The sequence below is a fragment of the Flavobacteriales bacterium genome (assembly GCA_016124845.1).
Lineage (GTDB): Bacteria > Bacteroidota > Bacteroidia > UBA10329 > UBA10329 > UBA10329.
This window is the reverse complement of sequence record WGMW01000038.1, coordinates 1-115,343: the sequence shown is the minus strand read 5'-3', so window position 1 is coordinate 115,343 and position 115,343 is coordinate 1. Positions and strand designations below refer to the sequence as shown.

Sequence of the window (115,343 nt, the reverse complement as noted above, 5' to 3'; positions counted from 1 at the left end):
TTGGGTAGAGATTCCGAACAGCAATTCTGAGACCTTCGATCCTGGAATGCTGAGCGAAAGCCGCTGCTTCATCCGCTGTGCGAGAAACCAAGGTTGCACCACGTACATCGGTGAAAGCAACGTGATCTGCATGGTGGTGAACCCAGTTCCAGTTGCTACTTGCACTCCAGTAAATGGAGATTGCAACAACAGCAACTCAGCTTCCGCTTCTGTATCTGTTTCTGGCGGAACCTCACCTTACGGCTACCTGTGGAGCAATGGAGCAACAACTGCTTCTATCACAGGGTTGACCGATGGAACATACAGCGTGACGGTGACAGACGTGAAAGGTTGTACAACTGACTGTTCAACATCAGTTACCACAAACCCATGCTGCGATGTGACCGAACCAGGCGAGGTTGCTGGAAGCCAAAGTGGTTGTGGTGCGTTCGACCCAGATCCATTTACAAGTGTTGCACCAGCAACAGGAGGTTTGGGCGATATCGTTTATCAATGGTATCAGAAAGAGACCGAAACGGCCTGGATGCCGATTCCTGGTGCGAACGGAGAAACGTATGATCCAGGTGTGATCAGCGTGAACTCGCAGTTCAAGCGTTGCGCAAAACGAACAGGTTGTCCTGAATTTGAGGTCTGCTCGAATGTGCTTGAGATCACCATCCATGCGGCACCTTTGGCCACTTGCTCGAAAGTAGATGGCAACTGCAACAATGGAAACGTTGGTTCGGTATCTGTGACTGTTCAGGGTGGAACTTCCCCTTACACATATCTGTGGAACAATGGAGCAACAACTGCTTCTATCAACGGTCTGGCCGCTGGAACGTACAGCGTGACTGTCACGGATTTGAATGGATGTACGGCCACTTGCAGCAAAACGGTTGAAATCACTCCATGCTGCAATGTGACTAACGGAGGTCAGATCGCTGGTGGTCAGGAGAACTGCGGTCCATTCGATCCAGACCCGATCACATCGGCCTCATTGCCAACTGGCGGACTGGGAGACCTTGAATACGTGTGGTTGTGGAATACGCAGAACGTTCCGAACTACGGTAACAACGGTTGGGTGGAAATTCCGAACAGCAACTCACCGACATACGATCCAGGAATGATCACCGAGACACGCTGCTTCCTGCGTTGTTCAAGAAGAAGCGGATGTACGACCTACGTTGGCGAAAGCAACATCATCTGCTTTGTGGTGAACGATAGCCCAGTTGCTTCATGCTCATCTACCGATAGCGGTTGCAACGGTTCTGGAACAGGAACAGCAACGGTAAGCGTAACTGGTGGCGAAGCTCCTTACACGTATGCTTGGAGCAATGGCGGAACAACCGCTACCATTTCTGGTCTGATGGCTGGAAGCTACAGCGTAACTGTAACCGATGCCAACGGATGTACCGATAACTGCACTACTGTGGTTGGTGAACCAAGCGGATTGTCTGCTACATGCAACTCAACCAATGCATCTTGTAATGGCGAGAACGATGGTTCGTTGAGTGTGAATGCTGCTGGCGGAAGCGCTCCTTACACGTACTTGTGGAGCAACGGTGCTACAACTGCATCTGTTGATAATGTTGGTGCTGGTTCGTACTCAGTAACTGTTACGGATGCGAACGGATGTACTGCAACTTGTTCATCAACAGTTGGTGAGCCAAGCGCCATTTCAGCAACATGTACCAAGGTTGATGGCAACTGCCAGAACAATAACGAGGCTTCGGTTTCTGTAGCTGTGAGCGGTGGCGATGAGCCTTACACGTACGCTTGGAGCAATGGTGCGACCACAGCTTCTATCAGCGGTTTGGCTGAGGGAACTTACAGCGTAACGGTAACTGATGCCAACGGATGTACTGCAACTTGCAGCAAGACCGTTTCGGTTACTCCATGCTGCAATGTGACCAACGGAGGCGAGATCGCAGGCGGTGGCACAAACTGTGGGCCATTCGACCCGGATCCGATCACATCGGCCTCATTGCCAACGGGCGGATTGGGTGACCTTGAATACGTGTGGTTGTGGAATACACAGAACGTTCCGAACTACGGCAACAACGGCTGGGTGGAAATTCCGAACAGCAATTCACCTACGTATGATCCAGGTATGTTGACGGAAAGCCGTTGCTTCCTGCGTTGTTCAAGAAGAAGTGGATGTACGACCTATGTGGGCGAGAGCAATATCATTTGCTTCACCATCAATCCGCAACCAGTTGCAACCTGCTCTCCTGAAAACGGAAGCTGCAACAACGGAAACGTTTCTTCTGCTTCCGTATCGGTAAGTGGTGGAACGGAACCATACGCGTATCTATGGAGCAACGGAGCAACTACAGCTTCCATCAGCAACCTTGCTGATGGCACTTACAGCGTAACTGTTACGGATGCGAACGGATGCTCGGATGATTGTTCTGTATCTGTTGCCGCAACGCCATGCTGCAACGTAACGGAAGCTGGTGAGATCGCTGGTTCTCAGGAAAACTGTGGTCCATTCGATCCAGACCCGATCACTTCGGTTGCTCCAGCATCTGGTGGTATCGGACCAGTGGAATACGTCTGGTTGTGGAACACCGAAAACGTTCCGAACTACGGAAACAACGGTTGGGTCATGATTCCTGGCGCAACAGGTGAAACCTACGATCCAGGAATGTTGACAGAAAGCCGATGCTTCTTGCGATGCGCAAGAAACCAAGGTTGTGAGACCTACATCGGTGAAAGCAACATCATCTGCATCACCATCAATGAAGCGCCAGTTGTATCGTGCACTTCTACAAGTGGCGATTGCAACAACGGAAATACAGCTTCGGCCTCTGTGTCTGCAAGCGGTGGAACTGAACCATACACGTATCTGTGGAGTAATGGTGCCACAACAGCATCAATTGACAATTTGGCCACAGGAACGTACAGCGTAACGGTTACCGATGCCAACGGTTGTGAGGCTACATGCAGCACATCGGTTGAGACAACTGGTTGCTGCAATGTGACCGAACCAGGCGAGATCGGATACGATCAGGAGAACTGCGGACCATTGGATGTGGCTGAGTTGGTAAGCATTGCCGATCCATCAGGCGGTCTTGGAAACCTCGAGATCGTTTGGATCACACGTCAGGGAATGTCTGGCCCATGGCAGATGATTCCTGGAGCCAACGGATTGTCTTACGATCCAGGTGTGGTGAGTGTAACTACGCAGTTCAGAAGATGTGCAAGACGAGAAGGATGCAGTGATTATGTGGGCGAAAGCAACATCATCACCATCACCATCTTCCCTCAACCAGAAGTTGTTTGCAACCCAACACATGGCGATTGCAGCAACAACGGAATGGGTTCTGTATCATTGACCATTACTGGTGGAACAGCACCATTCACATATCTGTGGAGCAACGGTTCTACCAATGCGGGCATCAGCAACCTTACTGCTGGCGATTACAGCGTAACCGTTACGGATGCAAATGGCTGTTCAGCCGATTGTGCTGTCACCATCATGTCTGAGCCATGCTGCAACGTTACTGATGGTGGCGAGATCGCTGGTTCGCAAGAGAACTGCGGTCCGTTCGATCCAGACCCGATCACTTCGCTTGTTCCTGCAACAGGTGGTCTTGGACCAGTAGAATATGTATGGTTGTGGAACACCGAGAACGTACCGAACTACGGTAACAACGGTTGGGTGATGATCCCTGGTGCAAATGGCGAGACCTATGATCCAGGTATGCTGACTGAAAGCCGATGCTTCCTGCGATGTGCAAGAAACCAAGGCTGTGAGATGTACATGGGCGAAAGCAACATCATCTGCATCACCGTGAACCCAGTTCCAGAAGTATTCTGCTCTGAGGATGATGGTACATGTGCCAATGGAAGAGTGGCATCCGTATATGCTACGTCTTCTGGCGGAACAGAACCTTATGCATACCTGTGGAGCAATGGCGAGACCACGGCCAGTATCGACAGCTTGGCTGCGGGAACGTACAGCGTAACGGTAACGGATGCAAACGGCTGTGAAGCTACTTGCAGCAAGACCGTTGCTATTACAGAATGCTGTAATGTGACCGATGGTGGTGAGATCACAGGTTCGCAAGAGAACTGTGGCCCATTCGATCCAGGAGCGATCACTTCAGTTACGCCTGCATCAGGTGGTTTTGGAGATCTTGAATACGTGTGGTTGTGGAACACCGAGAACGTACCGAACTATGGAAACAACGGTTGGGTGATGATTCCTGGTGCCACAGGCGAGAGCTACGATCCAGGTATGCTGACTGAAAGCCGTTGCTTCTTGCGCTGTGCGCGAAGAAGTGGTTGTGAGATGTACATGGGCGAAAGCAACATCATCTGCATCACAATTAACCCAGTTCCTACGGTGGCCTGTACTCCAGTTGACGGAAACTGCGGCAATGGAAATGTGGCCTCTGCTTCTGTTAGCGCAAGCGGAGGAACAGCACCTTACGCATACCTGTGGAGCAACGGTGAGACCACGGCTTCAATCAGCAATCTGGCGGAAGGAACGTACAGCGTAACAGTAACGGATGCCAACGGTTGCAGTGCCGATTGTTCGACTTCGGTCTCGATCACGCCATGCTGTAACGTGACGGATGCTGGAGAGATCTCAGGTTCTCAGGAAAGCTGCGGTCCATTCGATCCGGATCCGATCACAAGTCTTGCTCCTGCAACAGGCGGTATCGGTCCAGTTGAATATGTATGGTTGTGGAACACAGAGAACGTTCCGAACTATGGAAACAATGGCTGGCAGGTGATTCCAGGTGCCAATGGCGAAAGCTATGATCCAGGCATGTTGACGGAAAGCCGTTGCTTCCTGCGATGTGCAAGAAACCAAGGTTGCGAAACCTATGTGGGCGAAAGCAACATCATCTGCATTACCATCTTCCCTGCACTTGAGGTCGAGTGTTCAAGCATCTCAGGCGATTGCGGAAATGGAAACGTGGCAAGTGCATCTGTAGATGTGCTGAATGGAACAGCTCCTTACACTTACGAGTGGAGCAATGGCGAAACCACTGCCATGATAGATAGTCTTGCAGAAGGAACGTACAGCGTAACAGTAACAGATGCAAACGGTTGTTCGGCAACATGCAGCGAAAGCGTGGTCATTACGCCATGCTGTAATGTGACCGATCCAGGTGAGATCGCTGGCGAACAGACAAACTGTACTGCCTTCGATCCGGATCCGATCACTTCGGTTGCTCCTGCAACAGGCGGCATCGGTCCAGTACAATACATGTGGCTGCAAGGAGATTGCAACACCGATCCGAACACATGGACTCCGATTCCAGGTGCAACGGGTGTTAGCTATGACCCAGGAATGTTGACCGAGACCACATGTTTCAGAAGATGTGCGCGCAATAGCGGTTGCGAGCCATGGATCGGTGAAAGCAACATCATTACCATCACGATTCAGAATGCATTGACAATTGAGTGTTCAAGCATCTCTGGAGACTGCGGAAACGGAAACGTGGCCAGCGCATCTGTTGATGTGATCGATGGAACAGCTCCATTCACTTACGATTGGAGCAATGGCGAGACTACTGCCGACATCACCGGTCTTGCAGAAGGTACTTACACCGTAACGGTGACCGATGCCAACGGATGTACGGCATCTTGCAGCGAAAGCGTGATCGTTACGCCATGCTGCAATGTGACCGATCCAGGTGAAATTGCTGGTGGCGGTTCAAACTGCGGTGCCTTCGATCCAGATCCGATCACTTCGGTTGCTCCAGCAACAGGCGGCATCGGCCCAGTTCAGTACATGTGGCTGCAAGGAGATTGCAACACCGATCCGAACACATGGACACCGATTCCAGGTGCAACAGGCGTTAGCTATGACCCAGGAATGTTGACGGAGACCACATGTTTCAGAAGATGTGCGCGCAACAGCGGTTGTGAGCCATGGATCGGTGAGAGTAATATCATCACCTTCACAGTTTACCCAGCTATTCAGCTTAGCTGCAATGGTTTGGATGGAAATTGCTCGAACGGAAACGTAGTAACAGCGGTTGCTCACGCTTCTGGCGGAACTGAGCCTTACACCATTTCTTGGAGCAATGGCGAAACCACGGCTATGATCGATAGCTTGGAGGCTGGAACGTACACGGTTACCGTAACTGATGTGAACGGTTGCGAGGCTACTTGCACAACCACGGTTTCTGTAACGCCTTGCTGCAACGTTACGGATGGTGGCGAGATCGCTGAAACGCAAGAGAACTGTGGTCCGTTCGACCCAGAGCCGATCGTAAGCGTAACGCCTGCAACAGGTGGTATCGGTCCAGTTGAGTATGCTTGGTACAGCGGTCCGTGCCCTGGCAACGACCCAACGATCGGTGAAACCGCAATTCCTGCTGGATTCACATTGATCGCTGGAGCAACAGGCGAGAGTTACGACCCTGGAATGGTGGAAGAGACCACTTGCTACATCCGTGTGGCGCGCAACCAAGGTTGTGAAGAGTGGATCGGTGAGAGCAACATTGTTTCGATCATCGTCAATCCAACGCCAGTTGCCCAATGTTCTTCTGAGAACGGAACATGCGAGAATGGAAACGTTGGTTCTGCAAGTGTAACCGTTAGCGGTGCCCCATCTCCATTCAGCTACGCTTGGAGCAATGGTGAAACCACGGCCAGCATTACAGGCCTTGCTGAAGGAACGTACAGCGTGGTTGTGACCGATGGTCACGGCTGTGTGGATTCATGCACAACTTCGGTTGAAGTGGTTCCATGCTGTAATGTGACCGATGGAGGTGAAATTGATGGTTCTCAGCAGAACTGCGGTCCGTTTGACCCAGATCCAATTGTGAGCGTTACACCAGCAACAGGTGGCATCGGTCCAGTTGAATATGCTTGGTACAGCGGTCCTTGTCAAGGAAATGACCCAACCATCGGAGAAACAGCAATCCCTGCTGGATTCACTCTTATTCCTGGTGCCACAGGCGAAAGCTACGATCCAGGATTGGTTGAAGAGACCACTTGCTACATCCGTGTGGCGCGTAATCACGGTTGTACTGACCGGGTTGGAGAAAGCAATATTGTCTCGATTGAGGTCGATCCAACGCCAGTTGTACAATGCAGTTCTGAGAACGGAACGTGTGAGAACGGAAACCTCGGTACTGCAAGTGTGACCGTGAGCGGTTCGCCATCTCCATTCAGCTATGCCTGGAGCAATGGTGGAACGGGAGCAAACATCACAGAACTTGCAGAAGGAACCTACTCAGTTGTGGTTACCGATGCTAACGGCTGTGTCGATTCGTGCAGCGTTCAAGTTGAGAATGTTGGTTGCTGCAACGTGACCGATGGTGGTCAAATTGATGGCTATCAAGAGAACTGCGGTCCATTCGATCCAGATCCGATCGTGAGCATTACTCCTGCAACAGGTGGCATCGGCCCGGTCGAGTACGCTTGGTACAGCGGCCCATGTCCTCCGAACGACCCAACGATCAATGCGCCTACTCAGGAAGCAATTCCTGCTGGATTCACATTGATCCCAGGTGCTGATGGCGAGAGCTATGATCCTGGAATGGTTACCGAGAACACCTGCTACATCCGAGTGGCGCGCAACCACGGTTGTACAGACTGGATCGGTGAAAGCAATATTGTGTCCATCACCATTCTGGATGCACCAGATGTGGAAGTGTTCATCTCTGGCGGAGCTAATCCGAGTTGTTCTGGCGATGTGGTTGAGCTCACAGCTCAGTCTGCAAGTGCTGTCAATGTGGAATGGTCAACGGGCGCAACTTCATCAAGCATTGAAGTAACAACCGCTGGAACTTATGTGGTGACCGTTTGGAACGAGTTCGGTTGTTCAAACATGGATAGCATCGACATCGACTTCTTCCCAACACCAGAGGTTGAGATCGAGGTTTCAGGAAACAACCCATTTTGTCAGGGAGACAGCGTCCTACTTACCGCTGTTTGTCAGGCTGGCGATGGTTACCAATGGAGCACAGGCTCAACGGGTACCAGCATTTGGGTAACGGAGGCTGGAACCTACGAAGTGGAAGTAGTTGACACCAACGGTTGTACAGCTTCTACTTCAGTAGATGTGGAAGTGTTCGAACTGCCGAATGTGGAGATCATGGTGGATGGAAACAATCCGCTTTGCGATGGCGACAGTGCGCTGCTGACAGCAGTTTCTCAGGGTGCGATGAGCTATGAGTGGAACAACGGTTCAACTTCAGAATCCATCTGGGTTTATGAGTCAGGAACGTACACCGTAACCGTGGTTGATGAAGGTGGCTGCGAGAACCATACTTCGGTCGAGATCGAGCAGGGACAAACTCCGCTTCTCGAGATCACGGGTGATACGGTAGCATGTGCTGGAAGCAGCATTGAGCTCACAGCTCAGTACGCTGGGGGCGAAGGAGTTCTTTGGTCAAATGGTTCCACCTCGCAAACCATTGTTGTAACGGAAGCAGGCGAGTACTGCGTCTCTACGGCATCTGTTGATGGTTGCGAAGCCTCCACTTGTATCAGCATCGACTTCTATACTGCGCCAGAAGTTGCGGTAGATGTAACGGCTGGTAACAACCCAATGTGTCCTGGTAGTGAGGTTGAATTGACAGCCACTTCGCAGAACGCGGTGAGCTACGTTTGGAGTACGCAAGAGACTTCATCAAGCATCACAGTATCTCAGGCTGGCTCTTACAGCGTGGAGATCACGGATGCCAACGGTTGTACTGCCGAAGGGTCGATAGAGGTTGAAGAAGGTCAAGTACCGCTTATCGAGATTACGGGTGGAACAGAGTTCTGTACGGGCGACAGCGTCATGCTGACAGCGCAGTATGCTGGTGGCGAAGGTGTTACTTGGTCAACAGGAGCAACCACTCAGAGCATTTGGGTGAGTGAAGCAGGACAATACTGTGCAACGACTGCATCCATCAACGGCTGCGAAGCTCATGCTTGCATCGAAGTAGAGGAAGCGGCCATTCCAGAAGTGAACGCTGGTCCAGACATCAATATCTGTGATGGTCAAAGCACAATGCTTACTGCAACTGGAGGCACTTCAGGAACCGTTTACACTTGGTATGTGGATGGTGAAGAGGTCGGAACCGGAGCATCCATTGTTGTGAGTCCTGGGGTAGGAATCACCGAATACGTGGTTGTCGCTTCGAACGAAAACTGTAGCATCTCAGACGAGGATCACATCAAAGTATATGTGTACGAATATCCGCTTGCAGGATTTGAGCGTGACCCAGCGGGTGATGTTCCATTCGGAAGCGATGTTCAGTTCACAGATACAACGCTCGGAAACGTTACCGATTGGCATTGGGACTTTGGAGATGGTCTGACAAGCATGTTGCAGAATCCGAACCATAACTACGCAGATCCAGGCTCATACTGGGTGACATTGATCGCATCGAACAATGGTTGTACAGACACGGCAACGGCTGGTCTCGAAGTGAAGGTGATCATCGATATTCCTAACGTGTTCACTCCGAACAACGATGGGGTCAATGATGTGATCTGGTTGCAAGGCACCGATCTGAACAACATCAGCATGACCATTTACAGTCGTTGGGGACACAGCGTGTATGCAAGCGAAGGCCGCGAGTTCATGTGGACAGGTAAGACGACCGAAGGCGTTGACTGCGAGGCCGGTACATACTACTATGTGATTCAGTTGGAGTACAAGGATGGTCACGTAAGTGAGCAGACAGGTTTCTTCACGCTGCTGCGGAACTGATTCCCACTTCTGAACTAATCAAGACGAAAGGGCTCCAAGAAATTGGAGCCCTTCGTTTTTAGAGAATTCATTGTTCGTGTCGATTGTCGTTAAAGCATGAATATCAATCGACTAACGGTGTCAGTCATTCGTTATATTGCATATTTTTGTTGTCTTGCCATTGAAATGGGCAAACCGGATACAACAGGTATCATTGACGTTATACTTACCATGAAAAAACTCTACTTTCTTTTTGTTCTGACCTTGGTGTCAATTGGTGTGGCAAATGCTCAGACCGTTACACAAACATGGACATCCCCCGTCAGTTCAACCAGTATCAATAATGTTGGTAATTATGGGACTACCCTTCCAGCGGTCACGTTCAGTCAGGGAATGTTCAGCCAAGGTTGTGTTATCTCTGATGTTGATGTTGTGATCAACTGGGCGAAGACAGCTGGTACATGTAGCTCTCCGACAGGTGGTGCTTCTTATCATGGTGAAACCAGCTATCGGGTAAACAGTCCTTTGGGCAATGAGATATTGGCGGTCCCCGGTACTTGGTCAGGAAATGCTACGACCAACTCTGTCACTACAACCTTTAGTCAGCAAGCGGCCAACATTCCTTCTGGAACTCCTGTAACGGGTACTTTTAGGCCCAATAACGGTAACCTGAATACATATAACGGGCAAACACCTTTTGGAAACTGGAGTTTGAGTGCTGGTGACAATGGCCCGAATGCGCCATTGTGTGTCACGTATTATCAGGTTAAGGTTACTACAGCGCCTGATAATACCAATCCAACATTCACGTCATTTCCGTCCAACATCACCTTGCCTGCGTCCAATGGGCAGTGTACCGCTCCAGTGTCTTGGACAACTCCGACTGCTTCAGACCAATGTGGGGTAACGGTCACTCAAATCGCAGGTCATGCAAATGGAGACGATTTTGCATTGGGTTCGACCACGGTCACCTATCGGGCAGAGGACACTTATGGCAATTTTGTCGATCAGTCGTTTACTGTGACCATTGTTGACACTCAGAATCCGACTATCAGTTGTCCCTCAGACCTTACTGCAAATGCTCCTTTGAACTCGTGTTCTGCTACAGTATCTTACACCACCCCAGCAGCGGCTGATAACTGCTACGCTACTGCATCGTTGCTTTCTGGATCCGCAAGCGGTTCCAGTTTTCCGGTTGGCGTAACAACCGTGGTCTGGCGTGCAACCGACCTGGCAAACAATACTGCCGACTGCTCATTTACCGTCACAGTTTTTGATATCGAAGATCCGCAGATCACATGCCCCAATAATATCAGTACCGTCTCTACTACTGGAAACTGTGGCGCGGTTATCAATTACACTACACCCGTAGGAACAGATAACTGCTCAGGTTCACAGACAATTCTTACTGGAGGATATGCCTCGGGATCCACGTTCCCTTCAGGAAACACTACGGTTACCTATCAAGTAGTTGATGCGTCAGGAAATACTGACAACTGTTCATTTACAGTTAATGTTGACCCAGTTCCAAACGGAGCATTGTCACTTTCCCCATCTCCTATATGTCAGGGAAGCCAAACAGACGTCACATTCACGTTCACCTCTGGTACACCACCTTTCAATGTCACGATCACGGATGGTATCAATACCTATAATGTCAATGGTGTTCAAAGTGGAGATTCTTATTCAGTTACTCCCCCAACAACTGTTACTTACAGCTACACAGCTATTCAAGATGCAACTGGTTGCGTGCGTACTTCAGGTTTTTTGGGTACTGCTCAGGTTGTGGTCACCCCTATTCCTGTGGTAACGTTCACGGGTCTCGATCCGGTGTATTGCGAGACCGAAGCTCCGGTAACGCTTACGGGTAGCCAAAATGGTGGTACGTTCTATAGTCTTGATGCGGCTCTCGCAATTTCCAATACAGGACCCGGTACTGCCACATTCAATCCCGCTGCGGCTGGCCCTACAGGTCCTTACAATATTACCTACACATTCACCGACATCAACAACTGTACTGATAGTCAAACACAGCAGGTTTCTGTTGATGAACAGCCTGCGCCAGATGCTGGTTCGGGAAGTTCTGAATGTGACCTGAACTACACATTTGCAGCACTTCCTTCAGTAGGTACTGGAACTTGGACTTTGGTGAGTGGTCCGGGAACACCTCTGTTCTCCAACATCAATAGCCCAACGTGTACGGTTCAAGTTTCCGCATACGGAACTTATGTGTTCCGCTGGACGGAGGTAAACGGCCAATGTTCCGACTATGATGAAGTTACGGTCAATTTTTACGAGGTGCCAACTCCAAATCCTGGTTTTGGTGGAGGCGAATGTGACCTTGATTTCCAATTTGGAGCAACACCAAGTGTGGGTACTGGAACTTGGACGGCTTCTGGCCCTGGAAGCGCAACCTACTCTCCTGATGCAAGTGAACCGAACGCAGTGGTCACGGTGGATACCTACGGAACATACGTATTCACATGGACCGAAGACAATAATGGATGTACCAACTCAGCCTCTATTTCGGTTCAGTTTGACGAATTGCCAGTTGCGGATGCCGGAAGTGGGGGAGATGAGTGCGATCTTAACTTTACATTCTCTGCCGTTCCATCTGTTGGAAATGGACTTTGGACCGCAAATGGACCAGGATTGGCAACATATTCAAGTGCCTCTGATCCAACAGGAACGGTAACCGTGAGCAACTATGGCACTTACACATTCACTTGGACCGAGACCAACGGCAACTGTTCCTCGGTAGATCAGATAACAGTTAACTTCTATGAGCAGCCGGTAGCAGATGCCGGAGCCGGGGGAAGCGAGTGCTATCTGGATCACACTTTCAGTGCCAACCCAAGTGTGGGCAACGGGCAATGGACTCAAATAAACGGACCTGGAACATCAACATTTGCAGACGATACCGATCCTACTACCTCCGTAACTGTCGATCAGTATGGAAGCTACACTTACACTTGGACAGAGACCAACGGTACCTGTTCCGATTCAGAAACAATTACTGTGGATTATTACGAGCAACCTGTGGCTGATGCAGGAACAGGAGGAGATGAATGTGATCTGAATTTCACATTCAATGGAACGGCCTCAGTAGGTGTGGGTCTTTGGACATCGACAGGCCCCGGAACAGCTACATTTACAAATGACCTTGATGTGAACACGGACGTTACAGTTTCGGCCTATGGCACCTATACGTTTACTTGGACCGAGATAAATGGGACATGTTCTGATGCTGCCTCGGTAACCGTGAACTTCTACGAGCAACCAGTTGCTGATGCAGGTGTTGGCGGTGATGAGTGCGATTTGAACTTCCTCCTTCAGGCAACGCCAAGTGTAGGAACAGGAGCTTGGGCGATGACATCAGGCCCGGGAAGTGCCACTTTCACCAACAGTTCTTCACCGATCACTACTGTAACAGTTGATACTTATGGAACCTACGATTTCACTTGGACCGAAACGAATGGGTCATGTTCAGATTCCCGCTCGGTCAGTGTAAACTTCTATGAGCAGCCTGTTGCTGATGCAGGAACAGGCGGTGACGAGTGTGACTTTGATTTTGTTTTCTCAGCCGTTCCTTCTGTTGGCAATGGCGTATGGACGGCAACAGGCCCAGGAACAGCCAGCTATGTTGATGATACTGACCCCACAACCACGGTTACAGTCTCTCAGTCCGGTACATATACCTTTACTTGGACGGAGACCAATGGAACCTGTGCCGATGACGATATTGTTGTTGTCAATTTCTACGATCAGCCAGTTGCAGATGCTGGTTTAGGAGGAGATGAGTGTGACCTGAATTTCGTTTTCAACGGAACGGCCAGCTACGGAACTGGTACTTGGACCTATAGTGGTCCCGGTAACGCATTCTTCGCTAATGCACACAGTGCTACGACAACGGTAACAGTTGATACTTACGGTTCGTACGATTTCACTTGGACGGAGGTGAACGGGCCATGTTCTGATAATGCTACAATTACCGTGAACTTCTACCAGCAGCCCATTGCAAATGCAGGTCAAGGGGGATCGGAATGCGATCTTGATTTCATTTTCGGAGCAACGCCTTCGGTTGGAAATGGAGTTTGGACCTATTCAGGACCGGGTACTGCGGTCTTCAGTCCTGCCGATACTGATCCCAATGCCACCGTTACCGTGGATGCGACAGGTTCTTACACCTTCACTTGGACGGAGGACAACAACGGATGTACCGATTCTGAAGACATCACAGTTGTGTTCAATCCGCTTCCGGTTGTTTCATTTACTGGACTTGCCGCCAACTACTGTATCGATCAGACCACGCCTGTGCCATTGACCGGAACACCAACCGGAGGTCAGTTCACCGGTTTGGGAATAAGCGGAAACAGTTTTGTTCCATCTGTTGCAGGAGTCGGAACAATCTTCATTACCTACACTTATACAGATGTGAATGGATGTACCGATTCGGAAACACAGAGTGTTGATGTAAATGGACTTCCGGTCGTTTCTTTCACAGGTCTTTCGGCCGAATATTGTGAAGATGATGCAGTTGCTTACACACTTACAGGCTCTCCTGTGGGAGGTAACTTCACAGGCCCCGGCACTTCTGCCAATACGTTTACGCCCGCGGATGCAGGAGCAGGAGTTCACACTATCGAGTATACATATACCGACCCATTCGGGTGTACCAGTTTCCAAGACCAATCAGTAACGATCAATCAGTTACCGGTGGTTTCATTCACAGGATTGGCCCCGGCCTACTGCGCAAATGCCTCCACGGTTCCGTTGATCGGTAGCCCAACGGGTGGAACTTTCAGCGGTACTGGAGTTCAAGGTAGTTCGTTCAACCCCGTTACTGCGGGAGTCGGGTCTCACACTGTTACTTACACCTACACGGACGGGAACGGATGTACAAACAGCCTCAGTCAGCAAGTTACGGTCAATCCAGTACCGCTTCCTGTCATCACACCAAGCGGTATCTCGGAGATATGTGCAGGAGACAATCTGGTGTTGGATGCGGGTTCGGGTTACGCGAACTATAGCTGGAGCAATACCACAAATGGTCAGACAACCACCGTTACAGCGGCAGGAAATTATAATGTTACTGTGACCACGTTCGAAGGATGTACGGCAACATCAGCTGCCGTTCAGGTGGTGGTAAACCAGCCGCCTGTGGTAGATCTTGGTAACGATACGACCATCTGTACAAACTCAGTTTTGACCTTGGATGCCGGTAACCCTGGCTCAACCTACTACTGGTCAACCACGGAAGTCTCTCAGACCATAAACGTGACAACTACGGCCGCTTACACGGTTCAGGTAACCGATGGTAATGGTTGCGTCGGTACAGATAATATCTCTGTTACCGTTGCCGGTCTGCTCGATCCGGTAATTGTGGCCAGTGGTCCTCTCAACTTCTGTTCTGGTGAATGCGTAACGCTTGATGTTGGTGCTGGCTATGCTACCTATCAATGGAGTACGAGTGACCAAGGACAGTCAATTACCGTCTGCAACTCGGATGAGATTGAAGTTACTGTTACAGATCAGTTTGGCTGTAATGGTTCAGATCAAGTGGTGGTGGCCACCATGCAGCTTCCAAATGCCGTTATTTCGCCAAGTGGCCCAATAGAGGTATGTAGTGGAGATTCGGTTACATTGAATGCTACCGCCAACTTCACCAATTACGTTTGGAGTCCTGGAACTCAGAATACTCCTTCGATCGTTGTAACTCAGTCGGGGTCATACTCGGTAACAGTTGAGGATCCAAATAACGGTTGTACGGCAACCTCCGATCCGGTTGAGGTTATCATCAACAGTTCGGTACCTCCGACAATTGTGGCGAGTGGCCCAACCGAGTTCTGTTTCGGAGAAAGTGTGAGCCTGTCTGTACAACCGGGGCCCTATAATTCTTACCTGTGGTGCAGTGGTTCTACCACTCCGTCAATTGTGGTGACGCAAACAGGAGATTATTGTGTAACGGTTCTCGATGCTAACGACTGTTTGGACAGTAGTCTTGTGGCTAATCCTTTGCATGTAGAGGTTTGGCATCCACAGCCTCAACCAGTTCAGCAGGGCGACAGCCTTCTTGTGCCGAATGATCCGTTTGCAAGCTATCAGTGGTTCCTGAATGGTGCTCCTATTGCTGGTGCAACGAACTATATTTATGTCCCAGCAAGCAGTGGAAATTACCGCGTTGAGGTAACGGACGATAACGGTTGTATAGCTACTTCTTATAATCTTGAGTTCACATTTACTGGAATCATGGATCTGGAGGCCAAGTATCAGGTAGAGGTCTACCCGAACCCCACGCTTGGTGAATTTGTGCTTCAGGCCAATTTCGGTGGTACTATGGATGTGACAATTACTCTATCAGATGTTGCAGGCCGAGACCTGCTTGCCCCTGAGTTTGTCTCATCGGTTTCTTCGCTTCGTAGAACCTTTGATATAGCGAGTATGAGTGGTGGAGTCTATTATGTGAAGATAGTTACAGATGAGGGGTCGGTAGTGAAACCGATCATGAAAGGGAACTGACAGATATTATTGAAGTAATGTAGGAACGGCCGGGAAGCACAGATTTCCCGGCCGTTTCTTGCTTTCAATCCTGCGCACGCGTCTTCCAATTTATTACTGAAACACGAATTGTGACAGACATCATTGACTGATGAAAAAATATTAATTTCGGTGGTTCTGATTATAGGTTTAGAAAAGACAACCCCTGAACATGAAAAAACGTATAGCTTTAATTTGTCTTCTGTTTGGTTTTTACGGAATCGGCAAAGCCCAGACCGTATCGCATAGCTATGTTGCTCCGTCCTCTGTCTCAATAGACGGAGCCGGTAACTATGGCTACTCATTGCCCCCGGTCACTTTTTCACAGAGTGATTTTACCGATGGTTGTGCAATTACCGATGTCAATGTCATCATCTCTTGGGCCAAGACCGCTGGAACCTGCAGTAATCCTACTGGAGGATTTTCGAGCCATCAGGAAACAAGTTTCGAGATAGTTGGTCCATCGGGCACAGAAATTCTCGCTATTCCAGGTACTTGGTCTGGCGGTGCCACAACCACTACGGTCATTACCACCTTCAGTGATGGAAATGTCATTCCTTCAGGAACACCGGTTACAGGAACCTTTGGCCCTAACAATGGAGTTCTCGGAAACTACAACGGTACAACTCCTTTCGGAACTTGGAATCTGAATGCAGGAGACAACAATGCCGTGGCTCCGCTCTGTATCAATTACTACACCGTAGAGATAACGACTGCGCCCGACAATACGGCACCTTCACTGACCGTTTCGCCAGACATTACACTCAATGCAGATAATGGAAGCTGTGGTACTACGGTAACTTGGACCCCACCTACTGCGAGTGATCTCTGTGGTGCAACGGTAACCCAAACAGCTGGGCCAACAAGTGGAAGTACTTTCAATGTGGGAACGACCACCGTAACCTATCAGGCAGCTGACCCATATGGGAATGTGACAACCCAGAGTTTTGATGTGACCATTGTTGATAACCAGAATCCGTCAATTGTGTGTCCAGGTACCGTCTTTGCCGGATGTAACCCCGTGGTCAATTACCCATTGCCTACAGCGACAGATAACTGCTCGGGAGTGGTCATAAACCTTACAAGTGGCCCTGCTTCCGGTGGAACATTTACACCTGGAACTACAACGGTTACTTATGAGGCGCAGGACGCATCTGGGAACACCACTCCATGTTCTTTTGATGTGGTAGTAGATACCGAATCGACCGATCCAACCTCTATAACTGCAAGTGCAAGTACCGTATGTTCAGGAGACCCGGTTACTTTGACCGTCAATGGAGGGTCGTTAGGTACAAACGCACAATGGTATTGGTATGTAGGTAGTTGTGGAGGGCAGCTTGTGGCTGCCGGATCAACTGTGACGGTCAATCCACTTACCACAACCAATTATTATGTGCGTGCCGAGGGGCCGTGTAATACAACGGCCTGTGTTAGTGTTCCTGTTAACGTTATCGCTTCGCCAACTGTTGGGTTCAGTGGTATTACAAGTCCTTCAGCCTGCGGTGCCGCAGATGCCACCATCACGGCAATAGCCTCTGGCGGTGCACCTCCATATATTTATACATGGAGCAACGGTTCGGTCGGACCTACAGTTTCGGGATTAACGGCCGGTCCATACGAGGTTTTGGTGACTGATGCCTCTGGGTGTCAGGATTTCTCGTCCGTGAGTTTGAACGACCCAGGCGCCTCGCAAGTAACATTGACAGATAGCGACCCGGATAATGAAATATGCCAAGGAGAGAGTGTGACTTTTACCGCGTCCGGTGCGTTCCAGTATCAGTATTATGTCAATGGTGTTCCGGTTACCACACAGAATCCTTGGGTTACAACCTCACTACAGGATGGAGACATCATCAATGTGACTGGTACGGATTTCAACTTCTGTACGTTTACCACCCCGGCCGTCAACTTTACGGTTCTTGATAATCCTGTGATTGATGAAACAGTCACAGATCCATCGGCCTGTGCTCTGTCGGATGGTTTGATCACTACCAGCGTTTCAGGAGGCCTTCCACCATACGGTTATGATTGGAGCAATGCAGAAACAACACCTAATATCTCGGGGTTACCAGCAGGGCCATATGTTCTTACTGTAACCGATGACAATGGATGTTTTTCAACTGAAACCTATGCCCTAAGCGATCCGGGAGCTTCACCGGTTACACTTGCCAGTAGCGAGGATCCAAACAACGAAATATGTGCTGGCGAGAGCGTGACATTTACTGCTTCTGGGTCAGTTGACTACCAGTTCTTTGTTGATGGTCAGCCAGTGTCCACTACTAACCCGTTTGTAACAAATACCCTTGTCGATGGAGAGTCTGTTGTTGCTACCGGTACGGATGCCAATAATTGTACAGCAACAAGTAATATCATCATTCCGACTGTTAACCCTGGACCGATCGTCTCGTTGATTGTGGATGATGCAGATACAACCATCTGTATCGGAGAGAGCCTTTCATTCTTCGCATCTGGAGGTTTGACGTATGAGTTCTTTGTAGATGGAGTGTCTCAAGGGGCGGCAAGTCCAACATCATTATTTGTCACTTCCTCATTGACGGATGGCCAAGCAGTTACCGTTGTTGCAACCGATGCCAATCTTTGCGGTGTAGAGAGCGATACCATCTTTGTGACGGTGAATCCAAGTCCAACGGTTTCAATTGCAAGCACCTCAGACCCAACCTCATGTGGGGCAACTGACGGTTCAATCATAGCCTCTGCAACTGGTGGAACGCCCAGCTACACGTACAATTGGAGCAATGGAGCGGTTGGCGACACAATTTCATCCTTGAATGCAGGTAGTTACTATGTAGAGGTTACAGATGATGCCGGCTGTACAGCAGCCACAAGTGCATCTTTGAGCGATATTGGGTCGAGCCCGGTAACGCTTACCACTACTTCTCAGAACGATACCATCTGTGGAGGTGAAACAGTAACCTTCACCGGATCGGGGGCATCTACCTATGTCTTCTTTGTCAACGGAATTCAGGTTTCCACCAGCAACCCTTACGTGACCGATACATTGATGGATGGAGACATTATTGCAGTAATGGGCCTTGATACCCAATTGTGTGCTGCAACAAGTGCTCCAGAAGTTTTCACGGTTCATCCCGAAATACAGATCGGAATAGTTTCGTCTATCAACCCATCGGCCTGTGGTGCATTGGATGGTGTGGCAAATACTATTACGATTGGCGGTGTACCTGCATACACGTATTCATGGACCGACCCTTCAAATCAGACCACTCCTATTGCAGTAGGACTTGGAGCGGGAGCGTATAGCGTAACCGTTACTGATGCAAATGGCTGTCAATCCAGCGATGGGGTTTCACTGAGTGATCCTGGAGGTTTTGCCGTATCACTTACAGCATCGCCAAGTGGTCTGACCATCTGCGAGGGAACTGAGATCGAGTTTACAGCGTCCTCAAACGGAAGTGCAACATTCGAATTCTTTGTAGATGGAGTCTCGGTCGGTTCAACAAACCCATATTTGAATTCTACATTGATGGACGGTCAGTCTGTAGCCGTAGTTGGGGTTGACACCAGCAATTGTACAGCTACAAGCCCGAGCAGTACTTATACCGTACTGCCGGTACCTTCAGTTACCCTTACCCTGCCCGCGTTTGCCTGTTCAAGCGTTGATACGGTTCCTTTTGTGGGAGGATTCCCGCTTGGTGGTGACTATACTGTAGTTTACGACAATTATCCAATTGTCGGTGACCTTTTCTTCCCGTCCCTTGCAGGTGCGGGTGCCATCAACGTAGATTATACATACACAGCTGCAAATGGTTGTTCAGCAACCGCATCTGGAGATTATAATGTGCTTCAAGCACCGATTGTCGATCTTGGTAGCGATACAACCGTGTGTGGCATTACGCTTGATGCTGGTTCAGGATACGATTCTTACGCATGGACACCTACAGGCGATTCTACGTCCACCATATTTGTAGATGTCACCGGGGTATATGAGGTCACGGTAACAGATGCGAATGGTTGTGTTGAAACAGATGCCATCGGCATTACAGTTAATCCGATTCCTTCTCCTGCAATTACTCCTGGGCCTGTTGTGGAATTCTGTATCGGAAATTATGCAACCTTGAGTGCTCAACCCGGTTTCACCATCTACGATTGGTCAACTGGTTCTACGGTTGACACTACGTTCGTAACGGCTTCTGATACGGTTACGCTTACCGTAACCAACCAGTACGGTTGTACGGGTACAGCTCAGGTTGTAGCTATTATGAATGAGCCTCAGCCAGGTGCGGTGATAACTTGGGACGGACCACTCGAATTCTGTGTTGGAGATGACGTAACGTTGAATGCGGGTCCTGGTTATGCTTCATATCTATGGAATACAGGTTCCACTACCCAGACGATAAACGCCATTCAAACGGGTGAGTATTGGGTAATTGTACTTGATGGTAATGGATGTATAGACAGTTCAATGGTTGCCGATCCGGTAGACGTGACCGTTTGGGATCCAGAGCCTGTGATCGATATAAATGGTGATAGTTTGACGATAAGCAACGCAAGCGACTTTGTATCATACCAGTGGTATCTAAATGGTTCGCCTATTGCAGGCGCTACAGGTAGCACGTATGATATTGCCGAGACCGGTAGTGGAAATTACAAGGTGTGTGTAGTTGATATGAACGGTTGTGAAGGTTGCTCATTCGTTTACGAGATGACCTGTTGTGTTGGAATTGAAGAAGCCAACTTTGATGGTAATGTGGCGGTGTATCCGAACCCGAACAATGGCCGATTCACGCTTGAGGTCGAGATGGCTCGTAAGATGGATATGACCGTAGGACTTTACGATATGGTAGGTAAAGAAGTATGGCTTGACCAAGACCTTGGTGAGGTAAGCAACCTGCGTAAGCAATATGACCTTACTGCATTGCCTGATGGTGTTTACTTCTTACGCATCTATGCTGATGACCAAATGACGGTTCAGAAATTGGTGAAGCAGAAATAATATCTGAATTTCTAAAAACAAAACGGCCCGCCATTTGGCGGGCCGTTTTGTTTTATAAAGCTTGTGAGATCAGCCTCTCAAGTGATAAGCCTTCGGCTGAACGAATGCTCTGATTCCAGCGTGAGATAGTGTAGAGCCGAGCCCTGAGTTACCTCGGCCGCTCCAAGGAACGTGCGGACTTACGCGGTCGCAGCAGTTCCAGTAAACGGTGCCTGAGTTCATCTCTTCCATAATAGCATCAGCACGGTCAGCATCAAGCGTGTAAACGGCTGATGTAAGACCATAAGGCGTGTCAAGCATTAAGGAAATTGCTTCAGCATCATCTTTTACTTTCTGAATACCGATAATAGGACCGAAACTCTCGTCCATCATCACTTTCATACCATGGTTGACATCAGTAAGGACCGTTGGCTCAAAGTAGTAACCGTTTCGATCAGCCTTTTTCCCTCCAAGCAGGAGCTTAGCACCTTTAGAAACAGCATCGGCAACCTGATCTTCCAACACGGCCATTTGCTGAGGACGCGTCAGTGGGCCGATGAACGTTCCTTCATCGCCAGGTTCGCCCAATTTCATGGTTTTAGCTTCCGCGATGAATGCGTCAACATAATCATCGTAAATGTTCTCCTGAACGTAGATACGCTCAACCGCACAACAGCTTTGTCCGTTATTGTAGAAGGCACCTTCCACGCCAGCAGCTGCGGCCGATTTCACCTCCACATCGTCACAAACATACATCGGGTCTTTTCCGCCAAGTTCAAGACCAACGGGGACCAATTTGCTGGCAACACGCTCTGCGATGTATCTGCCAGTATTGTATGAACCTGTAAAGAAGTAACCGTTCAACGGAAGGTTGAGCAACGCTTCACCAGCGTCTTTTCCACCAACAACCACGTGGAACACATCTTTCGGAACACCTGCCTGCCAAAGCATCTCTGCCATGTTCAACCCAGTCAACGTACTGAATTCTGAAGGTTTATAAAGCACCGCATTTCCACCTATAAGTGCTGGAACGAATACGTTCACTCCGACAAGGATCGGGTAGTTCCAAGCAGAAATGTTGGCGATGATGCCAAGTGGTTCGTAAACGATCTTTTCGCGTGTAGCGCCTTCCGAAACCATCCATTCTTCGGCAAGATATTTCTCGCTGTTCTCAACGAAGAACTTGCTTCTGCCAATGCCACCATTGATCTCGCCTTTGGCCTGACCTACAGGCTTACCAACTTCAGCAGAAAGATCGGCAGCGATCTTATCGGCATTGGCCAACATCAACTCGTTGAACTTCGCCAAACAAGCGATACGGTTTTTTAAGGGAACTTTCGCCCATGCTTTCTGAGCCGTTTTGGCAGCTTCAAATTTCTGTTGAATGGAAGCTGCGCTGTCTTCCTGCACTTCCTTGATGACCGCTTCCGTAGCGGGATTGATAATTTTCATTTGTGTTAGTTTTTATACAAGGTGTCAACCCTTTTTGTCCCCCTTTGGGGGATTTAGGGGGCAGAATGATAGAAATGTGTCAATGATCTTAAATGGGTCGATGAGTGCATCGCCCAGCGTGTGGAAAAACTCAGGGTGCCACTGAACGCCCATGATCTTTCCCGGTTCCGCACTCTCGTGGATGAAAGCTTCGAGGATTCCATCTTCCTTACAGTAAGCTTGTGGCAGAAGTCCTTTGCCAATGTCTTTTGCGGCCTGATGATGAACCGAATTCACCATCGGATTTTCAGCACCTGCGTAAAGCTTTTCCATGAATGAGCCTTCCACGAATCGGACGCCATGATGTACGCGGTCGTACTCGATCGCATCGCGATGCTTGATGCTTTCTGGTCGTTGAGTGTCAATGTCCTGAAAGAGTGTTCCTCCGTAAAAAGCATTCATTACCTGAAAACCTCTACAGATGCCAAGAACCGGCTTTCCTTCCTTCAGAAAAAGCTCCATCAGTTCCAGTTCGTACTCATCACGGATGCGGTCTCCGAGCCATCTTCCGATAGGTTTTTCTCCATACGATTCTGGCGCAAGATCAGAACCACCTTGCAGCACAAGACCGTCCATTTCCTTCACAAAAGCAAGCTTTTCAGCTTTTGGAAGTTCAGGAATGAGGATGGGCAGAACATTCGGTCTGGCCACGTAAGCGGCCATATCGTTTTCGATATATGAAAGGGTTTTCGGTCCGAAAGTTGTCCTGTCAAGGTCAGGATGAAAAAAGCACGCGGAAACACCTATTTTGATCATGCCGCAAAGATAAGCCCGCTTTCATCCCCCGAAGGGTGAATTTTGAAGAATGTCAATTAGAATTCAATAAGATTTACGCACGCACGTTGGTTAACTTTATCAGCACTTGAAAAGACTCATTTTCATACTGTTTGTGGTTGTCTTCCACAGCTCGCTTCAAGCACAGAATGTGAAGTGGGAGGGAACCACGGTCAACTTCGGCAATGTAACCGATTGGAACAGTCCTCCAGCCACATTCAGGTTCAAAAATACTGGAAGCAAGAAGTTGATGTTTCTGCCTCAACGGCATGGAAGGGAGGTGTTGGTGAGCTACCCGAACAAGAGTTTTCAACCTGGTGAAGTTGGAGAGATCACCATTCGATATTACACCTCGGAGACCGGGTCATTCTCATTTACGGTTGAGGTTTACTCGAACGCTTCGGATAGACCGGAGAAACTGACCTTGAAGGGAAACATCAAGAGCATTTATGCCAATGCGTTGACCGCTTGTCCTTCGTTTCAGGATCCTGCACCAGTGAAGGGTTCAGAACCGAATGTGGTTCAAGTGGTGGATGCGGCTACTGAACGCCCGATCGTGAATGCACGTGTAGAGATCTTTGATCGCGGCATACGCAAGAACATGAACGGGACCAACTTGGAGGGTGTTTCTGTGAGCTGGATAGAGCCTGATAAGTATACGGTTGTGGTGTCGAAGGACGGTTACGAGAAGAAGGAGGAAGACGTGACGTTCACCAAGCGCGACCGAACGCATGTGGTATACCTCGATCGGAAACAGGTCGAGCCTGAATTGGATGAGGAAGAAATAATGGCTTCCATGAATGACAGGTGGGAAGAGCCTGAAGCGGTTTCTGAGTCCAAACCACAAGTATCAGAACCAGAACCGATCGATCTGGGAGTGAATTTGAATGAGCAGATCGAGGAAGAAACGCCACCGAAACCTGAACCAACGGAAGAAGTTGATCTTGGCATTTCCACAAACGATCAATGGGAAGATCCTACAGAAACGACAACCGAAGAAGTTGTTCCAAATACCGAAGAGGAAAGCGGATTCGATCTTGGCATAAATACGAATGACCAGTTTGATGAGCAGCCGCCTGAACCTGAGCCCGTTGAAGAAGTTCGGGCAGCGGAGGAAAGAACACCTGAACAGGTTGAGGAAATGATCGAGGCGGCTTTTGCTGATGCTGAACCGATTACTGTAAGCGATCAGCCGACAATGCGAAGTGAGCCAGAACCGGAATTCTCCGAAACCAAGTTTAAACCAAATAATGTTCTATTGCTGCTGGATGTTTCTGGTTCGATGAAGGATGACAATAAGATGGAGAAGCTCAAAGCATCTATCCGAAGGTTGGTAATGATGCTTCGCGAAGTGGACGTTCTCACCCTCATTGCGTACAATTCCACATCTTGGGAAGTGCTGCCGCCAACACCAGTCACCGATAATTCGGCCATCGTTTCGCTTGTTGACAGCCTTGAAGCAACGGGCTACACAAACGGGGTGAAAGGTATGGAAACAGCCTACGAAAGTCTCGAACAGCAACTCATTGAAGGTGGAAATAACCAGCTGATCATTGCCACGGACGGCAAATTCAACTCATCTAAATTCTCAGAAAAGGATGCCGTTCAAATGGTGAAGGACAATTCAGATAAAGGTATTGTACTGTCGATCATCGGTTTTGGAGACGATAAGGAAGCTGCCCGATTGATGCGTAAACTCGCCAATCTCGGTGGTGGAAGTTTCCTTCAAGTGGATTCAGATCAAGATCCGACCGAACTCTTAGCGGATGAGATCAAACTCCGTTCGGTGAAATAAAAAAGCCGACACATTTCTGCATCGGCTTTTTCAATTTCGTTCAGAAACGATCAATGATCGTGACCGTCTCCGTCTTTATGTTCTGCTGGTGCAGCAGCGGGAGCATTCACACTTCCTTTGATGGTGAGAACCTTTGTTGCTTCGCTTGCATTCGAAGTAAGTGTAACTGTTTTTGTGAAGTTTCCAGTACGCTTGGTATCGTAATGAACTTTGATCACAGCTGATTTACCAGGAGCGATCGGCTCTTTTGGCCAATCTGGAGTTGTACATCCGCAAGATCCTTTCGCGTTGGAAATGATCAATGGCTCTGTACCGACATTGGTGAATTTGAACTCGCGGTTACCGTCCGAACCATTTTCGATGGTCCCGTAGTCGATGGTTTCGCTCTCAAATTTGAAAGCCGCACCGCCTGCCGCTTCTTCTTGGGCAAACGCGAAAGTTGTTGTTGCGAATAGCGCAACCAAGGCAAAGAATGTGTTTTTCATCGTTTTGATTTTGGTTAGACTGATGAACGGCAAGAATAATGCCGAGCGCCAAAGGTCGCAGAAAATATTTCTCAGAATGTCATATTGGGCAACAGAAAGCAAATTTCCTTCGATTTCAGGTTTCTACATACGTTTTCAATCCTGAAAGGCTGAGGGAGAAACCTCTTTCAATGGCTTCGCGATATTGCCAGAATACGAACGGAGCAAGCAGTCCAGTCATGGTCAGACTTGAGTAATACTCGGTCTTTCCATTCGGCAGTTCGGTCAATTCCTGCGTTCGGTCGGTTTTCAGAAGGATGCCGTAATTGATGCCATACCGCAATTTTTTCGGTGGATTTATTTCGAAGAAACGTTCGGTCTGATGCGTTGGTTTCCGGTTCGGGAACATCTTCGCGTACATCGTGATCGGCCCTCCGACCTCGAATTCGCATTTCACTTTCGGACAGAACTCGTTCCAAAGATGGTACTTGTCAAAGTCGGTGATGGCATTCCAGACCCGATCGATGGAAGCATCAAAGACCGCAGTATGGATGATAGGCCGCGACATTAATGTTGGATCTCGTAAGCCGCTCTGGCCAGGTCTTCGCGATGGTCTGGATGTGAAATATCGATCAGAAGCTTGGCGCGTTCGGCCAGTGTTTTTCCATACAGATTGGCCACACCGTATTCGGTAACCACATAATGAACGTGTGCCCGTGTTGTAACAACTCCAGCACCTGATTTCAGCACAGGAACGATCTTGCTTTCACCATGCTTGGTGCTGGATGGCAACGCGATGATCGGTTTCCCACCTTCAGAAAGCGATGCGCCTCGGATGAAATCCATCTGTCCGCCAACGCCAGAAAAGATGCGATGGCCGATGCTGTCTGCACAGATCTGCCCCGTAAGATCCACCTCGATGGCACTGTTGATGGCCGTTACTTTCGGGTTGCGGCTGATGACACGCGTATCGTTCACATATTCTGACGAAAGCATGTTCACCAACGGATTGTCGTCAATGAAATCATAAATGAGGCGGCTGCCCACAACAAACGAGGAAATGATCTTTCCTGAATGCTTCTTCTTGTATTTGCCCGTGATCACTCCTTTTTGCACCAATGGCAGAATGCCATCCGAGAACATTTCGGTGTGAATACCAAGATCTTTATGATTCTCAAGCGAAGCAAGAACTGCATTGGGAATGTTGCCGATGCCCGTTTGCAATGTGGCTCCGTCTTCTACAAGCTCTGCAATGTTGCGGCCGATCGCTATTTCCGTTTCGTTCAGTTCGCCAGCAGCCACTTCATAGATCGGTTCATCATGTTTTACCAGATAATTGATGTTCCCAACATGTATCAATCCATCTCCATGGGTTCGCGGAATGTGTTTGTTCACCTGTGCAATCACCGTTTTCGCGGCAAGAACAGCCGCTAACGAAACATCAATTGATGGCCCAAGCGAGCAGTAGCCGTGCTCGTCAGGTGGGGAAACAGAGATCAACGCGACATCTATCGGAAGAATACGGTCTTTGAAAAGCCGTGGGACTTCACTCAGAAAAACGGGGATATAACTTCCATGCCCGTGCTGAATGGATTTGCGCATATTCTGGCCGATGAACATGCATTTGACCTTGAAAGCATCTATCGAATCATCTGCGTAAGGAGCTGGCCCTTCCGTATGGATCTGATAGATGGTCACATCACGCAGTTCATCTTTTCGCTCAACGAGTTTGGCGATAAGATGCTGCGGGGCGGCCGCTGCCGAATGAATGAAAACGCTGTCACCCGAACGGATGTGCGCCACCGCGTGTTCTCCAGAAATGCTCATGCACCGAATTTACAGTGCCTTCTTGTACAAGGCAAGAAACTCGTTGCGCGAAACAGGTTTTGGGTTGTTCGGATGGCAGAAATCGGCAAATGCAAGATCGGCCAACGGCTCCAAGTGTTCTTCTTTCACGTCAATGCCCGAAAGTCGGGTTGGAAGTCCCAAACGCTCGTTGAGTTTGAAAAGCTCATCAATGAGTTGTGTGCCATTACCATTTTTCAAGCCGAAAGCGTGTGCCATGGCCTCAAAACGGTCTTCAAAACCAGCTAAATTGAATTCCATTCCGTACGGGAGGTTGACCGCGTTGGCCAGACCATGATGCGTATCGAGCAACTGCGAAAGCGGATGCGCCAGCGAGTGAACCACTCCCAAACCTTTCTGGAAAGCCACGGCTCCCATCAAACTGGCAAGCATCATATCGGCACGCGCCTGCTCATCCTGTCCTTCGTGTGTGGCTTTTTCAATGGATTTGCTGATGAGTTTGATGCCCTCAAGCGCAATTCCATCGCACATCGGGTGGTAATTCTTAGCTACGTAAGCCTCCATGTTGTGGGTGAGTGCATCCATTCCCGTGGCGGCTGTTACAAACGGTGGAAGTCCGAATGTGAGACTTGGGTCTGCAAAAACGCGGCTTGCCAACAACTTCGGTGAGAAAAGTATCTTCTTCTGATGCGTCACATCATCCGCAATGATGGCGCTTCGGCCAACCTCACTTCCTGTTCCGCTTGTGGTCGGCACGGTAACGAAGTAAGGAACTTCCTCTGTCACATACTGGTCGCCACCGATCAGGTCGTCATAATCAAACAAGTCGCGATGATGGTTGATGGCCAATGCAATGGCACGCGCCACATCCAGACCAACGCCACCGCCAACACCTACAATGCTATCGCAGTTGGCTTCGGCAAATGCTTTTTTGCCATTCAACACGTCCGATTTCACGGGATTCTTGTGCATCTCGGCATAAACGGTCGGTTCTAGACCGATCTTCTTCATGTCTTCCACAATTTCGAGGAAGAATGGAAGCGTTGCCACAACAGGATCGGTCACGACCAACGGCCGCATTTTTCCTTGATCTTTCAGATGCTGTGGAAGTTCTTTGATAGCGCCCGTTCCGAAGCGGATAACGGTCGGGAAATTGAATTGGACGACTTGACTCATGTTAATTTCGAACAGATAGATTTTAAAACTGTAAAACTATTGCTCCAATGATCTGTATATTCGTCCTATCCAAAACAAAAATGATGAAGTTTTTAACCGCCCTTTCCATCGCAGCACTTCCATTCTTCGGTATGGCTCAATCCGTTGACCAACAGGTGATTGCAAGCGCTGGCGAGCATTTCGATAATGGTACCACCCAACTGAGTTGGACGCTTGGCGAAGTGATGATCGACACGTATGATAATGGTACAAACATCCTTACACAGGGTTTTCACCAGACAGAATTGACGGTTACGGCCATTGAGGAAACTTTGGCCAACATCCGCATGAACCTTTATCCGAACCCAACTTCGGAGTTTTTGAACATCGACTTGGGGAACAACGACAAGGACATCAATCTACAGTTGTTTGACATGAGCGGTAAGCTTATTCATCAAGCGGTGATCTATGCTTACCAAAACCGATTTGTACTCCCAATGAATGAGGTGGCTACTGGTAAGTACTTGGTGCAGATGCGTACAGATGATGGTAAGTTCAATACCACGCACAGGGTGCTGAAGGTTGGTCTGAGTGACTGAGAATATTGAACCGAATTGAAAGCCGCCTAACTGGGTGGCTTTTTTTATGCTTTGATTTCTGGGTCGATTTCAATCATGGTGAGTTGCGCTGCAGCACACAATTTCGCTTCGCCATCTTTTACAATGAAAACATCTGAACGGCAGACCGTCAATGTTTTTCCATACTTCAAAACCTGACCTTTTCCTATGAGTTTTTCGCCAGCTCCAGGCCGAAGAAGATTCAGTTTGAACTCCACGCTCAGCACCATCGAATGTTCTTTCATCAGCGAAAGACTGGCATAACCTGCGGTGTTGTCGGCCACGGTGCTGATCACGCCAGCATGGAAAAAGCCATTCTGCTGCGTAAGGTTTTCGTTGAACGGAACATGAATTTCGCAATAGCCAGGTTGTACGTCCACCAACTCAGCTCCAATGTGTTGCATGAACTTCTGCGAAGCAAAGCTCTGTTCGACCTTGCTTTTGTAATCAGGGAATTGGGCTTGGAAATGCATAATGGGATCATTCAATCGGGTCATGCAACCTGAGTTCGTTGATGTTCCTGAAGTCAACCGTGTTGTGCGTCATTAGAGATAGGTCGTTCTCCAAAGCGGTTGCCGCAATGATGGCATCGCCCAATGACAACCGTTTTTTCTGGCGGAGTTTGATGGCGCGTGAAGCGATTTCATCTGTCAGGTCGATAATTTCAAACTGTTGGAACAAACGTTCGAGCAACAACTTTTCCTGCATTTTGAGTTTATGATAGCCCAAAGCTTCGATCTTACTTATGACCGAAACGACCGATGCATTTTGACCGATCAGATCACGGAGCCCTTCATGTTGCGGTCGGCAGGCGTAAATGATAATGTTGGTATCGAGCAGGAACATGTCGGTCAGTCGAATTTGCGGTCTTTCCGCTCATTGCGCTGCCAGTCAGTTGGGTCTTCGATGTCCGAAAATCCATGCTTCTTTGCCAGTTCGTCCAAAATGGCCTTGACCTCTTTTCCACGATATGCTGATGAAGGCTCCTTCACCGTGTTTTCTGTGGATGAACCTTCCTCTGAAATACGGATCAGTTTCAGATCCATCAGGTCTTTCAGCAGTTTCTTGGCCTTTGGGTTCAGAATGTCAATACGGATGGTTTCCATGATTCTAAAGATACAGCTAAAGAACGGGGATTGTAGAGGTTAGTTGCGCGGCAAAACTCTTTTCGACCTTGTTCTTGAAATCAGGGAATTGGGCTTGGAAATGCATTTTTCAAATGAAAAATAGAACGATTAAAATTAGAATCACGGTTGCACCAATAAGATTTACCGTTATGGAGGATTTAATCAGTACCTGAAAAAAGTAGTCTACGGCCAAGCAGATGGCAAGAAATGGGACAACGGAGATTACCCATGTCATGCCCCAAGCCTCATCAGCGACCAATGAATCATAAGAGCCAACTGAGTAGGCAACTAACCAGATTAGACAAACACCTGTTGCTACATTTAAAACGGTTGGTTTGTACCAAGGGCTCTTCAATACGGTTGAGTTATTATATGATTTCAAAACACCTCTTGGTTTCCCAATTCATTTAGATTGTCACGGTGATTGTTCCGTCTGTTTCCATTTCAATCATGAATTCTCTGAATTTCTCATGTACAGAATTGATCTGCTGAATATTCTCGTCCATCATATCGATCAACCTGTTGCTTGAAACATTGCCGAGGTTGATTTTGATGAGTTTTGAAGGTGTTTGCTTCAGAAGATAACTGTTCTTGAAATCGCGGTCTTTTGTAATCAAAATGAGTCTGCTTGCGTCACAATAATCTGCAATGTCCCTATCCTTTGTGTGATAACCTTCCAAGACGTTATTTACATGTTGACATTCGAAACCAAGCTTAACGATATGCTTGGAAAGCCGCATCGGAATATGCACATCGCACAGAAACCTCATGTATCAGACTATCCTGTTGGTCTGAGATTTTCACCGGAAACCGATAGCCGCGCGAATTGGATGCATGCTTGAAGGTCCTCCTTTTCAAGTTCAGGATGGTCTGATAGGATTTCCTGTTCGGTCATTCCAGAACCGAGCAGGTCCAACACCACTTCCACGGGCCAACGCATACCCCGAACTACGGGTTTGCCGTGGCAGATCTCAGGGTCGATCGTGATTCGTTCAATTCGTGTGTTCATGATTCTAAAGATACAGCTAAAGAACGGGGTTTGCGGAGGTTAGTTGCGAAGCAAAGATTTGTCGAGCCTTGGTTTTGTAATCAGGGAATTGAAGTGGAAAATATTTAAACATCACTTTTACAATCCTTACAGAAATAGTTTGGTGTCAAATTTCCCAACGGTATTCCGAAAGCAATTGAGAAAAACATCAGTGGAGCGTAGAGCTTTTTTCGTTTGCCATAGCCAATGTCAATATTCTTAGAGCCACAGTTTGGACATACTTTGTCAACTTTCTCTGGTTTCAAAATATCTTCAATCACAAGAGAACTTGCCTCATGGTCTTTTTCGTTGATGATAATCTGTATTCCAGATCCTAAAATGCCATTGTGACTTGGCAATAGGCTCGTGAAATGTTCATTCGTTAAGAAGCAATCTATTCCAGCTTCAGTTAACCTCGCTTTAATTAGATGCGCTTCCGTTAGGCTGTTGCTCGTCCACAGGCGAACAGTTCTTTCGTTGACTGGCTCCTTTTTTTCGTTCACATCAAATAATCTCAAAATATCTTTTGGTTTCCCAATCGGTAACGGCTTTCGAGAATTCGCGCCATTCCCACTCGCGGGTAGCAACGAAGTGATTCACGAATTCCTCACCGAAAAGCTCTTTCGGAATGTCTGAGTTCTTCATTTGCTGCGTGGCATCCCAAAGGTTTTTGGGAAGCGTGCCAGCGCCATTGTCGCGGTAGCCGTTGCCGATGGTTTCTGGCACCTGAAGTTTCAGGTTTTTCTCAATGCCGTACAATCCTGCGGCAAGACAAGCACTCATCGCGATGTAAGGATTGGTATCTGAACCAACCACACGCGTTTCCAATCGGCAGGATTTTTCTCCGCCAGGAAGTGCACGCAAAGCAACCGTTCTGTTATCGGCTGCCCATGTAAGCGTGGTCGGAGCCCAAGCACCTTCAACCAAGCGTTTGTAGCTGTTTATGGTCGGAGCGATCATGGGCAGAATGAACGGCAAACAGGCCAATTGTCCCGCCATATAGCTTTCCATCAACTTGCTCATGCTCTTGTTGCCCTTAGCATCATGGAAGAGGTTCACTTTTTCATCCCAAAGGCTTTGGTGAATGTGACCGCTACAACCAGGCAGGTTTGGGCTGATCTTGGCCATGAATGTTGGCATGATGCCGTGCAGATGCGCAATTTCCTTTACGCTGGCTTTGAACAGTACCGCACGGTCGGCAGCTTTCAGAATGTCTCCGTAAAGAATGGCCGCTTCATAAACGCCTGGCCCCGTTTCGGTGTGCAAGCCTTCCAGCGGAACATCAAACTCATCCAAGTATTCAAACAGGTCGTTGAAGAATTCCTTTTCCTGCGAGCTGCGCAGAATGGAATATCCGAACATACCTGGGGTCAGCGGTTGTGGTTTCACGAAATCGATGTCGCGAAGGCTGTCAGCATCTTCACGGAAATTGAACCACTCAAACTCCTGCGAGAAGAATGGTCGGAAGCCCATTTTCTCCGATTTTGCTTTGACGGTTTTGAGTAGGCTTCGCGGGCAAACTCCCAATGGGCCTTCCTTTTCATTCACAAAATCTGCCAAGAAGAACGGCACGTCATTGTCCCACGGAACTTGGCGGAAAGTGCTCAGGTCAATTCGCGCTTGCGCATCAGGGTAACCTGTGTGCCAACCCGTGTAAGTGGCATTGTCGTAAGCTACGTCTGAACTGTCCCAACCGAAGACCACATCGCAGAAACCGAAGCCGCTTTCAACGGCCGAGAGGAACTTTTCCTTGCGCATCAGTTTGCCACGCAAAACGCCATCAATGTCTGTAATGGCAAGTTTCACCTTATTGTGATCTGAGTTGCGAACCTCGTTCAGAATGTGTTCGCGAGATAGTTCCTTTTCGTTCATTTTTGATTAATGATTATTGACATGAATTAGCCACAGATGCACGGATTTTCACAGAAGGAACACAGATTGAAATTATTTCAGTGAAAATCAGTGTTAATCTGTGCATCTGTGGCGATAAAATGTATTGTGGTTTTGAACTTTACAAACTTCGTCAACTCCATCAACTCCATCAACTCTTTCGAATTTCGGATTTCCGATAAGCGAGTTTGTATGCTGTGAATGATCCTGCTAAGATCGCCAAGAAAATGAGCGCCAGTTGCAAGTTGTAGTAACTCATGGCCACCATCGAAATGCTGGCAATGATCAACGCCAAAGCAGGAAAAATAGGGTAGAGCGGAACACGGAATGGCCGTTCCATGTCGGGTTCGTTCTTGCGTAGCACGAAGAATGAGACCATGGAAATGATGTACAGTGCCAATGCTCCGAAACACGCAATAGTGATGATCTCTCCAGTCTTTCCTGTCATCAAGGCAATAATGCCAATGACCATGTTGAAGATGAGGGCGTTGGCCGGGGTTTTGAACTTGGAATGCACTTTCCCTAACGCTTTTGGCGCAAGGTTCATTCTTCCAAATTCATACGTGGCACGGCCTGATGCGAGAATGATTCCGTGAAAAGAGGCGATCAAACCGACCAGCCCAATGGAAATGATGAGATGATACCAAACACCTGATTGTCCGACCACATGGCCTATGGCCAACGGCAGCGGACTGTCTGACATGTTTCCTTCGGCATCGTAAACAATGGCTTCCCAACCTGCCACGCCAACAGACGAAGCAAATGTGAGAATGCACAGAACCACTAACGTGAGAATGGCCGAACCGAAACCGATAAGCACATTCTTCTGTGGGTTCTTGGTTTCCTCGGCCACGTTGGCGACTCCTTCAATCGCCAGGAAGAACCAAATGGCAAATGGAATGGCGGCAAAGATTCCTGGAATTCCATTCGGGAAAGCGTTGTGCTGGAGGTTTGCCACCTCAAATTCTGGAAGTGTGACTCCTGCGAAAATGAGCAGTTCCGCAACTGCCAGAATGGTGATGATCAATTCGAACGTGGCTGCGGCTTTTACACCTGCAATGTTCAATCCTGTAAAGAAGAAATAGGCCAAAATCGCCAACCACGGGATTTCAATACTCGCACCAGCAATCTCAATAAAAACGGGTTCGGTTTTAAGGAACAGATTGAAGTATGCGCCAATCGCGGCAGCAATAGCTGGCGGAGCAAACACAAACTCAATGATCTGTGCCATACCGCCCAGAAAACCCCAGTTTCGGCCAAGCGCTCTATCAGCATAATCGAATGCGCCACCCGCTTTCGGAATGGCACAGGCCAGTTCCGTATAGCTGAACGTGAACGTGACGTACATGATAACGATGAAGAACGTGGCAATCGCCAAGCCCAAGGTTCCGCCTTCGGCCAAGCCAAGATTCCAACCGAAATACATGCCGGAGATGACGTAGCCAACGCCCAATCCCCAAAGCATCAAAGGGCCAAGCGTGCGTTCTAATTTTGGTGAATTCTCCATAAACCAGTTTAAGTCGTCACCCTGAATTTATTTCAGGGTCTCAAACCAATTTCCAGCAGATGCTGAAACGAGTTCAGCATGACAATCAACTTGAATGTGGTTTGAATTCCGCCTAATTTAGACAAATTGCAACCACACACGGAATGAGCATGGAAAACAAAGACATCATTGTTTACGGAGCGTACGGATATACAGGTGAACTGATTGTCAGACGCTGTCAGGAATTGGGAATCAAGCCGCTGCTTTCTGGTCGGAATGAAAGCAAGCTGAAGCCTGTTGCCGAAAAATACGGAATGCCATACCAAGTGGCTGATCTGAAAGCCGATGATCTGGACAAGTTACTCGCTGGCGCGAAGGTGGTGATACATGCTGCCGGGCCGTTCATTCACACATCCAAACCGATGGTGGAAGCGTGCATTCGGAATAAGGTTCATTACACGGACATCACGGGAGAGATTGCGGTTTTCTCTCAGGCAAGAAAGTATGATGAACAGGCGAAAGCTGCTGGTGTGATGGTTTTGCCTGGAACAGGTTTCGATGTGGTGCCGAGCGATTGTTTGGCCGCTCACATGAAATCGCGCATGGAAGATGCGGACGATCTGGTGTTGGCGTTTTACGGAACTGGAGGGGCTTCGCGAGGAACGAGCCTGACGGTTGTGGAAGGTCTGGGCTATGGCGGAACCATCCGAAAAGAAGGAAAGTTGAAACAGGTTTCAGATGCGTATGATGTGAAACGCTTCGATTTTGGCCCGAAGAACATGACGGCTGTTACCATTCCGTGGGGTGATGTTTACACCGCTTTTTACAGCACGGGAATTCCGAATATCACGGTGTATATGGGTTTGCCTAAGAAGGCGATTGATGGCATGAAATGGGGCAAATGGTTCGGTTGGTTGATGCGCACCGAATTTGTGAAGAACCGTGCCCGCGCCAAGATCAAAGCAGGTCAGGCAGGTCCAACGGATGAGCAACGGGCAAAAGCTGCAACTTATCTGATCGGAACGGTTACCGACAAGAGCGGAAAATCGTTGACCTCAACCATCAAAACCCAGGAAGGCTACACGCTCACGGCCATGACATCCGTTCACATCGCGCAGCAGATTTTACAAGGAAATTTCAAAACTGGCTGGCAAACACCGAGTTTGGTTTACGGTAAGGACCTGATCTGTGAGGTGAGTGGAAGTCAGTTTGAGGATAATTGATCCAGCATAGCGCTTACTTGCGTTTTATCATTATCCCTTTCTGCAATGTTACATCGGCATATGGGTAGCTAAGGTGGATGGAAGGAGAAAGATTTCTTATCGCATGTGGTAATGTACAGGGAGTAATTAATTCAAAATGGTTTGGGTACAGGACAAATTCATCGTATTCGATTCTCGTCTCACAATTATCATATTGTTCCATGGCCCAATGGTAAGACATTGTGTCTAAACCAAAACTGGTATCGGCAAACAGTTCAGTCAAGTCCGATCTAGCCTTGTCAAATTGATTCTTTCGATTCTCTTGCAATTCCTGAGCGAATTCGGGACTTATCTCAATTACGTCTGTCAGTCTCAGTGCCACTCCTTTTACAGTAGAGTAATTGAAATAATCGGTCCATTGCGTACAATAAGCTCCGCATCCTTCTGCATTGATAGTGAAAGAAAGAATACCATTAGCATTGTAACTCACCTTAAAGTCGGTGAACGTGATTTGTTCTTTTGACCATTCAACTATGGATGTTTCTACAGGTAACCCTTTAAAAGATTCGTACGTGAATCTGTCTTTGATGTCAGTATTTAGGAGAGAGTCTAATTCTTCGTTCCCTGTCCTTATTATTGGGTAATACAATTTGTCACGGACGAGGAAATTGTACTCCTGTGAACCTATCAAGTGCAACGTGTCTATTCTTACGGTTTGGCAAGTTCCCCCAATGTGGGTGAACACCAGGAGAAAGATAAACCATGCTTTCATGTTTCGATATAGTTTATTCCTGATGCTTGAAACTCTTCCTGAAAGGCAACAGAAAACCCACCCCGAAATTGACATTGAGAAGGTAGTAGGTCATGAGGCGGGCTTCGGCATGGGCTCGGAGGTCTTGTTGCTGCGTGCCGCGTTCAATGCCGTTGTCAAGACCTTGGAAATAAGGCGTGAAACCCAACGGCACAAATCCGATCTGAATGGCCGACCGTAGCACGAGAAAATCCCACAGAATGCGCTGACGACCGAATGTGATGGACATGGAAGGCGTGAAGAACCGCTGCGAAAAGGAATGCGCCTGATCGGTGTTGTCATCCACGGGGCGCACACGGACATCCAATAGCATCAGGTCGAACTTGGCATAATTGCCCACGGGCGCAATGCCGCCCTTGCTCGGATTCTGGAAAACCTTGTAGTTGATGCCGTAACCGTAACCGAAAAGGCGTGCATGATCGAACCGTGGATCGATGTTCGGCACCAGCAGATCCGCGTAGTTCTTGTCCTGCCATTTGTATTGCATTCCCGTGGTGAACACATCGAACGTGAGGCCGATGGTCCCATTGCGGGCGATCACGTAATCGAGGTCGGTGGTGGAACGCACATTGAAACTGAATGTGTTGAGCCCTTGGTTCATGTTGTGGTTCGGGTTGAAGAGCGCATTGAAAAAACTGACATCACCCGTAATGAGGAATTTGCGTCCCATGTAGCCTGGGGCTTGACCGGAACAGTTTATGGAGTTTACAAAGAGATAGAGAAATAAAGGGAAAACGCTCCAAAAGAGATCCCTCACGTTGCTCGGAAAAGCAAAATCGAAAGAGGTTGTTTCCCTGACTGCCTGCCCTGAGCTTGTCGAAGGGGAGGAAGGGGCTCTTTGACAGCGCCCAGCAATTACATTCGATATGTAATTCAGGCATGTCATCCTTTCTGTTTCGGTTTGCGTTTCATCTGCCACAGCGAATCGTAAACGCTGCTGTTGATCATGTCCCGCGCATCGCGCCTACGGAAATTGTTGTAGTTGATGAGCACGGGTTCGCCCGTTCGTAGATTGAAGGCGATGCAGTAATAATAGGTGTCGTAGTTCGGCCTTGCCAAGTAGTAAACGGCAAACGGAATGGCAGGCGGAATGAGCGCGTAGAGCAGGTAGAAATACATCAGCGGCTTGTTCTCGCGGTAGTTGATCACACCCGTCCACGCGAAATATTCTGTTCCGTAAACCGAGATGATCCGATCGATCTCCGATTCAGGCATGTTCACCATTGCCACATCTATTTGGTTGAATCGGGCATCGATCCACTCGTTCAGGAACGTGATGTCGTTGAAGGTTTCCACGTGGGAAGAATCGAGACCGGAACGGTCGATGATCCGCATATCCAGATTCAGCAGTTTGGATGAGCGGTCGATCTGTTCCAACAGTTTTGCCTTGGCCGATTCGGAATGCAGGAACTTGTGCTGGCGTTTTTTGCGGAGGTCGAGTTTGGCGTAAGTGGGCGAGACCATCACCACTTTTTCGGCACCCACGGCAAATCCGTGGTTCTTCAATTGCCGAAATTCTTCATTGTTCTTTTTCTGGATCTCACCCAGCGAAGACGCATCACGATTACTGCCCCATTCCTGATGTTCCAGTTCATCAAACCGCTTGCGGAATGCCTCATCCTTCTCAAACAGATCCACCAGCGCGTAGGTGATCATCGTGAGTTTCGGATTCTCCTTGCTCTTCTGTTTCAGTCGGTCGTACTTGCTTTCGATGGCCGTGGTGTCGGGCGTGTCCCATCCTTCGGACGGACGGCTTTGCGCGAACATTCCGGGAACGTGATAATTCCGCATCAGATCCTTCAGTAGGTCATCGGCCATGTTCCTCAGGTCTTCGTCTTCTGGAAATTCTTGAGTCAGGTTCCAGATGTAACCGATGCCGAGCACACAGAGTTCTTCGGGTTTTAATCGATAAAAGAGGTGATAGACCTGCTGCGATTCACCCTCAATTTGTGAGTAGCCTGGATGCACCATCCCGAAATTGCCGCCCGTTTTGAACTTGGAAAGCATGTAAATAGCTTCCGCGATCCGCTTCTTCAGATATAAGCTGTTCGGGTACGTTCGCAGGAGCAGATACGAGTTGTAAATGCTCATTACGGGTCGGTCGGCTTTCAGGTAGAGTTCGGTGAGTTCGAAGCGCGCGGCCGTTTGCAGTTTCTCAAATTCGGTCTGCGACACGATGAAATCGCTTCTGCCAAGCGTGTCCGATTGAGAAATGTAGTGCCGCAAAAGTTGTTGGCGCTCTCGCGGACTCGGATGCGTGTCCTTCGAAGGGTCGTCCTGCTCATTCGCCTCCGCAGGCCGCACCTTATTGAGGAAATACGAATCGTTGATGCGGTAAAATTCACGGTCGAAGAACGTTTTGTCGAAGGCGATGTCATCGAACGGAAGATGCGCGTATCGCATCACCTCGTACACGTTCAGCAGGTTCGAAGTTCCGAAATGTGTCCTCTTAAATCGTTCAAAACCAAGTTGATCGGCTTCCTTTTCGAGTTCCTTCGAGTAGCGGCTTTTGGTCAGCATCTTCTCATCGAAGGAACTTCGCTTGAACAGCCCTTCGCCTTTGGCGATCGCCTCATTTTGCACGTATGCGTTGATCACGTGTCGCTCGGTGAAATGTGCCAGTTCGTGGCAGAGAATGTACGCCAGTTGTGCCTCGTTTTCGAGTTGGGCCAGCAGGCCGATGTTCACGAGGATGATGCCGTCATCCGTGGTAAATGAATTGACCACCGAAGACCGAACGGCATACACACGCACTCGCTTGCGGAGTTCGGGTTCGTTCACAAGAATTGTGTCCAGAATCTGGCTCAAGTAATTGGAAAAAGGGTCGTTGAACAAGACACGGCCGCTTCCCAATACTTGGTCGATCAGGAAATTGCTTTCAAGCAGAAAATCATGTTTGGCTTCGCGAGTGGATCTCTCGTCTTCCTCCGCGTTCAGGTTTTCCTTGGCCCGTTCAAATTTATCGGAGGAAGCGGTGGTAAAATCTTTCGGGATCGGACCACTTGGTTCAACGGGTTGGTAATGGTCAAAATCCTGTCCCCACGAGTGCGCATTGAACAGCAACAGAGTAATTATGAGGATTGGAATCCGCAAATGATCGGGTTTGAGGTCGAACGCAGAAGCGCTTATAATGCGGTCAAAAGGTAAGCGATCACCGACACACTCATCATGACCAAACCGATGACCACCACCACATTTACGCGCACCAAACGCTCGGAAAGCGGCTTTTCTGGTGAGCTCTGCTGGATGAAATCCAAGGTCAGTTCGCGGTAGAGCTGGCGGAATCCTCCACTTCCGTTCCGGAGGATTTTATTCCGTGCCACAAACAACAGAAGCACAATGAAAACCCCAATGATGGAAACGATCAGCGCCAGAACAACGGCCATCTTTCCTTGGCTCTTGGATTCGTCCTGCTGCGCGGTGACGCGTTCAACCGTTTCATCATAACTCTTGAAGATCTCCGCGTCCAAAGCCATGATCTGTTCGTTGATCTCGCGGATTCGGAATCCTGTAATTGCATTTGACCGAGTGGAATCAGCGGTCAGCTGTTCGAGTTCGCTCACCAGTTCGGCACGCTGCTGCTTCAGATCATACGTCTCTCCAATGTCGGCCATCGAGCCAAGGCTGAACAGCATCAGAGCGAAGAGAAGTGCTATGTTCCGCAGAGCGCGCATTTTCGGATAAAAAATCGGGAGGATGCCATTTGCATGAAGTCCTCCCTTTTTTACAGTGAGCATTACTGGATTCGAACCAGTGACCCCCACCCTGTCAAGGTGGTGCTCTGAACCAACTGAGCTAAATGCCCGAAATCGTCCGCAAAAATAGTTTTATCCATCCAATTCTTCGGGTATTGCGAATCGATTTATGTATTTTTCGGGCTTGAATCGGCCACGGTCGGCCACCAAAAGAAACCATTGACCAAAATGCGAAATCTACGCGCTTTGATTGCTGCATTTGCTGCGGCAGTTCTTTTCTTCTCCGCTTCAGAACTTCAGGCTCAGGACAATGTAGGTATCGGAACTACCACTCCCGATCCAAGTGCGCTGCTTGAAATTCAGGCACTGAACAAGGGACTTCTGATACCGAGAACAGATACGTTGGCAATCACCAACCCGGCAACCGGGCTGTTGATCTACACCCCAACGGACAGTAGTTTCTGGTATTTTGATGGCATTGTTTGGAGACGTGGCATCGGCCCGCAGGGTCCAGAAGGTCCGCTTATTCCCGGTCTGCAAGGACAGACCATGCGCTATGATACGGTCTTCTTCAACGACTGGGTGGCCAACAGCTTCATTTGGAACAACGAATTTCACGTAGGTATCAATACCGACCAGCCCGATTCGAGCGCTGTATTGCACTTGGTTTCTGAGGACAAAGGATTTCTCGCTCCGCAGATGACGGAAACAATGAGGGACAATATTCAGAACCCAGCGGTAGGGCTGGTGATCGCGAACACCACCGACAGCACGGTCGATTACTTTAACGGAACCTGTTGGCTGCCAACCTTTGCGCAAGGATGTAATGACTGTTTTTTGAACATTACGCCAACCAGCACCGCAGATACGATAGATCGCGTGGTCTCTCCCGATCAGAACCTCGGACTGAATATCGTGCAGACCGCAGGAAACCCACAGCAATTGGCCGTCTCCATTCTTACCACGCTGCCAGCGGGGTTGACAGCCACAATTTCTCCGAATCCTGCACCATCTACCGGACTGGTGAACATTGATTTTCATGCGGACCCGTTTGCCCCAGCCGGAACATACCCGATCGTCATTCAGGTTCTGTGTAATAACAGCACTTACAATATAGTCTATTCACTCACCATTGAACCATGCTATGAGATCGATGTGGTAACGGGAGTTGACAATTATGATCTTGCAGCAGCCTTCTTTGCTGCAAATCCGAATGTACCCAACAGTACGACTGTTTGCGTTGTGAATAATGTGCTTAGCGGGGTTTTGGTCAGCAGCACAGATGCCACGCAGCCCGCATATACCACGGGTAACTTCGCTTCTGGATCCTTGATTGCTTTGGTGAATGACGGTTACATCATTGGCCGAGGGGGAGATGGTGGTATCGCTTACGATCCGGCAAACGGATATACTGGAGAAGGCCAGGACGGAGGTGATGCAGTGGATCTGACCTTGGATGCGACCATTGTGAACAATTCGGCCATTTATGGCGGTGGCGGTGGCGGTGGTGCCATGGCATTCTCGCTGAGCTACACCACGCCATCTATTCCTATCATCGGTTCTATCACATTCGGGCTGTTCGTAGGTTCGGGCGGTGGCGGTGGTGCCGGAATGGGTGTTGGTGGAGACTACAACACCAACCTTTTCATTGGTATTGCCGTGTACGATGAAGGAACGGACGGGACCGGAGGAGTAGGCGGGGTTCAGGGTCATGGCGGCCAGTTGAATGCACCGTTCAGCTTTGCCACCGGACCGGCAACAATAACCCTTACCCCGAACACAAATGGTGGAGACGGTGGTCCGTACGGATTCCCCGGAACACAAGGGTCTTTCCAACTTTCGTTGACAGTTACGATCTCTGTTCCGATCATCGGTAACATTCCTATCGGCCCTATCAACATTCCGATTCCAGTACCACCACCATTGCCAGGAGATGGAGGTTTTGCCGTAAAACGAAATGGTTTCACCACCAACATTCCGGATAACCTTTACAATACATCAAACCTGAAAGGACAAGTTGGGCCATGATAAAACGATCGAATAATCTGACAATGAAATTTTCTAAAGTGTTTTCATTCTTCTTGGTTGCTGTCCTTGGAACATCGGTTTCATTCGCTCAGTCGGCATTTGAAGGGGTTATTACCTACAATACCACCAATGCTGCTGTAAAGGAAACGGCTACGGTTACGTGGTATCACAAAGGCGACCAGAATCTGATGGAGTTCGATTCGCATGCAGGCGAATACAACCTACGGTATTCGATGATCATGGGAACCAATGATGCTTCGGTCTTTATGATGACAGATAAAGGTTCGCAAGAGGTTTCCGGGGTAACAGCCGATCCTTTGATGACAGGCGCCAACTTCGTTAGAAAGATGGCAACTACGGAAAACGGCTATGATTGCGAGATGCTTATGTTCAAATCGAATGGTAACGACCTTACCTATTGGGTGACAAAAGATGTAGCGTTGACCTATGATAAATTGCCCAAACTCATGCGCAATAACATGCCAGATTTGAGTGGTATCAGCAATGGTTTTCCGATAAAAATGGAATTACGCGATTCCAATGGTAATGTGTTGATCAGTCAGGAAGTTACCTCGGTGAAGGAAACAAAGGTCGATCCTTCGAAATTCAATAGAAGGTGATAGGTAGAATACTTGAAGGGAAAGGCACGCATCGCGTGCCTTTTTTATTTCTTGTCACACCTAAATTGTATCAGAATCTCATACTTTAACAATTATGAAAAAGCTATTGAAAGTTCTCGGTTGGCTAACTGCCGTTGTTTTATTGGCAGTTGCAGGCATCTATTTTACAGGTAATCAGTTTCTGCTGAAAGGTGTTTGGGCGGCCTACCTGCATGGAAATACATCGGCAACTATCAGCGATGCAAAATTCTTCGATACGCGAACGGTAGAGGCTGGAACGCCAGCACCGTGGAAGGTCTCAGAGTTCTACTACGAATGGGATATTACAGGCGATCTCAGAAAGTCATTAGAGGAGACGAAGACCGTGGCTTTCTTGATGATCCAAGATGGTGAGATCGTGTTTGAGGAATACTGGGACGGTTATTCTGATTCTTCGCGCAGCAACTCTTTCAGCATGGCCAAAAGCATTACCACCATGCTTGCGCAATGTGCCATTCAGGATGGTTATTTCAAAAGTTGGGATCAGAAGGTGAAGGATTTCCTACCGGAACTGAAAGGAGAATATGCCGATGATCTGACGCTTAGAAATCTCTGCACGATGACCGCAGGACTGGATTTCAATGAGCATTACACCAACCCGTTCGACATCACGGCCAAACTCTATTACGGCCCCGATGTAGAGAAATTGATGCTGGAGAATGTGCCCGTCATCCGAAAACCGGGAAAGGATGCTTTTGAGTATCAAAGTGGAGCCACGCAATTGCTTGGTCTTTGCCTGATGCGCGCCACAGGAAAGTCAGAAGCGGAATATGCATCAGAAAAGCTTTGGAAACCGCTGGGAGCGGTTCATGCTGCCAAGTGGCACTTAGATCATAAGGACGGGAAAGAGCTATCGTTCTGCTGTTTCAATTCCAACGCGCGCGATTTTGCCCGCTTCGGACAGATGATGCTGCAGGAAGGCAATTTCAACGGAAAGCAAATTTTGGATACCGCATTTGTAGACATTGCCACGGTGCCTTACGCGGTGCCGTATTATGGTCACAGTTTTTGGATATGCGATGATTACGGAACACACATTTATTACCAGCGCGGTATTCTTGGCCAGTACATTATCGTGATTCCAGAATACGAAATGGTAATTGTTCGTTTAGGCCATGAACGTTTGGGCAGCGATATGAATCACTCGATTGATTTCAGAGTGATCGTGGAGGAAGTGTTGAAGGAGTTGCGGGGCGGTTTATCCTAAAAACATTCCTACCAACACGGCAGTAAATAAACATGCCAGTGTTCCGCCAAGCAGCGCGCGCAGACCGAGTTTGGAGAGCAATCCCTTTCGGTTTGGGATGAGGGTTCCGATGCCACCGATCTGGATGCCGATAGAAGCGAAGTTGGAGAAACCACAAAGAATGTATGTGGCCATGATCATCGATTTCTCTTGAGAGAACATACCGCTGAATTTCATTTCGCCAAGCGTTTTGTACGCATAGAATTCGTTCAGAATTGTTTTCTCTCCAAGTAATTGACCCACAAAGAAAATATCTGCTGTCGGCACGCCCATCAGCCAAGCGATCGGTGCAAACGCATAACCGACCAGAAACTGAAAGCTCAGTCCGTCATAGCCTGTATTGGAGGCAATAATGTCGTTCAGACCTGTCGGTCCACCGATAAGATCGTGCAGGATCCAATTGCCCATGTAAACGAATGCGGTAAAAACCAGCAGCATGGCTCCAACATTCACAGCCAGTTTCACACCATCTGAAGTTCCGTTGGCTACAGCTTCGAGCACATTTGCGCCCATTTTCTCCTTGCTGATCTCCATACTCTCATTGAACTCTTCCTTCTCTGGAACAAGAAGTTTGGCAGCAACAACGGCCGCAGGTGCAGACATCACCGAAGCAGCCAAAAGATGCTTGGCAAAAAGAATGCGTTCAGCCGGATCTTCACCACCCAAAAAACCGATGTAAGCTGCAAGCACACCACCTGCAATGGTGGCCATTCCACCCGTCATCAGACACATGATCTCGCTCTTGGTCATCTTGTCCAAGTAGGGTTTGATGAGAAATGGCGATTCGGTCTGTCCGAGGAAGATGTTTCCGGCAGCAGCCAAGCTTTCAGCCCCCGAAAGTTTCATGGTCTTTTTCATCACCCAAGCAAACACATACACGACCTTTTGAAGTAGTCCGAGATAGTACAAAAGGCTCGTGAGCGCAGAGAAGAATACGATGGTCGGCAGAATGCGGAAGGCAAAACTCAGTACGGCTGCTTCGGGGCTTCCCGTAACGAATGATGAGAACAGAAAGTCCGTTCCGAAATCGGTGAAGGAGATGATCTTCACAAAGCCGCTTCCGACCGCATCAAATATGAGCTGGACCGCTTCGATCTTGAGAATACCGATGGCAAGGACCAACTGAATAACGAGGCCAATGATGATCAATCGCCAGTTGATGGCTTTGCGGTCTTCGCTGAAAACAAAACCGATGGCCACCAAAACCAACATGCCGAGCAATCCGCGGCCAACGCTGTTAAACGAGATGCCAAGGTCAAGCAAAGGAAGGTTCAAAAGTGTAAGGGAAAGTTGATCGGTCATCCTAATTTCAGGTCTTTCAAGGATAAGGAAAATTTGTGTTTAACGACCGATAGCAGAAATAGGATTGTGATTCTGTCCGCCTGAGGCGGATTCAGAATCCAACAGATGCTGAAATAAATTCAGCATGACGGCAGATGGTCAGGTTTACTTTTTCCTGCGATTCAGTTCATCGCGGATGATGGTGGCCTGCTCGTAATCTTCGCGGGCAAGCGCGTCATTCAGAGATTCTTCGAGCTCGTCATTGCTCAGGTCTTCAAATCCAGAAGTGTCATCATCTGATTCCTCATCGATCAACATCGGTTTGATACCAGCCCCGGAATCGTCCTTCTCAAATGCTGCTGCATTCAGGATGAACTCATGCGTGTAAATCGGGCATTTGAATCGGACGGCAAGCGCCACGGCATCGGACGGGCGGCAATCGATCTCCACCTCATTCTTGCCATCGCTGCAAATGATCTTTCCGTAGAAGACACCATCTACAAAATTGTAGATGATGACTTCATGGATATCAATATTGAATGACTGCGCGAAGGTGCGGAACAGATCGTGGGTCAGCGGGCGGGTCGGACTCATGTTCTCCAACTCGATGGCAATGGCCTGCGCCTCCGAACTACCGATAATGATCGGAAGTCTTCGGGTGCCTTCAGCCTCTTCCAAAACCAGCGCGTAAGCACCCGTTTGAGTTTGGCTGTACTGCAGCCCATATATGCCCATTTTGATCTTTTCCATTGAACTGTTTTTCAACTCACCCCATCCCGATTTCATCGGGATTTCCCCTCTCTTGAAAGAGAGGGGTGGCCGACCCGCCTTAGGCGGTGAGGTCGGGGTGAGTTAAACTAATTACCCGTTGGCAGCCTTGAATTTACGAAATGCTTCGTTCAAGCGTGGAACCACTTCAAACGCATCGCCAACTACACCGTAATCGGCAGCTTTGAAGAATGGTGCTTCAGGATCCTTGTTGATCACAACGATGACCTTACTACCGTTCACACCTGCCAAGTGCTGGATGGCACCTGAGATACCAACGGCAATGTAAAGGTTCGGACGGATGGCAACACCCGTCTGTCCAACGTGCTCGTGGTGCGGTCTCCAACCAATATCTGCAACGGGACGAGAGCAAGCAGTTGTTGCGCCAAGGATCTTCGCCATTTCCTCGATCATTCCCCAGTTCTCAGGTCCTTTAAGACCACGACCTGCAGAAACAACCAATTCAGCTTCTGGCAATGGAACAACATCTCCGCTTCCGCCTTTCACTTCTTTAACCGTGATTCCTGAGTTGATTCCGCTTACATCCACAGAGAAAGTCTCTACAGAAGCAGCGCCATCACCAGCCTGAACACCGAATGCGTTCGGAAGGATGGAAACGATCTTCTCATCGCTCAAAATGTTCACCTGCGCATTCGCCTTACCAGAGAAAACGTTCTTCGTAACCACGAATCCGTTTGACGTGTCTGGAAGAGAGGTGACGTTGGTTACCAATCCAGCGCCTGATTTTGCTGACAAACGCGGAGCAACTGCTTTACCAGTTGAATCGTGTGCGAAAACAACCACTTTAGTACCAACTTGGTTGGCCGCAGCTACAACAGCAGCCACAATTTTCTGTGGGTCAGAGGCTGAAATGGACGCATCGGTCACATTCAGAACCTTGTTCACACCAACAGTTCCAAGAACTTCTCCATTGGTGGCGTTGAGTGTAAGTGCAACGGCTTCTCCGCCTAAGGCGGATGCTACTTTGGCTCCGTACTGAGCCGCTTCCAACGATGATTTTTTGACCTCACCGTTCTTTGTATCTGCTACAATAAGTACTGACATCTTCTTGTTTCTTTAAATCGTTCGTAAATCAGACTTAGATGACCTTTGCCTCTTCGTGCAACAGTCTCACCAACTCGTCCATGTTCTCTGGGTTCACCAGCTTTACAGCCGATTTTGGTGCAGGAAGGCTGTACTTCACATAAGCCGTTTTTGCATCTGCACCGCTTGCAGCAACAACCGTCAAAGGCTTGGTACGGGCCGCCATAATGCCACGCATGTTCGGGATGCGCTGCTCGGCCATTCCCTTGGAAGCACTTGCCACGAACGGCATTTTTACTTCCACTACTTCAACACCGCCTTCAATGGATCGGTCAAGCGTTGCAGTATCTCCACTTACTTCCAATTTAGAAGCAAGCGAGATGTAAGGAAGTCCCATGAACTCGGCAAGCATACCGCCAACCTCAGAACCATTGTAGTTGATGGTCTCTTTTCCAAGAAGAACCATGTCGAAACCTTTATCAGCCGCGTAAGCCGCAATTTCCTTGGCCACTTGGTACGATTCGGTTGCCGTTGCATCCACTCTCACCGCTTCGTGAGCACCCAATGCCAACGCTTTTCTGATCACAGGTTCGGCAGTTGCATCGCCAACGCTGATCACGGTTACAGAACCGCCACCTGCTTCGGTAATTTCCAAGGCACGCACAAGCGCATACCACTCATCGTATGGGTTAACGATCCATTGAATTCCCTCCTCGTTGAACTTGCTGTCGCCATCGGTAAAGGAAATCTTGGACGTAGTATCAGGAACTTTGCTGATAGGTACTAAGATTTTCATGCTATATATATTGGATTACTGTTTCTTAAAAACGTGCGCAAACTTAGTGATTAAGAAGCGCAAATTCCACCCGATTTTGGTCAGGTTCCGGACACGTCATAAACCCATTTCCACCCCGATTGTTTTTGCGGTTTTTAGGGCGTTCCCCCGCAGCTATTGTATGCCGTGCGAAGCCGAAGCCCACAGCGCGGGGTCGGGTCTTCCGCTATATCTTTTTTGTGAAAGACAAAAAAGGATGCCGCTTCAGCCCCTAACGCAACCGAGCGTTGTTCAAAGTTCAACGTGCGGAGTTCAAGGTCGGCTTAGGAATTCGTAATCGGGGTACCCGCAATGCGGAATGACCGCCCGAATGAGGCGGAGAAGTGAAGCGTAGCGAAACGGCTTGGCTCATTCAGGTCATGAAGCAGAAGCGGGTCGATGAGAATTCCAGACGGGAGTTTTGGTTCTTTTTCGGAAAAAGAACGATAAGAATCCAAAAACCCATATGTGGTTACTTGCAAACCTTGGCCGTCATTCCGACCGAAGTGGAGGAATCTATTTCCATAACATGAGATTTCTCGGCTCCGCAAACTCCGCTCGAAATGACAATGATAAATCCGTAAACAATTAAAGCTACAATTGCTGGTTATGGTAAATTAGCATTTGGCAAATGCATAGACTCTTTATCCTACTGTGGTCACTATTCTGGTCTACATCGTGCTTGGGTCAAGCATGCGGTGTTTATTATTTGAGCTATATGGGGACACTGGAATTGGACACAGCGGATTTGATTGAAGTCAGACTGCCCGATACGTTCTTTTGGCATGGCATTGATAGGCCAGCTAAAAAGATGAACAGTGTAAGCATAAACCAGAAATTTCAAACACTGAATTTGAAGGTTACTTCGCATTTGGTTGGTGCTCCAGTCTCTGGAGAAAAGCTCATCAACCAATACAAAGAGCGTAAACGTATGCCAATTGTGCTGGTGAGAAAGAGGGGAAAGCGTAAGAAGCTACGGGTGATTCAGATTCCAATTAGCGACCTTGGGTTTTCAATATTGGATGGGTCCGAATCACTGACATTGGTAGTTGACTTGAAAACCATCAACTTTGGCGACTTGGAATGAAGCACGCATTTACCATCTTCTGTCTGTTCGTTTCGGTGGCCGCCATGGCGCAAAAGCCAAAGTCAGATACCATGGTGCAAGATTCTGCTGTTGGAACCTTTCTGGTTCGTATTTCCTACGCGGCACAGATTCCGGCAGGCGATTACAAGAAGCGTTTCGGGTTCACCAGTCACATTGGGGGTTCGTTGGCCTACAAAACGAAATCAAACTGGATCTTCTCCTTGGGCAGCCATTATATTTTCGGCACCAATGTGGTTGGTAAGGACAGCCTGCTGGCGAACATGCTCAATTCCAGCAATCTTATCATCGGGCAGGGAGGCGAACAGGCCAATGTCGATATTTCGCAAATGGGCTATCAGATCACGGTTTCGGTGGGCAAGATCTTTCCATGGGCGGCACCCAATCCCAATTCGGGTTTTATGTTCTCGCTGGGCGGAGGTTTCATGGAGCATTGGATCCGTTATCGTGCGCAGGGAAACAGCGTTCCAGGCTTGCTGGGCGATTACAAGAAAGGCTACGACCGCCTCACCAATGGCATCATTCTACAGGAGTTTATCGGTTACAATTTCCAAAGCAGCACGCGGCTGCTTAACTTCTATGGTGGGTTCGAGTTCACGCAAGGATTTACGGGCAATCGTAGGAGTTACGACATTCCGACCATGAGTGTGAAAGACGAGAATTACGTGGACTTTCTTTTCGGCTTCAAGATCGGTTGGATGATGCCGTTCTATAAGCGCAATCAGAACCAATATTACGAGTATTGATGAAGGTGTTCACGCGGGCGGGTCATCCTGAGTGCCACGCTGAAGGCGTGGTGTATCGAAGGGTGTGCGTTGGGTTCTCGATAAGATCTTCGTTCCTCAGATCACTCGAACTGACTCAAGCTGTTGCCTCGTCATGTTAACCTTTTACAACATCGGCATTCGCTTGTATGCACTCGGCATCCGCATCGCAGCACTTTTCAATCCCAAAGCCAAGAAATGGCTGGATGGCCGCAAAGGTCTATTGGACAGAATTGAGCAGGAATCCACTTCGTTTTCGGGCGAAACACTTTGGGTGCATTGCGCCAGTTTGGGTGAGTTCGAAATGGCGCGGCCCATCATGGAGAGGTTGAAAGAAACAGACGAGAAGTTCAGGATCGTTCTCACATTCTTTTCGCCTTCTGGTTACGAGGTGCGGAAGAATTATCCGATTGCCGACCATGTGTTCTATTTGCCGTTGGACACACCATCAAATGCGAAGCGGTTCGTGCAGGCCATCAAACCGAGTAAGGTCATTTTTGTGAAGTACGATTTGTGGTTCCATCATCTCAGCGAAGTCAAGAAGTTCGGAGCCAAACTGATGCTCATTTCTGCTGCGTTCAGACCGAGCCAGCAGTATTTCAAATTCTATGGAAGCATTGGCCGACAGGCATTGAAACTCTTCGACCGCATCTTTTTGGTGGATGCGGATTCAGAGAAATTGCTGCATAAAATCGGCATCTCCAACACAACCGTTTGTGGCGACACGCGCTACGACCGTGTGATGGAAATTGCCGCCAAGGCAGAGCCGAATCAGACCATCGAAACCTTTAAAGGCAACTCAAAACTCATCATTTGCGGAAGCACCTGGAAAGAGGATGAAGACGTGTTGGCCGCCAGCATCGGCAAGCTCGAAAACACCAAATGGGTCATTGCACCACATGAAGTGGGAGAGGAGAACATCCAAAGATTGCAGAAGCAGTTTCCTGATTCTGTTCGCTATTCGCAATACCAAGAATCTGATGCGAGAATTCTGATAATCGATTCCATCGGACTGTTGAACAAACTTTACCGCTACGCAGATGTGGCGTACATCGGTGGTGGTTTCCGAACGGGATTGCACAACGTTTTTGAGGCCACGGCTTTTGGCGTTCCAACAATTTTCGGACCCGATACTTCCCGTTTTCCTGATGCGGAAGAAATGGCAAAGGAAGGGTTAGCTTTCAGAATTGAGAATCAAACGCAGATTCAAAGCAAACTCACCGAATTGCTGAATGAAGACCAAACCGATCTTCGAAAGAGAATTCAGGAGTTTATGAATGAAAGAACGGGAGCTACTGAGGCCATTCTTCAATATTTGAGTAGATCCGTGTAGACCGCGATTCCCCCTTCTATAGGGGGTGCCGAGGAACGAGGCGGGGGATTTTATTGAACTCCGAAAATCAACGATTGATCTATATTCGCCCAAATGATCGAGCAGAACGTTTCCCTCAAACCTTACAACACTTTTGGATTGGACGCACAGGCCAAACTCATGGCGCGCGTGGGTTCAGTTCCTGCATTGCAGGAGGTGCTGGCGGACGCAAGTCTTGCCAAGGAGGAGCGTTTCATACTCGGAGGCGGCAGCAACATTCTGCTGACACGTGATGTGAACGGTTTGGTCATCAAGAACGAGATCGATGGTATTGAGGTGATCGGTGAAACGTCCGAACATTACTTTGTCCGTTCGGGTGCTGGCGTGGTGTGGCACGAATTGGTATTGCATTGTATTGCGAATAACTACGCGGGCATCGAGAATCTGTCGCTCATTCCAGGAAACGTTGGTGCCGCGCCCATGCAGAACATCGGTGCGTATGGCGTGGAGCTGAAAGATGTGTTCCATTCGCTGGAAGCGGTGGAAATGGCCACGGGAGAAGTGCATTCGTTCTCCAATTCTGAGTGCGATTTCGGTTACCGTGAAAGTGTTTTCAAACGGAAGCTGAAAAGTCAGTTTGTGATCTCATCGGTAACGCTCAAACTTTCCAAGAATCCCGACATCAACACATCTTACGGAGCGATTGAGCAAGAACTGGAGGCGATGGGAATTTCATCTCCGACCATCCAAGATGTGAGCCGAGCCGTTATTCACATCCGCCAGAGCAAATTGCCCGACCCGAAGGAACTCGGCAATTCAGGCAGTTTCTTCAAGAACCCAGTTGTTCCTACTTCCAAATTCGAGGAACTCAAAACGAAATACCCGAACATTCCTGGTTATCCTGCGGGTGATGAGACCAAGTTGGCTGCCGGTTGGCTGATTGAGCAATGCGGCTGGAAAGGCAAAGTGGTGGGCAATACTGGAAGCCACGCCAAGCAGGCGCTTGTGCTCGTCAACTACGGGCATGCAACAGGTGTTGAAATTTTCAATCTTTCGGAACAGATCATACGGTCAGTTTACGATACTTTTGGCGTCCAACTTGAAAGGGAAGTCAATGTCTATTGAAAGAACGCCATTTATCCTTGCGATGATTCTCGGAGTCTCGCTATCTGTATCTGCTCAGCATCAGGCCGATTGCAACAGGATCGGTAACAATTATGTGAAGAAAGTTTGTACGGGTGTGGAGAACAATCAGGCCGCATATATCAAAGATCTGATGCAACGCAGAAGTTCTGGCAACACCTTGGATCAGATCCTTAAATGGACAAAAGACAACTACGAGTGTTTCTACTGTGAGGATGAGCCTGGTTTCCGTGGAGGTTCGCTACTCCGAAAAGTTGTGTTTGAAGATGCCTTGAACATCTGCTTCTTCTTTGTGTACGATGCGCGTGTGGACATGAACGTGATCGAGCGCGATGGCCGCACGTTGATCGACTGGCTGCAGGATGATACCGAGAAGGCATTCGATGCGGCATTTGAGACCGAGAACGAACAGGACAAGAAATACCTCATCAAGCAGATCCAAACGGGGCAGAAGTATTTCAACATCTTCCGAAACAATGGCGCGAAGTTCCGCAACGAACTGCGCCAAGGTGGCTCCAAGTTTTAATTAGGAGAATACCAGATGGGCGATGACCACGCCCGTTCCTGTATGATCAACCCCTTCTCCTTGCTGTAATCATATCCGTAGCGGAGCATGTCCCAAAGTCGCCAACTGGCCGTGGGCACTTCCAACACACGCACATAGTAGAAAGCAAAATTCTCTGCGTTGAAATCCTCATCGGTCCAGACCACTTTCAATTCCTCCGAACCGTGGTTCTTGTTCCATTCGCCCGTTTGCGTGTTCACCGCTGTTTCTCCTTCGGGAAGTTTTCGGTCTGAGACAGCCACATCGAAGGTCTCTTCGTAAATACCGCCCTCTTTATCGCACCAGCCTTTGATGATCTGAATACGCTCTAAGTTGGCTCCGTATTTGGCCTTTTTGGCCCACACGAGGAACTGCGGTTTCCCATCAACCATTGGCAGATCGCCTCCCATCGGAACTCCTTTCTGGTACGCATCTGCCACCATTTCTTGAGATGAACTTGAAGTATTGAAATCCTTTCCACCGAAAAAGCGCAGCTCAATACGGTTTCCGCTGGTGGCGTACACTTCTCGCTTTGCGAGCGCATCATAAATATGTCCGCGTGTGTTGGCATCGGCCCAAACGGCCACCAAACCACCGGGGTTTACCACTTCGCGTGTCTTTTGGCTCATGTCCAGTGGCCATTTGTCGAAGCTGCGGTTCAGCGCATCAATGTCGGTCACGCCTTTATTGCCGATCTGTTCATCATCCTCTTCCGTGTTTCCAGGCGTGGCATTATGCGTATCAGTGCTGCCAATGAAGCCCAATTTGTACGGATTTACACCCAGTTCGCGCTGCATCTGCAGTCCTTTCTGCAAGCCGTAACGCACGTAGCTTGCCTTGTTGGGTTCTCCGAATGTGTGATTCTCGAAATCGGCAAACTCATCATTTTTCCAAAAGGCCGCGTGCACTTCCGAATTCCCCTTCACCTGATGAATTTCCACCAGCCGCTCGAAGTTCGCTTCCATCTCCGCATACTCCTTCGTTATCGGGTTTCCGACACGGTCCAAACCATCAAAGGCATGCCCTTCAGAAAGATTGGTGTTGTGCGGAATGGACATCAGCGTAGAGCCATTTTCCGTGGCTTGCTGCATCCAATCCCAAAGTCCCTTTTCGTTTTCAATTTCGATGGAACTCATCGGATAGGCAGGCACGTTCATGTCGCGGAAAATGATGTTGCGGTGCAGATGTGCACGTCCCGTCATCAGCGTGAATTCGAAGCCCGCAAACGTGGTGAATTCGCCAGGTCGGTAATGCTTTTCGGCTGCATCGATGGCAATATCCCACGCACTCATGGTGGTCTCGTAACCATAGAAGAATGAAGGATGCGTGCGGCTCGGTTTTTCGGCCTTGTCCATGGCCTTGAGGAAGATATTCCATTGCTTGGCCGTATCCACCATCAAGGGTGAATCGGTCTTGTAGATGGAGCGGATGTACATTCCCGCCAATGAGTTGTGCCCCTTCGCACCTTTGGTGCTGATGCTGTAGGTTTCGCCCATCAGTTCCGAGTGATCGGTAATGGCACAGAAATCCAGCGGTTCGCGCAGTTTCACATCTCTCCCGAAAATGCTGATCGTTTTCCCTTTGGCGTAGTTGTATGCATCATCGGCATTGGCCAAGGTTCCCGAGAAATAGGCATCGAACGAAAGACACGTATGCACGTGCAGATCGCCCCAATACAGGTTCTTGTTCGGGTTGGTCGCTACACTCGCCTCGTCAAGGTTCTTGGATAGCGTGGCCTTGTTGCTGATCGGATTCGGTGGTGGTTTATGGTGAGAGCCGCAAGCACCCAGTCCAATCATAGCAAGCAGCGGCATTAATAGTTTAAGGATCGGTTTCATCTATGCCAAATTAGAAATGTTGAGCCAACGAAATACAATTGGTATTTCTCAATTGTCAGCCATAAGGTTGTGTCTATTTTTGTGCCCATAAAATTGATAGACAATGAAGAAAGGTTTTCTAACAACATTATTTATTCCTCTGTTACTAATAAACGTATCCTTTGCACAGGAGGATATGACATCTAAAGATGCTGCGGTTGGTGCAGATCTGAAATTGGATCCAGCGGCCGATTCAACCAAAGCGTGGGACATCGGTGGTTCGGTAGCACTCAACTTCGGACAGTCTTATTTGAAGAGTTGGGCCTCTGGAGGTCAGAATGCCATTTCCATGGCGTTTACGGGGCTGGTGCACGCCAACTACCGTAAAGGCAAAGCAGCGTGGGATAACAACTTGGTTCTGGGAGTAGGTGGTATCGCACTTTTCCCGCAGGAGAAATATTCAGATAAACTCAACCGATTCCCGTTCAGAAAGAACATAGATAACCTGCAGCTTACTTCTGTGGGCAGCTATGAACTGGACAAAAAAGGCAAGTGGTATGCCTCTGGTCTGCTCGATTTCCGTTCGCAGTTATTGAACGGCTACGGGAATTATGCGCACAAAGACACGGTTCTGAATTCGGACGGGACGATCGATGAGATCAACACCAATCCGAACAGGATCAACTCACGGACCAAGGTTTCGCAGTTTGCGGCTCCTGCTTACCTGACGCTATCTGCTGGTGTCACGTTCAAACCCGTGAGTTGGGTGCAATTGTATCTATCTCCAGTTGCAGGAAAATTCACCTTCGTGAACCCTGCGGCAAATGTTTATGATGCGAAGGGTACTGGTATTGGGGCAACAGCCTATGGTCTTTCAACACCAACAAGTGTATATCGTGCGGAGTTCGGTTGGTATTTCCGTGGAAACTTGGAGAAGGAGGTGTTCAAGAACGTGATCGTGAAAACGCAGATCGAACTGTTCGGTAATTATCTTGATAAGAAGCATGTAGACAACATAGGGGCTACGGCTAAGGATACCTCGGGAACCAGCTTCTACTACAACCCTGCAACAAGAAGTCAGAACACACAGGTTGGAACTGACTCCAACGGAGACCCAATTTACGCGTATGACAACCGCATAAATGTGGATGTGAACTGGCAGACGTGGATCTCTTTCAAGATCAACAAGTACCTGCAGGCTTCCTTGGAGTGGCAGTTGCTGTATGATTACGACATTGCTGTTCCGAAGTACCAGAACGATGGCATTTCAACCTACTCTTCACGAGGTATTCAGTTCCGCGAAGGCTTCACATTGGGCTTGGGTTACGTGTTCTGATAGCAGAACCATCCTCTCTCATGATGAGGGAAGGGAAAAGCGTTTGTGAAATTGGAATTTGACCTCCCCCAACCCCTCCCTTCGACAGGCTCAGGGCAGGCAATTTCCAGGGGGGAGCTATCACCATGTTTAAACGTTTGGGAAATGCGCCACTCTCCCCCTTGAAAGGGGGAGTGCCACGCCCCAAAAGCGTGGCGAGGGGGTCAGTAAACGTGATTTAGAGTTTGGAATACTCCTCCCAAACGAATTCCATCAGTTCACGCACGTATTCCTGCGTGAAATTGAATTCAATGCCTGCCGTAGCATAGATCTCACTGATCGGCTTGGTGTAACCGAGTTTCAGCGCAGCCTCGTACTGATCCAAAGCCTTCTCAGGATTCTGTCGGTAGTTTCTCCAAACGGCAATCGCTCCAAGCTGTGCAATGGCATATTCAATGTAGTAGAACGGCACTTCGTAGAGATGCAACTGCTTCTGCCATTGGTACTTGCGGGCATCTTCGTAACCTGTCCAGTCTACCACATCGCTTCCGAGTTCTCCGCTGATGCGCAGCCAATTCTCGGCACGCTCTTCTTCCGTATGTGTCGGGTTGGTGTAGATCCAATGCTGGAACGCATCGATGGTCGCTGTCCAAGGCAACACGGCCATGATCTTTTCCAGATGTTCCTTCTTCGCGCGGTTCAGGTCTTCTTCATTATCGAAGAACACATCCCACTGATCGATGGAAAGCAACTCCATACTCATGCTGGCAAGTTCTGCCACCTCTGAAGGAAGATTCTTGAAAGCGGTGATCTCCAGATCTTTGCTCAAGAACGAATGCACCGCGTGGCCACCTTCATGCACCATGGTTATCAGATCGCGCAGCGAACCCACCGAATTCATGAAAATGAACGGAACACCGATCTCGTACAGCGGATAGTTGAATCCGCCTGGAGCTTTTCCTAAACGCGAACCAAGATCCAAGTGGCCCATGGCCTGCATGGTTTCCAGACACTCGCCATAATATGGTCGGATGCGGCTGAATGCCTCAATGGAAAGATTGATCAACTCATGCTCATCCTTAAATGGCTTCAGACCAGCCTTGCCCGATGGATCCACATCCGTATCGTAAGGTTTCAGGCTATCAAGGCCCAATTGCCTTTTTCGTTCCGCATCCACTCGGTTCACCAACGGAACACACTCCGCCTGAATGGCCTTATGGAAGGTGAAGCAGTCCTCGGTTGTATAATCGAACCGACCCAACGCGTCCAGTTTGTAATCGCGGTAGTTGGCATAATCGGCTTGCTTGGCCACCTTGTCGCGCAGCTTTATCAGCTCCGTAAACAGCACATCCAGGTCTTTCGACTTGGCCAAACGGGCCGCATTGACCTTCTCATAGATCGCTTTCCGCAATTCGCGGTCGGTCTCCTTCAAAAAGCTGTTGGCCATCTGCAACGTAAGCTGCTGTCCATTATGCTCAATGCACATGCCGCCCGTAATGGTGCCGTAGCGCTGTTGCAACTGCTGCAACGTGGTGAACAGCGGAATGCTCTCCTCGCGGAAAAGCTTGATCTGCATTTTCAAGCTTCGCAGAAAGATGGCATATTTCTCTTGGTCGAGTTCCTTGCAGAAAGGAGAATCGATCAGTTTCTTATTGAATTTATCGGAATAAGGAGCGGTCTTCGGGTCGATCTCCGAAACCATGAAATCAAATGCTTTCGCATACTCCTCGTTGGTCGTGTCAATGCTCATGCGGATGTACCGCCAGGCAGTTTCTTCGCTCAGCACCGCTTCCAGTTCGCTCAGATCGTGGATCCAATCCTCCAGTTCCTCAACGCTGTTCAGGGCGCGGTCCGACAGCTCTTCGAACATCGGTAGAAGCGTTTCCCAACTTTCTACTTTGAACGTTTCTGGAACGTATTTTCTAATTGGTCGGGTGGGTATTACTGCTTCCTTTTGCATTGCACGCTTTATTTCTTCACTTTTTTGGTCGAACCTTTCTTTCCCTTCGACTCCGATTTTGGCTTGGGCGCTTCCGCCTTTTCCTGCTTGGCAGATTTTGGCGCAGCCGCCTTTTTCTTTGCCTCTTTCTCTTCGCCCTTCTTCTCCTCGGTCTCTTCCTTTTCTTCTTCCAGCAGCCCTTTCTCAACCATCAGGTTGAACCATTGAAAGAGTTTCTTCATGTCTGACTGATACACGCGGTCGCGGTCGTAGGTCGGTAGCACCGAAGCCAAATAATCGCCCAGTTCTTTGGATGATGCCTTCTTCGGGTCGATGGCCGCTTTGCCTCCCGTCTTTTTGTAGATCAGCCCGAAAACCTCGCCCAACGGCACGTCTTCGTCTTCCGTGTAAATGCTGATGTCCTCCAGCGCAAGGATCTTCTGCGTGGCGTAGGCGGGCATGCGTTTCCCATCTACGATAGATTCGACCACAAGGCCGCTTTTCATTTGGCTGATCATCTTGAAAAGCCCTGGATAGCCCGCGATCGAAAGAATTCCAGTAAGGTTCATTGGCAATAATTTTGCTCAAAAGTAAGTATTACACGTACCATCATGTCCGAGGCCATTCCGATTTATCAACACGAACCAGCACCACAAGCCAACGCATTGCGTAGATTCGTTTCCATGCATTGGCGTCTGGTCCTTTCATTTTCCCTCTTGCTTCCGCTGTTTTCAGCAGGGCAGGAGTTGCGATTGGTGAAGACCATCGAAGGGCATTACGATTACATGACCAGCGATGTGCTTGGACGATTGTACATCGCACGTGGCCATGAGCTCTTTCTGTATTATCCAGATGGCACAATGAAGTACCAGTTCAGCGACCTCAGCCGTGGGGCCATCACGCAACTGGACACCCGCAACCCGATGAAGCTGTTGCTGTTCTATCCCACCTACAGCCTCATCGTGTTTCTCGACAACACGCTCAGCCGCAGCCAGCCCAGCGTGGACCTGAACACCTTGCAACTCGAACTGGTGCAACTGGCCTGCACATCGTTCGATAACGGCTTCTGGGTGTATGACCCTGTCAGTTTCCGCTTGTTGCGTTACGACCAAGGGTTGAAGGTTACCAATGATGTGGCGAACGTCAATCAGCTGGTGGGGGCAGAGATCAACCCCAATCAGATGGTGGAGGCCGACAGCTGGGTTTACATGAACGACCCCGACCATGGCGTGTTCGTGTTCGATTCGTTCGGAACGTATTCCAAGCTCATTCCCATTAAAGGTGCCGAGCGGATTCAAGTGCGCCCCAACGGTATTTTCTTCGAGTTTGAAGATCGGTTGGTGAAGTACGACCTGCTCAATTTCGAACAGTCGGAGATCGAACTTCCTGTCCAAGAGTTCGAGTCGGTGAGCATCGAGAAGAACAGGCTCTTCGTTTTGCAGAAGGATGCCGTTCTGGTGTACGAACTCACAAAGTAAAATCCGTGTAAAACTTGTCTGGCCTGAACTCATTCTTTGGTTGGGAACGTATGTCGAATTACTATTTTTGACCGTCCATGGCAGAACCGAAACACATAGCAGTTGCAGGCAACATCGGGGCGGGAAAAACCACGCTGACGCGCTTGCTTTCCAAGCATTACAAGTGGGATGCGCACTACGAGGCCGCAGATGACAACCCTTACCTGAACGACTTCTATGAGGAGATGCAACGTTGGTCCTTCAACCTGCAGGTTTACTTCCTCAACTCGCGGTTCCGTCAGGTGATGGAGATCCGCAATGGCAACAAAACGGTCATTCAGGACCGTACCATTTTTGAGGATGCGTACATCTTTGCGCCCAACCTGCATGCCATGGGGCTTATGACCAGCCGCGACTATGAGAACTACCAGTCGTTGTTCGGTCTGATGAGTGAATTTGTCGGGCCACCGGATCTGTTGATCTACCTGCGAGCTTCCATTCCAACGTTGGTCAACCAGATCCAGAAGCGTGGCCGCGCTTATGAAGAGACCATCCGTTTAGATTACCTCAAGCGCCTCAACGAGCGTTACGAAGCATGGATCAGCACCTACGATAGAGGCAACCTGCTGGTAGTGGAGGTGGATGAGAATAACTTCTCAGAGAACCCCGAAGACCTCGGTAAGATCATCAACCAGATAGACGCCCAGATTCACGGCCTCTTCTGATTCCCAGTAACCCAAACGTTTTTTTCTTGTTTCCCTGAGTGAAGCGAAGGGTCGGGAGAGGTCAATCCCGTCACCCAAAACTCGTTTCGGACTCAGAACTCCCCTCCTGGAAAGGAGGGGTTGGGGGAGGTCAATTCACAACCACCTTCACCGTTTGCACCGCCCCACCAGCATCCACGCGCACAGCATAGACACCTGTCGGAAGTCCCGCATGCGAAATAACGATGGAACTGTTCGAGTTCCCATTCGCCACAATTCGTCCACTCATATCAATAAGCGACCACGTACGGTAAGTGTTCTTTTCAAATCGTAGCACATGGCGGTCCGCATGCGTTTCCACGATCGTATGCGTCTCATTGTCCGCATCTGCAATACCCGAAGCACCATACGTTACCGCCTGGTAAGCGTTCACACGACCATAACCCAGTTCCATCGACCAACTGCCCGCTTCTTTCCAGTAGCCATACCAGTAGTCGCCCACCCGTTCGGCCGTCAGGCCCAGCGCCTTGCGCGCCAACCATTCCGGCAGCGTAGGCGTTTCAGATAGCATCAACGCCATCACGCCCGCAGCATTCGGACAGGCAGCCGAAGTGCCATTGAAGGTGTTGAAATACTCCGATACCGAAAATCCGTTCGTTCCCATCATGTCAATGGTGGCGACACGCACACCCGGAGCACTCACATCCAATCCTTCGCCCCAGTTGCCAGCCCACCAGTTCTCTCCATCGCAAGATGTAGGCGTTTTGTGTTCATCGCACATGCTGGTGGCGCCCACCGCAATGGTCTTTCCGTAGCGTGCAGGCCAAATAGGAATGGTATCGGTCACTCCATCATTGCCGCTTGAAAAAAGCATCGGCACGCCCAAGCCACCGCGACCATTGTCAACCACCTCATCAATCACCGCATTGATCAGCGTATCAGAACCCGGATAAAATGCCAACAGCTGATCGGGCACACCCCACGAGTTCGATGACACCGTAATGTCCGCCTGTGTCTGCCAGCCCATCGCGTCCAAGAAGAACTGTGTTTCAGACCATGGTTGCACTTGCCCAAGGATGGTCTCGTAATGGAACACGCGTACCGGATAGACCATGCACTCTTGGCAGATGCCCGCAATGCCGATGCCGTTGTTCGTATTGGCTGCCGCAATGCCCGAGCAACATGTTCCGTGGCCGTCCTCGTCATAATTTGGCGTGGGGTAGCCGTTGGTGCTGTCGCCCATTGCATCAAAACCGGGCAGCAGTTTCCCTTCCAGATCCGGATGCAGCGTATCTACACCGCTGTCCACCACTACAATATGAACATTCGAACTTCCGGTTGTTACCGCCCAGGCAGCTTCCGCATCAATGTCCGCTCCGGGCGTGCCGTTGCCTTGGGTAGGCGTTCCATCGTTCTTCAGGTTCCACTGGCGGTCGTAGCGCGGGTCGTTCACCGAACAATCGCTCACCGTATGCATCAGGTTCGGGCTCACCGTTCTAAAAAGGCCGGTCGCTTTCAACGCATTCACCGCCTCAATGGGATTCACACCGTTCTTGGTCGTCCGCAGTTCAATAATGTTTTCCATGTAGCGGTTCGGTCCAACCACTTCTACACCCAATTTGGCCGCCTCGCGCTCCAACAGTTCCAGATCGCTTGCTTGGCGCAGATGCACGAAGAAATTCGGCAGGTAGGTCACAAACTCATGCTTCGCATTGGTGTGCACCAGGCTGATGAATTCCACCGAAGGATTCAGCAGAAGTGCATCCACATCCACCGCATCGTTTGCAATGATCACATACGGCTTGTAGTGAAACTCCGAAATGTCCGAAACATCCGAAAGGCCGTATTTCTCAAGAAGCCCCAAGCGCTCGGCACGGCTCAACTGCGTATCGAACTGCGCGGCCACATGCGTTTGCTCAAGTTCATCCTGCCCAAAGGCCACAAAAGGAATAGCGAATAGAATAAATAGATATCGAAGCATCGGTGTCTGTTTAGCGAATCGAAAGTAAGCATTCGCGGTTCATTTGACTGAGGGTCAGCAAATCACCTATCATTCATTCATCAGGTTTTATACCGAGCTGTCCCTAAATCAAAACTCCATCCCAAGGAAGATAATATCATCAACCTGTTCAAGGTTTCCTTTCCAAACTTGCAACTGGTCCGAAATGACCTTGGCGTGTTCTGAGAATGGAAACTCCTGTAGTTCGGTCAGCATGGTCTCCAAGCGTTTCCGCAGGAACTTACCTCCTCTTTCACCACCGAATTGATCGACCACCCCATCGGAGAATACATAAACGCGGTCACCTTTCTTGTATCTGAGCTCAAATTCTTCGAAGTTCTTCTGTCTTCCCTTCACAATTCCGCCAACGGCCCCCTTGGATGATTGGAGGCGCTTCAGTTCACTATCGGAAAACAGATACACAGGGCGTCCTGCACTGGCGTACGTTACTTTTTGGTGTTTGTGATCGATTCTGAACAGGACGATCTCCATCCCATCATTCATCATCTTGGACTCATCCTCCTGATTGAGAAAACTGATAATGGATTCGTCAATATCATGAAGTACTTGGGCAGGACTACGGTTTGCCTGATATTCGACCAAGGATTGCTCCAAAAGCTGAACCGCCAAAAGGGTCATCAATGAGGCAGGTATCCCATGACCAGTGCAATCGGCCACGACCACAAATGTGCTGTCGGTGTAGGTGTTGTGGTAGCTCCAATGAAAATCACCACTCAGAATGTCTCTTGGAAGGTCGATAACAAAAGCATCGGCCACATGGAATTCCCGAGCAGACCGAGATGGGATGAACGCATCTTGAATGCGTTTTGCATAGGTAATGCTATCTGTGATGTCCTTTTTAAAAGTGGCCAATTGTTCCAGAGCACCTTTCAATTCTGCGGTGCGCTGAATGACCCGCTCTTCCAACGTCCGTAAAAGCTCATCCCGTTCGGAACGTAGTTTGACCCGTTCAGTAATGTCAAGACAGGTGAACACAAGACCTTCTGTCATACCATAACTTTTGGTTGGGGCAATGCTCCAATCAAAATAGCGGAACGCATCCCGATCCCGATTCCCATCGTCATCCAATGAGGAATCCATGTACTGGAAATGGGGTTTGCCTGTTTGGACAACTTCTCTGAACATCTCTGTTTTGCTGTCATCTGGGAATAACTCAAAGAAGTTTTTTCCCAGGTAGAACTGAGGTGATCGGGAGGTCATCTCCGCAAACGAACGGTTTACCTGTATGAAATTGAAATCCGTGTCCATGTAGGCCACCATCATGTGGGTGGTGTCGAAGATGGAATTGAGGAGCTCGTATGTGCGGGCCAATTCCTCCTGTTGTCGTTTTTTTTGGCGTTTGTCCCTTTGAATTACCACCGCCTGCCGAATAGCGTGAGGCAGACGCGAAAGACTGTTTTTCAATACATAGTCGCTTGCACCGTTCTTCAATGCTTCAACAGCCCGTTCCTCGCCAATGGTGCCAGAAACAAAAATGAAAGGTGCATCGGGCTTGGTCATTCGACAGATGGAAAGTGCTTCGAGACCAGAGAACCCAGGCATTGAATAATCGGAGATGATGATCTGAGGGTCAAACGTGGCAAGACTTCGCCTCAGATCCTCATCACTATAAACACGGTGGAATTCGAGATTGTCCATCTCATCCAACAGCATCAACTGAATAAGTTCCGCATCGGACGGGCTGTCTTCCACCAACAGCACTCGGATGTTTTCATTTAAAATGTTCATTTCAGTTCCAATAATTCCTTTAACTAAATAAGATCATGTCATACCCGAGGTTGATTGAGGCTCAACCAATAATGCCCGATCTCGCTCACCGCTTTTTCAAAACGGTCGAACTCAACGGGCTTTACAATGTAGCTGTTAACTCCGAGATCATAGCTCATGGCCAGATCCCGACTTTCTTTGGATGAAGTGAGCATGACCACAGGAATATGTTTTGTACGCTCATCTGTTCTAATGGCTTCCAGTACCTGAAGCCCGTTGACCTTTGGCATTTTAATGTCCAAGAGAATGAGCTTGGGCCACTTTTTTGATATTGTCCCTTCTGCTTGGTCGCTGCCGAACAAGTATTCCAAAGCTTGTTCACCATCCTTGACCCAAAGGTTGTTGTTGGATACCTTATTGTCCACCAACGACATCAATGCCATTTCGGCATCATACTCGCTGTCTTCTACAAGCAGGACATCCACATTTTCACGACTGTTCATTTCAATTATTTAGAGGTTGATTCATTTAAGGTAAAGAAAAAAGTGGCTCCCTGTTGCAGTTTGCTCTCGGCCCATATCTCCCCGTGGTGTCGGTTAATGATCCTTTTCACCAGCGCCAACCCGACACCGTTGCCATGGAATTCATCATTATGATGCAAGCGCTGAAATACCCCGAACAACTTGTCATAGTACTTCATGTCAAAGCCAGCTCCATTGTCTTTTACATAGAAGATCGTTCGGCCATTTTCTTGGGTCTGACCGACCTCAACCTTAGGTTCGTCTTTTTTGGATGAATATTTCATGGCGTTGGAAACCAGATTGACGATAACCTGACGTATAAGGCTATGGTCTCCCTCCACCTCTGGAAGGTCTTTGATTTCAACGGTCACATTGGAATATCCTTCGTGTTCGGTTACGTTTTTCACCACTTCAGTCACCATTTCCTTCAGGTTGAAAGTGCTTCTTGAAAGCGCTTGCCTACCAAGCCTCGAAAAGGCCAGAATGTCATCGATCAATTGCCCCATCTTTTTGGCATTGTCCGCAATGGTGGTCAAGTAGCGTTGTCCCGTCTCATCCAAACCCTCAGAATACTTTTTCAGCATGAACTGACTATAGCCGTCTATCGCGCGCAGTGGGGCACGTAGGTCGTGCGATACAGAGTAGCTGAATGATTCCATTTCCTCGTTGGCCATTTGGAGCTGCTTTACCCGTTGCTCAAGCAACTGATGGGCATGGATCAGCAGCTGTTCCTGCTGGTATTTCTCTACAAAGAATTCGACCTTGCTTGTAAGCACAACGGGTTCGAATGGTTTGGTAATGAAACTGAACGCACCCTTCTCGTAACCTTTGAACACGTGGATCTGATCCGTGTAAATGGCCGACACGAAAATGAACGGCATTCTTGCGGTCTTCTCTTCGGAACGTAGGAACTCGGCAAGCTCATATCCATCCATCTCGGGCATCTGAATATCGAGCAGGGCCAAAGCGAAATCGTGATGCAGCGTTAGCCGTAGTGCCTCGTTACCGCTGTTGGCGCTGTACAGTTCAACAGGCATCTGTTTGAGCAAACGCTCCAGCGCCACAAGGTTTTCAGGACGGTCGTCCACCATCAGGATCTTCGGGCGACCTAACGATTCGGGTACGTCCATTTCTTTCATCATTCCAGTTCCCATAGTTTCACTTATCGTTTGATCCAAATTCGCATCAGCGACAGCAACCGTTCCACATCAACGGGTTTGGTGATGTAGTCATTGGCGCCAGCGTCTATGCATTTCTGTCTGTCCTCCTTCATGGCCTTGGCTGTTAGTGCCAGAATTGGTAGGTCTTTAAACCGTTTCTGTTTGCGTATTTCCTGCATGCACTCATAACCGTCCATTTCAGGCATCATGATGTCCATAAGGACGATGTCGATGTCAGGTTCACCATCCAAAGCCTCTAATGCTACCTTACCGTTCTCGGCTTTGACGATCTCAAGTCCTTTTTCCTTCAGAACCTTGCTTAGGGCAAATACATTCCTCATGTCGTCATCAACCACCAGTACTTTCTTGCCATTGAACATGGTTTCCTTATCATACAGACCTGCGATGACCTTTTGGGTTTTCTCTGGCAGGTTTCTCACCGTTCGGTGAAGGAAAAGTGCCGTTTCATCCAACAGGCGCTCCTCACTTTTCACGCCTTTCACAATGATGGTTTCGGCATATTGTTGAAGTTCTTCATTCTCCTTGCGGGAGAGTTCCTTTCCTGTATACACGATGATCGGTGGAACTCTCCCGTCAAACTGTTTCTCTAATTCTTTGATGAGTTCAAAACCGCTCATGTCGGGCAGACCGATGTCCAGCACAATGCAGTCTACGGTTTCCTTGCTGAACACATCCAAGGCCTCTTTGGCCGTTCCAGCCTCAAAGCTTTTCACATCTCCGTTTCCGATCAGTTTCACAATGGCCTTTCGCAGGTCGTCATTGTCCTCGATCACCAGAAGGTTCTTCATTTTCCGGCTTGCCAGGTCCTCGATACGCCCGAATGCATCGTCCAACTGGTCTTTTGTAACGGGTTTGGTGAGATACTCAACTGCGCCCGAGCGGATCGGATCCAAGGTTTTTTCTTCTGCGGAGATGATGTGAACTGGAATATGCCGCAGGTTGGGGGTGCTCTTCAGTTCTTTCAGCACCACGTGGCCATTGACCCCTGGAAGTTCCATGTCCAGTATAATGGCCACTGGAAAGAACATTTCAGCCAGTTTCAGACCGTCCTCGCCTGTGGAAGCACTCAAAAATTTGAATCCTTTTTCCTTGGCCTGATGCGCCAAGACCTTGGCAAAATCCATATCGTCTTCAATAATGAGAATGACATGGTCGTCAGATCCGATATTCTCCCGATCGTCTGCAATGGTCGGGTAGTTGAGGAATTTACTTTCCTTTTGCAGCATTGGTTTGGCGAAAGGCTCCGAAACAGGTGCTGACGCCTGTTGCACGGGTTTCTCCACCGCATTCAGCGGAATGATCAACGTGAATGTGGAACCCTCGCCCACAACACTTCTTAGTGTAATACGGCCTCCCAAGAGTTTGGCCAGTTCTCGCGATATGGAAAGCCCCAGACCCGTTCCTCCGTACTTGCGCGAAGTTCCGCCATCTGCCTGTTGGAACGCCTCGAACACGACATCGAGTTTATCTTTCGGAATACCGATGCCCGTGTCTTTCACAGAAATGGCCAACTGATCTCCAGCATCACGTTGCAGGTTGACCGTTACCGACCCGTTATCGGTGAACTTGATGGCATTGCTTATCATGTTCTTGATGATCTGATCGAGACGCTGTCGATCTGTATTGATCTTTGCAGGAAGAGCACCGTCCACCTCAACGTTCAGCACAAGACCCTTTTCTTCTGCTGAGCGCTTAAAGTTCCGTTTAATGTCTTCAGCAATCTCCGAAACAACCGTCTCATTGAGATTCAGATCCATCTTGCCAGCCTCAATCTTGCTCAGATCCAGGATCTCATTGATCAGGTTGAGCAGGTCGTAACCGCTTTTTGATACGATCTGTGCACTTTCAATCTGTTCTTCGTTCAGGTTACCTTCCTTGTTGGCGGCCAGGTCGTTAGATAGGATCAACAGGCTGTTCAGCGGGGTGCGCAGTTCGTGGCTCATGTTGGCCAGAAACTCACTCTTATACTTACTGCTCACTTCCAGTTGCTTGGCCTTCAGTTCAATGTCGGTTCTTGCTGCTTCAAGACCTCGGTTCTTCTCTTCTACGATCTGTGTCTGCTCTTCCAATTCCTCGTTGGCGGCCTGAAGTTCTTCCTGTTGTTCTTTCAGTTTTTGTGTCTGTTCCTCCAGCTCTTCATTGCTCTGCTGCAGTTCTTCCTGTTGCTGCTGCAATTCTTCACTTTGCCGTTGGGTTTCTTCAAGCAATTCTCGGATCTTGGTGCGTGCAATGGCAGAGTTCAGCGCAATGCCTATCGCTTCCATGTTCGATTCCAAGAATTCCTGTTGTGTAGAATTGAAATCATCGAACTTTCCAAGTTCCACAACCCCCAACACGTTTCCTTCAAACAGAAACGGCACCACAACAACACTCCTTGGCAGAGCATCCAACAGAGACGAACGCACGCGGATATCCTCTTCCGTCAACTCTGAGACCGATACGGTTTGCCGATCTTTTGCAACTTGGCCAATGAGTCCTTCACCAAGTTTGAAGCGCTTGTTTGCCTTCTCATTTTCAAGTGCATATTGCCCCGCAAGTGCGAGCTCATTGCCTGCATCATTTATCAGGTAAACACTTCCGATGGATGCTTTTACGTAATTACATAGGAAGGCAACAATGGCGTTCGAAAGGTCTTTGACATCTAAATCACCCCGCATGGCCTCATTGAGTTTGTTCTGCCCCGTGCTTAACCATTCGTAACGGTCGGCCTCTGCGGTCTTTTGCTTCAATGAATCCCGCATTTCAACAAGGGCACCGCCCAATGTTTCCAGTTCCCTCGAGCCTTCCACGTTCACATCCGTGTTCAGATCTCCAGCTCCGATGTTCTGTGCCACTGCAACCGCATTTGCCACAGGTCTTGTAATGGATCCTGTGATCAGCCATGCCAGTAAACCACTTATGAAAATGCCAACTGCAAGTAAAAGCCATTCAATGTTTGAGAGAAGACCAATTCGGTTGTTTATCGTTTCGAAATCCGCCAACATGAGTCGCTCATGATCATCCATGAGTTCATCCAGTACGCCTCGAATTTCCTTGTTGAGCGGGAGTACCTTTGTGTCCATCAGCGCCACGGCAGAGTCTTGATCGGTCAAGGCAATATCTTCAACCTGTTGCTGGTAGATGTCCAACTGGTCGATCATCGGTTTCAAGACCGAAAGACGCCTCGTATTCTCTGCATTGGTCCAACTCATAGAAAGGTTGTCCATTTGCCCGATCGATTCACGTATCTCTTCTTTCCAGGCAATTTGCCGCTCCCTTTTAAAGGTATCACGCTTTAATAGGATCCAGCCACGTAGCGATGCAATGCTATGATTGATGCCATTCATCAATTCCAGGTCTGCCCGAGAAGATGGTTGACGCTGATCTTTGAGAAACGAGGACAACGAATTGACATCTTTGACCTGACCGATAGTAATGAGCACGGCAATCGAAAGGGTAACGGCCATCATGAGGTAACCCAGTCCGATTTTCTTACCAAGTGTATCTATCCTAAAATTCATTTGCTCTTTGATTGTTGATGGTCTATTTGAAGTAACAGTTCGGTGATGTCCTGCATGTTCAGCACGTGGTCTACCTCGGTTGCCTGCAAGGCGGCCTTGGGCATGGCAGGGGTTTCGGCTGTCTCAGGATCCTGCACAATGGTCAATCCTCCCTTTTCTTTGATGTAGGCGAGTCCTTTGGCGCCATCGAAGTTTCCTCCCGTGCAAACAATACCAATAAGGTGTTTGCCATACGCTTCAGCGGCCGTTTCAAACAGCACATCAATGGATGGACGTGCATAGTTTACCCGCTCATCAACCGTTAGCGTCAACGTATGGTCGGGTTCAACGAGAAGATGATAATTGGCTGGTGCCAGATACACGGTTCCTTCCTTCACAGACTCCTTTTCGTCTGCCTCTTTTACAAAAACCTGACTTTTGTCGTTCAGCAGTTGCGCCCAAATTCCATCAGAAGTATCTCCTATGTGCTGAACGATGAGCAAGGCCATAGAAAAATCCTTTGGCAGGGAGGTGACCAGATTCTTCACAACCGCCATTCCTCCAGCGGAAGCACCCAGCACGATGGCCTGATATGTTACCTGCCCGTTCATCTGTACTTCTTCTTATAGATCTTCTGCTTCTTGTCCAATACATCGAAATGAGATTGGTACTCCGAGAATTGCAGACTTTCCTTATTTCCCAAGCAGAGGATGCCACCGTTCACCAAACTGTTGTGAAACAGTCCGTGTACCTTATTCTGTAGTTCTTTATTGAAATAGATGAGCACATTGCGGCACACCACCATCTGGGTTTCTGCGAAATCACTATCGGTCACCAAGTTGTGGTTGGCCCACACGATATTCTTCTTCAATGAGGCATCCATAATGGCCGAATCGTACTGCGCATGGTAGTAGTCTGAAAAAGAGCCTTTTGCCCCAGAATCTTGGTAATTCTTCGCGTACTTTTTCATCAGTTCCGCAGGGTAAATACCCTCTTTGGCATGCTTAAGAACATGATGGTTGAAGTCGGTGGCATAGATCTGTGTCCGATCATACAGTCCTTCTTCCTTAAGCAGAATGGCCATGGAATAGACCTCTTCGCCCGTGCTGCATCCTGCATGCCACAATTTAATGTATGACCATGTTTTGAGGATGGGGACCACTGTCTCTCTGATGGCCTTGTAAAAGTTCGGGTCACGGAACATTTCTGTTACGTTGATGCTCAGATCCTTGAGTAGAAGTGCTGCAAAATCCGCATCATGCAATACCAGATGCTGCATCATGCTTACGCTCTCTATTCGGCTGAGGCGCAAACGGCTGAGAACCCTTCGTTTCACGTGTGCCTTGGAATACTCACGGAAATCGTAGCCATATTTTCGGAAAACCGCTTCCAGCAACAGCTCGATCTCCAGATCGACCGTGGTCACGGCATTCGAATCAATATCAGATAATCCGTTCACGCCAGTTCATTTTGCGAACATTGGCTGTATCGGAAACCAAAATGCAAACGGACCTGATGGTCTCGTCAACAATAACTCAAGGGGAAAACAATCTTACTTCTCAATTCCAATTTCACGGTAGCATTCCAAGAGTTCCCAGTTTATTGATACAGTTCAAAGTTCCTAAGATTCAATGTATTGATTGGGGTTGTTCAATACCCCTAAATGTACAGAATACATGCAATTGGGGCAACGGAATTTCGATACTCTTCAACATAGTAGTGTTGAAATCTGCGGTTCAGCTTCAAAGCTGAATTCCCAGTACAAGAACATCATCAATTTGTATCTCATCCTTTTGCCAAGTTTGGTAATACTCCTTTAATAGCTGTTGTTGTTCAGATATAGGGTGTTCGGCAGCATTGGAAAAATGCTTGGCCATGTTCTTTTTCATCATCTTTTTTCCGTTCTCACCACCGAACTGAGAATAGTAACCATCGGAACTGAGATAGATGCGGTCACCTTTTTTGAACGGGATCTCCGTTTCAGCAAAACGCTTCAGTCCACTACCGGTAACTATTCCACCAATGCCGTGTCGGCTGCCCTTCAGTTCATTCAACTGGCTGCCGTCATAATGAAATAGTGATAGGTTCGCGCCTGCAAACACCAACCTGTTGTTGATCCTATCTACGCGGCACAACGCAATGTCCATTCCGTCCTTTACAATGCCTGTTTCCTGTTGCAGGGCCGCGATCACGGCCTCATTCAAATGAAATAGGATGTCTCTGGGTCGGGTAAACCTATAATTGGCAACCACCCTTTCCAGCAGTTGGTTGGCAATGATGCTCATCAACGCCCCTGGAACGCCATGGCCTGTACAATCTGCTACAGCCACAAAATCATATTGCTCATCAAAATGACACCACAGAAAATCGCCACTTACAACATCCCGCGGCATCCACAGTACAAACGAGTCGGGGAATATCTTCTGACAGTCTTCGATCTTCGGCAAAATGGCCTGCTGTATGTGTTTTGAATATTCAATGCTGTCGAGGATGTCCTTGTTTTTTTCTGCCAGTTCTTGAGTACGTTCCTCCACACGGTCTTCCAACTCGGCCAAGGTCTTTTCCAATTGCTGTTGGGCCAGTTTAAGCTCCGTTACATCCTGCACAATTCCGTATAGGCGTATCGGCTTTCCCTGACTGTCAAAGTCAAATCGGGTTTCTGAATGGCAATGGCGCCGGGCACCGTCCGATTTCCGAATGACCCGATAATCGAAAACGGTATCCTTCAACGTCTCAAAAGTCTCCGAAACGCTTTGCGTTACAAATACAGCATCTTCTGGGTGAATGACCGACAAAAACAGATCCAATGTCCTTTCCGATTCGTTGTCAAGGCCATAGATGTTGAAGAGCTCATCTGACCATTTCTGGACAAGACCATTTTTCATATCCACCTCCCAGCTGCCCACATGCGCAATGGCCTGAGCCATCTTAAGACCATACTCACTATCCCTGGTTTTCTTTTCGGCAAGTTTTTGTTCGGTAATATCATGGGTAGTTCCATACAGACCGACTGGCTTCCCCTGCTCGTCAAAGTCAAACTTCGTGGTGGCATGAATGTGCCTGACCGTACCGTCCTTTCGAACAATTCGGTGATCCATAACCGTATCGCTAAAGGTTTCATTCGATCGGTCAATACTTTCCTGTACAAATTTCAGGTCATCAGGATGGATAAAGGACAACCAACTTTCATAAGACTGTTCGGTCTCTTCAGTATTCAGGCCGTATATCCTACAGGCCTCCTCGGACCAAATGGCAACACCCGTGGCAAAGCTCAGTTCCCAACTGCCCACGTGGGCAATGGCTTGCGCCTCTTTCAATCGTCTTTCACTATGCTTGAGTTCTTTTTCCGCCCGTAATTTTTCAGTAATGTCTCGCGAGTAGCAGGCCGTGCCTATTACCTTGTCGTTCTGCCATATTGGATAACAGGAGATCTCTGACCAGCGCTGAACGGGAGCATCTGCATGAATCACCTCAGTAAATGTTTCCCCTGAGAAGGCTCGTTCATAGAGTGTCTTGAAATATTCGGATTGCTCTGCCGACATAATCCCCGACAAAACATTGTCACCCGCTTTCAACTCCTGCCCAGAATATGCTTTCATGACCTCCTCAAAACGCTGATTGCATGTGATCAACCTGTAATTTCTATCCACACTCCACATGCGGTCTTTGGTATTGTTAATGAGGGATCTGAGGTTGCTTTTGTCGAACTCGCGTTGTTTTTCAGCCCGTTTACGTTCAGATACATCACGGATAAATCCGATAAAATGCGGCTCCCCGTTCAACTGCGAGGGGGTGATGCTTAAGGAAACATCGATCTCTGTCCCATCTTTCTTCAAGGCATTGACCTCAATGGTTCTGTTCAGAACGGGGCCTTCTCCTGTTTTGAGGTAGTGTTTCATACCTTGCTCATGGGCAGTACGATGGCGCTCTGGGATGATTGTTTCGGACAATCGTCTGTCCTTGACCTCTGCTTCATCCCAGCCGAAAAGTGCTTCTGCTTTTGCATCCCACTTGGTAATGATCCCCTCCTTATCTATTATAACCACCGCATCTAACGAAGCTGCATAAATACGTTCGATCAATTCGCGCTGCTCCTGTGCCTCCAGTTCAGCATGTTTTCGTTCGCTGATGTCGCGAAGCACCACCATCATATTCGATGTCGTTTCCGAACCATTGTCACGAATGGGTAGGGCAACCCCTTCCATCCAACTATAGGTCCCGTCTTTTTTTTGAAAACGGAAGGTTGTTGAAGCTTTGATTCCCTTCTTGATAAGTGTATTGAGTTTCTGGGTCAGTTCTGCAACATCATCTGGGTGAACATATTCAAAGATGTCCTGACCCAGAAGCTCATCAACCGTAAATCCAAGGGTTTCTTTACAGGCGGGAGAACAGTAGGAATAGACTCCCTCAATGCTGTGTATGGAGATGACATCCGTAGAGGATTCCGTAAGCAGCTTGTACTTCTGCTCAGACATCAATGCCGATTCCCTGAACACATCTATTTGAGTGTCCGAAACATGGTGGTCAAAAACCTTTTGTATCGCCAAAGGCAAGCGCGATAGTCTATCTTTTAACAGGTAATCATCAATGTGATTTTTGGTCAGTTCAGCGGTTAGTTTATCATCCAGCGTGCCCGTTAAAAGAATAAAAGGAATTCGATGACCCTTTTTCTTCATCTCTTTAAACGCTTCTACACCTGTATAGTCAGGAAGATTGAAATCACTGAGTATCAGATCTGGCTTCCACTTGTGCAAGGCTTCTAAAAAGTGCTTTCGATCCGTAACGTGTTTTAGTTTGAAGCGAAATTCAGATTGTTCCAAGTGGTCAGCTACAAGCTTTGCATCATACTCGTTATCTTCCAGTAGTAGAATTTTCAGGACATCTTTATCCATGATATATTATGCAAGAGGTTGATAACATTAAGTTACTGTCTTAACGGAGAAAAGGTGATGTCGTTTGTCGATATTCGGTTGATTTTGTTATTCCTTATTCCTGGTTTTCACTTTATATATGACATTTCGATACTTTACGATAGATTATTGTTTAGAAAAATATTTGGCATAAGAGTGCGATTCCATTGTCGGAATCAAATGGAAAACCCGATGAGATCAACGCCTCCCGTGACGGGCTTTACAGGCGAACTCCCATTACAAGCACATCATCGATCTGTTCATTATCTCCTTTCCATGATTCAAAGGAGCGGGTCACAGCATCCAATTGCTCTTCTGTAGGCAATTGATGTATCTGCTCAAACAGTTCTTTTAGCTGTTTCACCATGAACCGTTTGTCATTCGGACCACCGAACTGATCCTGAAACCCATCGGAAAAGAGGTATAGCATATCTCCTTTCTCAAATTCGACCTCATGCGTCTCAAAACTCTTACTGGCCGAACTGATATATGCACCCAGAGAATACCTGCTTCCTTTTAGAACCCGTACCCCTTGTTTGCCTACAATGACAACTGGGTTCATCGCCCCTGAGAATTGAAGCCTGTTCTCCTTCGTGTCAATAGTGCAGAATGCCACATCCATGCCGTCATTTACCAATTCGGTACCGTTCTTGAATCGGTTCTCAAGTTCTGTGTCCAAAAGTTCCAACACAAGTGATGGGTGTCGCCATTCCTGATTCACCACAATATGGTTGAGTAGGTCAGAACCTAAAAGACTCATGAATGCACCAGGTACTCCATGGCCTGTACAGTCAGCGCATGCGAGCATGATCTGTTTTCTTGATTTATGCAACCAGTAGAAGTCTCCTCCAATGATGTTCAGCGGGCGGTTAAAAATGAAATGTTCCTGAAAGTGACGTTCAAAGAGCCGTTCGTCAGGTTGAACAGATCTGACCAGACGCTCAGCATATCGGATGCTGTCCGTGATTTCCTGATTTTTCTGTGCGAGTGAAGCGGTCCGTTCATCAACACGTTGTTCTAGCTCGCCTAATGTTCTCTTCAGTTCATATTGGGCCCGCTTGACATCGGTCACGTCCTGTATCACCCCATACAGACGTGAGGGCTTTCCGTCCATGTCAGTTTCTGCATGGGTTTTCGACCTCAGTATCCGCTCCGTTCCATCAGGACGAATTATTTTGAACAGTGACTCCATATCAGTCCCCTCATTCTGCACCTTCTCCATACCTTGAAGCATGTGTTCTCTATCATCAGGGTGAATGATGGACTTGAAGAGGTCAAAGTCCGCTTTCACGTCCCTCGGTACACCGCAGATATCACGGAGCGAATCGGACCAGTAAAGCGCGTAGGAAGAGACATCATAGTTCCAGTTACCGAAATTGGCCATGTGCTGAGCCTCCGCAAAGAGACGTCTGATCCTATCAAGCCTTTTGCGTTCCTTGTTTCGTTCAGATACGTCTCGGGCAATGACAATGATCTCCTTCAATACTCCGGTCTCTTTGTCTATGACCGGACTTGCTGAGGATTCGACATCAATGACCGACCCATCTTTTCGGAGTATGCCGTGACCGACCACAATGGTTTCCTTTGAGCGGAGCATGGCCTGATGCTTTCTGCTCACATACTCCAGATCGGATTCAGGGATCAGTTCATATCCTGACCGACCAAGCAGTTCATCGGGACGGAATCCCAACATCCGTTCACTGGTCTTTGATACGAAGACATAGGTTCCGAGGGCGTCAACAACGGTGATAAGGTCATCTGAATGATCAGTGATCGTTTGGTACCGTTCGGTCGTCATATTGGATACCTTTTCCTGAGCATCCAGTTGTGCATCCGTTTCCCGTTGCTGCAACTGTTTGTGGATCGCATGAGGAAGCCTTGCGAGTCGGTCCTTCAGTAGATAATCATCGATGCCAATGTCCAGCATTTCATTCGCTGTATTGTCGGTCAGCGTCCCCGTGATCACTATGAATGGGATTTTCCCACCAAGGCCACGTGTGACCAGCTTCCGGAATGCACCCAATGCATCGTACCCTGGCAGGGAATAATCGCAGAGTATGACATCCCAAGGATTCTGAAGGGCCAGCTCATATTCCTTCTTACAATCAACGTGGTTCAGGTTGAAGGCCAGGTCACTGTTCTTAAGAACATCACGGATCAGTTGAGCATCCGAGTGCGAGTCTTCAAGCAACAGTATTCGTAAAGATCCTTTCATGGAGCAAGCCTCTATCGGTTAACAACTTGTTACCTTGAATCTTAAGAATAGTTGTGTCGTTTGTCGATATTTCTCTGAACTTCTTGCTTTTTCAGAAACGGTTTATTTTGAATTGAACCGGATTGCAGAGTGCCATCAACACCTCAATTTTCCTCATTGCAGAACTGAAAATTAATGCATGTTCCATTGACATGATGTTGAAGGTTTCGTACCTTCGGTTCAACGTCATTCTGGTGAGGAACTGTTAACTCCGGATTCATCCATGGTGATTCGGAGAAGTTGTCATTTGGAACACAGGTGTGGCAATAGGGTGTCACATAGGTTACCTGTGAAGACGTGGCCCCGTTTGGTCAACGGGGCTTTTTTAGTTCGGGTAGATAAATATGATTATTCCACGCGGATGCCGTGGCGGTTTGCTTCGCACTCGTTGCAATAGGTTTTGCCATCGCAGCCCGTCACCCCTGGGCAATCCGTGGTGCATCCTTGGTTTTTGGATGCATCATACAATGCTTGGTCAAAGCAATCTTTCTTACAGGAGATGATCGTAAGACCTAAGATGAATGAGGTGATGATCAGCGGTAGGAAATAAGAATTTTTCATGGTATCGTATGCAAAATGGTTTGGATAACGGATGGTCGGCATCATTTATTGCAGATCATCATGAACAATAACTCATGCTTGATTTTTCAGACTTCAGTTACGTTCAAATCCTCCCCAACTTCTCCAATATCCTCCGCACCTCATCAGGCGGCAGTCGTAGCAACAGCGCATTCAGGTCAACGGCAGGCTCCTTCCGTAGCGCGTTCAGAGGATGCTCCTCCGAGCCCTCCCAGTCGTAAAGGTCGTTCGGCAGGCACATAAAGGCGTTGCACAGCCGTGTAAGCATGCTCATCTTCACCGCCTTCCTCTCAGGGTCAAGCAGCTTCCGTGCTTCCGATTCCGTAAAGCCCTTCATTTGCAGAAACTTCACCTCCGAGCGCGCCTGCCGCTGCTCCACCATCCGCTTCACGTTCAAAAAGAGTCTTCCTTCGGGCATCGGCTCATCCGTTCGGGGTTCAATGCTCAACTTCTCAACCTCTGCCAAAAGCAACTCCACCTTTTCCTGGCTCAACTCACCAAGTGACGAGGCAGCTGGGACGCTCGAAACCATATTCAGCCCAAGCAGATGACTTTCCCGGTCGCCATGCCACCGGAACAGGTCGTTCGGAGTGCACACGAACGCCTCGCACAGCCGCTGTAGCGTCCTGTCCCGTATCAATTGCGCAGTTGTCGGCTTCGAAAGCGTCCGCGTCTGTTTTTCCGAAAACCCCTTTCCGCGCAGAAACACCGCCACGCTTTTCAGCCCCGTCTGTCGGGCAATTGATGCAAGGTCCAGTCTCAACATGGCCATCTTGGTTTAAATAAACACGCGCTTCCAGACAGGAAACAGCCGCTATCCGCTACGCAATGGATGCTTTCGGAGAATCAAGGGCGGCTTTTCTCTTCCCAAAGGCTGCTCTTCCATAAACTTTGGATGTTCCTTGTTTATTGTGGGCGTCTTTCCTGTTTTCAAAGACAGCGTATCGTTAAGAAAGGGCGGTTTGGCGTTTATCAAAGGCACATTCTCGGCTCGCAAAGGCCGCTGTTCTCAAAACAACAGGCAATAAAAAATCCCCGACCAGCATTGGTCGGGGATTTTCAATATCATCAGTAGAGACGCATAGCATGCGCCTCAGCACTTATTCGGTCTTTCCTCCTTCAGCTCCTTCTTCCACAACTTCCATAACCTCTTCCTCGATCACGTTTCCGTTCTCATCAGTTACGGTTTCAGTAGTGGTGGTTGTAGTTACCTCAGTACCATCTTCGGTAGTAGTGGTCTCTACAACAGTTTCAACAACAGCGGCATTGGCCATGGCTGTATCATCAGCAGCAGGAAGATCCAACGCGATAGATGGAGCGATCACCAACGCAACCACACTCATCAACTTCAGAAGGATGTTCAATGAAGGACCGGAAGTGTCTTTGAATGGGTCACCAACCGTATCACCGACAACGGCAGCCTTGTGTGGCTCAGAACCTTTGTAGTACCTCTCTCCGTTGATGTCAACACCTTCTTCAAACATCTTCTTGGCGTTGTCCCAAGCACCACCGGCATTCGATTGGAAGATGGCCATCAATACACCCGCAGAAGTTACACCTGCAAGAAGACCTCCAAGCATTTCAGGACCACCTGCAAAGCCAACAACCACAGGAACGATCACCGCCATCAGACCCGGAACAACCATTTCCTTGATAGAAGCCTTTGTAGAGATCTCAACACATTTGTCATACTCAGCAACACCGTCAGCAGCTTCAAAGATCGCCTTGTCCTCAGCACTCCACTCGGTAGAATCTTTGCCTTCGTTACGCTTCAATACTTCAAGCGCATCCTTCAATGCAGGAATATCAGCAAACTGACGTCTTACTTCCTCGATCATCGACATGGCAGCACGTCCAACCGCATTCATGCTCATGGCAGAGAACACGAATGGAAGCATCGCACCTACAAGAAGTCCGGCCATTACACGCGGCTCAGCAATATTGATCATGCTCACATTGGCCTGCTGCATGAATGCTGCAAACAAGGCAAGCGCGGTCAACGCAGCAGAACCAATGGCGAATCCTTTACCGATGGCGGCAGTTGTATTACCTACTGCATCCAATTTATCTGTACGCTTACGTACTTCTTTCGGAAGTTCAGCCATTTCAGCAATACCACCAGCGTTGTCAGAGATAGGACCGTAAGCATCCACCGCCAACTGAATACCCGTATTTGCAAGCATACCTACCGCAGCAATGGCAATACCGTACAATCCTGCAAAGTGAAATGCAATAAGAATAGCAGCAGCGATCAAAAGAACAGGAATCGCAGTACTCATCATACCTACTCCCAAACCAGCAATGATGTTGGTTGCAGAACCTGTCAGAGACTGACGGACAATAGAGGTTACAGGAGGCGTATCTGTACCTGTGTAGTACTCGGTGATCTTACCGATGCCCAAACCTGCGATCAGGCCGGCCAATGTTGCGAAGAACACACCGTTGGCAGTAAAGGTCTTGTCTCCAATGATCCAGCTTTCTGGAAGGAACGCCACGATGATGAAGTAAGAAGCAACAACCATAACCCCGGCAGAACCGAATTCACCGATGTTCAAAGCGGTGTGAGGGCTGCCGCCTTCTTTTACTTTCACGAAGAAGGTACCAACGATAGACATGACGATACCGGCTGCAGCCAACACCAATGGAAGCAATACAGCTCCCAAACCATCAAACTGTGAAGCAAATTCTGGAAGCGTAACGAAAGCCGCGCCCAAAACCATGGTACCGATAATGGAACCAACATAAGACTCGAAAAGGTCAGCACCCATACCTGCCACGTCACCAACGTTGTCACCAACGTTATCTGCAATGGTAGCTGGGTTCAGTGGGTGATCCTCAGGAATACCGGCCTCAACCTTTCCTACAAGGTCAGCACCAACGTCAGCAGCTTTCGTATAGATACCACCACCAACACGTGCAAAAAGCGCGATAGAAGAAGCTCCCAAAGAGAAGCCTGCCAACACGTTCAGCACTTTCGTGATGTCCCAATCAGCACCGATAACTTCAGAATAGAGAAGGAAAAGGCTGCTCAGACCGAGAACACCCAAGCCTACAACACCCATTCCCATAACCGAACCACCACCGAAGGCAACTTCAAGTGCCTTTCCAAGCGAAGTTTGTGCAGCATTGGTTGTACGGACGTTTGCCTTTGTGGCCACTTTCATACCCAAGTAACCCGCAAGGGCAGAGCAGATCGCACCAACAACAAACGAAAGCGCCACAAGTGGGCTCGATTCAGCCTCACCAGCGCCTTTAAAAGCAAGAAGGCCAGCTACCGCCACTACGAAAATTGCAAGGATCTTGTATTCAGCGCTCAAGAACGCCATAGCACCTTTCGAGATGTTATCAGCGATACGCGCCATCTTGTCGTTACCGACAGGTTGCTTGCTTACCCAAGCACTTTTCCATGCAACATAAAGGAGCGAAAGCACTCCGAACAATGGAAGGATGTAAATGATCTTGTCCATGATTAGATATTGGTTGTCTTAGTTGTTTTTAACCTCTTTTTTGAAGCGCGCAAAGGTATGAGAAACATCATTTAATGCAAACCTCATTCTCGTTAAGCAAAAGTGAAGCTATTTGTTTGAGAATGAACAGGGTAGAGGTCTGGTTATTTGGGCGTTCCTCCGCACATAACCGCTTTGGCGTTATGTGCGGGGTCGGGTCTTCCGCTATATCTTTTTTCAGAACGGGCGCTGAGCTGTCATCCTGAAAGACTTGCCCTGAGCCTGTCGCAGGGTCGAAGGACGAAGCGCGAGTGATTGAAAAAAGGATGCCGCTTCAGCCCCTAACGCACGCTACCTTACACTTTCTTTTGATTCCCCGAGGTACGAGGGGTCTAAAATCGTGTTAAGGAGGCGCTTCCTTCGTCAGCGAAACAATTCTGTCTCCAGTGGCTATTCTTCCTTTCGGATTTCGAGTTTTCCGTTACTGAACGTAAAGCACACCCTTCACAGCCTCCACAACCCTTCCAACATTCGGAAGCCATTCTTCCACAAGCGTAGGAGCGTAGGCAAGCGGTGTGTCCTGGCACGTCACGCGTTTCACAGGCGCATCCATGTAGTCAAAAGCATCTTTCTGCACGTTATAGGTCAGTTCGGATGAAATGGAGGCCAGCGGCCACGCTTCTTCCACCACCACCATGCGGTTCGTCTTCTTTACAGATTCCACAACGGTAGCATAGTCAATGGGTCTTACTGTGCGCAGATCGATCACTTCCGCTTCAATTCCTTCTTTCGCCAATTCCTCGGCTGCGGCCAGTGTCACTTTCATGATTTTCCCGAAGGAAACGATGGTCACATCCTTTCCCTTGCGTTTTACATCCGCTTTTCCGATCGGAATGAGGTATTCGCCTTCGGGAATCATTCCCTTGTCGCCATACATCTGCTCGCTTTCCATAAAGATCACAGGGTCATTGTCGCGGATTGCTGATTTCAGCAGCCCTTTCGCATCCGCAGGGTTGGAAGGAACCACTACTTTCAACCCAGGACAGTTCGCATACCAGTTTTCAAACGCTTGCGAGTGCTGCGCTGCCAATTGCCCGGCAGAACCTGTCGGTCCGCGGAAAACGATAGGCACAGTGAACTGCCCACCGCTCATCTGGTGAATCTTCGCAGCCGAGTTGATCACCTGATCGATCGCAACCAGCGAAAAATTAAACGTCATGAACTCTACAATGGGGCGGAGTCCGTTCATCGCAGCACCGATGCCGATGCCAGCAAAACCAAGCTCCGCAATGGGTGTGTCAATCACCCGTTTCTCCCCGAATTCATCCAACATGCCTTGGCTCACCTTATACGCACCGTTGTATTCGGCCACTTCCTCTCCCATCAGAAACACGTTTTCGTCTCTTCGCATTTCCTCACTCATCGCTTCACATAGCGCTTCTCTGAACTGTACTTCTTTCATGGTTTCAAATATAAGGGTCTATGATTGCATCTTAGAAGGGTCTTGTCTGCTGTCAAAAATGTCGGTCACAAGGACGGTATCAGCTTTCTCGATGATACGATAGACAACCTTGAAGTGTCCGACAATGATGCGTCTATGCTCCATCTCAAGTTCTTCAAACATTGGTTCAAGCTGACCGATGAATGGACTGTCGGCAAGTTCATATGTTGAACGAATTACCTTTCTGCCGATTTCCAGACAAAGACTTTCAGGATGTCTTTTACGCATGAATTCCAGCCCACGCTCCAGATTTGTAAGCGCGGTTTCGGTGATGACCACCTTCACTTCTTCAGTCGTTTGGTCAGTTCTTCCAGAGCTTCGTTTGGAGAATAAGTTCTTCCAGCCTCAAAGTCTTCTTCCGAGCGTTTAGCATATTCCATACGTTCTTCTCGAAAAGCACTGATTTTGGATTGACGTTCACGGTAATTCAGCAGGCTTTTGAAAGCCGAGATCAGATCAGGGTCGTCAACTTTGTCCAACTCTTCCTTTATCCAGGCAATATCCGTTTTGATGCTCATTGCGGTTAGAATGTTCTTTCAAAGATAGAGAACGGCTTCATCCTTTCTACAGATTATCCACGATCAATTTCGCAGCCTTTTCCGAAGCGCCACCACCGCCAAGTGCCGTCCAAAGGTTGTCGTAATCTTCCTGAAGTTGGGTTTTGGCCTTCTCATCGTTCAACAAACGGTTCAATTCCTTGGTCAGGTTTTCCTTATTCAGTTCCTGTTGTATCAACTCCTTCACCGCAGGTTTGTCCAGAATGAGATTGACCAGCGAGATGTAAGGCACCTTGATCAGACTTCGCGCAATGCGCACCGAAATGCCGCTCGCCTTGTAGCACACGACCTGCGGCACTTTCAAAAGACCCGTTTCCAAGGTGGCGGTTCCGCTTGCCACCAGCGCAACTTTCGCTCGCGAAAGCAGCTTGTACGTGCCATCCTCAAACACATCAACCTTGCCCAAATGGAAGCGTGATCTGTAAAACGCGGCCGTCCTTCCCGGTGCTTTGCCTATCATAAAATGATATTCAGGAAAGTGTTCCTGAAGTTTCAGCATCTCAGGTAGAATGTGTTTGATCTCCTGCTCGCGCGATCCTGGCAACAGCGCGATCACATTCTCCTTTCTGATGTCGGATCGTTGATTCCGTGCTTCTATTTCATCGATCAGCGGATGTCCAACAAAATCAACGTTCATCCCATGCTTCGCGAAGAATTCCTTTTCAAAGGGAAGGATCACCATCAGGCGGTCGATGTATTTCTTCATCTTCTTCACACGGTTCTCTTTCCAGGCCCAAACCTGTGGCGAGATATAATAGAAAACACGGATGCCCCGCTCCTTGGCCCATTTTGCCATACGCAGATTGAAACCTGGATAATCGATGAGAATGATGGCGTCAGGCCGATTTTCCGTCAGTACTTTCTTGCAAATGCGGAAATTCTCGCGCACCGTTCCAAGGTTCTGAACGATCTCCACGAAACCCATGAAACTCAGCTTGTCCAACGGACGCAGGATCTTCATGCCCTCCGCCTTCATCCGTTCGCCTCCAAAACCTTCAAACGTTGCGCTGGGCGCAAGCGTTCTAATTGCCCGAAGCAGATTAGCGCCATGCATATCGCCCGAAGCCTCACCCGCAATGACAAAAAGCTTCATGCAAGAAATTTTAGGTAAACGATGACAGCACCGTAGATGAAGGTGGCCAGAATAACGCCTCGTGCCGAAACATCCAGTTTCGCTCGATAAAAGGCAAAGAACGCAGCGAGATTTCCGAGAAGACCGATGGAAATAAGTCCTGGCAATTTCTCTCCGCGAAGCATCAGTTCGCTGAAATCCTCAAAACCCAGCTTCCCGAAATTGATCTGCCAGAAGATGAACATCACAATGATGGGAGCCACAAGCCCAATGATCAAGCCAAGTATGGTGTTGTCTTTATTCAAAGCCCTTATCTCTTATCACTTGTTTCTTGTCTCTTTACCCAAGGTCCCAATCATTCAAACGCGGCATGGCGTGGTGTGCCGTCAGGTCGAACTGCACGGGAACGGCAGAAACATATCCATTATTGAGTGCCCAAACATCCGTGTCCTCGCCCTTATCATAGTTGGCGAATGCGCCAGTGAGCCAATAGTATTTTCTGTTGTGCGGATCGGTGCGTTCGTCAAATTCCTCCTCCCATTTGGCATTGGCCTGTCGGCAGATCTTTACGCCTTTGATCTGTTCCAACGGAAGGTCGGGAATGTTCACGTTCAGTAGCGTTCCTGTTGGCATGCCGAAATGAAGCATGTTTTTCACAATGATCTTCACGAAGTGTTTTGAAGCCGTGAAATCGGCATCCAGCGCATAGTTCAAAAGTGAGAAACCAACAGACGGAATTCCCTCAATGGCACCTTCCATCGCGGCCGACATCGTTCCGCTGTAGATCACGTTGATGGAATGGTTTGCTCCGTGATTGATGCCTGAAATCACCAGATCGGGTTTTCGGTGAAGGATCTTGTCAATGGCGATCTTCACGCAGTCAACAGGCGTTCCGCTGCATTGGTAACCGAGGCTTTCGCCATGATATTCCACTTTGTCCAAGCGCAATGGTTTGTTCAACGTAATGGCGTGTCCCATTCCACTCTGCGGACTGTCGGGCGCAACCACAACCACTTCGGCAAGCTCTTGCGCGGCTTCTACCATCGCCTGAATACCGGGTGCCGTAATTCCATCATCGTTCACAGCAAGTATCAAAGGTCTCTTCTTCGGCATGTCGGTTTGTTTGAAGCAAATGTAAGGCCTTGATGCAGTTAGGGTTTGATGCGTCAAACCTTAACGGAAACACAACGGCCCCGCACTTGGTCTAAGTGCAGGGCCGTTCAAGTCCCCCTTTGGGGGATTTAGGGGGTCGTTATCCCACTTTGATCTCCTTGAGTTTCTTCACCTCCTGATCCACTTTCGGAAGGTCGATCTTCAGAATGCCGTCCACATACTTGGCATCGATCTTCTCTACGTTCACCATTCCGTTCAGGTTGAAGCTACGCTTGAAGTTTCCACTTCTGAACTCACGTTTCACGTAGTTCTCTTTCTTGTCTTCATTTTCGACCTTCACTTCTCCAGTAATGGTCAAGGTGTCGTCCTCAACAGCAACTTTAATGTCATCGCGGCTGTAGCCTGGGGCAGAAAGCTCTACATGGTAGCGATCGTCCAATTCTTTGATGTTGGCTGCTGGAACCCACTCAGAGACTTCCTGTGGTTGCCAGTCCTTCCAGAATTCATCGAAGATGGAAGGAAAAACGTTGTTTGGTTTTCTAACTTTTACGAGTGTCATGACTTATGTTTTTATGGTTAATAATCAATCCGTTTGATTCCCGACCCTTCGAAATCTGTGCCATCGGCTCAGAGGTTTGAAATGAGTGTCAATATGACCGAATTGATTGTTTTCGGCTGTCAATATTTCCGAATCGTTCAGAATATTTAACAGATACTGTCGCAAACTTATCGCATCAACGGTTGTTCTTTCAGTTGATGGCTATTGGTACGTCAATTGACATCCAAATGGAAATTCACTTAAAGGAAAAGACAGATGATTTTTAGTCCAGTTTTATTGCTGATAATGGTTGTGTTTGGCGTTATCGGCTTTGCGGTAAGCAGCAGGTTGAAGACCGTTTTCAATCAATATTCCAAGATGCCTCTGAGTTCTGGAATGTCTGGAGCGCAGGTGGCTGCCAAGATGTTGGCCGACAATGGTATTTATGATGTAACGGTGGAAAGCGTTGCAGGCCAGCTCACCGACCATTACAATCCTGCGAACAAAACCGTGAATCTCAGCCAAGAGGTTTACAATGGTCGGAATGTATCGGCTGCTGCAGTGGCAGCACACGAATGTGGCCACGCAGTGCAACATGCCAAAAGTTATCCGTGGTTGCAGATGAGGTCTTCGCTGGTGCCGATCGTCAACTTCAGTACCAGAGCGTTGAACTTCGTTTACATTGCCATGATCTTCTTGGCGTTCACGGCCAACCTGTTCAATCAGATGCTGTTGACCATCATTGTGCTGCAATCGGCCATTACGCTTTTCACACTCATCACCCTTCCTGTGGAAATGGACGCGAGTAACCGCGCGCTGGTTTGGCTTGATAGAAGTGGATTGACCTCTGGAGAGGAACATGAAGGAGCGAAAACAGCACTCAAATGGGCGGGTAGAACATATATCGTAGCGGCCTTGGCTTCGCTGACCACGTTGCTGTATTACATTCTGCGGTACATGGGAAATAATAGGAGTTGATTGGTCTGATCAGAAAATCTTCTCAGGATTCAGGATCCCGTTCGGGTCAAAGACCTTTTTGATGCCACGCATCAGATCGAGGTTCTTTTCGGCCATGGCCAAATGCATGTAAGGCCGTTTGGCAATACCGATGCCGTGTTCGCCAGATAGCGTTCCGCCCAGTTCGATCACCGCTTTGAAGATGTCGGCAATGCCTTCGTTCACTTCTTTGTTCCAGTAGGCATCATCAATTTCCTCCTTCATAATGTTCACATGGAGGTTGCCATCTCCCACATGGCCGAAGCACACTGAGTTGAAACCGTACTGTTTGCCAATTCTTTTGATCGCTGTTATCAAAGCAGGCAGATTCCCGCGAGGAACAACCACATCTTCGGCTTTGGTGAGCGTGTATGAGTTGACGGCAGGCGAAACGTTTCTGCGCAATCGCCAAAGCCCTTCTTTTTCTTCTGCGCTCTGCGCGAAATAGACCTCGCCCGTTTCGTAGTTCTCCAATACTTCCACGATCTTCTCCGCATCGCGCATCAAAACCTCATCGTCATTCCCGTCCAGTTCAATGATCAGATGGGCGTTAATGTTGTCTGGCAGGTCGATGGAAACGGGTGCGCTGAGCACTTCATCCACGTATTTCATGGTCAGAACAATGGCATCACGCTCCACGAACTCCATTCCCGAAGGCGTAATTCCAGCCATGTAAATGCCCGAAATGGCCCGGCAAGCTTCCTCTGCAGTTGTGAACGGAACCAGCAGCGTCACATCCTTTTTCGGATATGGCCGCAGTTTGAACACGATTTTCGTAATGATGCCGAGCGTTCCTTCGCTTCCGCACATCAGTTGCGTGAGGTTGTAGCCCGTGGAATTCTTCAGAACGTTGGCTGCCGTCCAAATGAGCTCGCCTGTTGGCAATGCCACTTGCATGTTTAGAACGTAATCGCGTGTAACGCCATATTTCACCGCTTTCGGTCCACCTGCATTTTCGCCCAAATTTCCACCCAAAAAGCAACTTCCCTTACTACTTGGGTCTGGCGGATAGAACAGTCCTTTTTCTTTTACCGCATTCTGAAAAACCTCTGTGATCACTCCCGGCTCTACGGTGGCCTGTAGGTTCAATTCGTCAATATCCAAAATCTGATTGAAGCGTTTCATAGCGACAACCACGCCTCCTTTTATCGGTAGCGCGCCTCCGCTCAACCCCGTTCCGCCACCGCGTGGCGTTACGGGAATCACATGCTCGTTGCAGAGTTTCAGCATGGCAGCAACTTCTTCGGCTTTGCCAGGCATGACCACCACCTGTGGCATAAAAACGTGGTCTTCGGTCTTGTCGGAAGCGTGCTCGGTCAGCGTCTCTTCATCCACGTGGAAATTGGCTTCTCCAACAATGGTTTTCAGTGCGTTTATAACCTCAGCGGTGATCTGTCCGTAAGCCATGCAATTTTTAGTTTTGATCGAGTTAACGCAAAAGTAACCTACAAATGGAGCGACCTCTACGAAGGACAAGCATAGTTTTTCTCATCATTTTCAACACGCTGGCAGTTTTCGCGCAGCAGGAAATTACGCTCGAAGACATCTGGAAAACGGGCAAATTCCGAACAGAAGGTGTGTACGGAATCCGTTCGTTGAACGATGGAAAGCACTACACGACACTTCAGAACAGCAACGTGATCAAGTACAGTTACGAAAGTGGCGATTCTGTGGACGCGATCGTTCTGGCATCTGACCTGAAGTTTGATGGTGGGATGGTGACGATCGATGAATACGATTTCAATAAAAGCGAAACCAAACTGCTGTTGGCAACGGAGGAAGATCCTGTTTACCGCCATTCATCCAGCTACAAATATTATGCCTACGACCGAACGGATAAGAAGCTGCGCGAAGTAGCAGGAGGGAAGCATGTGTTTCACGCTACGTTTTCGCCCGTTTCCAATCAGGTGGCGTACGTGAAAGACAACGACCTGTACGTGGAAGACCTCGACACGAAAAAGACCCAACGCATTACTTCCAACGGAAAGAAGAATGAGATCATCAATGGAATGAGCGATTGGGTGTATGAGGAGGAATTCGCGTTTACCAAAGCCTTTCAATGGTCGCCCGATGGGCGTTTTATCGCTTATTATGAGTTCAATGAAACGGAAGTGAAGGAGTTCTCGATGACGAAATATGAAGGGCAACTTTATCCTTCGGAAGAAAGATTCAAGTATCCGAAGGCTGGCGAGAAGAACTCGAAAGTGGCCATTTACATCTACCACGTGGACCGTGAATTGAACGTGAAAGTGGAGATTGGGGAGCGCGATGACATCTACATTCCACGTATCAAGTGGACGAATGACCCTTCGACACTTTCCATCCAACGGATGAACAGATTGCAAAACCGCTTGGAGCTGCTGTTTGCGGATGCTTTGAAAGGCAAAACGCGTGTGGTGCTGAGCGAGATATCCGACACTTACATTGACATTACGGATAACCTAACATTTTTGGATGGCGGACAGGAGTTCATCTGGAGCAGTGAGAAGGATGGTTACAATCATCTCTACCTCTACGATGTGGCGGGAAACGTCAAGGCGCAGCTGACTTCGGGCGAGTGGGACGTGACCGACTTCTACGGCATCGATGCCAAAGGCAAGAACTTCTATTATCAATCATCCGAAGAAGGCCCGACACAGCGACATGTGTACGCGGCTTCGCTCAATGGCAATTTCAAGCGGAAGCTTACACCGAACAAGGGACAGAATTACCCGAATTTCAGCAAGACGAATGAGTATTTCATCAACCAGCATTCAGATGCGAATACGCCTCCGTTCATTTCGCTCATCACCGACAAAGGCAAGCAACTTCGCGTGCTGAAAGACAATGCTTCGCTCAAAAAGATGCTGGCGGAAATGAACCTGCCGAAGAAGGAATTCTTCTCATTCACACCATCCCACGGAACCTCGCTCAACGCATGGATGATCAAGCCTGCGAACTTCGATCCGACACAGAAATATCCAGTCCTTGTTTTGATTTACGGAGGACCTGGAAGCAACACGGTGAATGATGCTTGGGGCTCCAAAACGCAGATGTGGGAACTGATGTTGGCACAGCAGGGATACATCATTGTTTCGGTGGATAATCGCGGAACGGGAAACCGAGGAAGGGATTTCAAGAATTGCACCTACAAGCAGCTCGGCAAACTGGAAGTGGAAGATTACATTGAAACCGCCAAATACCTCGGAACGCTTGGCTATGTGAACCCTGCCAGGATAGGAATGTACGGCTGGAGCTATGGCGGCTATATGAGTTCGCTGGCGTTGACCAAAGGTGCCGATTACTATTCGATGGCCATTGCCGTGGCACCTGTCACCAACTGGCGTTTTTACGATTCCATTTACACGGAACGCTACATGCGAACGCCTCAGGAAAACGCCAAAGGCTACGATGATAATTCACCTATCAATCATGTGGAAAAGATGAAAGGCGCGTATCTCTTGGTTCACGGAACGGGAGACGATAACGTGCATTTTCAGAACACCGTGGAAATGACCGAAGCGCTTATTGAGGCCAACAAGCAGTTCGAACTGTACATCTATCCCGACCGCAATCATGGCATTTACGGGAAGAATGCACGCTTGCATCTCTTCACCAAGATGACAGATTTCATTAAGAAGAATCTCTGAACGAATAGTCGCTATGTGGTTTAGGTTTGATGCGTCAAACCCTTTCCGACAAAATCTTACCTTCAACGCCTTTCAAACATTCGACCTATGACAGCAGCACAGCAAAAGCAATTGTTCGGACACCCTGCGGGACTGTTCATCCTCTTCTTCACCGAAATGTGGGAGCGGTTCAGTTACTACGGCATGCGGGCGTTGCTGGTGCTGTTTCTTGTCACAGGATTGGAAGATGGTGGTTGGGCCTGGGAGCGCGAAGATGCGCTGAAGCTTTATGCCATGTACACGGGTTTGGTGTACGTCACACCGATTTTTGGTGGGCTTTTGGCCGATAAATTGCTTGGTTTCCGCAAAGCGGTGATGCTTGGTGCGTTTCTGATGACGTGTGGTCATGCGTCCATGGCACTCGAAACCGAGTTCACATTCTATCTCGGATTGATATTACTGGTTCTTGGAAACGGGGCTTTCAAGCCCAACATTTCGTCTATTGTCGGAAATCTCTACCCGAAAAGCAGCGATAAGAAAGATGCCGCTTACACCATTTTTTACATGGGAATCAATGCAGGTGCATTCTTAGGAATTCTGCTTTGTGGATATATCGGGGAGAAGGTAGGTTGGAGCTTTGGTTTCGGATTGGCGGGTGTTTTCATGTTCCTCGGTATGTTGCAATTCTATTTTGCTCAGGGCATTTTCGGCAAGATCGGGCTGAGCCCGAAACAAGGTCAGGCGTTGGAAGTTTCGGTACAGAACAACCACATGGAACTGGATGAGGATGTGGAGGAGAATGTTCCTGCAAACGTGGAGCGCGACCGCCTTTTGGTGATCGGTATTCTGGCCTTCTTCACTATCTTTTTTTGGATGGCGTTTGAACAGGCAGGAGGTTCCATGACCATTTTCGCGAAGGATTACACCAATCGTGTATTGACAGGGGAGGCAGCAAATACGTTCCGTTGGTTCAACACGATTTTAACCATTGCGCCACTTGCCATAGTGACCTATGTTCTTATAACGTTGTTTAGACAAACGTTTAAACGCTATTGGCTTTCGAACACTTTTTTAGGATTGAGTTTTGTAATAATATGGTATGTAGCCATTATAATGTTGATGAGGGAATTCACCGCAGAGAGCAGCGAAGTTCCAGCATCATGGTTCGGAATCCTCAACTCGTTCTTCATCATCGCATTTGCGCCTATCTTCTCGAAAATGTGGGAGAACTGGTTCAATCCATCGGCTTCCGTCAAATTTGCGCTTGGCCTTATCCTTCTTGGACTGGGCTTTGGTGCACTTGCATTTGGAGCTGCCAGTATTCCGCAAGGTGCTGCAACAGCATCTGTAAGTATGGTCTGGCTCATTCTTGCCTATTTCCTGCACACCATGGGCGAATTGGCACTCTCGCCTGTTGGTCTTTCTTACGTGAGTAAACTCGCGCCAGCACGATTGGTAGGCTTGATGTTCGGAGTTTGGTTCGGTGCCACTGCCATTGCAAACTACTTGGCAGGTTGGACAGGAAGTTTGATCGATACGATCACCGAGATGTATTCCATGTCAACGTTCTTTCTGATCTACACGGCATTGCCAATCGGTGCGGGAGTTGTATTGGTACTTCTAACACCCATCATCAAAAGGAAAATGCACGGAATCCATTAACGGTGCAACTTTTATTTTGCCGCAACCGTATTTGATAAGCATATTTGATTGCAGGATGTCTGACCACGTCCTTCACCCCTATAAATCCGTAAGCGAATGGGAGACTTGAAATCACTAAGATTGGAGGCTACCAAGGAGACACCACAGGTCACTTTGGATGCCGAAGCGAACAGATTTGAGATAACGGGAAGATCCTTTCCATTGAATGCGAAAGGTTTCTATTTGCCCATTTTGGAATGGCTTGATTCGTATGCCGCTGCTCCGAATTCAAAGACAGAATTCACGTTCAGGTTGGAATACTTCAATACGCCATCCTCAAAATCAATTTCTGATATATTGAGGAAGTTGAAGGAGATAAAGGACGATGGAAATGATGTGACCGTGTTCTGGTTCTACGAAGAAGATGATATCGACATTCTTGATCTTGGGCATGTTTTCGCCCGAACGGTAGGGATGGATTTCGAGTTCAAAGAATACACGGACTAAGTACCAATGTTTGACAACAGGAAGGCCCGCTGAGCAATTTGTTCGGTGGGCTTTTTTTATTGCTTCGGAAGCAGATGTTCCAATCCGTTGGTCTTGATGACATGGGCTGTGGAAAGCATCATTCCCAATTTCCCTTTCGGGAAGCCTTGCGCGTACATCCACTCCAGATAATAAACAGGAATATCCAAGACGCGCCAATCCTTGTACTTGCCATACGGCATCTTGTACGTAAGCAATTCCTTCAGCACATTCGGGTCGGGCTGTTGCATCCTAAAACTGATCAACCGATTTTCTTGTCAACTCTAAACTAAAAAAGCCTGCGTTCGCAGGCTTTTTCGGGTGGATGATGGGACTTGAACCCACGACCCCTGGAACCACAATCCAGTGCTCTAACCAACTGAGCTACAACCACCGTTTGGGGCGGCAAAGATAATGTAACTGACAATTCCAACAACAGTTCCATTTTACATCTGTTTAACCTTATAAGATTCAAATTTTCCATAGGGCAATAAACTATATTTGAGAGATGGCAGGGAAGAAAGAAGCAACGGTATTGGTAGAAGGAATGACCTGTTCGAGCTGTGCAGCAGGAGTTAATCGCGCACTTACGAAAGGAGGATATTCTGATGTGAACGTGAATTACGCCACGGGCGAAGTTTACCTCACAGACGTAAAAGATATCGACCTGGATCACGTGGCGGAACTCGTGAAAAAAGCGGGCTACGAATATGTAGGCACGAAACGGAAAGAGAAGCAAGGTTTAGCCTCCATCGAGAAGAAATTCCTGTTTACGCTGCCGTTTACCATTCCGCTGCTGTTGCACATGATTCCGGGAATGCCGGATTTCCTTAGTGACCCGATAGTGCAATTGGGATTGAGTCTTCCCGTCATGTTGCTTGGCATGTATCACTTCGGAAAAAGTGGACTTGGATCTTTACGAAATGGCGTGCCGAACATGGATGTGCTCATTTTCATCGGTTCTACATCGGCATTTGCCTACAGCTTGGTCGGAACGCTGATGAACTGGGGAACGCCCGAAGCCGATAATTTCCTGTTCTTCGAAACTTCGGCCACCATCGTCACGCTGGTTCTGTTGGGTAACGTCATCGAGCATCGCTCTGTAAAACAGACCACAACGGCCATCACCGAACTCGGGAAATTGCAGGAAGGTTTGGCCGACAAAGTGGTGAAGCATGATGGACATGAACATGTGGAACGCGTTCCGTTCAATCAACTCAAAGTCGATGATCTTGTGATGGTGAAATCGGGGGACAGCATTCCGTCAGATGGCGTGTTGGTGAAAGGCGAGTTGCAGATTGACGAGAGCATGGTGACGGGCGAGAGTTTGCCTGTGAGCAAGGACGTGGATCAGATGGTGATCGGTGGAACGCTGGTTTCGGATGGAAACGGACTTGTGCGAATCACCACCGTTGGAAAGCTGACCGTACTTTCCAGCATCATCGAAATGGTGAAAAAGGCGCAGTTGGAAAAACCTTCCATTCAGCGCTTGGCGGATAAAGTGAGTGGCGTTTTCGTTCCGGTCGTGCTGGGCATTTCTCTTCTCACTTTTCTCATTTCACACTTCATATTTCACATTTCCCTACAGCAATCCATTATGCAATCCGTGGCGGTTCTGGTCATTTCCTGCCCGTGCGCCATGGGTCTGGCCACGCCAACTGCCGTAATGGTCGGTCTGGGTCGTGGTGCAAAAGACGGCATCCTTTTCAAAGGCGCTGAAAGCATCGAGAATCTCTCAAAAGTGAAAAAAGTGGTTTTCGATAAAACAGGAACACTCACTTCTGGCGATATCAAGATCGGTTCGCTCAACGTGCTGAATGGAACGGAAGAAGAGATGCAGAATGTGCTGTTCAGTGTCGAACAGTATTCCTCGCACCCGATTGCACGTGCGGTTGTAGCAGAACTTCAATCGAAAGCGAAGAAGATTGAGTTTGCATCTGTAGAAGAAGAGAAAGGAAAAGGCTTGACCGGCAAAGATGCTTCGGGCAATGAATGGAAGGTCGGTTCGTTCAAGATGCTTGATGGAAACATGGAGTGTACGGACAGCGACATCTACATGCTGAAAAATGGCGAATTGGTAGCAGAGGTTTCGCTGACGGACAGAGTTCGTGAAGATGCAAAAGGCCTCGTTTCTTACTTGAATTCGCAAGGCATTGAAACCATCATGGTCAGTGGCGACCGAAAACGCAAATGTGAGTTGGTGGCCGATGAACTTGGCATCAAAACCGTTTACGCGGAGCAATCGCCTGACGAGAAACTCAAACTCATTGAGCAATTCTCAGATGAAGTTCCTACCGCCATGGTAGGAGATGGCATCAACGATGCACCTGCGTTGACGCGCGCCACGGTTGGAATTTCGTTAAGCAACGCCACGCAAGTTGCCATTAATGCTGCAAGCGTGGTTGTGTTGGACAAAGGCGGAATCGGCAAACTCAAAGAGGCTTTCCAATTGGGAAATCATACGGTCAAAACCATCAAACAGAACCTGTTCTGGGCGTTCTGCTACAACACGTTGGCTATTCCAGTAGCGGCAATCGGTCTGCTCAGTCCCATGGTTGCAGCTTTCAGTATGGCCTTTTCGGATGTGGTCGTCATTGGTAATTCCATTCGTTTCAAGTTCAAATCAATTGATTGAAATGACATCTTTTGGCCACAGAAACACAGAAAGCACAGAGGTTTTCACAGAATGGACTTCTTTTTCTAAGCTTCTTGGGCCAAAACGTTTCATAAGATTCGAGTTCGGTCTATTGGGTTCAACGTTGCACCAGTTCCTCCTTTTAAAGGAGAGCCTGTCCCGATACTTCGGGATGCCGAGGAACGAGGCGGAGGATTTTGTCACTACGCATCTCCATTCCTCAGAACACCTCTCTGCAAAAATCCTTTGCGCCTTGGCGTCTTTGCGAGAGATACACGTTTTTCCTATTTCACATTTCACATTTCCTCTTTAGATCATGTGGTTACGGTGGCTACATAAGGATGCACTGAAATACTACATCCTTTTCGGGCTGTCCTATCTCGTGTTTCTGTTCGTGCTGCCCGATGCAGGCTACGATAAGTACTTCTGGATCAGCTGGTCGCAGGACATTCTGAACAATGGGCTTGGAAATGTTTACCTCGACCCAGAGGTCAACAATAATCCGCTGATTCTCTACCTGCTCAAGGTCTTCTCGCTGTTCCATCACAATGCAGCAGAGATCGGTCTCACTTCTGTGAATTGGCTGAAAGCACTCGTCCTGCCGTTCGATTTTCTCACGCTGGCGGTCGTCATCCACATCCTGAAAAGAACGGGCAAACCCATGATGGGATTTCTGGTTTTCTTCCTCAATCCAGCATTCTGGTACAACACGGTCATTTGGGGTCAGGTCGATACCATTCACACGTTTTTCGCCTTGGCGGCTCTGATTTATGCGGAACGTGGACATTGGAAATGGTCGCTTGTACTGATGCTCATCGCCATCAATTTCAAGTTGCAGGCCATCATTTTCCTGCCGTTGGTGTTGATTCTCAGTTTGCCGTTCATCCGCAACAAAGGCTGGAAATTCCTCGGCATACACCTGTTCGCCATCATGGGCGTACAAGCGCTCATTCTCTTTCCGTTTCTGTTTTCAGGAAACCTGATGGAAACGGTTCATGCGTTGGCAACGCGATCGGTCGATCACTATCCCGTTTTATCGCGCAACGCATACAACCTGTGGTACTATCTGGTCAACGACCCATTCAATTTCTCAGATAAACGCACCGTGTTGGAAATCCCACTGAAGTACTGGGGAATGGCAATGTTCTTCGTGGCTTCGGCAATGGTTCTGTTACCGCTTTTTCTGGCCGTCAACAACGGAGCTTTCGAAAACCTGAAACGCAACGAACGCCTCGGCACCATCTTCCAAGTGGCAGCGCTTGTCACCATCGCGTTCTTCATGTTCAATACGCAAATGCACGAACGGTATGTTCATCCTGCCGTGCTGTTCTCAGGTCTGTTCATGATCCTCACGCACCGTCCCATCGTGTACATGCTCGTCTCCACCGGTTACCTGCTCAACATGGAGGCCGTCATGCAATATCTCCGCTATTTCGACAGTTGGCTCGGTATCCACATCGACTACAACCGATGGTTCATTTTCTGGCCCGAATTCATCGCCACGCTCTTCCTCGTTGCATTCCTGTGGGGAAGTTTCGAGTTTTACCGCACGTTTTTCTCATTTAAGAATAACGTTGCACAGGAAATCATCACCACGTAGAATGGATGTCCAAAATCCCAATTCAAATTCGAAAAAGTTGATGCTGAAAGCGTCATCGTTCGGTCTGCTAAACGTGCGGAAGATTCTGGGCTGTTTACTGATTGTATTGGTTTTTGACGTTGATCTGGTAATTGCTCAAACCTCAATTGATTCAACCGCCAAAGCCAAATGTGAGGATTGTGAGGTGGTATTTCGATGGGTATCTGAAATGCCGCAATACACCGGAGAACCCGGTGAGTTGATCAATGACGTACGGGCTGCCCTTGAAAGCATTACGTGCAAGGTGCCCAATGCAAGCGCATTATCGTTTATTGTGAATACTGAGGGAAAGATGGTTTTGCCAATTTTCAAGCCGGGAGAACGCAGATTTTGTTCAAACGAACTCGAGAAACAGTTTGAGACGTTTTCGAAATGGATTCCCGGTAAGCAGGATGGAATTCCCGTCTGTGTCGAGTTTTCGGTTCCTTTAAATGGCTATTAATCCGTTAATCACGCTAATTGTCCCCGGTCCGCGCTCTTCAATTCTTTCAAGTTCTCCGTTTCGGAACCTTCTTCCTGACGGGTATTCTGTTCACGAAATTCGGACTGAGCACCTACGAGATCGGCATTTACGAAGCGCTGCTTTTCCTTGGCAGCGTGCTCAGTTTCTTCTGGCTTTCGGGTCTCACACAATCGCTCTTAGCGAATTATCAACCGAAGGAAAGATCGAAGGAATTCTTCAACGCATTTTTGGTGCTTTCGGGCATTTCGGTGGTGGTTTTCATCGCATTCCGATTGCTGGTCACGCCTTATTCGTTCATGGCCAACAATCCGGAAATTCTGGCGCATTATGCCATGTTTTCATTTTACGTGCTGCTTGTCGGCCCAAGCTATCTGGTCGAATACATTCTCCTGCTCAAGGAAAAGGCAAACGGACTTGCTTTCTACGGATTGGTTGCTTTCGGAATTCAACTGTTGGCCGTGGTCGGTCCCATCGTATTGGGCTACGGCCTACAGGAGGCGATCTACGGTCTGATGTTGAGTGCCGCTGTGCGGTTTTTGGTTCTTATCGCATTGCTTTTCAGATATGCGGAATTCAAATTCGATGGCGAATTTATTGCCCAGTTTTCCGCAACTGCTGTCCCGCTCATTGCAGCCACGTTGCTTTCGGGCTCTGCCGAATACTTGGACGGCTTCATCGTTTCCAAATATTTCGATGAAGGAACATTTGCAGTGTATCGCTACGGAGCAAAAGAGTTTCCGTTGGTGTTGCTTTTGGCCAACGCATTCAGCAATGGTATGGTGCCTAAAGTGGCGCAACTTGGCGTGAAGGAAGTGGCCGCCACCATCAAACGGGAAAGCCTCAGACTCATGCATCTTTTCTTTCCCGTTTCCATCGGGATGATGCTGGTGAGCGAATGGCTCTATCCGCGTTTGTTCAATCCAGATTTCATTGAAAGTGCGGCTGTTTTCAATGTCTATCTGCTGCTAATTGTCAGTCGGTTGGTGTTCCCGCAAACGCTGCTGATCGGGTTGAAAAGAACATCCACCATCATGTGGGTGGCGCTGATCGAGCTCCTATTCAACTTTGGGTTGAGCATTCTGCTCATCCAGTATTTCGGGCTGGTCGGAATTGCCTTTGCAACGGTCATTGCCAGCACATTGGAAAAACTCGTTCTGATGTTCTTTTTGAAAAGGTCAGAAGGCGTTTCGCCCACCATTTACTGGCCGTGGAAATGGCATTTGGGGTATTCTATAGCAATGGCAGGTATGTACCTGACCTTCACCTGAGTCACTTTGACATTTCCTTGTATAGGATTTTTGAAACAGCTTCGATAATACCTGCCTGATCCTCAAAATCGGTTCCTCGTGTCATAACGCAGAGGATGTAGGGATTATCCTCACAATAGATGATTCCTCCTTCGTGCAGCTCGATGACACTTTCTCCATTCAGTTCATAATCGATCTCACCAAATTTGGTTGCAGCGTAGTCATCCTGACCTATTCCTTTGCGAATTCCCAATTTGAACTTTGAGCGACTTAGGATTTCCAGCGCCAGCTCAGAATTCCTGTTGTTCAGGAATGAGGAGTTGTAAACCGCTCTGAGGAATGTAGCATACTCCCAAGCGGTGATATTGGATGAAACACGGTTGTTTTTCCATAGATGACCAAGTCCCAATTCATTGAACAATCGTTGCCAAACTTCTCCTTTGTTCAAAGTGCTTGTGTAGATAAGGTCCAAGGCATCATTGTCTGAGAATACCACCATGCGCTCAATCAGTTGTTTCATGCTGTATTCCTTTCCAGCGATAAGCCCATTGTCGCCCACTTTCAGGTTGAACAGGGTTGTATCTCTCATAAACTTGAAGCGTTGTTCCAACAGTATGGGGTTTCGTTCTGACGCTTTGAGCAGTGCCATCATGTGGGGCAGGCGCATCAGACTTCCCGGCCCATACCGCTTATCGGGGTTTATTTGAAGGAAACTCCCACTCTGCAGGCTTATCATGTAAATGGATACATCTTTGATAGTGGGTTTCTGTAGAATTGGGCTGAGTTCTGCCATCAGGCGTCTTTTCACAGGAATGAACCCTATGGAGTCTGTGTAGCATTCGAACAATGGCTTAACCAGTTCTGTGGAGTTGACTCCAGAGCCGACAGATTTGCTCTTGTCAATCCCACGGTAGCTGTTGAAAATGATTCGGGATATTTCCGCAATAACCGTTGTCAGGTCAGTGGCAGTTTTTGAGCCTTCGGTCATTACCGACAACACATAAGGATTGTCATTGAGGTAAACGATTGCTGTTTCATGAAACTGAAAGCTTTTTGACCACTCTCGGAACCCGAATTTATTGGCGATGACAACCGTTGTGTCATCTACCCCTCGTAGAATGCCGTCTGCAAATGAAGTAGAAGCAAGGAGTTTAAGCGCTTCGGCCGAGTATTCTGGACTGAGGTACGTGGCGTTATAAAGTGCTTTGAAGATCGTTGAATAGACTTTTGGCGTGATCGATTTCAAATTGTCAGCTCGGTAATCCACCTCATGTCCGAGTTCTCTGAATACGGACGCCCATAGTTGGTCGTTCTTAAAATGATCCTGAAGAGCGAACATGGCCTGATTATCGGATTCAAGGATCATCTCTGCCATTACATTTAGCACAGTATATTCCCCTCCTTCCCTAAGGCGAGAGTCACCAATGGCATCGGTTCTTTTTTTGTGCATAATGATCGTCTCATTCAGGATTTCCGGGTCAACCTCTGCCAATTTGTAGATATGCATCATATCTGCGGCTTTCATCATGCTGGCGGGAGAGTAATATCCGTCTTCATCAATTCCATAAGAATGACCTGAGTTCAGTTCTTGGAAGTAAACGGAAATGCGTGAAGCTGCTCCTGCCTTTTTTGCCTCCAGGATATAAGTGAGAAGCTCTTTTTCGAACGGAGGAACGTATTTTCCGTTGTAAACACATTCCAAAAGCGGAGAAGTGAAAAAGGTGCCTTTCCTCCGTAGAGGTCGGTAATCGTTCCGGTCGAGTTCGTTGAGGTTCTGTCCCCAACTGCTCCCCACAAACGTTATCAGACCGAGGAGCGCAATGAGAAGTCTATTCATTCGAATAAAATGCGACTGCAAAGATACCCAAGAATGGATGTTGAAACGTCTATTGGAGGTCAAAGAGATTATTCACACCGACATTTCTCGCTGCTGTGAATCCTTCTGCCAACTCCGCCCCGATCGGTCTTCCAACAACCCGTGCTCTTCCTTTCAGGAAATCGAGGAATTCCTTGCCCGAAATAGGTGTGTCAGGTTCATCGCTGGTCGGGTCGTAGAATTGTGAGCTGTACGCCAAAATGCTCTCGATCTTCTTATCGAAGTATGGCGTGATGTCGATGGTCAGGTCCGGTTGGATGTATTCATCCTGAATGTAATGATAAACCGCGTTGGGTCGCCATGCTTCCTGACCAGTATCGATTTTGATCAAACCAGATAGAAAACAGGCATCTGCTACTAATTTGGCAGCTCTTCCGTGGTCGGGATGACGGTCATGAACGGAATTTGCAAGAACAATTTCTGGTCGATACTTCCGAATCATTTCAATGATCGGCAGTTGATGTTCCTTATCAATGGAAAAGAAACCATCTGCAAAACCGAGGTTTTCGCGCACTTCAATTCCGAGGATTTCTTTGGCTTTGGCCGCTTCCTTCAGGCGGAGTTCACCACTTCCTCGCGTGCCGAGTTCTCCATGCGTCAGATCAACGATACCGCACCTGTAACCAAGTTCAATGTGCTTCAGAATGGTGCCAGAAGCAGAAATTTCCACATCGTCAGGATGCGCACCGAAGGCAAGAATGTCCAGTTTCAAAATGGTTACAAATTACGAATGGGTACGAATATACGAACGTGCTTACCGAGGGTCACCCTGAGTGGTTCGATGAAATCGGATCGTATCGAAGGGTCATTTTCCCAACCAAGAAAGAATCTCTTCAGACATCGGGTCAACATTAGGGGCAAGGTGCGTCACATAATTGCCATTCTCATCGATCAGAAACTTCTGGAAATTCCATTTCACAGGAGCGTCTTCCACGCCATTCTGACTTTGCTCTGTGAGCCAAGCATATATCGGGTGCTGGTCTTTTCCCTTCACATCAATCTTTTCCATCATGGTAAAGGTCACACCGTAATTCTTCTGGCAGAACTCCGCGATCTCGTCATTGCTGCCAGGTTCCTGATGCATGAAATTGTTGGCCGGGAAACCGATGATCTGAAAATTCTCGCCACCGTATTTCTTGTAGAGTTCTTCCAACTGTTCATATTGCGGTGTGAAACCACACTTACTGGCCGTATTTACGATCAGCACTTTTTTGCCTTTCAGCGTTGAGAAATCGAAATCCTGCCCGTCAATGGTCTTGGCGGTAAAATCGTAGAGTGTTTTTGTCTGTGCCATAACTGCTGTTGTTGAGATGGTCATTAAAAGGATGAGTAGCTTTTTCATGGTTGAATTTTTAAGGGAAACACTCGTTTGCGGTGGATTGTTTGCAAGGTATCGCATTCGAACATTTTTCAGCCACAACTTGTTCCGAAACTTTCGAAAATGCGCTGATTTTCACGGACTTCTCTGATTGTTCATTTCTGCGGAAAATGGTTTTCTTTGGAATTCATGCCAGAGAATGACGGAATATCGCTGCTTCCGCAGGAAGTTCTGATAAGTAAGATCTATGAGATACGCGGAACGAAGGTGATGTTGGACCACGACCTTGCCGAACTGTATGAGGTGGAAACGAAAGCGCTGAAACAGGCGGTGCGCAGAAACCTTGATATTTTTCCAGAACACTTCATGTTTGAACTTACAAAGGACGAGTTCAATGCTTTGAGGTCACAGATCGTGACCTCAAAGGAAGGAAGAGGGGGAACGCGCTACCTACCAATGGTTTTTACCGAACATGGAATTCTTCAACTTGCAAATGTACTTAGGAGCAAACGTGCCAAATTCATGGGCATCCGCATCATCGAGGTATTTGTGAAAATGCGCGAAATGATGCTGAATCATGCGGAACTGTTTGCCCAGTTGGAGGAGACTCGGAGATTGGTCTCGGGACATGATGAACAGATCAAAATGATATTCGAGTATCTGCAACAATTGGAAAAGGCAAAACAGGCTGAGGCAGATCAGGCCAATCGCACAAGAATAGGTTATAGGCGTGATGAAGAATAAAAAACACATCCAAAGGAATCAGATGGACGAAGTGAGCAGACGGGTGGATCTGATTGCCAAAGGCGAAATGAAGACCCGAAGTTGGGAAGAGGCCAAGAAGGACATCTTCAAGCGTGCCTGAGATGAGGTGGTAGCGTCTTCGCGCGTTCTTAGCGAAAACTCAGCGTCTTTGCGGTTTCCGCATTCGCATATTTGTACCCATTCGTAACCGTATCTTCGCATCTCATAGCTCATAATGAAGAACTTTAAAACTTACACCTTTTGGCTCTTATGTCTGCTGGTATTTTCAGCCTGTCAAGACGAGAAAGATCCGTATGTAGGGAATTGGCTTGGAATTTATGATGAAGAACCTGTACGGTTAAATATTTCGAAGTCAGATCAGACCTATTTTTTAAGATTTGGTGGGTCAACAAAAACACATTTAGCGTCTCTCAAAAACGGACGACTCTCAGGGCTGGAAAATGATTGGCTGTTCGCTTATAATGAAAATTCAGGAACGCTTGTCTTTGATGAGATAGAACTGGTGTCCATTACCGAGACGGAGTTTGATAAGTGCGCCTGTTGGTTAAGATACTATGCAAATTACCATCAGGATTTATGTCAGCTCGTTTTTGATCAACACCAAAGAGTTCCAACTTGGGAAGAGACCGAGCCAATTGAAATTCCGTTGGGTGAGTTCGATCCAGATGTTAATCTCTCAAAAACTGAAGATTCAAACGAGAAAGGAGAACTTCCATCGTTCAAAGAAATGACCGACCAGATCTTAGGACAGTTTTGCATTAAACTTTCTGAAGACAGTACTAAAGTTTATTCATCCAGAGTGAAATTTGTAACGCCAGATTTGATTGGTATGGCAAATCTTTTCATCAGCAAAGAAGATTATTCTCGATTTGTACAACCTTATGAAGAAGCGGAATTGAAACTAGGCAAGTCCGTTGCTCACTATTAATGCATTTTGCAGATGCTCGCCCAGATAAAGGCTCTTCTTTACAAGGAACTGACGTTGGAATGGCGTAACCGTTACGCGCTCAATGGGCTGTTGCTGTACGTGGTGAGCACGGTTTTCGTGTGTTACCTGAGTTTCCGTCAGATCACTTCCGTGCCTGTTTGGAACGCCCTTTTCTGGATCATCATGCTCTTTGCATCTATCAACGCGGTGGGGCGCTCGTTCATTCAGGAACACAAAGGGCGATTGCTGTATTTCTATTCCACGTGTTCGCCACAGGCGTTTGTGCTGGCCAAAATGATGTATAACGCCATCATCATGTGGGTCATTGCGCTGCTGGGATATGTTATTTACTACGTTTTTATCGGTGATCTGGTGCAGGATCACCTCATGTTCGCGCTGGCGCTCTGGCTCGGAAGCACGGGTTTTGCGCTCATCCTAACGCTCATGTCGGCCATTGCCGCTAAAACCGACAACAACCTGAGTTTGATGGCCATTCTGAGTTTCCCTGTGCAGCTACCGTTTTTGATGACACTCATCAAATTCTCCAAGAACGCGGTCGATGGCCTCGATCCATCCGTCAGTTACAATCTTATAATTGTCTTAGTATTGATCATTGTGATCGTTGTCGCCCTCAGCTACCTTTTATTTCCGTACCTTTGGCGCGATTGAAAAAAGGGCTGTTTTGAACTCGTAAAGTCCTGAAAATCAATGCTGAAAATCGGAGAAACATCAACGAAAATTCTTGGGTTGGCCTGGTGGAAATGGCTCGCCATCATTCTCCCGTTGTATTCGCTTGTTTACGGGCTTATTATTGAAGTTCCAGCGCTGCCGATCCTGCACGAGACCATTCGCAACCTGTTTTACCATGTAACGCAATGGTTCGGGATGATGATCATCCTCACCGTATCGTTGGTTTACAGCATCATTCAACTGATGAAAGGCGATAGACGTTCCGACATCATCGCTTCGGAAGGAATTAACGTGGCGCTTTTCATGGGTGTGCTCGGTCTCACAACTGGAATGTTGTGGGCTAAGAACACGTGGGGAACCTACTGGACGGGCGATGCCAAACTGAACGGTGTGGCCATGGGAATGCTGGTGTATTTGGCGTATGTGGTGCTGCGCGGAAGTATGGACGAAGAGCAGAAACGTGCCCGGGTGTCGGCCGTTTACAACATCTTCGCTTATGTCATGTTCATGGTATTTATCATGGTGCTACCGCGATTGGTAGACAGCCTCCATCCAGGCAACGGAGGAAATCCCGGTTTCGGTGGTTACGACCTCAACGATAAAATGAAACTCGTGTTCTATCCGGCCATTATTGGCTGGACCTTACTTGGCGTGTGGCTGGTGAACATCCGCGTGCGATTGCAGTCCATCAAGGAGAACAGATTGATAAAGTCATTGGAATGAGAATGGGACTGAGGTTTTTCCATGCTAACAGTAGGTTCCGTCATGCTGAACTTGTTTCAGCATCTACGAACAGGAGTACTCAGACCCTGAAACGAGTTCAGGGTGACGCTATTTCAAGACTTGGTACAAACACGAAAGAGTAGTTGTTCGATGAAAAGTTTGATAAGAATACTTGTTTGGATGATGGCGTTTCTACCGGTTTCGGGCTTTGCCCAAGACGTTGAAATGGCCGATGCGCTTCACCAGAACGGAAAGATCTATGTGGTTGTCGGTGTCATCGCGATCATTTTCGTGGGTTTGGTTGTTTACCTCATAACTCTCGATAGGCGACTGACCAAATTGGAGAAGGAAGAAAAAGCCCCCTAAGTCCCCCGAAAGAGGATTTTAAATCTGAAAATTGAAACCCGAAATATGAAATTCGAAATATCTAAAGCGGAAACGTCTGATTTGACCACCGTTCGCATATTCGTATCCATTCGTAATTCGTAACCAAAAATGTTAAAGCCACAGATGCACAGATTTTCTCAGATCTCACAGACTGATCTTTGTCTTTGCGATCTCATCGAAAACTTTGCGTCTTTGCGGTTCAATTGCATTCGAATATTCGTAACCAATTCGTAATTCGTATCAGCATAAAATGAAGAAAACACACATCATAGCCATTATCGTGATCGCGATTGCCATTGGGGCGATCTTGACCACGGTTTCTGATAGCAGTACCTACGCTTCTTTCAGCGAAGCGAAGGATAACCCAGGCAAAGAATACCACGTGGTGGGCCAATTGGACAAGGAGGCGGAAATGACCTACGATCCGGAGGTGGATGCCAACCTGTTCTCATTCAGCATGGTGGATAACAACGGGGATGAGCAGCGTGTGCATTTCGCAGGAACCAAGCCGCAGGATTTTGAGCGCTCGGAGCAGATCGTGCTGGTCGGTAAATACGAGGGCGATGCTTTCAAGGCTTCGAAGATCCTGATGAAGTGTCCTTCGAAATACAATGAAGGGCAGCAAGGCGAAATGCAGGAGTTCACCGCAGAAAGCGCCACTTCCTAATGGATATCAACTATATCGGAGAGCATCTTTGGGCAGGCCAACTCGGCCGCCTTTTTATCATTCTGGCGTTTGTTTCGGCCTTTATTGCGGCTGTCGGTTATGCGCTGGGAGCTAAGAATGACGCGGCTTTCAGCAATTGGAAGGCCCTCTCGCGCAGCGCATTCGGCCTGCATGTCTTTTCGGTCTTCGGCATCTTCGGTACGTTGCTTTACATGCTTTACAACGGCATGTTCGAGTACCATTACGTGTGGGAACATTCCAACTCCGAAATGCCCATGCGCTACATCCTTTCCAGTTTTTGGGAAGGACAGGAGGGCAGTTTCCTGCTGTGGATGTTCTGGCATGCCGTGCTCGGAACTATTTTGCTGAAGTACGCCAAAAGTTGGGAAGCGCCCGTGATGGCAGTTTTTGCACTGGTGCAGATGTTCCTCGTTTCGATGGTTTTGGGAGCCAACTTCGGAGATGTGATCCGCATTGGTAGCAACCCGTTCCTGTTGCTGCGCGAACATCCCGACTTCGCAAATCTGCCGTTCCTACAGAACGCAAATTACCTCGACAGACTGGACGGCCGCGGCCTCAATCCGCTGTTGCAGAACTACTGGATGACCATTCACCCGCCAACGCTGTTCCTCGGCTTTGCCAGTACATTGGTTCCGTTTGCTTTCGCGATAGCAGGGCTTTGGAAAAAGAAATACACCGAATGGATGAAGCCTGCCTTGCCGTGGACATTCTTCGGTGTGATGATTCTTGGAACGGGAATTCTGATGGGCGGTGCTTGGGCGTACGAAGCGTTGAGTTTCGGTGGTTTCTGGGCTTGGGACCCTGTGGAGAATTCAAGCCTTGTTCCTTGGTTGACGCTGGTGGGAGCGGCACACGTCATGGTCATACAGAAGAACCGCGGGCAATCGCTCATTATGACGTTCGTACTGACAGTCGCCACGTTCATTCTTATTCTGTACTCAACCTTCCTCACGCGAAGCGGAATTTTGGGCGATACTTCCGTACACGCCTTTACTGACCTTGGCATGTCGGGACAGTTGCTGGTTTACCTTCTGGCGTTCCTTTTCCTTGCCATCATCCTGCTCATCATTCGTTGGAAAGAGATTCCGAAATCGAAGGATGAGGACAGCCTTTACTCGCGTGAGTTCTGGATGTTCATCGGGGCGCTGGTGCTGGTCATTTCCTCGTTCCAGATCATGTTCACCACGTCCATTCCCGTGTGGAACAAACTCTTCGGAACGAACCTTGCTCCGCCACTCGACCCGATTGCGCATTACAACAGTTTTCAGTTGCCGTTGGCAATCATTCTGGCCATTCTCATCGCGGTAACGCAGTTCTTCAAATACAAGAAGACCGACCCGAAACAGATCACCAAAGGGCTGACGATTCCGTTTGTGCTGGCATTGGTCGGAACGGTGGCCATCGGCCTGGCCATGCATTACCGCAACGTGCTGTTTTACGCGATGCTGTTCAGTTCGCTTTTCCTCATTTTCGCGAATGCGACCTACTGGTTCAAAGTGCTGAAAGGCAAGGTGAAAGTGGCGGGAGCTTCCGTAGCGCACATCGGTTTCGGGATGATCTTGCTGGGCGCATTCCTCAGCACATCCAAAACGCAGGTCATTTCCATGAACACGTCTGGAATGGACGTGGAAAGTTTGGGCAAGCAGGGCGATTTCAGCAACCGCGAGAACATCCTGATGATGAAGGGTGATACGCTGCGCATGGCCGATTACTTCGTGACGTATGTGGGCAAGCAGAAGGAAGGCGTGAACGTGTTCTATCAGGTGGATTATCTGACCAAGACGGGCAACGATTACAACCTTGCGTTCTCGCTGCATCCGCGTGTGCAGACCAACCCACGGATGGGAAATATCGCGGAGCCCGACACGCGTCATTTCCTGCACAAGGACATCTACAGTTTTGTGACCTACGCGGAGGTGGAAACGGAGGAGGCCAAGAACAATCCTGACGAATACAAGAACACCGACACCAAACAGTTGGCTCCTGGCGATACGCTTTTTGCTGGTCAGGCGATGATCATCTTCAATGGCTTCGACCGCAATGTGGATCAGGCGAAGTACAATTTGCAGGAAGGCGACATTGCCGTGGCGGCCAATCTCACCGCGCTGGAGATCTCGGGCAATAAGACCACGCTCTCACCGCTTTACGTGATCAGAGACAGAATGGCCATTCCCGTTCCTGCGGAGATGGAAGAACTAGGCCTGCGGTTGATTGTGAATAAGGTGCTGCCGGAAGACGGCAAAGTGGAAATTGCGCTTTACGAGAAGCCTGATGCCTACAAGGAATTCATCGTGATGCAGGCCATGATCTTCCCATGGATCAACATCCTTTGGGCAGGCTGCGTGGTGATGGTCATCGGTACGGTGATGGCGATGCGCAGAAGGTTGAAGTCTTAGAACGCGGATAACACAGGTTGGACTGATTTTCGCGGATTTTATCTGCGATTATCCGCAAAACCCGCGTAATCCGTGTTCGTGTTCCATCAAACAACTTAATTGATGATGGCGATGTGCAGGAGGTTGAAGAGCTGATTATTGCTCTTTTCTTCTCATGTAGTAAACATAAGTGTAGCCTGAGCCAGCTGTTCCAGTATCAAATAGTTCCCAACCGTCATCTTCCATTTTATTTACTTGTTTCAAACCAGGGTTTGTGTCATAATAAACATTGATTTGATCTTCTTTTGGAATATTGATTTCCTCAGCCTTTTCTCCGTTAAGGGAAACAATAATCTTTAGGTGTTGGGTATTGTGCGTAATGACGGCATAATCATGCTTCTCCTGTGCCATCAAAGCGTTCGCAGAAAAAAGTAAGGCAAAGGCAAGTAGGGTTGTTTTAAGATGTTTCATGGTTGTAGTGTTTTGGTTGTGATGAAAGTAAGGAATAGAACGCGGATGACGCGGATAGCATGGAGTTTCGCGGATTTTTACCCGTGATCTTCAGCGCATTCTGCGTCATCCGTGTTCAATAAATAAATCTGCGTTCCATTAATTTCACCCCGTGGAGATACAGAAACGCATTGGGTTTGTCTTGGGGCCGTTGGCCTTTCTGCTGGTGTGGCTGTTGGAGTTGGGCCCAACCGAACTGGCCTCGAAAGTGCTGGCCGTGGCCGCTTGGATGCTCATCTGGTGGATAACCGAAGCACTTCCCATTTTCATCACCGCTATGCTACCCATGGTGTTCTTCCCCGCATTGGGAATAATGGGTTTGAAGGACACATTCGTTCCTTATGGCAGCCCGATCATCTTTCTGTTTCTGGGTGGGTTCATCATTGCGTTGGCGATGGAAGAACGGAAGTTGCACGAACGCATCGCCTACGGTCTGGTGCGCATTACGGGCACCAACCTCAAAGGCGTCATCTTCGGGTTTATGCTGGCCACAGCTCTGGTCGCCATGTGGATCAGCAACACGGCCACAGCTGTGATGATGCTTCCGATTGCCGTCTCCGTTATTGCCTTGGTAAAGGAACAAGCCGATGAGGTCACCTTCAAGCGGTTCAGTCTGCTGTTGATGCTGGGCATTGCCTATGCCGCCAACATTGGTGGAACGATGACGCTGATCGGCACGCCACCCAATGTGGTATTTGCGGGTTATTACTTCGAGCATTTCCAAACGGAGTTTGCGTTCAGTCGGTGGTTGATGATCGGTATTCCGTGTGGCACGCTGCTGTTGTTGGGAACCTATTTTCTCCTGACAAGAGTGCTGTATCCTCTGCGAACCCAGCCGATAGATGGCGTGGAGGAACTCTTCGATCGCAAATGGAAGGAATTGGGCAAAATGCAACTGCCCGAGAAGCTGGTGCTGGTAGTTTTCAGCCTCACGGTGTTCTGTTGGGTATTTGCGGTTCAGATCAATCACCTCATCGGAACCAACGCCCTCAACAACACCAACATTGCCATGGGCGGTGGACTGCTCATGTTCCTGGTGCCTGTTTCGTGGAAGAAGGGAGAATTCATTCTCCGCTGGGAAAGCACCACCAAACTGCCATGGGGTATCCTCATTCTGTTCGGTGGCGGACTTTCCCTGGCCAGCGGACTGGAAGCCGCAGGCATGATCGACCTGTTGGGCGATTGGGTGGCCAATTCCTTCAACGGATCCGTATTTGTGCTGTGTCTGGTGCTGACGGCTGTGTCACTGTTTGCCACCGAAGTGATGAGCAACGTGGCCTTGGTAACCGTGTTGCTGCCCGTAGTGTTCGGCATTGCCGAAAAGAGTGGGGTGGACGCCACCTATCTCACCATTCCCGTGACCCTTGCGGCCAGCTGTGCCTTCATGATGCCCGTTTCTACACCACCCAACGCAGTGGTCTATTCCAGCGGTCACATCAAGGTGTCTGAAATGATGAAGGCGGGTATTTGGATCAACCTTTTGGCCGTTGCGGTCATTGTGGGTCTGATGCAGATCATCAAGGTTTGAAATTGAACACTGATGACGCGGATAGCACGGAGTTTCACAGATTATTTATCCGTGATCTTCAGCGCATTCTGCGTTATCCGCGTTCAGTTTTGGTTTAGAAATTCGGAAAGGTCTTTCAATTCTTTTCCCTTCTTTTTGGCCTCTTTCATGCCGGAAATACCTTCGGAAATGATCTGAAAGACATCGAGCTTGTTCTGCAACGCATTCAATTTCTTGCGCTGCTTTTCCCATTCCTCAAACGGAATGATCACGGACTTCTTCTTGCCCTCATCATCAACAATATATTGAACGCTTCTGCCCATTTTAACTCGATTGAGAACATAAGGGTCAGCATTTATCCGCGAATTTCCGTTTCATCCGCGTTATCCGTGTTCTATCTAAATTCGCACCATGCCACTCGAACCCAAAAACGTTGTGCTTATTGGTGCGGGAAACGTGGCCTTCCACTTGGGAAAGGCGCTGAAACGTGGTGGCAACAAATTGCTGTTGCTCATCAACCGCGATCAGAAACGGGGCGAACGCTTGGCGTTCGAACTGGGCTGCAAATTCACTACCGATTTCAAGGCCATTCCAGACGAGACCGATGTGGTGATCATTGCGGTGAAGGATGACGCGATCAGCGAGGTTGCTAGCAAGATTTTCTGTCCAGGAAAAGTTGTGGCTCACACCTCCGGCAGTATGCCGATGTCTGCGCTGGGCGATTGTTCAGACAGATTGGGCGTTTTCTATCCGTTGCAGACCATGCACCGAGGTTCGGAGGTGAATATGAAGGAAGTGCCGTTCTGCATTGAGGGTAGTTCCAACTGGAATGAAGGCATGCTACTGGAATTGGCGCGTTCCATCAGCGATAACGTTCAGGTGCTGAACTCTGAGCAGCGCAGGATTACGCACATCGCAGCGGTGTTTGCCTGCAACTTCACCAACCATTTCTATGCGTTGGCGGATGATATTCTCCAGAAGAACGGCATGGACCTCGACATTCTTCGTCCACTTATCCGCAAGACCGCCAACAACATCAATAACGGCCATCCGAAGGATCTGCAAACAGGCCCTGCCATGCGCAACGATACCAAGGTGATGCAGGAACATCTCGATATGCTCGAAAAGGTCTCACCCGAACTCAAAAAGCTCTACGAAGACGTAAGCGAAAGCATCATCAAGATGCATCAGAAAGACCTCCCCTAACCCCTCCTTTCAAGGAGGGGAACTTTCGCTTCGAGAAAAGACTGGACAATTACACCAGTTCTCCCCCTTGAAAGGGGGAGTGTCCGCCATAGGCGGACGAGGGGGTCAGACTTTCTCCGAAACAGGCTTCCCGTCTGGCGCCAAGAGGCTGCGAAGGCGCTCGTAACTGAAGAGGTGCGGGTAGTTGAGCACCATCACGGCCACGAAATACATGTGTGGGAAATCATCGAAAACGCCATGCTGCGCCACATACTCCATGAACTTGTTGTGGCTCTTGTCGAACTCATGGAAAAGGCTGTCGTGCTCGCCATCGAACTCCAACGGTTCCACATTGAAGATGTCGCACAGCTCCTTATTGAATGCTGGCGTGCATTTCACCCATTTGCCATCAATGTAAAGCTGCGTAATGCCATGCATGGCGAAGATCTCGCTCTTCAGCATCTCCACAAATTTCTCACTGCTGATGTGATTGACCACATCGGCAAACTCCAACCGCGAAGGAATGCCCACGGCTCTGGCACAGGCCGCCAAAAAGATGGCCTTGTCAATGCAATGGCCATCGCCTGCGCGTAGCAGATGGCTGGCCGTCACATCCGCTGGTTTCATGCGCAAGTTGTACGGGTTGTAGCGGAAACCATCACGCACCGCGTAATATAAGTTGATCGCCTTTTCTCTGTCGGTGGTGGCGTTGCCCACGTGTTTCTGGGCAAATGCAACAACATCGGGGTTGTCGCTGTCTATGTAAAATGTCGGTTGTAAATGTTCGGGCCCGTAAGTATCCATCAGCACAATTTGTTGAGGCAAAGTTAGTCTGTAAAAGTTGAAACATTTTATCGCCACAGATTCTCAGATTTACTCAGATCTTGCTGATTTTCTGTGTTTCATCTGTGAAAATCAGTGCATCTGTGGCTAATCCATGTATTCTCAAGTATTTCATATTGATGAATAAACAAATGATCAAATTTGTTCGCAATGATGGATGAACTGACAGCACGTTTGCAAGAGAGACTCACTTCGCCCTTGCCAGGGCTGAAGGCACAACTGCGCATGGCCAGCAATATGCGAGTAAAGGCCGCGCAGAACTACAACCCCGATACATCCAACGCCAAAATAGGGGCCGTGCTCATTGCCCTTTTTCCTGATGAGAAGGGCGCGGTGCGTACCGTGCTTATGAAACGGCCGGATTATGACGGCACGCATAGCGGCCAGATCAGTTTTCCTGGCGGGAAGATGGAAGATGCCGATGCCAATGTGGTGCAGACCGCCCTTCGCGAAGCAGATGAGGAGGTGAACATCAAACCCGAAGAAGTGAAGGTCATCGGACAATTGACCAACCTCTACATCCCGCCCAGCAATTTTTTGGTGCATCCCGTTCTCGGAATTCTTGAAAAACCACCCCTGCTCATTCCAGATGAACATGAGGTGCAGAGCATTCACATTCCCGAGATCAGTTACCTGCTGCGCGATGACATCATTGAGGAGAAAGACATCATTCTCAGCTCAGGATTCAAGATGCGTACGCCCTATTTTCTGGTAGATGGTCATACCGTTTGGGGTGCCACGGCCATGATGCTGGCCGAACTGAAAGAGATCATGCGCGCCATCGGCATCTGATGGCCTACCTCTTTCGTATAGATTGATGGGTATGTTACTTTTGTGCCCCGCTACAGATTCTGTATGCAAGCGAAGCTGCTGAAAACGAACTTTCTGATAACGATGATGCTGGTGCTGCTGGCATCCGTACAACTGCGCGCCAATGTGATCGATAAGGCATTTGAGGCGCTTGAGATGAAAGACTATTTCAAGGCGCGCGAGCTGTTTCAGAAAGTGGTGAAGAAGGACCGATTGGTGGGCAATTACGGTCTGGCGCTGGTGCATATCACCAAGCAGAACCCGTTCTACAACCTCGATTCGGCCTTGGTCTATGCCCTGCGCACCGAATCGTTCTGGAAGATCGCCTCCGAAAAGGACAGAGGGAAAGTGGCCGAATATGGCATCAATGCCAAGTCGGTGGAAGGGCTGCGCGTGATGGTTTATACCTACGCGATGGATGAGGTGAAGCAGGAACGCACCATCCGCATTTGCGACCTTTTTCTGAAACGGTTCCCATCTGCCCCGCAAAAAAAGGAAGTGATGGACCTGAAGGCAACCATTGCCTACGAGCAGGCCAAGGCCGCCAACTCGCACGAGGCCATCCGTAAGTTCATTCAGGAATACCCGAATGCTGCCGAGACCATTGAGGCCAAGGCGCTCTACGAACGGTTTCTGTATGAGGAAAAGACCAAGGAGGGCGATCTGGAAAGTTACCGCACGTTCATTGCCGATTATCCCGAATCGCCATTCAGGCGCAATGCGGAAGACAAGGTTTACGAACTCTCCATGCAGAACCCGACAGTCCGCTCGGTGCATGATTTTATCAAGAAGAACCCAGAGAGCCCGTATGTGAATGACGCTTGGCGCAAACTGTTCCGCCTGTTTGCGCCCGAACTGACGGCCGAGGTGCTGGCCGAGTTCAAACTCGAATATCCCGCCTATCCGTTCATGGATGAATTGGATGACGAACTGAACATCCTCACCATGCAGCTTTATCCTGCGGAGCAGAACGGGAGATTCGGTTATGTGAACCGCACGGGCAAGGTCATGATTCCGTTCATGTATGAGAATGCGTCCGATTTCAGCGGTGGGTTGGCGGCCGTTTTCAAAGATGCGCGGTGGGGTTACATCAACAAGCGCGGCAAAACGGTCATTCCGTTCAATAACGATGAGGCGCTGCCTTTCAATCACGGGTTGGCCATTGTGGGCCGTGCGGAAATGATGGGTGTGATCGATCAGGAAGGTGAGGTGGTGGTGCCGATCATTTATGATGAGGTGTACGATTACCGCGAAGGATTGGCCAGCGTGGTGAAAGACGACCTGTACGGCTTTGTGAATACCAAAGGCGAGCAGGTGGTTCCGCTGAAGTATGAGGAGGCCTGGGATTTTTATGAAGGATTGGCCATTGTGGCCATGGATGGGCAGAAGGGCTACATCAACAAACAGGGCGATCTGGTCATTCCGTGCCAGTACGATGAGGCGGAATCGTTCGAAGAAAGCGTGGCGCGGGTTGAACGGAATGGAAAATTCGGGCTGATCAACGCGTTGGGAGATTCGGTCACACCGATCGAATATGACAGGATCGGGGCGTTCTCAGAAGGCTTGGCCTGCGTGCTGCGCGATGGCAAAGTGGGCTACATCAACGCGTTCGGCAATCCGATGATACCGATGGATTTTGATGGCCAGGATGATGAGATGGTGCGCTACCGTTTCCAAGATGGGATGGCCATTGTGCGTAAGGGAAAAAGCTTTGGGGTGATCGACAAAACAGGCTTGGAGGTGAAAGGATTTGAATATGATCTGATCGACCCTGTGAAAGACGGCAGGTTTGCCGCGAGAAAGAAAGGCAAGTTCGGGTTCTTCAACGAGGCTGGCATCGATGTCATCCCGACCAAATTTGACGACACAGGCGGTTTTTCAGAAGGTCGTGCTTCGGTAAAACTCGGTGAGCTTTGGGGCTACATCAACGATGCGGGCGAGCTGGTCATCCCTGCCGAGTACGATGAAGTTTCTGACTTCCATTCGGGTGTGGCCATCGTCAAGCGTGGCAATTTTAAATGCGTGATCGACAAGGATGGCGAATATCTCATTGCCTGTGCCATGGACGAGATCATCAGTATGGAAGATGATATTCTTCGGTTGGAAAAGGAGAACAAAATGGCCTACTTCGACCTGCGCACCAAGAAATATATGTGGCAACCGCCAGGGTTTTGACTCAGCCCCTCTGCCTTCGGCATCTCCCCAAAGGGGAGAATCCATGCATTTCTGTATAGTTCGTTGAGCCTGTTCCCTTCCTTAGGAGGGGTTAGGGGAGGCCTCAATGCTTGAACCGGACAAACAGCCTTCCGAAATTCTTGCTGTCCTTATCAATGCGATGATACTTGGCCTTGATGTGCTTCTGCTCCAGAAAGCGGATCACCTTCTTCTTCAACTGGCCGCTGCCCTTGCCTGGAATGATCTCAATGATCGGAATCCGCTTTTCCACCGCCTCATCAATGATGTCGTTCAGGGCTTTGTCGATCTTCCAGCCTTTGTTGTAGATGTCATGTAGGTCGAGGACGAGTTTGGCCATGTTTAGTGGTGAGGTTTATTGTCTTGCCGTTTTATTGGTCACAGAAAGAGTTAAAACTATGCACTTTAAGTGCATGTCGCTTTCAGCTTCTAAAAAGTATACCTTTCGTCAGTGGCAGAGCAGCGATCGAATGGACATACTGTTTCACGATTGACAGTACATCTGGTCTGG

Annotated in this window: 86 protein-coding genes, 2 tRNA genes and 1 pseudogene (1 of these 89 running past the window's edge); 35 read left to right on the top strand and 54 right to left on the bottom strand. The window is 48.6% G+C overall.

All coding sequences use genetic code 11. The features are described 5' to 3' along the window. The 3 genes from GC178_13995 to GC178_13985 form a co-directional block, all read left to right on the top strand. Positions 1-9,655: part of a T9SS type B sorting domain-containing protein coding region (locus tag GC178_13995; protein ID MBI1288677.1), annotated on the top strand (this coding region is incomplete at its 5' end). The annotated region extends 983 nt beyond the left edge of the window; the window shows 9,655 of its 10,638 annotated nt. A gap of 96 nt (positions 9,656-9,751) precedes the next feature. Further along, positions 9,752-16,153: an HYR domain-containing protein gene (locus GC178_13990; GenBank protein MBI1288676.1), complete on the top strand. Its 6,402-nt coding sequence runs from the start codon at positions 9,752-9,754 to the stop codon at positions 16,151-16,153. A gap of 190 nt (positions 16,154-16,343) precedes the next feature. Further along, the gene (locus GC178_13985; GenBank protein ID MBI1288675.1) at positions 16,344-21,143 is read left to right on the top strand and encodes an HYR domain-containing protein; all 4,800 of its coding nucleotides are present in this window, start codon (positions 16,344-16,346) and stop codon (positions 21,141-21,143) included. A gap of 69 nt (positions 21,144-21,212) precedes the next feature. Here the strand turns inward: GC178_13985 and GC178_13980 are convergent, their stop codons facing one another. Continuing rightward, positions 21,213-22,574 carry an aldehyde dehydrogenase family protein gene (locus GC178_13980; protein ID MBI1288674.1) on the bottom strand — a complete coding sequence of 454 codons (1,362 nt, stop codon included), beginning with the start codon at positions 22,572-22,574 and terminating at the stop codon, positions 21,213-21,215. Between the two features lie 24 nt (positions 22,575-22,598). Continuing rightward, complete coding sequence (locus GC178_13975) at positions 22,599-23,369, bottom strand: gamma-glutamyl-gamma-aminobutyrate hydrolase family protein (protein ID MBI1288673.1); 771 nt, start codon at positions 23,367-23,369, stop codon at positions 22,599-22,601. 106 nt (positions 23,370-23,475) lie between these two features. Here GC178_13975 and GC178_13970 point away from each other — a divergent pair, with 106 nt between their 5' ends. Further along, the gene (locus GC178_13970) at positions 23,476-25,182 is read left to right on the top strand and encodes a DUF1573 domain-containing protein (protein ID MBI1288672.1); all 1,707 of its coding nucleotides are present in this window, start codon (positions 23,476-23,478) and stop codon (positions 25,180-25,182) included. Between the two features lie 50 nt (positions 25,183-25,232). On the opposite strand, the gene GC178_13965 is transcribed toward GC178_13970, so the two are convergent. From GC178_13965 to GC178_13950, 4 genes are all read right to left on the bottom strand, one after another. Next, positions 25,233-25,667 (bottom strand): DUF1573 domain-containing protein, encoded by a 435-nt coding sequence (locus tag GC178_13965; GenBank protein MBI1288671.1) that lies wholly within the window; start codon positions 25,665-25,667, stop codon positions 25,233-25,235. A 115-nt stretch (positions 25,668-25,782) separates the two neighbouring features. After that, a complete protein-coding gene (locus tag GC178_13960) occupies positions 25,783-26,214 on the bottom strand; it encodes a hypothetical protein (GenBank protein ID MBI1288670.1) in 432 nt (143 codons plus the stop codon). After that, positions 26,214-27,473 carry a 4-hydroxybutyrate CoA-transferase gene (locus GC178_13955; GenBank protein ID MBI1288669.1) on the bottom strand — a complete coding sequence of 420 codons (1,260 nt, stop codon included), beginning with the start codon at positions 27,471-27,473 and terminating at the stop codon, positions 26,214-26,216. Before GC178_13955 ends, GC178_13960 begins: the two co-directional genes overlap by 1 nt. A gap of 9 nt (positions 27,474-27,482) precedes the next feature. Continuing rightward, complete coding sequence (locus GC178_13950) at positions 27,483-28,634, bottom strand: iron-containing alcohol dehydrogenase (GenBank protein MBI1288668.1); 1,152 nt, start codon at positions 28,632-28,634, stop codon at positions 27,483-27,485. A gap of 41 nt (positions 28,635-28,675) precedes the next feature. On the opposite strand from GC178_13950, the gene GC178_13945 reads away from it, so the two are divergent. After that, complete coding sequence (locus GC178_13945) at positions 28,676-29,206, top strand: T9SS type A sorting domain-containing protein (protein ID MBI1288667.1); 531 nt, start codon at positions 28,676-28,678, stop codon at positions 29,204-29,206. 44 nt (positions 29,207-29,250) lie between these two features. Here GC178_13945 and GC178_13940 read toward each other — a convergent pair whose 3' ends face one another. The 8 genes from GC178_13940 to eat all read right to left on the bottom strand — a co-directional run bounded on the left by GC178_13940 (position 29,251) and on the right by eat (position 34,775). Continuing rightward, positions 29,251-29,697, bottom strand: a complete 447-nt coding sequence (locus GC178_13940; GenBank protein MBI1288666.1) for a hotdog fold thioesterase — start codon at positions 29,695-29,697, stop codon at positions 29,251-29,253. Positions 29,698-29,704: 7 nt separating this feature from the next. Further along, complete coding sequence (locus GC178_13935) at positions 29,705-30,070, bottom strand: PIN domain-containing protein (protein ID MBI1288665.1); 366 nt, start codon at positions 30,068-30,070, stop codon at positions 29,705-29,707. Positions 30,071-30,075: 5 nt separating this feature from the next. Further along, positions 30,076-30,330 carry a hypothetical protein gene (locus GC178_13930; protein ID MBI1288664.1) on the bottom strand — a complete coding sequence of 85 codons (255 nt, stop codon included), beginning with the start codon at positions 30,328-30,330 and terminating at the stop codon, positions 30,076-30,078. A 428-nt stretch (positions 30,331-30,758) separates the two neighbouring features. Next, positions 30,759-31,121 carry a hypothetical protein gene (locus GC178_13925; protein MBI1288663.1) on the bottom strand — a complete coding sequence of 121 codons (363 nt, stop codon included), beginning with the start codon at positions 31,119-31,121 and terminating at the stop codon, positions 30,759-30,761. Between the two features lie 8 nt (positions 31,122-31,129). Then, complete coding sequence (locus GC178_13920) at positions 31,130-31,360, bottom strand: DUF433 domain-containing protein (protein ID MBI1288662.1); 231 nt, start codon at positions 31,358-31,360, stop codon at positions 31,130-31,132. 104 nt (positions 31,361-31,464) lie between these two features. Next, positions 31,465-31,974, bottom strand: a complete 510-nt coding sequence (locus tag GC178_13915; protein MBI1288661.1) for a hypothetical protein — start codon at positions 31,972-31,974, stop codon at positions 31,465-31,467. After that, positions 31,883-33,250 carry a glutamine synthetase gene (locus tag GC178_13910; GenBank protein MBI1288660.1) on the bottom strand — a complete coding sequence of 456 codons (1,368 nt, stop codon included), beginning with the start codon at positions 33,248-33,250 and terminating at the stop codon, positions 31,883-31,885. Before GC178_13910 ends, GC178_13915 begins: the two co-directional genes overlap by 92 nt. A gap of 169 nt (positions 33,251-33,419) precedes the next feature. Further along, positions 33,420-34,775, bottom strand: coding sequence for an ethanolamine permease (gene eat, locus GC178_13905; protein ID MBI1288659.1), 1,356 nt, complete (start codon positions 34,773-34,775; stop codon positions 33,420-33,422). Positions 34,776-34,918: 143 nt separating this feature from the next. On the opposite strand from eat, the gene GC178_13900 reads away from it, so the two are divergent. Further along, positions 34,919-35,977 (top strand): hypothetical protein, encoded by a 1,059-nt coding sequence (locus tag GC178_13900; GenBank protein MBI1288658.1) that lies wholly within the window; start codon positions 34,919-34,921, stop codon positions 35,975-35,977. 13 nt (positions 35,978-35,990) lie between these two features. Here GC178_13900 and GC178_13895 read toward each other — a convergent pair whose 3' ends face one another. The 4 genes from GC178_13895 to GC178_13880 all read right to left on the bottom strand — a co-directional run bounded on the left by GC178_13895 (position 35,991) and on the right by GC178_13880 (position 40,572). After that, positions 35,991-36,728 carry a hypothetical protein gene (locus GC178_13895; GenBank protein ID MBI1288657.1) on the bottom strand — a complete coding sequence of 246 codons (738 nt, stop codon included), beginning with the start codon at positions 36,726-36,728 and terminating at the stop codon, positions 35,991-35,993. Between the two features lie 13 nt (positions 36,729-36,741). Continuing rightward, complete coding sequence (locus tag GC178_13890) at positions 36,742-37,437, bottom strand: hypothetical protein (GenBank protein MBI1288656.1); 696 nt, start codon at positions 37,435-37,437, stop codon at positions 36,742-36,744. A gap of 212 nt (positions 37,438-37,649) precedes the next feature. Beyond that, positions 37,650-40,052 (bottom strand): M48 family metalloprotease, encoded by a 2,403-nt coding sequence (locus GC178_13885; GenBank protein ID MBI1288655.1) that lies wholly within the window; start codon positions 40,050-40,052, stop codon positions 37,650-37,652. Positions 40,053-40,497: 445 nt separating this feature from the next. Beyond that, positions 40,498-40,572 (bottom strand) — tRNA-Val (locus GC178_13880). Positions 40,573-40,690: 118 nt separating this feature from the next. Here GC178_13880 and GC178_13875 point away from each other — a divergent pair. The 3 genes from GC178_13875 (at position 40,691) to GC178_13865 (ending at position 44,356) form a co-directional block, all read left to right on the top strand. Beyond that, positions 40,691-42,490: a hypothetical protein gene (locus tag GC178_13875; GenBank protein MBI1288654.1), complete on the top strand. Its 1,800-nt coding sequence runs from the start codon at positions 40,691-40,693 to the stop codon at positions 42,488-42,490. Beyond that, positions 42,487-43,110, top strand: coding sequence for a DUF4412 domain-containing protein (locus tag GC178_13870; GenBank protein MBI1288653.1), 624 nt, complete (start codon positions 42,487-42,489; stop codon positions 43,108-43,110). Before GC178_13875 ends, GC178_13870 begins: the two co-directional genes overlap by 4 nt. Positions 43,111-43,204: 94 nt before the next feature. After that, positions 43,205-44,356 carry a serine hydrolase gene (locus GC178_13865; GenBank protein ID MBI1288652.1) on the top strand — a complete coding sequence of 384 codons (1,152 nt, stop codon included), beginning with the start codon at positions 43,205-43,207 and terminating at the stop codon, positions 44,354-44,356. Here the strand turns inward: GC178_13865 and GC178_13860 are convergent. The 4 genes from GC178_13860 to GC178_13845 form a co-directional block, all read right to left on the bottom strand. Beyond that, positions 44,348-45,697, bottom strand: a complete 1,350-nt coding sequence (locus GC178_13860) for a Na+ dependent nucleoside transporter (protein MBI1288651.1) — start codon at positions 45,695-45,697, stop codon at positions 44,348-44,350. The two genes, GC178_13865 and GC178_13860, sit on opposite strands and share 9 nt — an antisense overlap. A 144-nt stretch (positions 45,698-45,841) precedes the next feature. Further along, entirely contained in the window at positions 45,842-46,426 is a 585-nt protein-coding gene (locus GC178_13855) for a hypothetical protein (GenBank protein ID MBI1288650.1), read from the bottom strand. A 111-nt stretch (positions 46,427-46,537) separates the two neighbouring features. Further along, positions 46,538-47,509: an electron transfer flavoprotein subunit alpha/FixB family protein gene (locus tag GC178_13850; protein MBI1288649.1), complete on the bottom strand. Its 972-nt coding sequence runs from the start codon at positions 47,507-47,509 to the stop codon at positions 46,538-46,540. 34 nt (positions 47,510-47,543) lie between these two features. Next, positions 47,544-48,284 (bottom strand): electron transfer flavoprotein beta subunit/FixA family protein, encoded by a 741-nt coding sequence (locus GC178_13845; GenBank protein MBI1288648.1) that lies wholly within the window; start codon positions 48,282-48,284, stop codon positions 47,544-47,546. A 736-nt stretch (positions 48,285-49,020) separates the two neighbouring features. On the opposite strand from GC178_13845, the gene GC178_13840 reads away from it, so the two are divergent. From GC178_13840 to GC178_13820, 5 genes are all read left to right on the top strand, one after another. Beyond that, positions 49,021-49,389, top strand: coding sequence for a hypothetical protein (locus GC178_13840; GenBank protein ID MBI1288647.1), 369 nt, complete (start codon positions 49,021-49,023; stop codon positions 49,387-49,389). Next, entirely contained in the window at positions 49,386-50,153 is a 768-nt protein-coding gene (locus GC178_13835; protein ID MBI1288646.1) for a hypothetical protein, read from the top strand. Before GC178_13840 ends, GC178_13835 begins: the two co-directional genes overlap by 4 nt. Before the next feature lie 133 nt (positions 50,154-50,286). After that, entirely contained in the window at positions 50,287-51,504 is a 1,218-nt protein-coding gene (locus tag GC178_13830; GenBank protein MBI1288645.1) for a 3-deoxy-D-manno-octulosonic acid transferase, read from the top strand. A 93-nt stretch (positions 51,505-51,597) separates the two neighbouring features. Continuing rightward, positions 51,598-52,608 carry a UDP-N-acetylmuramate dehydrogenase gene (gene murB, locus GC178_13825; GenBank protein ID MBI1288644.1) on the top strand — a complete coding sequence of 337 codons (1,011 nt, stop codon included), beginning with the start codon at positions 51,598-51,600 and terminating at the stop codon, positions 52,606-52,608. Continuing rightward, positions 52,598-53,152 (top strand): hypothetical protein, encoded by a 555-nt coding sequence (locus GC178_13820; GenBank protein ID MBI1288643.1) that lies wholly within the window; start codon positions 52,598-52,600, stop codon positions 53,150-53,152. Before murB ends, GC178_13820 begins: the two co-directional genes overlap by 11 nt. Here GC178_13820 and GC178_13815 read toward each other — a convergent pair. Then, on the bottom strand, positions 53,149-55,008 hold the full coding sequence (locus GC178_13815; GenBank protein ID MBI1288642.1) for a DUF3604 domain-containing protein: 1,860 nt from the start codon (positions 55,006-55,008) through the stop codon (positions 53,149-53,151). The genes GC178_13820 and GC178_13815 overlap by 4 nt on opposite strands. Positions 55,009-55,111: 103 nt before the next feature. Between GC178_13815 and GC178_13810 the strand changes: the two genes are divergently transcribed. Next, positions 55,112-56,323, top strand: coding sequence for a DUF3078 domain-containing protein (locus GC178_13810; protein ID MBI1288641.1), 1,212 nt, complete (start codon positions 55,112-55,114; stop codon positions 56,321-56,323). A 217-nt stretch (positions 56,324-56,540) separates the two neighbouring features. Here the strand turns inward: GC178_13810 and GC178_13805 are convergent, their stop codons facing one another. Beyond that, positions 56,541-58,262: a M3 family oligoendopeptidase gene (locus GC178_13805; protein ID MBI1288640.1), complete on the bottom strand. Its 1,722-nt coding sequence runs from the start codon at positions 58,260-58,262 to the stop codon at positions 56,541-56,543. A 158-nt stretch (positions 58,263-58,420) separates the two neighbouring features. Continuing rightward, positions 58,421-58,810: pseudogene (locus GC178_13800) on the bottom strand (hypothetical protein). Positions 58,811-58,957: 147 nt separating this feature from the next. Here GC178_13800 and GC178_13795 point away from each other — a divergent pair. Both GC178_13795 and GC178_13790 read left to right on the top strand, forming a co-directional pair. Then, positions 58,958-59,719 carry a hypothetical protein gene (locus GC178_13795; GenBank protein MBI1288639.1) on the top strand — a complete coding sequence of 254 codons (762 nt, stop codon included), beginning with the start codon at positions 58,958-58,960 and terminating at the stop codon, positions 59,717-59,719. 77 nt (positions 59,720-59,796) lie between these two features. Then, entirely contained in the window at positions 59,797-60,423 is a 627-nt protein-coding gene (locus tag GC178_13790) for a deoxynucleoside kinase (protein MBI1288638.1), read from the top strand. A gap of 130 nt (positions 60,424-60,553) precedes the next feature. On the opposite strand, the gene GC178_13785 is transcribed toward GC178_13790, so the two are convergent. The 19 genes from GC178_13785 to GC178_13695 form a co-directional block, all read right to left on the bottom strand. Further along, a complete protein-coding gene (locus GC178_13785) occupies positions 60,554-62,383 on the bottom strand; it encodes a S8 family serine peptidase (protein ID MBI1288637.1) in 1,830 nt (609 codons plus the stop codon). A 108-nt stretch (positions 62,384-62,491) separates the two neighbouring features. Further along, positions 62,492-64,150: a SpoIIE family protein phosphatase gene (locus GC178_13780; protein ID MBI1288636.1), complete on the bottom strand. Its 1,659-nt coding sequence runs from the start codon at positions 64,148-64,150 to the stop codon at positions 62,492-62,494. 38 nt (positions 64,151-64,188) lie between these two features. After that, a complete protein-coding gene (locus tag GC178_13775) occupies positions 64,189-64,632 on the bottom strand; it encodes a response regulator (GenBank protein MBI1288635.1) in 444 nt (147 codons plus the stop codon). Between the two features lie 5 nt (positions 64,633-64,637). Then, positions 64,638-65,780: a response regulator gene (locus GC178_13770; protein MBI1288634.1), complete on the bottom strand. Its 1,143-nt coding sequence runs from the start codon at positions 65,778-65,780 to the stop codon at positions 64,638-64,640. Between the two features lie 32 nt (positions 65,781-65,812). After that, positions 65,813-69,331, bottom strand: coding sequence for a response regulator (locus GC178_13765; protein ID MBI1288633.1), 3,519 nt, complete (start codon positions 69,329-69,331; stop codon positions 65,813-65,815). Next, positions 69,328-69,921 carry a chemotaxis protein CheB gene (locus GC178_13760; protein MBI1288632.1) on the bottom strand — a complete coding sequence of 198 codons (594 nt, stop codon included), beginning with the start codon at positions 69,919-69,921 and terminating at the stop codon, positions 69,328-69,330. Before GC178_13760 ends, GC178_13765 begins: the two co-directional genes overlap by 4 nt. Next, on the bottom strand, positions 69,918-70,721 hold the full coding sequence (locus GC178_13755; protein MBI1288631.1) for a protein-glutamate O-methyltransferase CheR: 804 nt from the start codon (positions 70,719-70,721) through the stop codon (positions 69,918-69,920). Before GC178_13755 ends, GC178_13760 begins: the two co-directional genes overlap by 4 nt. 331 nt (positions 70,722-71,052) lie before the next feature. Continuing rightward, positions 71,053-74,202, bottom strand: coding sequence for a PAS domain S-box protein (locus GC178_13750; GenBank protein ID MBI1288630.1), 3,150 nt, complete (start codon positions 74,200-74,202; stop codon positions 71,053-71,055). 238 nt (positions 74,203-74,440) lie between these two features. Continuing rightward, positions 74,441-76,435 (bottom strand): PAS domain S-box protein, encoded by a 1,995-nt coding sequence (locus GC178_13745; GenBank protein ID MBI1288629.1) that lies wholly within the window; start codon positions 76,433-76,435, stop codon positions 74,441-74,443. Positions 76,436-76,822: 387 nt separating this feature from the next. Then, positions 76,823-77,035, bottom strand: coding sequence for a kazal domain protein (locus GC178_13740; protein ID MBI1288628.1), 213 nt, complete (start codon positions 77,033-77,035; stop codon positions 76,823-76,825). Between the two features lie 103 nt (positions 77,036-77,138). Beyond that, positions 77,139-77,825: a helix-turn-helix domain-containing protein gene (locus GC178_13735; protein MBI1288627.1), complete on the bottom strand. Its 687-nt coding sequence runs from the start codon at positions 77,823-77,825 to the stop codon at positions 77,139-77,141. Between the two features lie 328 nt (positions 77,826-78,153). After that, on the bottom strand, positions 78,154-80,520 hold the full coding sequence (locus GC178_13730) for a sodium-translocating pyrophosphatase (protein ID MBI1288626.1): 2,367 nt from the start codon (positions 80,518-80,520) through the stop codon (positions 78,154-78,156). Between the two features lie 460 nt (positions 80,521-80,980). Next, positions 80,981-81,961: a pyruvate dehydrogenase complex E1 component subunit beta gene (locus GC178_13725; GenBank protein ID MBI1288625.1), complete on the bottom strand. Its 981-nt coding sequence runs from the start codon at positions 81,959-81,961 to the stop codon at positions 80,981-80,983. Between the two features lie 18 nt (positions 81,962-81,979). Next, entirely contained in the window at positions 81,980-82,285 is a 306-nt protein-coding gene (locus tag GC178_13720; protein ID MBI1288624.1) for a hypothetical protein, read from the bottom strand. Continuing rightward, positions 82,282-82,518 (bottom strand): hypothetical protein, encoded by a 237-nt coding sequence (locus tag GC178_13715; GenBank protein MBI1288623.1) that lies wholly within the window; start codon positions 82,516-82,518, stop codon positions 82,282-82,284. The genes GC178_13720 and GC178_13715 overlap by 4 nt, the downstream gene beginning before the upstream one ends. 46 nt (positions 82,519-82,564) lie before the next feature. Beyond that, entirely contained in the window at positions 82,565-83,650 is a 1,086-nt protein-coding gene (gene lpxB / locus GC178_13710; protein MBI1288622.1) for a lipid-A-disaccharide synthase, read from the bottom strand. Next, positions 83,647-83,907, bottom strand: coding sequence for a hypothetical protein (locus GC178_13705; protein MBI1288621.1), 261 nt, complete (start codon positions 83,905-83,907; stop codon positions 83,647-83,649). The genes lpxB and GC178_13705 overlap by 4 nt, the downstream gene beginning before the upstream one ends. 61 nt (positions 83,908-83,968) lie before the next feature. Beyond that, positions 83,969-84,742, bottom strand: coding sequence for a 5'/3'-nucleotidase SurE (surE, locus tag GC178_13700; protein ID MBI1288620.1), 774 nt, complete (start codon positions 84,740-84,742; stop codon positions 83,969-83,971). Between the two features lie 139 nt (positions 84,743-84,881). Beyond that, positions 84,882-85,301, bottom strand: coding sequence for an Hsp20 family protein (locus GC178_13695; protein ID MBI1288619.1), 420 nt, complete (start codon positions 85,299-85,301; stop codon positions 84,882-84,884). Positions 85,302-85,556: 255 nt separating this feature from the next. Between GC178_13695 and GC178_13690 the strand changes: the two genes are divergently transcribed. Beyond that, complete coding sequence (locus GC178_13690; protein ID MBI1288618.1) at positions 85,557-86,258, top strand: hypothetical protein; 702 nt, start codon at positions 85,557-85,559, stop codon at positions 86,256-86,258. A gap of 9 nt (positions 86,259-86,267) precedes the next feature. Here the strand turns inward: GC178_13690 and GC178_13685 are convergent, their stop codons facing one another. Continuing rightward, on the bottom strand, positions 86,268-87,683 hold the full coding sequence (locus GC178_13685) for an FAD-binding protein (GenBank protein ID MBI1288617.1): 1,416 nt from the start codon (positions 87,681-87,683) through the stop codon (positions 86,268-86,270). Positions 87,684-87,727: 44 nt separating this feature from the next. Here GC178_13685 and GC178_13680 point away from each other — a divergent pair, with 44 nt between their 5' ends. The 3 genes from GC178_13680 to GC178_13670 all read left to right on the top strand — a co-directional run bounded on the left by GC178_13680 (position 87,728) and on the right by GC178_13670 (position 92,032). Beyond that, positions 87,728-89,905, top strand: a complete 2,178-nt coding sequence (locus GC178_13680; GenBank protein ID MBI1288616.1) for a prolyl oligopeptidase family serine peptidase — start codon at positions 87,728-87,730, stop codon at positions 89,903-89,905. Between the two features lie 87 nt (positions 89,906-89,992). Beyond that, positions 89,993-91,546, top strand: a complete 1,554-nt coding sequence (locus tag GC178_13675; GenBank protein MBI1288615.1) for an MFS transporter — start codon at positions 89,993-89,995, stop codon at positions 91,544-91,546. A 96-nt stretch (positions 91,547-91,642) separates the two neighbouring features. Then, positions 91,643-92,032: a DUF1987 domain-containing protein gene (locus GC178_13670; GenBank protein MBI1288614.1), complete on the top strand. Its 390-nt coding sequence runs from the start codon at positions 91,643-91,645 to the stop codon at positions 92,030-92,032. 56 nt (positions 92,033-92,088) lie between these two features. Here the strand turns inward: GC178_13670 and GC178_13665 are convergent, their stop codons facing one another. Together GC178_13665 and GC178_13660 are read right to left on the bottom strand one after the other, a co-directional pair. Then, positions 92,089-92,301 carry a hypothetical protein gene (locus tag GC178_13665; GenBank protein MBI1288613.1) on the bottom strand — a complete coding sequence of 71 codons (213 nt, stop codon included), beginning with the start codon at positions 92,299-92,301 and terminating at the stop codon, positions 92,089-92,091. A 69-nt stretch (positions 92,302-92,370) separates the two neighbouring features. After that, positions 92,371-92,444 (bottom strand) — tRNA-His (locus tag GC178_13660). A gap of 114 nt (positions 92,445-92,558) precedes the next feature. On the opposite strand from GC178_13660, the gene cadA reads away from it, so the two are divergent. From cadA to GC178_13645, 3 genes are all read left to right on the top strand, one after another. Next, positions 92,559-94,685, top strand: a complete 2,127-nt coding sequence (gene cadA / locus GC178_13655) for a cadmium-translocating P-type ATPase (protein ID MBI1288612.1) — start codon at positions 92,559-92,561, stop codon at positions 94,683-94,685. Positions 94,686-95,001: 316 nt separating this feature from the next. Then, complete coding sequence (locus tag GC178_13650; protein MBI1288611.1) at positions 95,002-96,285, top strand: hypothetical protein; 1,284 nt, start codon at positions 95,002-95,004, stop codon at positions 96,283-96,285. Between the two features lie 498 nt (positions 96,286-96,783). Further along, positions 96,784-98,055 carry an oligosaccharide flippase family protein gene (locus tag GC178_13645; protein ID MBI1288610.1) on the top strand — a complete coding sequence of 424 codons (1,272 nt, stop codon included), beginning with the start codon at positions 96,784-96,786 and terminating at the stop codon, positions 98,053-98,055. Position 98,056: 1 nt separating this feature from the next. Here GC178_13645 and GC178_13640 read toward each other — a convergent pair whose 3' ends face one another. The 3 genes from GC178_13640 to GC178_13630 form a co-directional block, all read right to left on the bottom strand. After that, a complete protein-coding gene (locus GC178_13640; GenBank protein ID MBI1288609.1) occupies positions 98,057-99,871 on the bottom strand; it encodes a hypothetical protein in 1,815 nt (604 codons plus the stop codon). Between the two features lie 49 nt (positions 99,872-99,920). Beyond that, positions 99,921-100,622, bottom strand: coding sequence for a bacillithiol biosynthesis deacetylase BshB1 (bshB1, locus tag GC178_13635; protein MBI1288608.1), 702 nt, complete (start codon positions 100,620-100,622; stop codon positions 99,921-99,923). Between the two features lie 93 nt (positions 100,623-100,715). Continuing rightward, on the bottom strand, positions 100,716-101,252 hold the full coding sequence (locus GC178_13630; GenBank protein ID MBI1288607.1) for a redoxin domain-containing protein: 537 nt from the start codon (positions 101,250-101,252) through the stop codon (positions 100,716-100,718). Between the two features lie 165 nt (positions 101,253-101,417). On the opposite strand from GC178_13630, the gene GC178_13625 reads away from it, so the two are divergent. The 7 genes from GC178_13625 to GC178_13595 all read left to right on the top strand — a co-directional run bounded on the left by GC178_13625 (position 101,418) and on the right by GC178_13595 (position 107,805). Continuing rightward, on the top strand, positions 101,418-101,972 hold the full coding sequence (locus tag GC178_13625; protein MBI1288606.1) for an ORF6N domain-containing protein: 555 nt from the start codon (positions 101,418-101,420) through the stop codon (positions 101,970-101,972). 235 nt (positions 101,973-102,207) lie between these two features. Then, a complete protein-coding gene (locus tag GC178_13620; GenBank protein ID MBI1288605.1) occupies positions 102,208-102,921 on the top strand; it encodes a hypothetical protein in 714 nt (237 codons plus the stop codon). A 12-nt stretch (positions 102,922-102,933) separates the two neighbouring features. Further along, a complete protein-coding gene (locus tag GC178_13615) occupies positions 102,934-103,590 on the top strand; it encodes an ABC transporter permease (protein ID MBI1288604.1) in 657 nt (218 codons plus the stop codon). Between the two features lie 39 nt (positions 103,591-103,629). Beyond that, positions 103,630-104,334, top strand: coding sequence for an ABC transporter permease (locus GC178_13610; GenBank protein MBI1288603.1), 705 nt, complete (start codon positions 103,630-103,632; stop codon positions 104,332-104,334). A 150-nt stretch (positions 104,335-104,484) separates the two neighbouring features. Further along, on the top strand, positions 104,485-104,700 hold the full coding sequence (locus tag GC178_13605) for a CcmD family protein (GenBank protein MBI1288602.1): 216 nt from the start codon (positions 104,485-104,487) through the stop codon (positions 104,698-104,700). Positions 104,701-104,971: 271 nt separating this feature from the next. Beyond that, positions 104,972-105,388, top strand: coding sequence for a cytochrome c maturation protein CcmE (locus GC178_13600; protein MBI1288601.1), 417 nt, complete (start codon positions 104,972-104,974; stop codon positions 105,386-105,388). After that, positions 105,388-107,805, top strand: coding sequence for a cytochrome C biogenesis protein (locus GC178_13595; protein MBI1288600.1), 2,418 nt, complete (start codon positions 105,388-105,390; stop codon positions 107,803-107,805). The genes GC178_13600 and GC178_13595 overlap by 1 nt, the downstream gene beginning before the upstream one ends. Before the next feature lie 135 nt (positions 107,806-107,940). Here the strand turns inward: GC178_13595 and GC178_13590 are convergent, their stop codons facing one another. Next, the gene (locus GC178_13590; protein MBI1288599.1) at positions 107,941-108,255 is read right to left on the bottom strand and encodes a hypothetical protein; all 315 of its coding nucleotides are present in this window, start codon (positions 108,253-108,255) and stop codon (positions 107,941-107,943) included. Between the two features lie 157 nt (positions 108,256-108,412). Between GC178_13590 and GC178_13585 the strand changes: the two genes are divergently transcribed. Beyond that, complete coding sequence (locus GC178_13585; GenBank protein ID MBI1288598.1) at positions 108,413-109,822, top strand: DASS family sodium-coupled anion symporter; 1,410 nt, start codon at positions 108,413-108,415, stop codon at positions 109,820-109,822. Between the two features lie 83 nt (positions 109,823-109,905). On the opposite strand, the gene GC178_13580 is transcribed toward GC178_13585, so the two are convergent. After that, positions 109,906-110,124 carry a hypothetical protein gene (locus tag GC178_13580; GenBank protein ID MBI1288597.1) on the bottom strand — a complete coding sequence of 73 codons (219 nt, stop codon included), beginning with the start codon at positions 110,122-110,124 and terminating at the stop codon, positions 109,906-109,908. 88 nt (positions 110,125-110,212) lie between these two features. Here GC178_13580 and GC178_13575 point away from each other — a divergent pair, with 88 nt between their 5' ends. Next, complete coding sequence (locus GC178_13575) at positions 110,213-111,007, top strand: DUF2520 domain-containing protein (protein MBI1288596.1); 795 nt, start codon at positions 110,213-110,215, stop codon at positions 111,005-111,007. A gap of 105 nt (positions 111,008-111,112) precedes the next feature. Here the strand turns inward: GC178_13575 and GC178_13570 are convergent, their stop codons facing one another. Next, the gene (locus GC178_13570; GenBank protein MBI1288595.1) at positions 111,113-111,790 is read right to left on the bottom strand and encodes a cysteine protease; all 678 of its coding nucleotides are present in this window, start codon (positions 111,788-111,790) and stop codon (positions 111,113-111,115) included. 189 nt (positions 111,791-111,979) lie between these two features. On the opposite strand from GC178_13570, the gene GC178_13565 reads away from it, so the two are divergent. Together GC178_13565 and GC178_13560 are read left to right on the top strand one after the other, a co-directional pair. After that, on the top strand, positions 111,980-112,621 hold the full coding sequence (locus tag GC178_13565; GenBank protein ID MBI1288594.1) for an NUDIX domain-containing protein: 642 nt from the start codon (positions 111,980-111,982) through the stop codon (positions 112,619-112,621). Between the two features lie 63 nt (positions 112,622-112,684). Then, positions 112,685-114,814 carry a hypothetical protein gene (locus GC178_13560; GenBank protein ID MBI1288593.1) on the top strand — a complete coding sequence of 710 codons (2,130 nt, stop codon included), beginning with the start codon at positions 112,685-112,687 and terminating at the stop codon, positions 114,812-114,814. Positions 114,815-114,917: 103 nt separating this feature from the next. Here the strand turns inward: GC178_13560 and GC178_13555 are convergent, their stop codons facing one another. After that, positions 114,918-115,172: a DNA mismatch repair protein MutS gene (locus tag GC178_13555; GenBank protein MBI1288592.1), complete on the bottom strand. Its 255-nt coding sequence runs from the start codon at positions 115,170-115,172 to the stop codon at positions 114,918-114,920. Positions 115,173-115,343: the final 171 nt, after the last annotated feature.

Bases quoted from the DNA above. Each gene is read 5' to 3' on its own strand.
- GC178_13670 (MBI1288614.1), top strand. From the start codon at position 91,643: ATGGGAGACTTGAAATCACTAAGATTGGAGGCTACCAAGGAGACACCA.
- GC178_13725 (MBI1288625.1), bottom strand. From the start codon at position 81,961: ATGAAAGAAGTACAGTTCAGAGAAGCGCTATGTGAAGCGATGAGTGAG.
- GC178_13620 (MBI1288605.1), top strand. From the start codon at position 102,208: ATGAAGAACTTTAAAACTTACACCTTTTGGCTCTTATGTCTGCTGGTA.
- GC178_13695 (MBI1288619.1), bottom strand. From the start codon at position 85,301: ATGACACTCGTAAAAGTTAGAAAACCAAACAACGTTTTTCCTTCCATC.
- surE (MBI1288620.1), bottom strand. From the start codon at position 84,742: ATGCCGAAGAAGAGACCTTTGATACTTGCTGTGAACGATGATGGAATT.
- GC178_13840 (MBI1288647.1), top strand. From the start codon at position 49,021: ATGGGGACACTGGAATTGGACACAGCGGATTTGATTGAAGTCAGACTG.
- GC178_13960 (MBI1288670.1), bottom strand. From the start codon at position 26,214: ATGTCGCGGCCTATCATCCATACTGCGGTCTTTGATGCTTCCATCGAT.
- GC178_13555 (MBI1288592.1), bottom strand. From the start codon at position 115,172: ATGGCCAAACTCGTCCTCGACCTACATGACATCTACAACAAAGGCTGG.
- GC178_13735 (MBI1288627.1), bottom strand. From the start codon at position 77,825: ATGGCCATGTTGAGACTGGACCTTGCATCAATTGCCCGACAGACGGGG.
- GC178_13820 (MBI1288643.1), top strand. From the start codon at position 52,598: ATGTCTATTGAAAGAACGCCATTTATCCTTGCGATGATTCTCGGAGTC.
- GC178_13945 (MBI1288667.1), top strand. From the start codon at position 28,676: ATGATCTGTATATTCGTCCTATCCAAAACAAAAATGATGAAGTTTTTA.
- GC178_13560 (MBI1288593.1), top strand. From the start codon at position 112,685: ATGCAAGCGAAGCTGCTGAAAACGAACTTTCTGATAACGATGATGCTG.
- cadA (MBI1288612.1), top strand. From the start codon at position 92,559: ATGGCAGGGAAGAAAGAAGCAACGGTATTGGTAGAAGGAATGACCTGT.
- GC178_13900 (MBI1288658.1), top strand. From the start codon at position 34,919: ATGAGCATGGAAAACAAAGACATCATTGTTTACGGAGCGTACGGATAT.
- GC178_13765 (MBI1288633.1), bottom strand. From the start codon at position 69,331: ATGAATTTTAGGATAGATACACTTGGTAAGAAAATCGGACTGGGTTAC.
- GC178_13680 (MBI1288616.1), top strand. From the start codon at position 87,728: ATGGAGCGACCTCTACGAAGGACAAGCATAGTTTTTCTCATCATTTTC.
- GC178_13855 (MBI1288650.1), bottom strand. From the start codon at position 46,426: ATGGAAAAGATCAAAATGGGCATATATGGGCTGCAGTACAGCCAAACT.
- GC178_13930 (MBI1288664.1), bottom strand. From the start codon at position 30,330: ATGGAAACCATCCGTATTGACATTCTGAACCCAAAGGCCAAGAAACTG.
- GC178_13835 (MBI1288646.1), top strand. From the start codon at position 49,386: ATGAAGCACGCATTTACCATCTTCTGTCTGTTCGTTTCGGTGGCCGCC.
- GC178_13870 (MBI1288653.1), top strand. From the start codon at position 42,487: ATGATAAAACGATCGAATAATCTGACAATGAAATTTTCTAAAGTGTTT.
- GC178_13675 (MBI1288615.1), top strand. From the start codon at position 89,993: ATGACAGCAGCACAGCAAAAGCAATTGTTCGGACACCCTGCGGGACTG.
- GC178_13605 (MBI1288602.1), top strand. From the start codon at position 104,485: ATGAAAAGTTTGATAAGAATACTTGTTTGGATGATGGCGTTTCTACCG.
- lpxB (MBI1288622.1), bottom strand. From the start codon at position 83,650: ATGAAGCTTTTTGTCATTGCGGGTGAGGCTTCGGGCGATATGCATGGC.
- GC178_13760 (MBI1288632.1), bottom strand. From the start codon at position 69,921: ATGAACGGGCAGGTAACATATCAGGCCATCGTGCTGGGTGCTTCCGCT.
- GC178_13615 (MBI1288604.1), top strand. From the start codon at position 102,934: ATGCTCGCCCAGATAAAGGCTCTTCTTTACAAGGAACTGACGTTGGAA.
- GC178_13575 (MBI1288596.1), top strand. From the start codon at position 110,213: ATGCCACTCGAACCCAAAAACGTTGTGCTTATTGGTGCGGGAAACGTG.
- GC178_13830 (MBI1288645.1), top strand. From the start codon at position 50,287: ATGTTAACCTTTTACAACATCGGCATTCGCTTGTATGCACTCGGCATC.
- murB (MBI1288644.1), top strand. From the start codon at position 51,598: ATGATCGAGCAGAACGTTTCCCTCAAACCTTACAACACTTTTGGATTG.
- GC178_13685 (MBI1288617.1), bottom strand. From the start codon at position 87,683: ATGGCTTACGGACAGATCACCGCTGAGGTTATAAACGCACTGAAAACC.
- GC178_13625 (MBI1288606.1), top strand. From the start codon at position 101,418: ATGCCAGAGAATGACGGAATATCGCTGCTTCCGCAGGAAGTTCTGATA.
- GC178_13775 (MBI1288635.1), bottom strand. From the start codon at position 64,632: ATGAACAGTCGTGAAAATGTGGATGTCCTGCTTGTAGAAGACAGCGAG.
- GC178_13570 (MBI1288595.1), bottom strand. From the start codon at position 111,790: ATGGATACTTACGGGCCCGAACATTTACAACCGACATTTTACATAGAC.
- GC178_13980 (MBI1288674.1), bottom strand. From the start codon at position 22,574: ATGAAAATTATCAATCCCGCTACGGAAGCGGTCATCAAGGAAGTGCAG.
- GC178_13875 (MBI1288654.1), top strand. From the start codon at position 40,691: ATGCGAAATCTACGCGCTTTGATTGCTGCATTTGCTGCGGCAGTTCTT.
- GC178_13990 (MBI1288676.1), top strand. From the start codon at position 9,752: ATGAATATCAATCGACTAACGGTGTCAGTCATTCGTTATATTGCATAT.
- GC178_13935 (MBI1288665.1), bottom strand. From the start codon at position 30,070: ATGTTCCTGCTCGATACCAACATTATCATTTACGCCTGCCGACCGCAA.
- GC178_13640 (MBI1288609.1), bottom strand. From the start codon at position 99,871: ATGAATAGACTTCTCATTGCGCTCCTCGGTCTGATAACGTTTGTGGGG.
- GC178_13785 (MBI1288637.1), bottom strand. From the start codon at position 62,383: ATGCTTCGATATCTATTTATTCTATTCGCTATTCCTTTTGTGGCCTTT.
- GC178_13860 (MBI1288651.1), bottom strand. From the start codon at position 45,697: ATGACCGATCAACTTTCCCTTACACTTTTGAACCTTCCTTTGCTTGAC.
- GC178_13770 (MBI1288634.1), bottom strand. From the start codon at position 65,780: ATGGACGTACCCGAATCGTTAGGTCGCCCGAAGATCCTGATGGTGGAC.
- GC178_13975 (MBI1288673.1), bottom strand. From the start codon at position 23,369: ATGATCAAAATAGGTGTTTCCGCGTGCTTTTTTCATCCTGACCTTGAC.
- GC178_13650 (MBI1288611.1), top strand. From the start codon at position 95,002: ATGTGGTTACGGTGGCTACATAAGGATGCACTGAAATACTACATCCTT.
- GC178_13925 (MBI1288663.1), bottom strand. From the start codon at position 31,121: ATGAGGTTTCTGTGCGATGTGCATATTCCGATGCGGCTTTCCAAGCAT.
- GC178_13890 (MBI1288656.1), bottom strand. From the start codon at position 37,437: ATGGGACGCAAATTCCTCATTACGGGTGATGTCAGTTTTTTCAATGCG.
- GC178_13845 (MBI1288648.1), bottom strand. From the start codon at position 48,284: ATGAAAATCTTAGTACCTATCAGCAAAGTTCCTGATACTACGTCCAAG.
- GC178_13895 (MBI1288657.1), bottom strand. From the start codon at position 36,728: ATGAAAGCATGGTTTATCTTTCTCCTGGTGTTCACCCACATTGGGGGA.
- GC178_13730 (MBI1288626.1), bottom strand. From the start codon at position 80,520: ATGGACAAGATCATTTACATCCTTCCATTGTTCGGAGTGCTTTCGCTC.
- GC178_13740 (MBI1288628.1), bottom strand. From the start codon at position 77,035: ATGAAAAATTCTTATTTCCTACCGCTGATCATCACCTCATTCATCTTA.
- GC178_13580 (MBI1288597.1), bottom strand. From the start codon at position 110,124: ATGGGCAGAAGCGTTCAATATATTGTTGATGATGAGGGCAAGAAGAAG.
- GC178_13630 (MBI1288607.1), bottom strand. From the start codon at position 101,252: ATGAAAAAGCTACTCATCCTTTTAATGACCATCTCAACAACAGCAGTT.
- GC178_13780 (MBI1288636.1), bottom strand. From the start codon at position 64,150: ATGAACATTTTAAATGAAAACATCCGAGTGCTGTTGGTGGAAGACAGC.
- GC178_13815 (MBI1288642.1), bottom strand. From the start codon at position 55,008: ATGAAACCGATCCTTAAACTATTAATGCCGCTGCTTGCTATGATTGGA.
- GC178_13910 (MBI1288660.1), bottom strand. From the start codon at position 33,250: ATGAACGAAAAGGAACTATCTCGCGAACACATTCTGAACGAGGTTCGC.
- GC178_13590 (MBI1288599.1), bottom strand. From the start codon at position 108,255: ATGAAACATCTTAAAACAACCCTACTTGCCTTTGCCTTACTTTTTTCT.
- GC178_13955 (MBI1288669.1), bottom strand. From the start codon at position 27,473: ATGAGCATTTCTGGAGAACACGCGGTGGCGCACATCCGTTCGGGTGAC.
- GC178_13750 (MBI1288630.1), bottom strand. From the start codon at position 74,202: ATGGATAAAGATGTCCTGAAAATTCTACTACTGGAAGATAACGAGTAT.
- GC178_13745 (MBI1288629.1), bottom strand. From the start codon at position 76,435: ATGAAAGGATCTTTACGAATACTGTTGCTTGAAGACTCGCACTCGGAT.
- eat (MBI1288659.1), bottom strand. From the start codon at position 34,775: ATGGAGAATTCACCAAAATTAGAACGCACGCTTGGCCCTTTGATGCTT.
- GC178_13810 (MBI1288641.1), top strand. From the start codon at position 55,112: ATGAAGAAAGGTTTTCTAACAACATTATTTATTCCTCTGTTACTAATA.
- GC178_13690 (MBI1288618.1), top strand. From the start codon at position 85,557: ATGATTTTTAGTCCAGTTTTATTGCTGATAATGGTTGTGTTTGGCGTT.
- GC178_13985 (MBI1288675.1), top strand. From the start codon at position 16,344: ATGAAAAAACGTATAGCTTTAATTTGTCTTCTGTTTGGTTTTTACGGA.
- GC178_13805 (MBI1288640.1), bottom strand. From the start codon at position 58,262: ATGCAAAAGGAAGCAGTAATACCCACCCGACCAATTAGAAAATACGTT.
- GC178_13665 (MBI1288613.1), bottom strand. From the start codon at position 92,301: ATGCAACAGCCCGACCCGAATGTGCTGAAGGAATTGCTTACGTACAAG.
- GC178_13865 (MBI1288652.1), top strand. From the start codon at position 43,205: ATGAAAAAGCTATTGAAAGTTCTCGGTTGGCTAACTGCCGTTGTTTTA.
- GC178_13610 (MBI1288603.1), top strand. From the start codon at position 103,630: ATGCTGAAAATCGGAGAAACATCAACGAAAATTCTTGGGTTGGCCTGG.
- GC178_13920 (MBI1288662.1), bottom strand. From the start codon at position 31,360: ATGAACACACGAATTGAACGAATCACGATCGACCCTGAGATCTGCCAC.
- GC178_13565 (MBI1288594.1), top strand. From the start codon at position 111,980: ATGATGGATGAACTGACAGCACGTTTGCAAGAGAGACTCACTTCGCCC.
- GC178_13965 (MBI1288671.1), bottom strand. From the start codon at position 25,667: ATGAAAAACACATTCTTTGCCTTGGTTGCGCTATTCGCAACAACAACT.
- GC178_13600 (MBI1288601.1), top strand. From the start codon at position 104,972: ATGAAGAAAACACACATCATAGCCATTATCGTGATCGCGATTGCCATT.
- GC178_13850 (MBI1288649.1), bottom strand. From the start codon at position 47,509: ATGTCAGTACTTATTGTAGCAGATACAAAGAACGGTGAGGTCAAAAAA.
- GC178_13790 (MBI1288638.1), top strand. From the start codon at position 59,797: ATGGCAGAACCGAAACACATAGCAGTTGCAGGCAACATCGGGGCGGGA.
- GC178_13595 (MBI1288600.1), top strand. From the start codon at position 105,388: ATGGATATCAACTATATCGGAGAGCATCTTTGGGCAGGCCAACTCGGC.
- GC178_13940 (MBI1288666.1), bottom strand. From the start codon at position 29,697: ATGCATTTCCAAGCCCAATTCCCTGATTACAAAAGCAAGGTCGAACAG.
- GC178_13715 (MBI1288623.1), bottom strand. From the start codon at position 82,518: ATGAGCATCAAAACGGATATTGCCTGGATAAAGGAAGAGTTGGACAAA.